Below are 115,343 nucleotides of genomic sequence, written 5' to 3'. Positions count from 1 at the left end.
CTGCCGATGCCAGGCTAGCAATCCTTCAACAATCTGATCTTTTAGCTGTTCCCAGCGTTCCGGCGTGCGCGCTGGCGCCTCTACCGACACGCCGCGCAGTCGTTCCAACAGCAGCACATCCGGACCAGGATGCTCTTCATGCGTCAATACGCCATAGATTACCGGCATCCTCACCGTACCGCTACGCGCCAGCATTGAGGTTTTCCATGCCAGTTGCTGCGCCACGCCGGGAGTTGTAAAGCTTCGCGCCATCAGCGGCATCGGATTTCCCTGGCTGTCATATAATGACCACAATGCGGAATCCGCTTTCTCATTTACACACTCTATACGGCTAAGTTTTTCACCCAGTAAATGGCTGAGTTCGGCCCGCAACTGTTCCATTCCAGATTACCCCCATTAGTGCTACTGCTTTAATAATGAGCGTCGTATGGACAGATGTCACCCGTATGAGATCAAGAGAAGAAAAGAAAAATGAGGAAAATCGTAACGGTACGAGAGAAGGGTCACTGGCGAGCAGACGTGAGTATTCATCTTTGCGCTACCATACAGGGCTGTTCATGACCGTCTGCGACGATCATGAACAGGGTCATATTAACGCATTTCGGCGCGAACGCGCTCAAGGTCGTCGGCGGTGTCTACGCCCGTACCAGGCACCGCTTTGGCGACAGCGACATGAATTTTTTCGCCGTACCACAGCACACGGAGTTGCTCCAGCATTTCAATATGTTCAAGCGGGCTGGGCTGCCAGCTCACGTAACGGCGGATAAAACCCGCGCGATAGCCGTAAATGCCCAAGTGGCGCAGGCAAGTATCCCCTACCGTTTCCAGACTTTTTGCAAAGCGATCGCGATCCCAGGGAATCGTCGCCCGGGAGAAGTAGAGCGCATAGCCTTCGGCATCCAGCACAACTTTCACCGCATTCGGATTAAATGCCTCTTCGGCGCTGTGAATCGGCGCCGCCAGCGTCGCCATGCCAACCTGGCGCTGCGCCAGATTTTCTGCGACCTGGCGAATAATAACCGCCGGGATCATCGGCTCATCGCCCTGGACGTTCACAATAACGGTATCGTCGCTGAATCCGCACTTCTCTACCACTTCCGCTAACCGTTCGGTACCGGACTGGTGATCGGCGCGCGTCATGCACACTTCGCCGCCAGCCGCGTCTACCGCATGGGCCACATCTTCATGATCGGTCGCGACAATAATGCGTTCCGCGCCAGATTCGCGCGCCCGCTCCAGGACATGAACAATCATGGGCTTGCCATTGATATCCAGCAATGGTTTGCCTGGCAGTCGGGTAGATGAAAAACGGGCCGGAATGATCACGACGAAACTCATGATTTACTCTCATCAGATGTCAGGGAGCGAGCTTCATTTTCCAGCAATACAGGAATGCCGTCGCGTAACGGGAAAGCCAGATTATCCAGTTTGCAAATTAATTCTTGCTTTTCCTGGTTGTACCAGAGTTTGCCATTGCATACCGGGCAGGCGATGATTTCAAGCAGACGATGATCCATAGTTCCTCCAGATGGACCGGATTGTGAATCCTTCAATATTAACATAATCGGTTATGGTGCAGGGTCTATTTCCCAGCCGTGACGCATGCCGCTAAACAAGCCTGGCGGACATTGTCCCAACGTCACGCGCGATGCCCGTTGCCAGGTGGCAAACGCGCTAATGGCCTGCAAAATTCCTTTTTGCAGACTAGCGCCAGGGCGAATATCGTCCTCCAGATACAGCGAGATGACCTCAAGCACCCCCGTTTTACGGTGCATTTTGGCGTCCATTCGCCCGACTAAACGGCCCCGGTATAATAGCGGCAGCACAAAATAACCGTACTGGCGCTTCGCCGCGGGCGTATAACATTCCAGCCGGTAGTTGAATGCGAAGAGCTGCGCTGCCCGCTTACGATCCCATACTACGGGGTCGAAAGGCGACAGCACTGCGCTATGGGTCGCCTTTAAGGTGTTATTCAGCGCCGGTTCAAGCTGCGAAAAAAGATCGGCATGAAGCCACATCCGCCCCAACGTTTCCACCTCGACCGGAATAATCTGCTGCTGTTTCGCCCGGCTCTCCCGCCATCCCTTCAGGTCAGGACGTTTCAGGCGGTAGTAATCCGCCAGCCACTGTTCACGGAAAATCCCCAGACTGCGCGCGCTATTATCCAGCATCAGACGTTCCGCCTGCGGCTGTAACAGTCCATCGCGTTCATCATCCCAATGCGGCATCACACGGTACGTTAAATCATATACGCGTTGAAAATTACGCCGCTCAACAACCATGACCTTTCCGGCGGTAAATAATCCCTCAAGGTGGCGTTTATGCGGTTTCCATTCCCACCAGCCGCTGACACCTTTCTGCGCATGTTCAAAATCGGCAGAACGCACCGGACCGTGCTCCTGGATATGCCGCACTAGCTGTTCTATTTCTGCCTCATGGTCATGCATCCATGCCGCGCGATATTTCCAGCCCATCTTTTCCGGCGACAGCATACGATGACGGATAAGTTTGAAGTCGCGGCGTGGTAAGAAACAGGCCTCATGCGCCCAGTATTCCATCAGCTCGCCGCGTAGCAGCGCCTCATCCAGCCAGGCCTGTGGGTACGAGCCGAGACGGCTAAACAGCACCAGATAGGGGCTACGCGCGACAACATTGATGGTATCAATTTGCAGCAACGCCATACGTGAAATGGCGGCAAGAACATCGCCAGGCATCGCGTTACGGCGCGGCTTTTTCAATAGCCCCTGCGCAGCAAGATGGAGACAACGGGCCTGGGAAAGAGAGAGGTACGGCAATGACATTCATAACTCCATAAATTCATCACTGCCGCTGCATTAGGGTGCGCTAGCGAACCAGCGAGGTGATATGCTCAAGCAACTTATCAGGCTGCTCGCCGGACAAACGCGCATCAACCGGTAAAAACCACCAGTTTTCCTCGGCAAAAGCACGGCATTTCACCGCGTCTTTTTCCGTCATTACCAGGGTCTGCCCCTCGCTGACCAGAGCCTGAACCTCAGCAGGGGCAAGCGTCTGGTGATCCGCCAGCGGGACGCACTTTTGCGGATGCGCGCCGCAGGATTCCAGCGTTGCGAAAAAGCGCGGCGGATGACCAATGCCCGCCATCGCCACAATATTGCTCAGTTGCGCTACGTCGCAACGCGCTCCCGTACGTAAGTTCACCGCCAGTCCAGGCGCTAGCTGCATGGGTATTTCGCCCGCCCGGGCGACGCCGCCATTCACGATGGCGGCGTCCACGGTTTTCAGGCGACTGGCGCGTTCGCGCATAGGACCGGCGGGAAGCCACCAGCCGTTGCCAAATCGGCGCACGCCGTCAATCACCACAATTTCAATATCTCGCGCCAGTCGGTAATGTTGTAACCCATCGTCGGTGATAATGATCTGCACATCATGCGCCGCCAGAATCGCTTTCACCGCCGCGGCGCGTTCAGGCGCAACCGCGACAGGCGCACAGGTCCGTTGATAGATCAATACTGGTTCATCTCCCGCTTCTGCGGTTGTCGTCTCCGGCGTCAGGAGTAGCGGATAAGCCGCGGCTTTCCCGCCGTAGCCACGAGAAACGACCCCCACGCGCATGCCACGCCGTTGCAACTGCTCCACCAGCCAGATTACCACCGGCGTTTTACCGTTACCGCCGGCCGTGAGATTCCCTACCACAACCACCGGTACCGGCGCTCGCCAGGCGCGTCGAAGACCAAGCTTATAGCTCAGACGAATCGCCCCGCTCACCAGGCCATACAACCAGGAGAGCGGCAGCAGTAACCGCCATAGTGGAGATTCACCCGACCAGATACGCGCAATCATTGGCCAAATTGCATCTTATGTAGCTGGGCGTAAACGCCGCGTTGCGCCAGCAGCTCGCTATGAGTGCCGCGCTCAACGATAATGCCGTCTTCGACCACAACGATCTCATCCGCCTGTTCAATGGTGGAGAGACGGTGCGCAATCACCAGCGAGGTACGGTTTTTCTGCAGTTCATCCAGCGCCGCCTGAATCGCACGTTCAGACTCGGTATCCAGCGCGGACGTGGCTTCATCAAGGATCAAAATCGGGCTGTCGCGCAGTAAGGCGCGGGCAATCGCGATACGCTGGCGCTGACCGCCGGAAAGCAGTACGCCATTTTCGCCGATGATGGTATCCAGACCATTATCCATCTTGTTGATAAAGTCCATGGCATAGGCCATGCGCGCCGCCTCTTCAATCTGCTCGCGGCTGTATTCTTCCGTCCGTGCATAAGCAATGTTATTGGCGACCGTGTCGTTAAACAGATGCACGTTTTGCGAAACCAGAGCCACCTGATTACGTAGAGAGGCCAGAGTGTATTCGCGCAGATCGTGACCATCCATCAGGATGTGTCCTTCATCAATATCGTAGAAGCGCGTGATCAGGCTGGCGATAGTCGATTTACCCGATCCGGAACGCCCCACCAGCGCCACGGTTTTCCCGGCAGGAATTTTCAAATTGATGTTACGCAATGCCGGAACTTCACGGCCCGGGTAAGTAAACGTCACATTGCGGAATTCAAGATCGCCGGTCGCGCGGTCAATGACACGTTTACCTTCATCTTTCTCCTGTTCGCTGTCCAGAATTGCAAACAACGTCTGACAAGCCGCCATCCCACGCTGGAACTGCGCGTTAACGTTTGTCAGCGATTTTAACGGACGCATCAGCGCGATCATGGAGGAGAACACCACGGTGATGGTCCCAGCCGTCAGGCTATCCATTACGCTTGGGAAGCTCGCTGCATAGAGGACAAACGCCAGCGCCAGCGAGGCAATGAGCTGAATGATAGGATCGGAAATTGACGAGGCTGAGACCATTTTCATGCCTTGTAGTCGCATCTTATTGCTGACTTTATCAAAGCGTTTAGTTTCGACTTCCTGACCGCCGAAAATCAGTACCTCTTTATGCCCTTTTAACATTTGTTCGGCGCTGGTAGTCACTTGTCCCATCGTGTTCTGCATATTTTTACTGATGCTGCGGAACCGCTTTGAGACAACGCGAATCGCAATCGACACAATCGGCGCTAAAACAACCAAGATGATCGACAACTGCCAGCTGTAATAGAACATCATGATAAACAATCCGATGATCGATGCCCCTTCACGCACCACGGTAATCAGCGCGCCAGATGAAGAAGAGGCAACCTGTTCTGAATCGTAAGTAATACGCGACAGCAGCGTACCGGTAGACTGTTTATCAAAGAAGGCGACGGGCATTCCCATCATATGGCCAAACAGGCGACGGCGCATGGTCATTACCACCTTGCCTGACACCCATGAAATACAGTAGCTGGAGACATAGCTGGTGATGCCTCGTAATACCATCAGCCCAATAACCACCAGCGGCATCCACAGCAACACTGAGCGATCCGTTTTACCGAAACCATCATCCAGTAATGGCTTGAGGAGCGATAACATGAAGGTATCGCTGGCTGCGTTGAGAATTAACGCTATGCCCGCCACGATCAGACCTGCTTTAAAAGGCGCTATGGTTGGCCACAGTCGGCGGAAGGTCTGCCACGTAGAGAGATCTTTATCGTTATGCATTCAAAAAACCAGCATTTGTTGAAATAGCCGCATATTCTACCCGTTATCCTCGGGCACGCCAAACCACTGATGATACCAACGAGGTAAAATTTGATCCCGTAAGCCTTGTATGCGCCAGCCCTGCGGAGAAAACCGCAGCGAAATTTGCCCCTGGTGGGGTGTATCAAGCCACTGATACGCCTGCTGTCGGTAGCGCTGTTTTACCTTACGTGACGGCAGCCGCCATGCGTTATAGCGCGAGGCGGACGCCAGCGCCGCTTTACCATGTACCCGCTGAATAAGCGGTAGCGACGACGACGTATTACTGCCATGATGCGGCACCTGGATAAACGTCGCCGTAAGATGTCGCCAGTAACGACTTAGCATTTTTTGTTCAGCGCCCGCTTCAATATCGCCCGTGAGCAGGATGCTGTGTACGCCATCATCCACTTTGACCACACAAGAGCGGTTATTTCCTCGATCGGTACTTTCGCGTAACGGCCAGTGCGCCTGAAACGTCAGCCCCTGCCATTGCCACTGCTCGCCGCGAAAACAGGGCAAATGTCCCTGCCAGCCTAACGGGCTGCGAATCCACATTGACGGCCAGACCCGCTGTAGCGAACGCAGCCCGCCCCGATGATCCAGATGCTCATGACTCAAAATAACACCCTCCGGCGTCAGATTATGCCAGCGCAACCAGGGAATAATAACCTGTTGCCCGCTATCGCCCTCCGGCCATGCCCGGCCGGTATCGTAGAGTATGACTTTATCGCCCCTGACGATCGCTATCGCCAGCCCCTGACCGACATCCAGCATATGCACCTGCCATCCGCTGGCGTTTATCGGCCGCCAGAGTGGCCAGCTCATCAGCAATAACCCGCATAAACAGACCGCCGGCCAGGTACGCCAGACATTTAATCGCCACGCGATAAGCGTTAACCAGGGCGATAGCGTCAGCCACTGCCAACGGTTATCAATATTCACCCAGCCCTGCGGTAAAGCATTCAACAGGTAAAATAGCGCGGCTAACGCGCGATCGGTCAGGAACCATACCCACTCTTCAAGAAAAAGCGGCCCGGTTAAATGCAGAATCATTCCCGCCAGGATGAGCGGAACCGTCAAAAATGTGACCCAGGGTACGGCAAAAAGATTCGCCAGCATTGCGGTAACGCTTATGCCATGAAAAATCGCCACCTGGAGAGGCAAAAGCAGAAGTGTAATGCCTGCCTGTAGGTGAAGCAGGTTAAGCAACCAGCGTACGCCCCGTGGAAAATTTCCGTTTGGCGCAGGAAACCACTGATACCAGAATAACAGGCCGGCAACCGCAAATGCTGACAGCCAAAGACTTTGCGATATAACCGCCACAGGATCGGCGAAAATAATCGCGGCCAGACAGCAGCACCAGACTTGCCAGCCGCTCCACTGTCGTCCGCTTAATTTTAATCCTCCCCAGACGCTCAGCGCCGCCACCGTGCGCAGCGCAGGCGGTTGTAAGCCGGTAAGCCAGGCATAGCATATCGCGCAAAGAATGCCGCCCAGCAATGGCGTCTGCCAACGAATCCATCTGACCGGCAAAAAGAATTGTCCGCCACGGATTAATCCGGCAGCCAATAACGCGGCAAAAGCGATATGCAGGCCGGAAATCGCCATCAAATGGGCGGTCCCTGTATCGCGCATAATGGCTTTCACCTCCTGCGACACCGCTCCCCGCTCCCCCATTCCCAACGCCAGAATAACCTGCTGCCACGGATAAGGCGCAAGCGTAGCGCGAAGCGAAGCAAGGTAGCGCGCACGCAAGCTACACTCTGGGTTAATGGCTTTAGCCTGTAGAAAACGCCCGGTCAATGGTTGGTGCTGCGCCAACGCGTAGCGTTGGCTATCAAAACCGCCTTCGTTAAGCTGGCCGTGTATCGCTCTGACCTTCAGCGTCATCGCCCACTGTTGCCCGGCACACACTTCCGTGGGTAAGTACTGACCATACAGGACAACCCCTACAGCAGGAAAGAGCAGCTTTCCGCGCAAATGGGTAATTCGCCCATAATGGGTCGTCATATGATCGGTGGCGGTAATGACGACTGTCGCCTCCTGCGTCGCGGCGGGCAGGACGTTACCCGCCCAAATGGCCTGCCTGGCGGCAAATATTCCCCACAGGAAAAAGAGCAAGGTTAATGCCGCGTAGCGCGCATAGTGGTGAGGAATGAGGCAAAGTAAACATGCCAGACAAAACAGCGTCGCGAGAATCCACGTGTCGGGTAATACTGGCAATATCGTAAGTGGAAGTATGCCGCATACTACGCATACGCTGACCGTCGTTATCTTCATAGACACCTCCCTGTGCAGGAAAGTGTGCAGGTTCAGGACGCCATTGTCTGGTGGGGATTTTGTGCTATACGGCGCGGATTCCAGGTTTTTTACCCGGCAAATGTAAGGCGCAGCAAAAAATGCGAAACGCTTTCCAGTTTGCGCCTGACGGCGTATAAATGAAAAAAGCACCCTGACGGTGCTTTTTTCGGATTTAAGTTTTGCGTTAAAACTTAACCGTAAATATTGGCGCGATCGCGCAGTTCTTTACCTGGTTTAAAGTGAGGAACGTATTTTCCTTCCAGTTCCACTTTATCACCGGTCTTGGGGTTACGTCCGGTACGAGGCGCGCGATAGTGCAAAGAAAAACTGCCGAAACCGCGGATTTCAATACGCTCGCCCTGCGCAAGAGTCGAGGCCATATGCTCCAGCATCTCTTTTACTGCGTCTTCAACCGCCTTAGCGGGAATGTGAGATTGCTGGGTTGCAAGTCTTTCAATCAATTCTGACTTGGTCATGATTCCTCCGGTTCCTTAAAGGCAAATTTGGCTGCAGCCGTTAGATTGATTAAGGGCGGCCGTAGCCGCCCTTAGTGCTTGATTACAGGACGAATCCTGCAATCTGTCAAGTAAACTCGTTATACTTCGGACTAAAATGCCCGAAGTTCCAGAGAATTACTCGCCTTTAGCTGCTTTGAATGCTTCAGCCATTGCGTTGTTAGAGAAGTTTGCATCTTCCTGTTTGTTAACAGTTGCGATTGCATCTTTCTCGTCAGCTTCGTCTTTCGCACGAACAGACAGGCTGATTGCGCGGTTTTTACGATCAACGCCGGTGAATTTAGCTTCAACGTCGTCGCCAACGCTCAGAACCAGAGTTGCATCTTCAACGCGGTCACGGGATGCTTCAGAAGCACGCAGGTAACCTTCAACACCGTCAGCCAGTTCTACGGTTGCGCCTTTAGCGTCAACTGCAGTCACTTTACCGGTTACGATAGCGCCTTTCTTGTTCAGGGCAACCCAGTTGTTGAACGGATCTTCTGCGAGCTGTTTAACGCCCAGGGAGATACGTTCACGCTCTGCGTCAACCTGCAGAACAACTGCAGCGATTTCGTCGCCTTTTTTGTATTCACGAACTGCTTCTTCGCCTGCAACGTTCCAGGAGATGTCAGACAGGTGAACCAGGCCGTCGATGCCGCCGTCCAGGCCGATGAAGATACCGAAGTCAGTGATAGACTTGATTTTACCTTCAACGCGGTCGCCCTTGTTGTGGGTTTCTGCGAACTGCTGCCACGGGTTAGATTTGCACTGCTTCAACCCTAAGGAGATACGACGACGTTCTTCGTCGATATCCAGAACCATCACTTCCACTACGTCGCCAACGTTAACCACTTTGGACGGGTGGATGTTTTTGTTGGTCCAGTCCATTTCGGAAACGTGAACCAGGCCTTCAACGCCTTCTTCAATTTCAACGAAGCAGCCGTAGTCGGTCAGGTTGGTCACGCGACCGGTCAGTTTGGTACCTTCCGGATAACGTTTAGCGATAGCAACCCACGGATCTTCGCCCAGCTGTTTCAGGCCCAGGGATACACGGGTACGTTCGCGATCGAACTTCAACACTTTAACGTTGATTTCGTCGCCAACATTCACGATTTCGCTCGGATGCTTAACGCGTTTCCAGGCCATGTCCGTGATGTGCAGCAGGCCGTCAACGCCGCCCAGATCAACGAATGCACCGTAGTCAGTGAGGTTCTTAACGATACCTTTAACTTCCATGCCTTCCTGCAGGTTTTCCAGCAGCTGATCGCGTTCTGCGCTGTTTTCAGATTCGATAACGGCACGACGAGAAACCACAACGTTGTTACGTTTCTGGTCCAGCTTGATTACTTTGAATTCAAGCTCTTTGCCTTCCAGGTGCAGAGTGTCGCGCACCGGACGAACGTCGACCAGAGAACCCGGCAGGAACGCGCGAATACCGTTCAGCTCAACAGTGAAGCCACCCTTAACTTTGCCGTTGATAACACCGGTAACAGTTTCAGCATCTTCGTAAGCTTTTTCCAGCGTGATCCATGCTTCGTGACGTTTAGCTTTCTCACGAGAGAGCAGAGTTTCACCGAAGCCGTCTTCTACTGCATCCAGAGCAACGTCAACTTCGTCACCAACCTGGATTTCCAGTTCGCCCTGGGCGTTTTTGAACTGCTCAGCCGGAATGGCGGATTCAGATTTCAGACCAGCGTCAACCAGTACGATATCTTTATCGATAGCAACAACAACACCACGAACGATGGAACCCGGGCGGGTTTCGATTTCTTTTAAGGATTCTTCAAAGAGTTGAGCAAAAGATTCAGTCATGTTTAATCTTCAGGTTTCATATTTAACGTCCACCTGGCTCCGTGCCGGATGGGGTTGTTTAACATACCCGCTGTCATTCCCTTGCAGCGGGGGTACTGCAAATTCGGTCGCATTTAAGCGAGAGCCAATTTTTGGCGCGCGTATTGTAACGCTTTTTCAATCACTTGCTCAATGCTTAATCGGGTAGAATCCAAAACTAATGCATCAGCAGCAGGAACTAACGGCGCTACAGCGCGATTACGATCGCGATCGTCGCGTTCCTTGATCTCGGCCAAAAGGCGTTCAAAGTTAACACTAAAGCCCTTCTCCTGCAACTGTAGCATGCGTCGATGCGCACGTTCTTCCGAGGAGGCGTCAAGGAAAATTTTTACCGGCGCATCCGGGAAGACCACGGTGCCCATATCGCGCCCATCGGCGATTAAACCGGGCGCTTCGCGGAACGCGCGTTGGCGACGAAGAAGCGCTTCACGCACGCGTGGGAACGCCGCCACCTGGGATGCCGCGTTCGCGACTTCCTGCGTACGGATTTCGCCGCTAACGTCCTCGCCTTCCAGGATAACCTCCAGATTGCCGTCCGTTGAGACGAAACGCACATCCAGATGGGACGCCAGCGGCACCAGCGCATCTTCAGAGGCGAGATCGACATGGTGATGCAATGCCGCCAGCGCCAGTACGCGGTATATCGCGCCGGAATCCAGCAGATGCCATTGCAATGCTTCCGCCATTGCTTTGCACAAGGTGCCTTTACCTGCACCGCTTGGGCCATCAATGGTTATTACCGGGGCAATTGCCGTCATCTTTATCTCCTTAAACAGGCGTACCGTTAACGTAAACGCCGCGCATTATACGCGCCAACGCTCGCGACCGTTAACGTTGCGTGCAAAAACCAGTTTTGTCTGTAATCAGATGCGGAATAATTGCGCAATTATAGCGGACCGACGAGGAACCAGCCCGAAAGATTAGCAGTAGTCGTGATTGTAAAAATAGCGCGAGTGCGGACACCGGCGCGCCAGCCTGTCGGCTGGCGCAACAGAAGGATCAGGCTGGCGTACTCATCCGCGCCAGTTGTTCGAAATAATCAGGGAACGTTTTTGCGGTACATTTAGGGTCCAGGATCGTGACTGGCGTATCGGACAGCGCGACCAGTGAAAAGCACATCGCCATACGATGGTCATTGTACGTGCCGATATCCGCGTGATGGAGCTTTGCTGGCGGCGTGATACGAATATAATCGTGCCCTTCTTCGACTTCAGCCCCCACTTTACGCAGCTCGGTCGCCATCGCAAACAGGCGATCGGTTTCTTTCACCCGCCAGTTATAAATATTGCGCAGCGTCGTGGTTCCTTTCGCAAATAGCGCCGTGGTGGCAATCGTCATCGCCGCATCCGGAATATGATTCATATCCATATCTATGGCGTGCAGCTCGCCGCGCGTACAGGCAATAAAATCATCGCCCCAGGTAATGGTCGCGCCCATTTTCTCCAGCACATCGGCAAAACGAATATCGCCTTGCATACTATTACGGCCAATCCCGGTTACTTTTACCGTACCGCCTTTTATCGCCCCGGCGGCGAGGAAATAAGAAGCCGACGAGGCATCGCCCTCGACCAGATAGCGACCCGGCGACTGATACTGTTGACCGCCCTTCACGACAAATTGTTGGTAGCGATGGTTCGCTATCTCCACGCCAAAGGTTTTCATTAAATTTAACGTGATGTCGATGTAAGGTTTTGATACCAGCTCGCCTTTAATACGGATCACTGTGTCTTTAGGCGCCAGCGGCGCGGTCATCAGCAGCGCGGTAAGGAACTGGCTGGAAACGCTACCGTCAACCTCAACGTCACCGCCGGTAAAACCGCCGCGCAGACGCAAGGGCGGATAATTTTCCTGTTCCAGGTAATCAATATTCGCCCCGCCCTGACGCAGCGCATCGACCAGATGGCCTATCGGACGCTCTTTCATGCGCGGTTCGCCGGTTAACACTGTCTCATTTTGACCCAGGCATAGCGCTGCCGCTAACGGACGCATCGCGGTTCCGGCATTACCGAGAAACAGTTCCAGATCGCCTGGCGCGCGCAATGCACCGCCATTACCGATGATGTCACAGCGGGTGCGATCGGCAGAAAGAGTATAATCAATCCCCAGCGCGCTCAGGGCATTGAGCATATGGCGGACGTCATCGCTATCCAGCAGATTCGTCAGAACGGTTTTACCGCAAGCTAAAGCCGCCAGGAGCAAAGCACGGTTTGAAACACTTTTGGAGCCAGGTAAATTAATGGCGCCATCGACCCGCGCGATAGGTTGTAACGTCAGGGATTCCATGAAACTCAACTCTCAAAAAACAGAAATAAAAACCCCACAGACTGACCGTGGGGATGAAAAAAGAAACGAATTAGCCGTGGCGACGCTCAAAATCGATCATGAAATCGGTCAGGGCTTTCACCCCTTCAATCGGCATGGCGTTATAGATAGAGGCACGCATACCGCCGACGACACGGTGCCCTTTCAACGCGTGGAGACCGGCGGCGAAAGACTCTTCCAGAAATACCTTGTCCAGCGCGTTGTCCGCTAACTGGAACGGAACATTCATCCGCGAACGATTGGCTTGCGCGACATCGTTACGGTAGAAATCGCTGTTATCAATCACACCGTACAGCAGTTCCGCTTTTTGCTGATTAATTTTGTGCATCGCCGCCACGCCGCCCTGCGCTTTCAACCATTTGAACACCAGACCGGAAAGATACCAGGCGAAAGTCGGCGGCGTATTAAACATCGAGTCGTTATCATTCAGGACGGTGTAGTCGAGGATAGACGGGCAGCTCTCATGCGCCTTGCCTAACAGATCCTCCCGGACGATAACCAGCGTCAGCCCTGCCGGACCGATATTCTTCTGCGCGCCAGCATAAATCACGCCATAGCGAGAGACGTCCAGCGGCGCAGAAAGGATGGTAGAAGAGAAATCCGCCGTGACGACCACCTCCGGGCCAAAATCAGGCGTTTCATCAATGGCGATGCCGTCAATGGTCTCATTCGGGCAATAGTGTAAATAAGCGGCATTATCGGAAAGCTGCCACTCGCGCATCGGTTTCACGGCACGTTTGCCGTCAACGGTGATTTTGGCGTCGATAATCTGCGGCGCACAGTATTTTTTGGCTTCTTTGATGGCGCTCGCCGCCCAGTAACCGGCATCGACATAATCCGCCGTGGTTTTATCGCCCAGCAGATTTAGCGGCACACCAGCAAACTGCCCGCGACCGCCGCCGTGACAAAATAAAACTTTATAGTTGGAGGGGATATTAAGGAGATCGCGAAAATCCTGCTCCGCCTCCTCAGCAACCTGGATAAATTCTTTGCCTCGATGGCTAATTTCCATTACCGACGTACCAAGATCGTGCCAGTCACACAATTCCTGTTGCGCCAGTTTAAGTACTTCCGCCGGTAGCATCGCCGGACCTGAACTAAAATTAAAGACCTGAGCCATTTCCCCTCACCACGCTGCATTGTTGCCTGCCTGACAGACATCAGGCAAACGTTATTCATGTGGATATCGGTTTTATCATTCAGTGACACGCGCCGCAATGGGTAAAACAATACGCGGGGGAAATGCGGCGTGCGTCACACAACAGAATCTTCCGGATTAACCGTATAAATCCGATATTTTCGCTGTTAAACAACGCGTTTAGCCCGGCTTGCCTTCGTCCATTCTGGATTTGCGCAGCGCGGACATAATTGTTTTTCTCCGACGGTCATTCGTACCACTTCACTGCAACGTACACAGGCATAATCGCCAGCCTCCGGCACCACCGTAAAGCGTGGCGTACAGTGTTCAGGAAGAATGCTTAATCCCGGCTTCACGTCTTTATCTTCAAAGAAATAGACGCTAATTTGACCATTCGTCTCAAGGATGGCCAGCCTGACCTGCCCCAGTTGTTCAACGCCATTCAAACGAAGCTCCATAAAAAATTCAAACTCTGTCATATTCGAGCGTTGCAGTTTTTCCCACGCCAGTTCGCCGTCTTCAACAACGACCACTGACTTACCTTCCAGTAGATCCTCCAACTTTTCACTATGCGCCATCAGCCACATGACCAGACGATAGAGCAGCGCCAGGGTGATGAATACCACCAGAACGGGAAGCATCGGAACATCATCATAAAACGCGACGTCGCCTGCCGCAGATCCCAATGTCAAAATGATCAACACTTCAAAAAGCGACATTTGCCGCACGCCGCGTCGTCCTGTCACCTTTAAGAAGAGAAAGACCAGGACAAAGGTGTAAAAGCTACGTAGCGCCACTTCCCCCAAAAATGCTACCGGCACGTTATCCAGCGCCATTCGTTGCAAATCAAATGCCTTCATTTTTTATGCTCTTCCTGTGAATTCCTGTGTAAAAGCATAGCCAATACTTTTATTTCCGCCGATGTCCCGGCGAGATAGCGCCCGTCACATAAAACCCGTATCATTGCGCGCTTTCCGTACGACAAAAGTGATTTTCATGACGCAAACATTTATTCCCGGCAAAGACGCCGCGCTGGAAGACTCCATCGCCCGCTTCCAGCAAAAGTTACTCGACCTCGGCTTTCACATCGAAGAGGCCTCCTGGCTGAACCCGGTGCCAAACGTCTGGTCAGTGCATATTCGCGATAAAGAGTGCGCGTTATGCTTTACCAACGGAAAAGGCGCGACCAAAAAAGCGGCGCTGGCCTCGGCGCTGGGCGAATACTTCGAGCGTCTGTCAACCAACTACTTTTTTGCTGATTTCTGGCTTGGTGAAACGGTCGCCAACGGGCCGTTCGTGCATTACCCGAACGAAAAGTGGTTCCCGCTGACTGAAAATGACGACGTGCCGGAAGGCCTGCTTGATGCCCGTTTGCGCGCGTTTTACGATCCGGAAAATGAACTCACCGGAAGTCAGTTGATTGATCTTCAGTCCGGCAATGAAGCACGCGGCGTCTGCGGCCTGCCATTTACCCGTCAGTCCGATAACCAGACCGTGTATATTCCGATGAATATCATCGGCAACCTGTACGTCTCTAACGGGATGTCTGCCGGCAATACGCGTAATGAAGCCCGCGTTCAGGGACTGTCGGAGGTCTTCGAGCGCTATGTGAAGAATCGTATTATTGCGGAAAGCATCAGTCTGCCGGAGATTCCTGCAGAGGTGATGGCGCGTTATCCGGCGGTAATGGAATCAATCGCCACGCTGGAAGCCGAGGGTTTCCCAATTTTCGCCTATGACGGCTCGCTGGGCGGTCAATATCCGGTTATCTGCGTCGTGCTGTTCAACCCGGCTAACGGTACCTGCTTTGCTTCTTTTGGCGCGCATCCTGACTTTGGCGTTGCGCTGGAACGTACAGTGACCGAGCTACTCCAGGGACGCGGTCTGAAAGATCTTGATGTCTTCACCCCGCCAACGTTCGATGATGAAGAAGTCGCGGAGCACACTAATCTGGAGACCCACTTCATCGACTCCAGCGGCCTGATTTCGTGGGATCTGTTCAAACAGGACGCCGATTACCCGTTCGCGGACTGGAGTTTCTCCGGCACTACCGAAGAAGAGTTCGCCACGCTGATGGCCATCTTCGCTGCTGAAGATAAAGAAGTTTACATTGCCGATTACGAGCATCTCGGCGTGTACGCCTGTCGTATTATCGTACCGGGAATGTCTGATATTTATCCTGCCGAAGATCTGTGGCTGGCCAACAACAATATGGGTAGCCATCTTCGTGAGATTCTGCTTTCGCTGCCCGGTAGCGCCTGGAATAAAGAAGACTATCTCAATCTGATTGAACAATTGGATGAAGAAGGTTTTGACGATTTCACCCGCGTGCGTGAACTGCTGGGTCTGGCGACCGGAGCGGACAATGGTTGGCATACACTGCGTGTCGGCGAATTAAAAGCAATGCTGGCGTTAGCGGGCGGCGATTTGGAGCAGGCGCTGATCTGGACAGAATGGACGATGGAGTTCAATTCGTCGATCTTTAGTCCGACACGCGCGAACTATTACCGTTGCCTGCAAACGTTACTGTTACTGTCGCAAGAAGACTCGCGTCAGCCGCTGCAATATCTCAATGCTTTTATAAAAATGTATGGCGCAGAGGCTGTAGAAGCCGCCAGCGCCGCGCTTAGCGGTGAAGCGGCTTTTTACGGACTACCGACTGTCGACCACGATCTGCAAACGTTCCCGGCCCATCAGTCCTTGTTAAAAGCTTATGATAAATTACAGCGCGCGAAAGCAGCATACTGGTTAAAATAAGGCCATATGAGTGTCTTAGGGTAGGTTTACACTATCGGCTGCGTTATATTACGGGGCGCTTTCGGGCCCCCGTAATATTTATTTTCGATAGGCGGCAAAAATGTAATAACAAGGTTAAACATTGGTAGTTAATATTAAATTAATTAACATAGTGATGTTACTTTATTTGTTGATTACTCCATTTTAATTAACCGTGTAACAGGAGGATTAGGGAAAAGATTCAACTCACATTATAATTTTTAAAATTTATTTTTATTTGGATAATCAAAAAGTTACACCGTAATTGCATAAAAACCATGCGTCTTACGGGCCTATAAGCCAGGCGAGATATGATCTATATCAAATTCTCATCTATAATGCTTTGTTAGTATCTCGTCGCCGACTTAATAAAGAGAGAGTTAGTGTGAAAGCTGACAACCCTTTTGACCTTTTACTCCCTGCAGCAATGGCCAAAGTGGCTGAAGAAGCAGGCGTCTATAAAGCAACGAAACATCCGCTTAAGACTTTCTATCTGGCGATTACCGCCGGTGTATTCATTTCAATTGCCTTTGTTTTTTATATTACTGCGACAACCGGTACTGGCGCGATGCCTTATGGCATGGCAAAACTTATCGGGGGTATCTGTTTCTCTTTGGGACTGATTCTCTGTGTTATCTGCGGCGCTGATCTTTTCACCTCCACCGTTCTGATCGTTGTGGCTAAAGCCAGCGGTCGCATCACCTGGGGGCAACTGGCTAAAAACTGGTTAAACGTCTATTTTGGTAACCTGATTGGCGCTCTGCTTTTCGTGTTACTGATGTGGCTTTCCGGCGAGTATATGACTGCCAACGGTCAGTGGGGACTGAACGTCCTGCAAACCGCCGACCACAAAATGCACCACACTTTTATTGAAGCTGTCTGCCTCGGTATTCTGGCGAACCTGATGGTTTGTCTGGCCGTGTGGATGAGCTATTCAGGTCGCAGCCTGATGGACAAAGCGTTCATCATGGTACTGCCCGTCGCCATGTTTGTCGCCAGCGGTTTTGAGCACAGTATCGCAAACATGTTTATGATCCCTATGGGTATTGTAATACGCGATTTCGCTACACCGGAGTTTTGGACCGCGGTCGGTTCATCTCCGGAAAGTTTTTCTCACCTGACCGTGATGAGCTTCATCACTGATAACCTGATTCCGGTCACGATCGGTAACATTATCGGCGGCGGTTTGCTGGTTGGGTTGACATACTGGGTCATTTACCTGCGTGGTAACGATCATCATTAATCGTGATGTTCGCTATACGCAGTAAATAAAAAATCCACTTAAGAAGGTAGGTGTTACATGTCCGAGCTTAATGAAAAGTTAGCCACAGCCTGGGAAGGTTTTACCAAAGGTGACTGGCAGAATGAAGTAAACGTCCGTGACTTCATCCAGAAAAACTACACTCCCTATGAGGGTGACGAATCCTTCCTCGCTGGCGCTACTGAAGCCACTACCACTCTGTGGGACAGCGTAATGGAAGGCGTTAAACAGGAAAACCGCACTCATGCGCCTGTTGACTTTGACACCTCTGTTGCTTCTACCATCACTTCTCATGACGCTGGTTACATCAACAAAGCGTTGGAAAAAATTGTTGGTCTGCAAACTGAAGCTCCGCTGAAACGTGCGATTATCCCGTTCGGCGGCATCAAAATGGTTGAAGGTTCCTGCAAAGCGTACAATCGCGAGCTGGACCCGACTATCAAAAAAATCTTCACTGAATACCGTAAGACCCACAACCAGGGCGTATTCGACGTTTATACTCCGGACATCCTGCGTTGCCGTAAATCCGGCGTTCTGACCGGTCTGCCGGATGCGTATGGCCGTGGTCGTATCATCGGTGACTACCGCCGCGTAGCGCTGTACGGTATCGACTACCTGATGAAAGACAAATTCGCGCAGTTTACGTCTCTGCAATCCGATCTGGAAAACGGCGTAAATCTGGAAGCGACTATCCGTCTGCGTGAAGAAATCGCTGAACAGCACCGTGCTCTGGGTCAGATCAAAGAAATGGCGGCTAAATACGGCTGCGATATCTCTGGTCCGGCGACTAACGCTCAGGAAGCGATCCAGTGGACTTACTTTGGCTACCTGGCTGCGGTTAAATCTCAGAACGGCGCGGCAATGTCCTTCGGTCGCGTATCCACCTTCCTGGATGCGTATATCGAACGTGACCTGAAAGCAGGCAAAATCACCGAGCAAGACGCTCAGGAAATGATTGACCACCTGGTCATGAAACTGCGTATGGTTCGCTTCCTGCGTACCCCTGAATACGATGAACTGTTCTCCGGCGACCCAATTTGGGCAACCGAATCTATCGGTGGTATGGGCGTTGACGGTCGTACTCTGGTCACCAAAAACAGCTTCCGCTTCCTGAACACCCTGTACACTATGGGGCCGTCTCCGGAGCCGAACATCACTGTACTGTGGTCTGAAAAACTGCCGCTGAACTTCAAGAAATTCGCCGCTAAAGTATCCATCGACACCTCTTCTCTGCAGTATGAGAACGATGACTTGATGCGTCCGGACTTCAACAACGATGACTACGCTATCGCGTGCTGCGTAAGCCCGATGATCGTTGGTAAACAAATGCAGTTCTTCGGCGCGCGTGCAAACCTGGCGAAAACCATGCTGTACGCTATCAACGGCGGCGTTGATGAAAAACTGAAAATGCAGGTGGGTCCGAAATCCGAGCCGATCAAAGGCGACGTTCTGAACTTCGACGAAGTGATGGAACGTATGGATCACTTCATGGACTGGCTGGCTAAACAGTACGTCACTGCGCTGAACGTTATCCACTACATGCACGACAAGTACAGCTACGAAGCCTCTCTGATGGCGCTGCACGACCGTGACGTTATCCGTACCATGGCGTGTGGTATCGCAGGTCTGTCCGTTGCTGCTGACTCCCTGTCTGCCATCAAATATGCGAAAGTTAAACCGATTCGTGACGAAGATGGTCTGGCTATCGACTTCGAAATCGAAGGCGAATACCCGCAGTTTGGTAACAACGACGCTCGTGTAGATGACATGGCGGTTGATCTGGTAGAACGTTTCATGAAGAAAATTCAGAAACTGACCACCTACCGTAACGCTATCCCGACTCAGTCTGTTCTGACCATCACTTCTAACGTGGTTTATGGTAAGAAAACGGGTAACACCCCAGATGGTCGTCGTGCTGGCGCGCCGTTCGGACCAGGTGCTAACCCAATGCACGGTCGTGACCAGAAAGGTGCTGTCGCCTCTCTGACTTCCGTTGCTAAACTGCCGTTTGCTTACGCTAAAGATGGTATCTCTTACACCTTCTCTATCGTTCCAAACGCACTGGGTAAAGACGACGAAGTTCGTAAGACTAACCTGGCTGGCCTGATGGATGGTTACTTCCACCACGAAGCGTCCATTGAAGGCGGTCAACACCTGAACGTGAACGTCATGAACCGTGAAATGCTGCTGGACGCGATGGAACATCCGGAAAAATATCCGCAACTGACCATCCGTGTATCTGGTTACGCAGTACGTTTTAACTCCCTGACGAAAGAACAGCAGCAGGACGTTATTACTCGTACCTTCACGCAGACCATGTAATGGGTTTGACTGAAATTACGCCATAAAAAGCGTACAAAAAAGGCTCCATGTCAGTGGGGCCTTTTTAATTTTTTATAAAAGCATATTACGACAACCAGAATTTTTACTTATAAATAAAGTGTTATTATGTGATCTATATATTTTTTCCAGAATAGAATCAATTTCTCTTTTATTATTGTGATAATCATCATCATCCTTATTTAATGCATCAGATAACAGCATGGTGTTAGCTTCTGTAAAATCACATGACAATGACGGTGTATATCCTTGTAGCAGATAGATAAGTGTTGGATGAAACATATCAAACAGGACTTCCCCCTCTAATTCCCAGTAACCTATTTTAAAAAATTGGGTAGAAATCTCAAAAGACCCCATTTGAAGACAGCGTAGTTTATCCATCTCATCCTCAGTAAGCGTACCATTCCATTCAACACATGCCATTTTTCGATCTTCTCCAGACCGCATAAGCTTATAAACTTCATCCTTAATTTCATCATCCTCATTAACTTCCTGTCTAAGTTTAAAAGCAAAGTTTTGTAATAAGTCTGGATAGAGAGAAATTTTTTCTCCATACTTAATACATATTTTAAAAAACAACTCTTCTTCATCTTCTTCCATCACTTTAAAAATACAGTTTTCTGAAACATTGAGGAGACGATACAAATTACATTTCTCAATAACCTTGCCATCAATCTCAAATAAAACTTGTGTCTGACTCAGATCAAAACGCATAACAAAGCGGTCTTGTTGAGATGGATTAGTATATTTTTTTAATTGTACAAAGGCATGTATCTTATCCATGCCGTCTGTATCAACATTAAGTTCAGCTTGATTTTCACGTCTACATCCATGGATGAGTGTATATAATGCCTCCAGTGCCTCTTGTTTTTTTTGTGTCCTGAAGTTGTCCTTAAATCTATCCCATACCCCCATATATAGCGCTTCTTCTTTGTCAGAACTCATCAAATGGGCTAGCCGTGAAGCATTAATTTCATAGTTATGATGATTACCAAAACTTAACGTAACTGGCATAATAACTCCTTTGATTATTTACCGCGAAAGCAAAATTCAATCCGTTGCTCTCATTTTTTGATTAAAGCCACACTCTATTTTAAGAGATTGAATCAGTCCGGCTTTAGAAATAACATCAGATTTAGACCTGATTGCATGTTGAATGCGACGCCAGGCGCTGGACAGGCATAGCGTTCTTTGGACGCATCTGAATTATGTTGAGAATTATTTTCGTTCTGACCAGGACAAAACGGCGCCAACCATTCGAAAAAAGAGGCGGGTCATAAACAGCAAAACCAGCACGCTATGGATGATACGCTTGCAGTATGTATTGCGGTTCAGGCGTTAAACAGAGGTTCAGAGCGGGTTAATGAACCAGAATTTCTGGCAGTGCAAGTTATGCAGCATAGATTTGCCGTATATTTTATACTGAATAGAGGTAAAATAGCGCCATTGCAGTACATTCTGGAACAGCCACACATTCTGTAGTCCAAAATTTACGCTCGCAGTACCGCTTTTTTACAGGATGCAACCCCCTTACCAGGGTGCTCAACATGCCCGGAATGTGTCCATAAACCCCACGTTATTTAGAGCTAGCCGAAGCGATATGAGTAACTTAACCAATTGTATTACAAAAGAAAATGTTGCAGTAACTGCTGATGAAAAGCCGGTTATTGGTCGCATTCACTCCTTTGAATCCTGTGGCACTGTTGATGGCCCGGGCATCCGCTTTATTACCTTTTTCCAGGGCTGCCTGATGCGCTGCCTGTATTGTCATAATCGCGACACATGGGATACGCACGGCGGTAAAGAAGTTACTGTTGAAGACTTAATGAAAGAGGTAGTGACCTATCGTCACTTTATGAACGCATCCGGCGGCGGTGTGACGGCATCCGGCGGCGAAGCCATTTTGCAGGCAGAATTTGTGCGCGACTGGTTTCGTGCCTGTAAAAAAGAAGGTATCCATACCTGTCTCGACACCAACGGCTTTGTGCGCCGTTATGACCCGGTGATTGATGAACTACTGGACGTTACCGATCTGGTGATGCTCGATCTCAAACAAATGAATGATGAGATCCACCAGAATCTGGTTGGCGTATCCAACCACCGGACGCTGGAATTCGCTCAGTACTTATCAAAGAAAAATGTGAAGGTCTGGATCCGTTACGTTGTGGTTCCCGGCTGGTCTGACGACGATGATTCCGCGCATCGCCTGGGCGAGTTTACCCGCGATATGGGCAATGTCGAAAAAATCGAACTGCTGCCCTATCATGAGCTGGGCAAACATAAATGGGTGGCAATGGGCGAAGAATATAAGCTGGATGGCGTGAAGCCGCCTAAAAAAGAGACCATGGAGCGTGTAAAAGGCATCCTTGAGCAGTATGGTCATAAAGTGATGTATTAATCGCCTGCTATCTTATCCCCTTTTAAACGGCTACCTATAACGGTAGCCGTTTTGCTTTCTGGATAACGCTCTTACCGCGAAAACACCAGTGACCTTAAAAGGCGCTCATATAACAGGAGCGCCGTGGAAAAGCGTATCGTTATGCGTGTCTACGCGCCAGTAACGGGAAAATTAAACCCAACCCGATCAGCACAAAAGGCGTCACAATATTCAACGTAAGCTGGAATATCCACTCCGGCGTGAACGCCTCCATTTTGGGGAAAATACCGGTAAGGCAGGCAAACGCAGTGAAGGAAAAACACCAAATCCCCACGGTTAACGCCAACGCCCGGTTGCGAATAAACACATATTCGGGTTTGAACTTTTGCGCCAGTCGAATGACGGCAATAAAGGCGACAAATACCCACAGATAGCGCAGCGGCATAACGACAGAGTTGAGATTAAGCAGCCATTTGTACAGGTTGTTCATATCGCCGATGCCAAGTGTTGGCAACATAATCAAGATAGCGACCAACACTAATGTCAGCAAATAACCGTTAACTGGCGTACCTGAAGCGTTAGTTCGACATAAGCGCTGCGGGATATATTTACTGTCTGCGTCACCCAGCAATACTTTCAGTGGCGCATCAATAGAAAACACCAGCGCGGCGATTTGACCCAGAGTATTGGCAATAGCATAAATCACCATTAATGTATTACCCATATGGTAATACTCACCCAATTTCTGGAACGCATAATACTGCCCATTGGTCATTAAATCGTCAGGTATATGCCGGGAGTCAAACATCATTCCCATCGCCAACGAACCGAGGATAGCGCAGACCGCAACCATGACGGCTAAAAAGAGCATCCCTTTCGGAAACTCTTTTCCTGGGTTCCGCGTCTGGTTGACGTAAGGTGAGATCTTCTCCGCCCCGCCAACCGCAAAGACCAACATAGATATGGTGGTGATATAGGTAAAATCGATATGGGGAATAAATGACTGCCAGGTGATGTTAGCGGTCGCAATTTCAACGTTTGTAATGGCCGGCGCGGTCACTGCCATCACAACGTATAAAATTGACATGATAAACATGGCAATCCCGGCCACAGACCCAACAACCTTTAGCGATTTCATCCCCCGGGAAGCAACCCACATAAAGAAAACAAACAATGCCAGCGTCAGCCCCTGCAAGGCAACGACGGTATACTCTTTTATCAACGAGCCGTCGCCTTTTAAAGCCCATCCCAGAGCAATGAGTATCGCCTGCGGCTTTTGCGCCAGGTAGGGAATATGCACCACCCAATAGGTCCATGCCGCAAGGTAAGCCAGCCCCGGCCCCATCGTATGCTTAATCCAGGTACTGACGCCCCCTTTTCCCTCTTTGAAGGTTGAGCCCAGTTGGCCCACGATCAAGGCATAAGGAATAAAATAGAGCGCAAAAATAAACACCCAGGAGAAGACAACCACTAACCCCTGGTTAGCATAGTTATTGACAACATTGCCGAATCCCCAAACGGTAATAAACGACATCAAGGCAATGTTGTACCATCGCAACTGTTTTTCCTGCACATTCGGCATAACGCGATCCTTCGTGAACACAATGCTATTGTTATAAATGAAGTGGGGAATTATGCGCGGTAAAGACGGGGAGAGAAAATAGAGGAACGCAAAATTATAACCTTCGGCACATTTTATTTTTCAGCAAAGCAAGAAAATTATGCAGGTCAATTATTCTACGTAAAACATAAATAAAGAGTATGCAAGACTCACGTCCTGCATACGATTCAGAGAACAGTTAGATGTGGGCGACAGGATTGGGCGTCTGACCGGCGTTACGTAACAGCATCAGCAGATAAATAAACGATACGCTGGCGATCATAATAAACAGCAGATTATCTGAATAATTCTGCATTAACATCGCAGTAAAAGACGGCCCTAACAGGCTTCCTACCGTATAACTTAACAACAGCGCCTGGTTCATTGCCACAAGCTGGTGGTGTTCGACTTTTTCACAGGCCCAGGCCATTGCGACGGGATAAAGCGTAAAACCCGCCGCCCCCAGAATAAACAGAGCCGGCGCCATCGCCGCCTGGGTTAACATGGCGATACTGCCGAGTATTACAACGAATACCTGTACGCGTAACACCAGCAAGCGACCAAATTTGTCCGCCAGACGTCCCATTGGCCATTGCCCCAAAATACCGGCGCTAACCAGCACCGCCATCCAGAAACCGATGCTGGCGTTAGCCATCCCCTGATGTTTCAGATATAACGGCATCAGGCCATATAATGAACCAAGAACAATGCCGGAAATAATACAACCATTCACGCCAAGACGCGCCTGGCGTAGCTTCAGCATGGCGCTAATAGAAGTGGAATGACGCGCCTCCGTTTGCTGATTTACAATCCGGGTAAAGAGTAGCGGTAGAATTCCCGCCAGAATCATACCCGTAACCCAGGGAAGGACGTGCAGCAATTCACCAGACACTTTACTGACCAGTAATTGTCCAAGAAAGGTCCCCACGTAATAGACCATCATATAGGCGGCAAGCAGGCGCCCGCGATTATGCGAGGTTCCGCTGCACATCAACGCGCTTTCGACAACAACCCAAATCATGGCACAGCCGATGCCGGCAATAAAACGCCAGCTCATCCAGCTCCAGAACCCCACCATCACGCCCAATCCGACACAACCTGCGGCGAAGATCAACGAGGCAAGATAATAGCTACGGTTAAACCCAATGCGTTTAATTAAATACCCGGTAAATAATGTCCCGACCAGATTGCCGGTAAAATAAGACGAGCTGACCATCCCCACCTGCCAGGTAGGAAGGTTTGCCTGGGCAAGCCACAACGGAACAAGCGTATTCAGTACCGCAATGGCCAGAGTCAACAAAAGTAGCCCGCACAGCAAAAGCATGACGGGACGGGTATAGGTGGACATGAATAAAAACCGTGAGGAAGTTCAAATTTCATGCGCATCATGCCACCGCCAAAAACATTGTCAATCGGCTCCGCATGGGCGATCCGCAAGTTTTGAGACTATCGATTTGATTTACTGATTCTGAACGTGAATATATTGAACGGTTAAAAATTCATCTCCTTGTTTTTATTGATCTAACCCACAAAAGCGGCGTTTCGCTCAGTCGAAAAATTTCATGGTTCCTGCAGACGCATTTTTCCGGTCTATGCTTTCAGAGGAGGACTGCATCGCAAGGCTTTTGTTACCCCACTCCCCTTCCAATGGAGAAGATAATGGCCAGACCTTATGTTCGTCTCGATAAAAATAATGCCGCCGTGCTACTGGTTGATCATCAGGCGGGTTTACTTTCGTTGGTTCGGGATATCGAACCGGATAAATTTAAGAATAATGTGCTCGCCCTCGGCGATTTAGCAAAATACTTTAACCTGCCAACCATTTTGACCACCAGTTTTGAAACCGGGCCCAACGGGCCGCTGGTTCCGGAGTTAAAAACACAGTTTCCGGATGCCCCTTATATCGCACGCCCCGGGAATATTAATGCCTGGGATAATGAAGATTTCGTCAATGCCGTCAAAGCAACCGGCAAAAAGCAATTAATTATTGCGGGCGTCGTCACCGAGGTATGCGTGGCATTTCCCGCGCTGTCGGCCATTGAGGAGGGTTTTGAGGTCTTTGTTGTGACCGATGCTTCGGGCACATTTAATGAAATTACCCGCCACTCCGCGTGGGATCGTATGTCTCAGGCTGGCGCTCAGTTGATGACGTGGTTTGGCATCGCATGTGAATTACACCGGGACTGGCGAAACGATATTACAGGCCTGGCTACGCTGTTTTCCAATCACATACCGGATTATCGCAATTTGATGACCAGCTATGATACGTTGACGAAACAGAAATAGAAAACCGGGGCGAAAGCCCCGATTTTACTCCACTGCCGGATAAAAAGCAGTATGTTAACTGGCTACTGCCATGCCCACAGTCATATGCAGACCATAGAATACGCCGCGGCCAATCAATTCCCCCGCCAGCATCAGAATGAAGGCGACAGAGAGCAACGGTACCGCAGGTTGATACCCTTTTAACTGCGGCACAATCCAGCAGCACAGCGCCGCCGCCAGCAGCACCATACGCCATGCCATCAGCGAACCATAATCCGGCACCAGCGCAGACGCCTGCTGAATGGAACTGTGAATCGTCGCCAGTTCCGCGCCCTGCATGGCCGCCATAATAGCGCTGACCACCAGCGCCAGCACCGAAACCGCAGGCAACAGGCGCATCGCCCAACCATTCACGCCCGCGATACGCAGCAGTAGATAACCCAGCAGCGGCCCCCCCATAAAGAGCGTCAGGAAGAAGCCTAGCGGCGTCCAGATGCTATACCATGTCGGTACTGTATCGATGCTGTTATACACGCGTACCATCATCCAGACGAAGACGACGCCCAGTACCATCGTGATAACCAGCCAGAGTACACGCAAGGCCGACGGCAGCTTTTTCAGTACCGCCAGCAGCCAGCCAATCCCGCCGATCGCAAAAAACACCGAGCCGCTGGCAATTTCATTGCTCAGTGCGGAAGCGCCCACGCGGTTAAGCGAGTTAAAGGCGCGCATCGGCGAACCCAGATGCAACATCGAGGCGATAAAGCCAATCCCCATCAGCACCCACAGACCAAACATACAGGCGATTACCCGCTGCTGCGTTTCCGCGCGCAGATCGCCTTTCATCAGCGCCAGGGCCAGAACAATAAAACCACCAGCCACGCACTGACCAAAGACCGTGAAGATCATCAACGGCCATTCATGCCATCCACTTCCCATCTTATACCTCCTTCGGATTGGCCAGATAACCGGTGGTGTCCCCGGTCGGGCGGCTGTTGGCGTTGGGTTTTATCACAATATTCGGCTTCGTGAAGTGCGCGCGCGGCAACGGCGCAACGGCGGCCAGCTCACCGTGTTTTTTACGCAGTTCGTCTATCGGGCCGAAATCCAGCGCCCGCAGCGGGCAGGATTCCACGCAAATCGGTTTCTTGCCTTCCGCCACCCGGTCATAACAGCCGTCGCACTTGGTCATATGACCTTTGGCCGCGTTGTACTGTGGCGCGCCGTACGGGCAGGCCATGTGGCAGTAGCGGCAGCCGATACAGACCTCTTCGTTCACCACCACAAAACCGTCATCGCGCTTGTGCATCGCGCCGCTCGGGCAGACTTTGGTACAGGCCGGGTCTTCGCAGTGGTTGCACGAAATGGAGAGATAATAGGCAAAGACGTTCTGGTGCCAGACGCCGTTATCTTCCTGCCAGTCGCCGCCCGCATACTCATAAATGCGGCGGAAGCTGACATCCGGAGTCAAATCTTTGTAGTCCTTGCAGGCCAGTTCGCAGGTTTTGCAACCGGTGCAACGGCTGGAATCAATAAAAAATCCATACTGGGTTGTCATCGGTTACTCCTTACGCCTTTTCAACCTGAACAAGGTTCGTATGTGACGGGTTCCCCTTCGCCAGCGGAGAAGGACGTTGGGTCGTCAGTACGTTAATACATCCGCCCTGATCCACGCGTTTTGCATCCGGGTCGTACCATGCGCCTTCTCCCAGGGCGACCACGCCCGGCATCATGCGCGGCGTCACTTTAGCCTCGATATGTACTTCGCCGCGATCGTTGAAGATGCGGACTTTATCGCCATTTTTGATACCGCGTTTCTGCGCGTCCATTGGGTTAATCCACATTTCCTGGCGACAGGCAGCTTTCAGGACGTCTACGTTGCCATAAGTGGAATGAACACGCGCTTTATAGTGGAAGCCCGTCAACTGCAACGGGAATTTATCCGTTAGCGGATCGTTATAGTTTTCAAAACCTGGCGTGTAGATCGGTAATGGATCGATCACGTCGCCTTCCGGCAACTCCCAGGTGGCGGCGATATCCGCCAACGCCTGTGAATAGATTTCAATCTTGCCCGATGGCGTTGTAAGTGGATTCGCCTGCGGATCTTCGCGGAAGTCTTTATAGGCAACATGGTGGCCTTCGGGGTCGCGCTGTTTGAAGATGCCTTGCTTACGGAACTCCTCAAAGGTGGGCAGATTCGGAATGGATTTACGCGACTGTTCGTACAGATGACGCATCCACTCTTCTTGCGTCCGTCCTTCGGTAAACTGTTGCTCCACGCCAAGACGTTTCGCCAGTTCGCTGGTCATCTCATAAATCGTTTTACACTCGAAGCGCGGTTTAATCGCCTGGTCAGTGAAGATAACGTAAGACATGTTCCCGCAGGAGGCATCCAGCGCAAAGTCCATCTGCTCAGAAGCGGTGCAATCCGGTAACAGAATATCGGCGTATTTTGCCGACGAGGTCATATGACAGTCGATAACGACGATCATTTCGCACTTCTTGTCATCCTGTAAGATTTCGTGGGTGCGGTTAATCTCAGAGTGCTGGTTAATCAGACAGTTGCCAGCATAGTTCCAGATCATTTTGATCGGCACATCCAGCTTATCTTTACCCCGCACGCCATCACGCAGCGCCGTCATTTCCGGGCCGCGCTCAATGGCATCGGTCCACATAAACATGGAGATGCTGGTTTCAACCGGGTTTTCCAACGTGGGCATACGTTCAAATGGCAGGTCATAAGACCCTTCGCGCGCGCCGCTGTTACCGCCGTTAATCCCAACATTACCCGTCAGGATCGCCAGCATCGAGATGGCGCGCGTGGCGATTTCTCCATTAGCGTGACGCTGTGGTCCCCACCCCTGGCAAATATAGGCGGGTTTAGCGCTGCCGATTTCTCGCGCCAGCTTAATAATGCGATCCGCCGGGATACCGGTAATTTGCGCCGCCCACTCCGGCGTCTTCGCGACACCGTCTTTACCCTGGCCCAGAATATAGGCTTTATAGTGGCCGTTTTTCGGCGCGCTGGCAGGCAAGGTTTTTTCGTCATAACCGACGCAATATTTATCCAGGAACGGCTGATCGACCATGTTCTCGGTAATTAATACATATGCCAGGCCATTGACCAGCGCCGCATCGGTACCTGGGCGAATCGGAATCCACTCATCTTCACGACCGGCGCCGGTGTCGGTGTAACGGGGATCGATAATGATCATCCGCGCGTTTGATTTCTGCCGCGCCTGTTCAAGATAATACGTTACACCGCCCCCGCTCATGCGGGTTTCGCCTGGATTATTGCCAAACAACACCACCAGCTTACTGTTTTCAATGTCGGATGGACTATTGCCATCCGCCCAGCCGCCATAGGTGTAGTTCAGACCCGCTGCGATTTGCGCGGAAGAGTAATCGCCGTAATGGTTGAGATAACCGCCGCAGCAGTTCATCAGACGGGCGACCAGCGTTTTTCCCGGCGGCCATGAACGTGTCAGCGTACCGCCCAGAGTTCCCGTGCCATAGTTCAGATAAATGGACTCGTTGCCATACTCTTTGATAAGACGCTGCATATTGGTGGCAATGATATCGTAGGCTTCGTCCCAGCTAATACGCTCAAATTTACCTTCGCCGCGCGCGCCGACGCGCTTCATCGGATACTTGAGCCGATCCGGGTTATAGACGCGACGACGCATAGAACGACCACGCAGGCAGGCGCGAACCTGGTGCAGACCATCGTAATCATCGTTTCCGGTATTATCTGTTTCTACATATTTGATTTCGCCATCCATAACATGCATACGTAGCGGACAACGGCTGCCGCAGTTTACCGTACAGGCGCTCCAGACGACTTTCTCGCCCGTTTTCGCCGGGCTTATCGCCTCTGCGGCGTTAGCGATGCGGGTAAATGGCAGGGTAAATGCGCTACTGGCCATCGCCAGGCCGCCTATCGCAGTGGTTTTGACTAAACCACGACGGCTCACCTCGGCTGCCAGCACGGCATCAGGGATCTTAGTTTTCATAAGGGCTCACTCTGCTGCTCACAATAAAAACAATAAGTCGATGTATAGATTTTTATATAGCGATGACACCGTTATAAAGTCTGATATATATCGAAAAAGTAGAAAAATAGCGTTAAAAACTGACCTTCATTCGAAATCAGTATTACCCCTAATAGAGTAGGGATTATTGTCCGGTATCAAACTGGCATAAAAAAAGCGCCCGAAGGCGCCTTTTAGAAGAGGAGAAAGCGAGGATTAGCCGATATATTCCAGTCCGTTCATGTACGGACGTAATACTTCCGGCACTTCAATGCGACCATCAGCCTGCTGATAGTTTTCCATCACGGCTACCAGGGTACGGCCTACCGCCAGACCAGAACCATTCAGGGTATGGACCAGGCGGGTCTTTTTGTCGGACTTACTGCGACAGCGTGCCTGCATACGACGCGCCTGGAAGTCCCAGATGTTAGAGCAAGAAGAGATCTCGCGGTAGGTATTCTGCGCCGGAACCCAGACTTCGAGGTCATAGGTTTTGCAGGCGCCGAAGCCCATATCACCGGTGCACAGGATGATTTTACGGTACGGCAGTCCCAGTAGCTGGAGCACTTTTTCCGCGTGGCCGGTCATCTCTTCCAGCGCCGCCATGGAATCTTCCGGGCGAACGATCTGCACCATCTCAACTTTGTCAAACTGATGCATACGAATCAGACCACGGGTATCACGACCATAAGAACCCGCTTCAGAGCGGAAACAGGGCGTATGCGCCGTCATTTTAATCGGCAACTGATCTTCGTCGATGATTTCATCGCGTACCAGGTTGGTCAGCGGAACCTCCGCCGTCGGGATCAAAGCATAGTTGCTGCTGTCTGCTTCTTCTTCCAGCGGGCGAGTATGGAACAGGTCGCCTGCGAATTTCGGCAATTGACCGGTGCCATACAGCGTGTCGTGGTTAACCAGATACGGCACGTAGTTTTCGCTATAGCCGTGCTGTTCCGTATGCAGATCCAACATGAACTGCGACAATGCGCGATGCATACGCGCAATCTGTCCTTTCATCACCACAAAACGGGAGCCGGTCAGCTTAACCGCAGCGGCAAAGTCGAGGCCGGAGTGCATTTCCCCTAAGGTGACGTGATCGCGGATTTCAAAATCAAACTCACGCGGCGTACCCCAGCGGCTGACTTCAACGTTGTCGTTTTCATCTTTGCCTACCGGCACTTCATCCGCAGGCAGATTTGGAATGGTTAGCGCGATATCGCGGATCTCCGCCAGCAAGGAATCCAGCTCGGCTTTCGCCGCATCCAGCTCTTCGCCCAGTTTATTCACTTCCCGGCGTAAAGGCTCAATATCTTCCCCGCGCGCTTTCGCCTGGCCGATGGATTTCGATCGAGAATTACGCTCTGCCTGCAGGTTTTCCGTGTTGACCTGCAAAACTTTACGACGCTCTTCAAGAGCGCGCAGCTTATCTACATCCAGCTTAAAGCCCCGGCGTGCCAGTTTTTCAGCGACTGCGTCTGGCTCATTACGCAGCAGATTGGGATCGAGCATGCTTATCCTGTGCTTATCGAATAATAAAAGGAAACGCGATCAATTGATGATCGCATCTGATTATATTGATGAACGTAAAACCCGTTTATTTGATGGCGACGTTTTCGCCTTATCTGACCGACAACAGCAATAACGCATCCATTGCGCCATACCCGCGGACCTCATAAGCAACGCGCTATCAGGCATAACGAGATTCATCATCAACGCCATGATACCTGGAGCATCATATTTAGAGATAACCTTACCGCAACGTTTACCCTAGCGGTAGCGTTTTGTGGGGCTATTTTGATCCTGTTCAGCCAGCCAGGCGAGCTTTTCGCCAATCTTGCCTTCCAGACCACGATTTGTCGGATGATAATAGCGCGTTTGCGCGATTTCCGGCGGGAAGTACACTTCACCCGCAGCATAAGCATTGGGCTCATCGTGGGCATAGCGGTACTCCTGGCCATAGCCCATCTCTTTCATCAGTTTGGTTGGCGCATTACGCAGATGGACAGGAACGTCATAATCAGGACGTTCGCGCGCGTCGGCCAGCGCAGCCTTAAAGGCGGTATAGACGGCGTTGCTCTTCGGCGCGCAGGCGAGATAAACGATAGCCTGCGCGATCGCCCTTTCGCCTTCAGCCGGGCCAACGCGAGTGAAACAATCCCAGGCGGCAATGGCGACCTGCATCGCGCGCGGATCGGCATTACCAACATCTTCCGAGGCGATAGCCAGACAGCGACGCGCCACGTACAGCGGATCGCCTCCTGCGGTAATAATTCGGGCATACCAATAGAGGGCAGCATCCGGCGCGCTACCGCGCACTGATTTATGTAAGGCGGAAATAAGATCGTAGAAACGATCGCCTTTGTTATCAAAACGCGCGCTGCGCTCGCCGGCGATCTCGGTCAATAAGGCGGGTAATAAAACCCGTTTACCGCTGTCATCCGCCTCCGCCATATCGGCCATCATTTCCAGCGTATTTAAGGCGCGTCGCGCGTCGCCATTGACCAGCTCAGCAATCGCTCGCCGTGTCTCATCCGGTAACACGATATCCTGATCGCCGTAACCACGCGTTTTGTCCTGCATCGCCTGGTCCAGCACTTGCTCAATATCGTCGGTGGTCAATGATTTCAGCAGATAGACCCGCGCTCGCGACAATAGCGCCGAGTTCAGTTCAAAAGAGGGGTTTTCCGTGGTCGCGCCGATAAAGGTGATAGTGCCATCTTCGATATGCGGTAAAAAGGCGTCCTGCTGGCTTTTGTTAAAGCGATGCACTTCATCGACAAACAGGATGGTACGGCGTCCGGCATTACGATTCTGGCGGGCACGCTCGATAGCTTCACGGATCTCTTTCACCCCGGAAGTAACAGCGGAAATACGCTCGACATCAGCGCTGGCGTAGCGGGCGATCACTTCGGCGAGCGTGGTTTTTCCCGTGCCTGGCGGCCCCCATAAAATCATAGAGTGCAGATGTCCGGCCTCAATAGCGCGAGGCAACGGTTTACCTGCGGCCAGCAAATGCTGCTGGCCGATATACTGCGCTAAATTTTCCGGCCGCATCCGCGCGGCCAGCGGTTGAAAGGTATTATCAGAAAAATCGAGCGACAGATTGCTCACTCATCGCCTCTACTTACGTTGGTCGTCTATCGTTACCCCTTGCGGCGGAGTAAACGTAAATTTTGATGGATCAACAGCGCCGTTTTGCTGGGATTTTAACTGATAGGCGCTACGCTGATCGTCTTGTTCTATGGCGCTGAACTGGTGGATAGTCCCGTCGCGTCCCACATTGATGGTGAACTGTTTCAGATTGCCGTTGCTGGCTTTCGGCGTCAGCACAAAATTATCGCCATCCTGCTTAATATTATACTGCTGCCAGTCGCTGGCCTGGTTGCGGGCAATTAGCATAAACGGTGTATTTCCGGTGGCATCTTTCAACCACGTGGCGGTAGCCTGTTCTACAAACGGGTTATAGAACCATAACGTTTTGCCGTCAGAAACCAGAATACTCTCGTCGGGTTGCGTCATATGCCAGTTGAATAAATTTGGCCGCTTAACCCATAAATCACCTTGCCCCTCCTGCACCGCAGCGCCGCTGCCATCGGTGACTTTTTGAGTAAAGCTGGCGTGAAAGCTGCTCACTTTATCCAGACGGCTTTTCAGAGAGCTGGCGGCGTCAGCCCATACGCTGCTGGCTACAACGCTTGAAAGTAATGCACAGGCGATTGCCATTTTTTTCATCATTATTCCTCAAGTTTCGACACTCCCGACCAGGAGCGCCTTTTGCTTTCTATTCCAGGCCAAAAATCAGCATGAGGAAAGAAGAAAATACTGAATTTTGTTACCGGATGGCAGCCTGAACGGCGCCATCCGGCTTACAGGTTTACTCAAAAGGCGGCGGAGCCAGCACTTCACGATTACCGTTATGTCCCTGAGCACTGACGATGCCCTGCGCTTCCATCTGTTCGATAATACGCGCCGCACGGTTATAGCCGATGCGGAACTGACGCTGAACGCCGGAAATGGACGCTTTACGCTTCTGGGTGACGAAATTAACGGCCTGATCGAATAGCGCATCTAATTCTTCGCCGCCGTCAAAACCGCCGCCACCACCTTCGCTTTCGCTGTCGGAGGTAATGCCATCCACATATTGCGGACGACCGCGCGCTTTCCAGTCCTGGACCACCGCATGGACTTCCTGGTCACGTACAAACGCTCCATGGACACGTACCGGCATGGTGGAGTTTGGTCCGGAGTAGAGCATGTCCCCCATCCCCAATAGCGACTCAGCGCCGCCCTGATCAAGGATGGTGCGGGAGTCGATCTTGCTGGATACGGTAAAAGCAATACGGGTTGGAATGTTGGCTTTAATTAAACCAGTAATCACATCGACCGACGGACGCTGCGTCGCCAGTACCAGGTGAATCCCCGCGGCGCGCGCTTTCTGTGCCAGACGCGCGATCAGTTCTTCAACTTTTTTACCGACGGTCATCATCAGGTCGGCAAATTCATCGACCAGTACCACGATATACGGCAGTTTTTCCAGAACCGGATGCTGAATATCCATACTGTCGCCCGGCTTCCAGTACGGGTCCGGAATCGGACGTCCCATGCGGGCCGCTTCGGCGATTTTCTCGTTGTAACCGGCCAGGTTACGCACGCCGAGCGCGGACATCAGCTTATAGCGACGTTCCATCTCATTGACGCTCCAGCGTAACGCGTTAGCCGCGTCTTTCATGTCGGTGACAACTTCGGTCAGCAGATGCGGAATACCTTCGTAGACCGAGAGTTCCAGCATTTTCGGGTCGATCATGATAAAGCGAACGTCTTCCGGCTGCGCTTTATACAGCATACTGAGGATCATGGCGTTAACCCCGACCGACTTACCGGAACCGGTCGTACCAGCCACCAGCAGGTGAGGCATTTTCGCCAGATCCGCCACTACCGGATCGCCCGCGATATCCTTACCTAACACCACGGTAAGCGGTGACGGATTCTCGCGGAATTTGGCGTTATCCAACACTTCGCGCAGATAAACGGTTTGCCGTTTCTTGTTCGGCAATTCCAACCCTACGTAAGGTTTGCCTGGAATGACTTCCACAACGCGTACGGCTACGGTTGACAATGAACGCGCCAGATCGCGGGAAAGGTTGGAGATACGCGCCGCTTTAACGCCCGGCGCCAGATTCAGTTCAAAGCGAGTAATGACCGGGCCTGGCGAATAGTTCACCACATCAGCTTTAATGCGGAAATCCGCCAGGCGCGCTTCAACCAGACGCGCCATTTGTTCCAGCGCAAAGGTATCTACCGGTTCAACTTCGCTCGGCGGCGGCGTCAGAAGATCTAACGAAGGCAGCGGCGTCGTCGGACGCTGTAATGGACGGCTGTCGCCGTTACGCATCAACAGCGGGTGGATCAGGCTGTCTTGCGGCGCTGCCGGTTGTTGCGGCTGCGGCGTAACCGACTGTTGCGGCTGCTGATAATGCGGCTGCGGCGCTACCGGCTGTTGCGGCTGCTGATAGTGCGGCTGCGGCGCTACCGGCTGCTGAACAGGCGCTGACTCGGGCATTACGCCCGGCGTGAACAACGGTTCGTGCGGGCCTTCATCAACCAATACTTTCATTGGCGAGAAATCAAGATCGTCCAGTGAGAACGGCTGCGCGCCAGCGGGTTGCTCGCCGGAATAGCGCTGCTGTTGCGAAGCAGCAAACTGACGGGCCAATTCAGCTTCCGCGGCGGTATCGTCATCATCTGTCTGCTGCGTATCGTGCTGATACGCCTCACCATAACGATGCTGCTGCGACTGCGCAAACTGACGGGCTAACTCGTCCTGATGCATTGCATCTATTTCTTCATCTGTTAACTGCGGGCCCGTCTCGTACTGATTGCGCTCCGCCTCGCGGGCTTTTTCTTCTGCAATCCTCTGTGACGGCAGTTTAATACCGTACGACGCCAGTTCCCGACGAGTCGGCACACGAACGCGGTTCGGACGCGGCAGTTGCGGACCAATCCCCTCTTTCACCTGCGAACGCGGCGCGCCGCCGGTAGCCAGACCAAATGCAGGCGCAGCGGCTGCGGCGCCTGCTGCCAGGGCGCCACTCTTGATACCTGCGGCAAGCGGCGCGGCGGCGGCTACCGCTTCTACTGGCGGTATGGATGGCGCGACAGATACCGAAGGTTTGACCGGCGTGCTCTCTTTTACCGGCTCCGGAATCGGTTGGTACCATGCCGCCAGTTGTTCGCGCTCACGGGCGCGTTTCTCTTCCACCTCTTCAAAATAGTAAAGCGGAGGACGGGCGGGTCTGGTCTCTTCTATGCCAGGTTCAGGCTCGGTGGCAACCTGCTGTTCGATAACCGGCGGCGGCATGTGGGAAGGTTCAGCCGCTATCGGCTCCGGCTGATAAACTGGCGTCGGCTGATGGGTCGGCTCCGACTGCCAGTGTTGTTCGGCATCCGGCGCCTGCCATTGCGGCTGTGTTTCCTGCGGCGCAAGAGATTCATATTCTGCTGTGGTCGCTGGCGTCGCGGCGTATTGCGGCGCGGAGGCGACAGGAACAGGTTGCTGCCACGGCGCACCTTGCGCCTCCTGCGGTTGAGCATATTGCGGATGCGGCGGATACCCCTCCGGCGCAGGCGCGATAACCGGTTCGCCAGTTTGCGGCCCCGGTACGGGCTGCCACTCCACGGTCGGTTGCGCAGCAACCGGCTCCGCCCCCGGCATGGACGGCATTTGCATGATGGGATCGGCGGACGCCGCCCACGTCTGAGTGGCTGCGGTTGCGGCCGCAGCGGCGGCGACAGGTTCAACCACAGAGTGACCGTTTAGCAGAGGATCATAGTCATCATATTCCGACTGCGTCGCACGGTTGCCCGAAAACAGAACATCGTCGGGATCGGCAGCGACGCCGCGCGCGCTATACTGGATATCATCGTCATCATCCATCCGTTTGCCGGAAAAGAGCGCGGCATCGGTCTGACGGCCCCGTGGATTGCTGAATTTTTCAGCCAGTCGTTTACGACGCGCCAACGCGCCGCGCAGAATACGCGCCCGGCGAGATTCACGCTGCACGCCGTCTGTTTCTTCATCGTATTCGTCATCATACTCTTCGTCGTCAACCCACGTATCATCACGCCGGGTACGGTTGCTGGCGAAAGTCAGTATATTAAGCAACCAGCCGCCTAATTTTTCGGCGATACTAACCCAGGACCAGCCGGTAAAGAGCGTCAGCCCGGCAGCCCAAATACAGAGAAGCGTTATCGTTCCGCCGCTACTATGCAGCAACGGCTGCAGCGTGGTGCTTAACAGGCTGCCAATTACGCCGCCGGAGGCGAAATACCAGATATCGTCGGCGTTAATGGCCGCCAGACCGCAGGAGGTGAGAATCAGCGCCAGCACGCCGATAAGGCGTAGCGACACGGCGAAATAATCGATGTAATCATCCGTAGACTGGTGACGCCACGCAAACCAGCACCCGCCGACAATAATGACAGGGATGGTGTAGGCCATCACGCCAAAAATAAAGAACAGAGTATCGGCCAGCCACGCGCCCGGCGCACCGCCTAAATTATGGATGGGTTCATGCCAGGCGGTTTGCGACCAACTGGGGTCCGAAGGGTTAAAGCTCAACAAGGCCGCCATCAACCAGACGGCAAAAAGGGCAATAAGTATCAACAACGCTTCCAGAAGTCGGCGCCCGCTGCTTAACTTCGTCAATGTGACGTCTTTGTCTTCAGTATATTCCTGGCTCAAAAAAGGCTCTCCAGGTTCCGGGCTTTTCCCGCCCGATGCTAAAACGGACAACAGCACCGGGTTACCCCGGCACTGTTGCTGTATGGATTAACAGGAGTGTAATCAAACTACGGCGATTTTGCACCTGTTCCGTGTTAGCGTGTCTTAATAACCAGACGATTACTCTGTTTTACCTCTTCCATCACTACGTAAGTTCGGGTGTCGTTCACACCTGGCAAGCGCAGCAACGTCTCTCCCAATAATTTTCGATACGCTGACATATCCGGTACACGGGTTTTCAACAGGTAATCGAAATCGCCGGAAACCAAATGACACTCCTGAATCTCTTCAAGCTTTTGCACGGCGGCGTTAAACTGTTCAAACACGTCCGGCGCGCCGCGATTTAAGGTAATCTCAACGAATACCAGAAGTGACGCATCCAGATAATGCGGGTTCAGCAGCGCCGTATAGCCCTGGATAAACCCCTGTCGTTCCAGCCGACGTACACGCTCAAGGCAAGGTGTCGGCGAAAGTCCTACTCGTTTAGAAAGCTCGACGTTGGAAATACGCCCATCCTTTTGCAGTTCATTAAGAATGTTACGATCGATACGGTCGAGATCTTTGCCAGGGCGCTTCTTGCTATCTACCATTATTATTGTCTCTCTGTATTCCTTCCCTACTCCTGCCTGACTCTACTCACATCACTGTTCAGAGTCGCTGCCCATCACAATAGACCGAAACCCAGAGGGATTAACGGCGCGCAATGCCTGGGTCTATGGTGAGAAGACCGTTGCCTCTCGGCAGCTATCAACATCACGAATGGCGTCTGTCCACGCCATGCGTAGATTTCACTAGCCCGGTAAACATGGTATTTACATGCATGATTATGCAGCACATACATAACACAGTTTTTTTCTTCCTCGAATGTTTTCGCAAAACAGCAGGTGATTGTCAAAGCAAAACATCGTTTTTTAGTACAACATGCCAGTTATTCATTAGAGAGGGCGGTAAACTGTCATTTTGTCACCTTATAAGTCACCGATTTTAAGTAAAATTTGTGATAATCACGCCGCTGTAGTGGTCGTTCATCGGTTCATGCTATTACACGTATTGTTAACAAAATCGTTATGCTCTTTTTTTACGTCTGTAAATTCCCTACAATTCTGCCCATTGTCTGCCAACAACTATGGGGATCTCATGGGCACGACCAAACACAGTAAGCTGCTTATTCTGGGCTCAGGACCGGCGGGATATACCGCGGCGGTGTATGCCGCGCGCGCAAATTTACAGCCGGTACTTATTACCGGTATGGAAAAAGGCGGTCAACTGACTACCACGACGGAAGTGGAAAACTGGCCCGGCGATCCAAACGATCTAACCGGTCCTCTGCTGATGGAACGCATGCATGAACACGCGGAAAAATTTGCTACTGAGATCATTTTCGATCACATCAATAGCGTGGATCTGCAACACCGTCCCTTCCGCCTGAAGGGCGACAACGGCGAGTATACCTGCGATGCGTTAATTATCGCGACCGGCGCTTCCGCGCGCTATCTGGGTCTGCCGTCTGAAGAAGCCTTTAAAGGACGCGGCGTTTCCGCCTGCGCAACCTGCGACGGTTTCTTCTACCGCAATCAGAAAGTGGCGGTGATCGGCGGCGGCAACACAGCGGTTGAAGAAGCGCTTTATCTGTCCAACATCGCTTCGGAAGTGCACCTTATCCATCGCCGTGACGGTTTCCGCGCTGAAAAAATCCTGATTAAGCGCCTGATGGATAAAGTCGAAAATGGCAATATCATCCTGCACACCAACCGGACGCTGGAAGAAGTGACCGGCAATCAGATGGGCGTCACCGGTCTGCGTCTTCGCGACACGCAGCAGAGCGATAATATAGAGACTCTGGACGTCGCCGGACTTTTCGTAGCCATCGGTCATAGCCCAAACACGGCGATCTTCGAAGGGCAGCTTGCGCTGGAAAATGGTTATATCAAAGTTCAGTCCGGCACCCATGGCAACGCCACACAAACCAGCATCCCTGGCGTATTCGCGGCGGGTGACGTCATGGATCATATTTACCGTCAGGCAATCACCTCTGCAGGTACGGGCTGTATGGCGGCGCTGGATGCCGAACGCTATCTCGATGGTCTGGCCGACGCGAGCAAATAGTTTTTACAAATCAGTAACAAAAGTAAAAAAGGCGACTATAAGTCGCCTTTATTTTTGCGTCGTTGTAACATTGCCCCTGCCTGAAATTCCAATAACTCACCTGCTAAGCGTGCAATGAATAAAACCCGTCAAAAAGAGCTGACCCGCTGGTTAAAACAGCAAAGCGTAATCTCCCAACGGTGGTTAAATATTTCCCGCCTGTTGGGGCTCATGAGTGGCGTATTAATTGTCGCTCAGGCCTGGATCATGGCGCGTATCCTGCAGCATATGATCATGGAGAACATTCCACGGGAAGCGCTGTTGCTCCCTTTTATCCTGCTGATACTGGTCTTTGTCCTCCGCGCCTGGGTGGTGTGGTTGCGCGAGCGCGTCGGTTTTCATGCCGGGCAACATATTCGCTTTGAGATCCGCCGTCAGGTGTTGGATCGTCTGCAGCAAGCCGGCCCCGCCTGGATTCAGGGCAAACCCGCCGGGAGCTGGGCAACGCTGGTGCAGGAGCAGATTGACGATATGCATGACTATTATGCGCGCTATCTGCCGCAAATGGCGCTTGCCATTTGCGTACCGCTCTTAATCGTGGCGGCGATTTTCCCGTCAAATTGGGCGGCGGCGCTGATTCTGCTGGGCACCGCCCCGCTCATTCCCTTATTTATGGCGATGGTGGGGATGGGCGCGGCTGACGCCAATCGCCGCAATTTCCTGGCGCTTGCCCGACTAAGCGGCCATTTTCTTGACCGTCTGCGCGGGATGGAAACGCTGCGAATTTTCGGTCGCGGCGAAGCGGAAACCGACAGCATTCGCGCAGCATCACAGGATTTTCGTCAGCGCACGATGGAAGTACTGCGCCTCGCCTTTTTATCTTCCGGCGTGCTGGAGTTTTTCACCTCGCTTTCTATTGCGCTGGTCGCCGTTTATTTTGGCTTCTCTTACCTGGGCGAACTGAACTTTGGTCATTACGGTACCGGCGTGACGCTCGCCGCCGGGTTCCTCGCCTTAATCCTCGCGCCGGAGTTTTTCCAGCCGTTACGCGACCTCGGCACGTTTTATCATGCTAAGGCGCAGGCGGTTGGCGCGGCGGATAGTCTGAAAACTTTTCTGGAAACCCCCCTCGCCCACCCGGCGCGCGGCGAAGTTGAGTTGGCGGAAAACGAACCTGTAACCATTGACGCGATCGATCTCATTATCACCTCGCCAGAAGGCAAAACGCTTGCCGGGCCGCTGAATTTCTCATTAGCGGCAGGAGAACGCGCCGTCCTGGTAGGACGCAGCGGTTCCGGTAAAAGCTCTCTGCTGAATGTACTATCCGGTTTTCTCTCCTATCAGGGATCTTTGCGTATTAACGGTGTCGAGCTTCGCGAGCTCTCGCCGGAATCCTGGCGCCAGCATCTCTCCTGGGTCGGACAAAACCCGCAATTACCTGCGGCGACGCTAGGCGAAAACGTATTACTGGCGCGCCCGGACGCCAGTGAGCAGGAACTTCACGCCGCGCTTGACGCCGCATGGGTAAGCGAGTTTTTACCGCTGCTACCGCAGGGAGTGGATACTCCGCTCGGCAATCATGCCAGCAGACTTTCTGTCGGCCAGGCGCAGCGTGTAGCGGTCGCCCGCGCGCTACTTAACCCCTGTCAACTGCTGCTGCTGGATGAACCGGCGGCAAGCCTGGACGCTCACAGCGAGCAGCGCGTCATGCAGGCGTTAAAAGCGGCGTCAAAACGCCAGACCACATTAATGGTGACGCATCAACTGGAAGACCTCGCCGACTGGGATGCTATCTGGGTTATGCAAGATGGCGCGATTGTCGAACAAGGCAGTTATGCCGAACTCAGCGCCGCCAACGGCGCTTTTGCGACGTTATTGGCTCACCGTCAGGAGGATATTTAAATGCGCGCGCTACTCCCTTATCTGACGCTTTATAAACGCCACAAATGGATGCTAACGCTGGGAATTGCGCTGGCAATCCTGACCCTGCTTGCCAGTATCGGGCTACTGACGCTTTCCGGCTGGTTCCTGTCTGCTTCCGCTATTGCAGGCTTCGCGGGAATTTACAGTTTTAACTATATGCTCCCGGCTGCAGGCGTTCGCGGCGCAGCCATTACCCGTACCGCCGGTCGTTATTTTGAACGTCTGGTAAGTCATGACGCCACCTTCCGCGTGCTGCAACATCTGCGTATTTATACCTTCAGCAAACTTTTACCGCTCTCCCCCGCGGGTCTGGCGCGTTATCAGCAAGGTGAACTGCTGAATCGCATCGTTGCCGACGTCGACACGCTGGATCATCTCTATTTGCGCGTCATCTCCCCGCTGGTCGGCGCTTTTGTGGTGATTATGATTGTCACCCTGGGGCTCAGCATTCTCGACGTTACGCTGGCGATCACGCTGGGCGGCATTATGCTGTTGACGCTGTTTATTATGCCGCCAGTGTTTTATCGCGCCGGCAAAAATACCGGCCAAAATCTGACGCATCTACGTGGTCAGTATCGCCAGCAACTCACGTCATGGTTACAGGGCCAGGCGGAACTCACCATTTTTGGCGCCAGCAAACGCTATCGGGCGCAAATGGAAGCCACCGAATTACAATGGCATGAGGCCCAACGCCGGCAGTCTGAACTGACCGCCTTATCGCAGGCGTTGATGCTGCTGATTGGCGCGTTGGCGGTGATGTTAATGTTGTGGATGGCCTCCGGCGGCGTTGGCGGCAATACGCAGCCCGGCGCGCTCATCGCGCTGTTTGTCTTCTGCGCGCTGGCGGCTTTCGAGGCGCTTGCGCCCGTTACTGGTGCATTTCAGCATCTGGGACAGGTTATCGCCTCCGCACTTCGTATTACTGAGTTAACGGAGCAAAAACCGGAGGTGGCCTTTCCGCAGACAGAATCTCTCGCGCTGGAAAAGGTCACGCTCACCCTGCGGGACGTTTCGTTTCGTTATCCCGACCAGCCGATTAATGCGCTCAATGCCCTTTCATTACAGGCTACCCCTGGCGAACATATCGCTATTCTGGGGCGTACCGGCTGCGGAAAATCAACGCTGTTGCAGCTACTCACCCGCGCCTGGGACCCGCAACAAGGCGAAATTCTGCTCAACGATCTTCCGCTATCCTCGCTGAGCGAATCCGCCTTACGCCGGACTATCAGCGTGGTGCCGCAGCGTGTCCACCTGTTCAGCGCCACGCTGCGTGATAATTTATTACTGGCGGCGCCCAATGCCAGCGACGAAGCCCTTTCCGACATGCTGCGTCGCGTCGGCCTCGAAAAACTGCTTGAAGATAGTGGGCTTAATAGCTGGCTCGGCGAAGGCGGTCGACTGCTATCCGGCGGCGAACTTCGTCGTCTGGCCATCGCCCGCGCGCTGTTGCATGATGCCCCGTTAATGCTGTTGGATGAACCTACTGAGGGATTAGATGCGACCACCGAGAGCGAAATGCTGGAATTACTTGCCGATGTGATGCGCGAGAAAACCGTCCTGATGGTGACTCACCGTTTGCGCGGTCTGGCCCGTTTTGATCAAATTATCGTAATGGACGACGGACGCATCATTGAGCGGGGTACTCATGCAGAATTGTTAGCCGGACAAGGGCGCTATTATCAGTTTAAACAACGTCTGTAAGCTATTATTGAACGATCCGACTTGCATACTGGAGTTTCGCCGTCATGCGTCTGGTTCAGCTTTCCCGACATTCTATCGCCTTCCCTTCGCCTGAAGGCGCTTTACGCGAGCCTAACGGTTTACTGGCGCTGGGCGGCGATCTCAGCCCTGCCCGGTTGTTAATGGCCTACCAGCACGGGATTTTTCCGTGGTTTTCGCCGGGCGATCCGATTCTGTGGTGGTCGCCCGATCCGCGTGCCGTGCTGTGGCCTGAAAAGTTTCACCTCAGTCGCAGCATGAAACGCTTTCACAACGCCTCCCCTTACCGTGTGACGCTCAATTACGCTTTCGACCGGGTCATTGATGGATGCGCCAATCACCGTGACGAAGGCACCTGGATAACACGCGGCATTGAGGAAGCCTATCGCCGATTACATGAATTGGGACACGCGCACTCCATTGAAGTGTGGTGCGATCAGGAATTGGTCGGCGGGATGTATGGCGTCTCGCAGGGGGCGCTGTTTTGCGGCGAATCGATGTTTAGCCGCCAGGAGAATGCCTCTAAAACCGCACTGCTGGTTTTTTGCGCTGAATTTACTCATCACGGCGGAAAACTTATTGATTGTCAGGTGCTTAATAGTCATACCGCCTCGCTTGGCGCAATTGAAATTCCACGTCGCGACTACCTCGATCACCTCGTGTGCTTACGCCAACAGCCGCTGACCTCCCATTTTTGGGTACCACGTACATTATTTTTGCCCCGGAAGTGAATGTTTTCGGCACATTTTTTATTGGGGTGTTATAATTGCTGCCGCAGAATTGGTTTAGCTCATTATCCCGCAGCCCGCTGTCAGGTAACGCCCATCGTTTATTTCACCGTTCCCTTATATGTTGCGCTTATGTCGATACATCAGGCGGTAGTATCAGGGAAAAGGTGTATAGCGCGGCGTTGTCGTGTGTCGCGGAATCATGCGCTAAACCTGGTTTGCTGTGTTTTAAACGCACAAATCTTTACTTATCAAAAGAACTTCGGCATTATCTTGCCGGTTCAAATTATGGTAGTGATACCCCAGAGGATTAGATGGCCAAAGAAGACAATATTGAAATGCAAGGTACCGTTCTCGAAACGTTACCTAATACCATGTTCCGCGTAGAGTTAGAAAACGGTCACGTGGTTACTGCACACATCTCCGGTAAAATGCGTAAGAACTACATCCGCATCCTGACGGGCGACAAAGTGACCGTTGAGCTGACCCCGTACGACCTGAGCAAAGGCCGCATTGTCTTCCGTAGTCGCTAATTGTCCCCCTACGCCCTGAAGGGCGACTGGATAAAAGGTCGGTTTAACCGGCCTTTTTTGCGTCCATTAAATAGATGAATGACGAGCAGGTTACTCTTCCACCATGCGCGCATACTCTTCTGTCAAAAAATCGACCAACGCGCGTACGGAAGGTAATAATCCTCGCCGGGATGGAAACACAGCATGAATCACCTCCCGCCGGGGCTCCCACTCTTCCAGCACTGCGACCAGTTCACCGGCGGCCAGTTGTTCTTTCACCATTAAAATAGGTAACTGAACAAGTCCCACGCCCGCCATCGCCGCCTCGCGTAGCGCCAACATGTCGGTGGTAATCATACGCGGGGTGAAATGGACTTCCGCACGCGCGCCCTGCGGGCCATAAAGTTCCCAGCGGTGGATATGCTTACCTGATGCAAGACTTAGCCCTGGCCAATGGCTCAACTCCGCCGGGGCGGAAGGGCTTCCCATCCGTACGATGAGATCCGGGCTGGCAAACAGACGATGCCCTCTGTCGGCCAGGACGCGCATCACCAGATCGCTATCCTCAAACGGGCGTGGCCTGACGCGAATCGCCACATCCACCCCCTCCCCTACGACGTCCACCCGACGATTGGTCGCTTCAAGTTGTAGCGAAACATCAGGATAGCGCGCCATAAACTTCGCCAGCATTGGGCCGATGTGTACATGCAGCAGCGTCACTGGGCAGGTCAGCTTCACGATACCGCGAGGTTCTACCTGCAACGCGGCAATGGCATCCTGCGCCGCCTGAGCTTCCACCAGCATCGCTTTACAGTGCTCATAGAATGTTTGCCCCACTTCGGTAACGTTAAACTGCCGCGTGGTTCGCTGAATCAATCGCACGCCCAGCCGCTCCTCCAGTTGCGCAATACGCCGACTCAGTTTTGATTTTGGTTCATCAAGCGCCCGCCCCGCCGCAGCAAACCCCCCCTCTTCGACCACATGTACAAACCACGCAAAATCATTGAGATCTGTTTTTATCATTGCATTGTCCTATTAATGGAACAGTATGAGCCATTTTAGCCACTACTCAATATTTTGTCATGAATATAAGCTTATTCACATCAAGACAGCGCCATTGAGGAGAACACAATGAAACAGATTACAGGCGTCTATACCGCACCTCGCCCGCACTGGGTTGGCGATGGATTTCCGGTTCGTTCACTCTTTTCTTATCAGTCACATGCGCAGCAGTTGAGTCCATTTCTGCTGCTGGATTATGCCGGGCCGCACTCATTTACGCCAGGTAATGAAAAACGCGGCGTTGGAGAACATCCACACCGCGGTTTCGAGACCGTGACGATTGTTTATAGCGGCGAAGTCGAGCATCGGGACTCTACCGGTCGCGGAGGCGTTATCGGCCCGGGCGACGTTCAGTGGATGACCGCAGGCGCAGGTATTTTGCATGAAGAGTTCCACTCCGACGCCTTTACCCGTCAGGGTGGCGAACTGGAAATGGTGCAGTTGTGGGTCAACCTTCCAATGAAGGACAAAATGACCACCCCGGGTTATCAAAGCATTAACCACGATGTTATCCCGACCGTTACGTTGCCGGATGACGCCGGAACCGTGCGCATCATCGCGGGGCGTTATGAAGAGACAAAAGGCCCGGCGCATACTTTCTCGCCGCTCAATGTCTGGGATATGCGCCTGCAACGCAATCGCCAGCTCACGCTGTCTCAGCCGGAAGGATGGAGTACCGCGCTGGTGGTACTGAAAGGCAATATCACGGTGAACGGCACGACGCCGGTCAACGAAGCGCAACTGGTGGTATTGAGCCAGCAAGGGAAAACGCTGCACCTTGAGGCCAGCAGCGACGCCAGCGTATTGCTGTTATCAGGCGAGCCGCTGAATGAACCGATTGTGGGTTACGGCCCATTTGTTATGAACACGAAACAAGAGATCGCAGAAGCAGTACGCGATTTCAACTCCGGCCGTTTTGGCCAAATCTGAAAACATGAAGGAGAACACGATGTCCAGTCCTGCTAATTTTAATGGTTTGCGCCCGGTAATTGATGTTAACGATTCCGTGATGCTTTTAATCGATCATCAAAGCGGTCTTTTCCAGACCGTAGGCGATATGCCAATGCCGGAATTACGCGCTCGCGCAGCGGCGTTGGCGAAGATGGCGACGCTAGCGAAAATGCCGGTCATCACCACAGCATCCGTACCGCAAGGTCCGAACGGCCCGCTGATCCCGGAGATCCACACTAATGCGCCGCATGCGCAGTACATTGCGCGCAAAGGTGAAATTAACGCCTGGGATAACGAAGATTTCGTTAACGCAGTAAAAGCGACCGGTCGTAAGACGCTGATCATTGCCGGGACGATTACCAGCGTATGCATGGCATTCCCGGCCATTAGCGCGGTAGCGGAAGGTTATAAGGTATTTGCCGTGATCGACGCCTCCGGCACCTACAGCAAGATGGCGCAGGAGATCACCCTGGCACGTATCGTGCAGGCTGGCGTCGTACCGATGGATACCGCCGCGGTCGCCTCTGAGCTGCAAGGCACCTGGAACCGTGAAGACGCCGCCGCGTGGGCCGACGTTTATACTCAGGTATTCCCGGCATATCAACTGCTGATCGAAAGCTACAGCAAAGCGCAGGATGTGGTGAAAAACAACGAGATGTTGGATTCACAGCGCTAATTTGCCTCCCCGCGCCAGTTTGGGCGGGGATTATGTCTATTGCATGAGCAAACGACAGTGAATATGTAAATTCTGCTTGACCGTTTTAGCGCAACTCCCTATAGTAGCGCCCCGTTGCCCCCAAGCGGTCAGGCAGCAATACAATATGGTGAGGTGTCCGAGTGGCTGAAGGAGCACGCCTGGAAAGTGTGTATACGGCAACGTATCGGGGGTTCGAATCCCCCCCTCACCGCCATCTTAAAGAAAGAGCTCGTACGAAAGTACGGGCTTTTTTTTCGTATATTGCCCCATCATTGCCGGATGGCGGCACAGGCGTCTTATCCGGCCTACCGCGAGCACAGCGCCATCAGACATGAATACTATTATCCGGCGTAAAAAAACCGGGCGCTAAGGCCCGGTTTGTACGACAGTGAAACGAAGATTAATGCGCGGCTTCCGGCTTATGCTTTTGCGCACTCTGAAAGCCATACGTCAACGCATTTTTCTCTTTATCCAGCGCGACGGAGACCTGTCCGCCGTCAACCAGCGATCCAAACAGCAACTCATTGGCCAGCGGTTTTTTCAGGTTATCCTGAATCACACGCGCCATTGGTCGTGCGCCCATCGCCCGGTCATAGCCCTTTTCCGCCAGCCAGTCGCGCGCTTCCTGACTAACTTCCAGGGAGACGCCTTTCTGATCCAACTGAGCCTGCAACTCGACGATAAACTTATCGACAACCTGATGAATCACCTCGCCAGACAGATGATCGAACCAAATAATGTTGTCGAGACGGTTACGGAACTCCGGCGTAAACACTTTCTTGATCTCACCCATCGCATCGGTACTGTTGTCCTGATGAATAAGACCAATAGATTTACGTTCGGTTTCTCGCACGCCGGCGTTGGTGGTCATCACCAGCACCACGTTACGGAAATCCGCCTTACGGCCGTTGTTATCGGTCAGCGTACCGTTATCCATCACTTGTAGCAGCAGGTTAAAGACATCCGGGTGTGCTTTTTCGATCTCATCCAGCAGTAGCACCGCATGAGGATGCTTAATTACTGCATCCGTCAGCAGCCCGCCCTGGTCGAAACCGACGTATCCCGGAGGCGCGCCGATCAGACGGCTCACCGTATGACGTTCCATATATTCGGACATATCGAAACGCAGCAGCTCAATACCCAGCGCTTTTGAAAGCTGTACCGTAACTTCGGTTTTCCCTACGCCAGTTGGCCCGGCGAACAAGAACGAGCCGACAGGTTTATGCTCATGGCCCAGCCCCGCACGACTCATCTTAATAGCTTCGGTCAACGCCTCAATCGCGTTATCCTGGCCGAAAACCAGCATTTTCAGTCGATCGCCCAGATTCTTCAGCGTATCGCGATCGCTCTGCGAGACGCTCTTTTCAGGAATTCGCGCAATTCGCGCCACTACGGACTCAATATCCGCCACGTTGACCGTTTTCTTACGTTTGCTCACCGGCATCAGACGCGCCCGAGCGCCCGCTTCGTCAATCACGTCAATGGCTTTATCCGGCAGATGCCGGTCATTGATATATTTTACCGCCAGCTCAACCGCAGCACGCACCGCTTTCGCGGTATAACGCACGTCGTGGTGCGCTTCGTACTTAGGTTTCAAGCCGTTGATAATTTGCACCGTCTCTTCCACCGAAGGCTCGGTAATATCAATTTTCTGGAAACGGCGCGCTAATGCGCGGTCTTTCTCAAAGATATTGCTGAATTCCTGATAGGTTGTTGAGCCGATCACCCGGATCTTGCCGCTGGAGAGCAGCGGTTTAATCAGATTTGCCGCATCCACCTGTCCGCCAGACGCCGCGCCCGCGCCGATAATGGTATGGATTTCATCGATAAACAGGATGCTGTTGGTATCCTGCTCAAGCTGTTTCAGCAACGCCTTAAACCGTTTTTCAAAATCGCCGCGATATTTGGTGCCCGCCAGCAGCGAACCGATATCCAGCGAGTATAGGGTGCAATCGGCCATCACTTCCGGCACATCGCCCTGTACTATACGCCAGGCCAGTCCTTCGGCAATCGCCGTTTTGCCGACGCCGGATTCCCCCACCAGCAACGGGTTATTTTTACGGCGACGACACAATACCTGGATCGCGCGTTCCAGTTCTTTTTCACGACCAATCAGCGGATCGATGCCGCCCACGCGAGCAAGTTGGTTAAGATTCGTCGTGAAGTTTTCCATACGTTCCTCCCCGCCAGCTTGTTCGTCGCTAGTTGGCTGATTGCCGAGATCGGAAGATTGGCTCGGTTCGTCTTTTCGCGTCCCGTGAGAAATAAAGTTCACGACATCCAGACGGCTCACTTCATGCTTACGCAGCAGATAAGCCGCCTGTGATTCCTGTTCGCTAAAGATAGCCACCAGCACATTCGCGCCAGTCACTTCACTGCGCCCGGAAGACTGAACATGGAAGACAGCGCGTTGCAGGACACGCTGGAAACTTAACGTCGGCTGCGTATCACGCTCTTCTTCACTGGCAGGCAGTACGGGTGTGGTTTGTTCAATGAAGGCTTCGAGTTCCTGACGGAGCGCCACCAGATCCACGGAGCATGCTTCCAGCGCTTCGCGAGCCGATGGGTTGCTGAGCAGCGCCAGCAACAGATGCTCGACGGTCATAAACTCATGACGGTGCTCGCGCGCTCTGGCGAAAGCCATGTTTAAACTGAGTTCCAGTTCTTGATTGAGCATAGGCACCTCCCCCAATTTTTATACCTGCATTCAGGCTTTTTCCAGCGTACACAGCAACGGATGCTCGTTCTCCCTTGCATACTTGTTCACCATCGCCACTTTGGTTTCCGCCACTTCGGCGGTAAACACGCCACAGATGGCTTTGCCTTGATAGTGAACTGCAAGCATCAATTGCGTTGCACGTTCTACATCATAAGAAAAGAATTTTTGTAACACGTCAATAACAAACTCCATCGGAGTGTAATCATCATTGACTAATATCACTTTATACATAGATGGTGGTTTCAGCGCGTCGCGCACGTTATCTTCCACCAACTGGTCAAAATCCAGCCAATCGTTCGTCTTACCCATTGTCAGTCGTCATTATCGGTTACGGTTGCCGGCAGGAAAATCTGCCGCTGACCAGAGTCTATGCACACAATCAATCTACCTCAATTGATAGATAACTAACATCTATCAGTACCATCCGCGACCTCTGTCACATTCCCGGCAATAGCGTTAACTGCTTCAAATTTTTGATTCATTTTTACCCGTTTCCCCCTGCCTGATGCTTGACGCCTCGCCTGATTTCTCTAAATTGTACTGTCGAGAGTTGGTGAGGTTTTGAACAGCCCCCACTCCGTCACCGGTTCATTCCATCTTACTTATATAAGATTTACGAAGGATGTCGAAGCATGGAAACGGGTACTGTAAAGTGGTTCAACAATGCCAAAGGGTTTGGTTTCATCTGCCCTGAAGGCGGCGGCGAGGATATTTTCGCCCATTACTCCACCATTCAGATGGATGGTTACAGAACGCTTAAAGCCGGGCAGTCTGTCCGGTTTGATGTACACCAGGGGCCAAAAGGCAATCACGCCAGCGTCATCGTGCCCATCGAAGCAGAGGCCGTTGCATAGCTCCTCTGTCTCATTGTGTACATCCAGGAGGCAAAATGCCAGCCCGATCGGCTGGCATTTTTATTTCTGGCTGATAACGCCATTGCCTGAAGGTGACGCTATTGCGTCTTGTCAGACCTACAAATGACGTCAGCAAGATTACTCCCTTGCCAGCGCATCCACCGGGTCCAGTCGCGCCGCGTTTCTCGCCGGTAGCCAGCCAAACAGTATCCCAGTAAACGTCGAACATAAAAACGCGCTCGCCAGCGCAGTCAGTGAAAAACCGATCTCCCAGCCGGGCAGGAAAAACTGTAGCATAAATGCGATTAACATCGACACGCTAATCCCCAGCGCCCCGCCAACCAGACAGACCAGCACCGCTTCAATAAGAAACTGCTGTAGCACATCGCTGGCGCGTGCGCCTACCGCCATACGGATGCCGATTTCACGCGTTCGCTCGGTGACGGAAACCAGCATAATATTCATAACGCCGATGCCGCCGACAACCAGCGAAATGACGGCCACCAGCGTCAGAAATAACTGAAGAGTATAGGTGGTTTTTTCAGCAGTTTTCAGGACGCTGTCCATATTCCAGGTGAAGAAGTCTTTTTTACCGTGACGTAATGTGAGCAGGCGGGTAAGCTGCTGTTCAGCCAGATCGCTATTAACGCCATCCTTCACACGAACGGTGATCGAGTTAAGCCATGACTGACCCATTATGCGATCTGACATCGTGCTGTAGGGCAACCAAACTTGCAACAGATTGCTATTGCCGTACATGGACTGTTTCTCTTTCGCCACGCCAATAACAATAACCGGCATATTACCCACCAGCACCACTTCCCCTACGACATTCGCTTTATTTGGAAATAGCTGGCGTCGCGTGTTGGCATCCAGCACCACCACCTGCGCGCGATCCCGTTGCTGTACCGTATTGAAGGTATTCCCCTCGCTAAAGGACATGCCGTAAACGTTAAAATAATCGCCACTAACGCCATTAGCATTTACGGCAATATCAATATTGCCATAGCGAAGACGTAAGCTCTTTGAAACGCTGGGCGTCGCAGAGTTAACCCACGGCTGTTTCTGAATAGCGACCAGATCATCATATTTCAGCACCTGGCGATACTGTGGGTTGTCGTCACCGAAATCTTTGCCCGGATGAATATCAATCGTGTTAGTGCCCATTGCGCGGATATCCGCCAGCACCATCTGTTTTGCGGCGTCGCCGACCACCACAATCGACACCACCGACGCAATACCGATAATAATTCCCAGCATGGTAAGTAAAGTACGCATTTTATTAGCAGCCATTGCTAACCACGCCATCGCCAGCGCTTCGCGAAAGCTGCTGGCAAATTGACGCCAGCCGGAAGCCATATTAACCGCGGCAGTGGTAACGCCTTGTTCGCGTTTCTTTTCCTGCGCGAGCGGGTTATGGACAATCTTGCCATCGTGAATTTCAATAACGCGCTCAGCCTGGGCGGCAACCAGCGGATCATGCGTCACAATGATCACCGTATGTCCGCGATCGCGCAGTTGGTGCAAAATCGCCATCACCTCTTCGCCGGAGTGACTATCCAGCGCGCCGGTCGGCTCATCCGCCAGAATCACTTGTCCGCCGTTCATCAGCGCGCGGGCAATACTGACACGCTGCTGCTGTCCACCAGAAAGCTGCGAAGGATGATAATCGACGCGATCGCTTAGTCCCAATCGCTGGAGCAACTCCCTGGCGCGTGCCTGTCGTTTTTTGCATTCAATGCCAGCGTAGACGGCAGGGATTTCAACGTTTTGCGCCGCCGTTAAATGCGACAACAGATGGTAGCGCTGAAAGATAAAGCCAAAATGCTCACGCCGCAGCTGCGCCAGCGCGTCCGGGTCCAGAGTCGAGACGTCCTGCCCCGCCACCCGATAAGTGCCGCTGGTCGGTTTATCCAGGCACCCAAGGATATTCATCAGCGTTGATTTTCCAGAACCGGAAACGCCGACAATCGCCACCATCTCCCCGGCGTGGATTTGCAGGGAGATATCTTTCAACACCGCCACCTGCTCTTCTCCGGAGGGGTAGCTGCGGCTCACATTGCACAGTTCAAGCAATGCCGTCATGGCGTCGCTCCCGGCCTGTCCTCGCCGATGATCACTTCATCGCCCGCTTCCAGACCTTTAACCACTTCTACGTCTGTATCATTACGCTCGCCAATGACGACTTCACGCTCACGTTTTTCGCCGTTACGCAACAGCGCCACTTTATAACGATTGTCGCCCACCGGTTCGCCAAGCGCGGCGAGGGGAATAATCAGCACATTTTTTACATCCATGAGTTGAATATAAACCTGCGCGGTCATATCAAGACGCAAAATTCTTTTGGGGTTCGGGACTTCAAACCGGGCGTAATAAAAAATAGCGTCGTTGATCTTTTCCGGCGTCGGCAGAATATCTTTTAAAACGCCTTCATAGCGCGTTTGCGGATCGCCTGCAATGGTGAACCATGCTTTCTGCCCCGCTCGAAGGTGGATCACGTCCGCTTCTGAGACCTGCGCTTTTACCAACATGGTGCTCATATCCGCCAGCGTCAGAATATTAGGCGCCTGCTGAGCTGCAATCACCGTTTGTCCTTGCAGGGTAGTGATTTGCGTCACTTCCCCCGCCATCGGGGCAACAATACGGGTATATTCCAGGTTGGTTTTCGCGGTGTCCAAAGAGGCCCGATTACGTTTGATCTGGGCATCAATGGTGCCAATACGCGCCTGTTTAACCGCCATCTCCGTCGCGGCGGTATCCAGATCCTGTTGCGATACCGCCTGAGTCTTAGCTAACTGCTGCTGGCGCGTCAGCGTAACCCGCGCTAGTTTTAACTCAGCGGCCGCCTGCTGACGCTCCGCGTTCAGCTCCATCAGGGTGGCCTCGACCTCTTTTATCTGGTTCTCCGCCTGCTCGGGATCAATCACGCCGAGTAGCTGATCCTTTTTAACGTTATCGCCAATAGAGACCAACAGCGTTTTCAACTGGCCGCTCACCTGCGCGCCGACATCCACTTTACGCAACGCGTCCAGTTTTCCAGTCGCCAGTACACTCTGTTCAAGATCGCCTGGCCGCACGATTAATGTCTGATAAGTTGGCAGCGGCGCATTTAGCATTCGCCAGCCAGCTATCCCCCCTACTAAAAGAATTAAAATAATGACCAGATAACGCTTTTTAAATTTCTTTCCCTTAGCACGCATAGAAATCCTGACGGCAAAATTTTAACCAGAAAGTAAACCGAATCTAAACAAACCTAACGTAATAAAGATAACGCCGGCCGTATTGACGATTGGTTAATGTTTCCTGTGGTTCAATCTCGACAATCTTATGTCGCGGATTACGATCATGACACAGCTTACAGATAATACCTGGTACAATTCAGATTACATCTCTCCTTTACAATTATTTATTCGTCTGACGCGCGGGCAATTACAGCCAGGAAAATTCTGGCGTAAAGCCAGCTTTCGTCGCAAGTTTTTAATCCGCTCATTAGTCATGCCGCGTGCGACCAGCCAATTACTGACGAATCTTACCCAGTGGCCGGAGTTAAATACTTTACTTGCTCGTCAGCCGCGTTTGCCTATTCGGCTACATCGTCCTTATATGGCTGTAAATATTAAACGCGATTTCGCCTTAGATGCTCTGTGTTTTCATTATCAACAGATGCGCCAGCTTTTATCGCGGGAACAACAAGTTAGCTATTTAAGTCAGTATGGCCTGAATCTTGCTAAATTTGAAACTAAAACCGGCGAGTTGTTTCAACTTGATTTAGTCAGTCTGGTCTCACTGGATAAAGAAGGTGAAAGCACCATTGTTGTTCGCGACGCACAGTTACGTATTCTGGCAGAGATCACATTTACCCTGTGTCGCTTTAATCAACAACGCACACTATTTATCGGCGGATTACAGGGCGCGGCAAACGACGTCCCTCACGATGTTATCCAGCAGGCGACCAAAGCCTGCCATGGTCTTTTTCCTAAACGCATCGTGATGGAGGCTCTCTGTCAGTTTGCGCAAGTCTTTCAGGCAGAGCAGATTATAGCCGTGAGTAACGATGCGCACGTTTACCGTAGCTGGCGATACATGGATAAAAAGACGCAAATGCATGCCGACTATGACGCGTTTTGGGAATCGTTAGGCGGTGAACGGATTAAAGGGAATTACTATGCACTACCGCTGGCGATCGCCCGAAAAAGCGAAGCGGAGATCGCCAGTAAAAAACGGGCCGAGTATCGTCGTCGCTATGCTTTACTCGATAGTATCGTCGAACAGGTTCCGGCCATATTCAAACGCTAATCCGCCCGGCCTCGCGCCAGCCAAACCACGCGCGAAAACATCTTTTTGAACAGCGGCGGCACGGCGTCAATTCCCCGCCGCCCGGCTTCCATCGCGACTTCAATCGCCAAATCCGGCTTTGACGAGCGATGGATAGCTTTAGTGATAATTTTTCGGGTATTCATCGGCACATTAGGCGGTAGCTGCGCAACCCGGTGAAAAACATCGGCAAAGCCCTGGCGGTACATAAAATGCTCCATATCCAGCGCAGGCAGCGCGGTGAGATGCTCGCGCTCTTCTTCCCGATCGTTATTGAGCAGGCTGCGGACCGTCGCGGCATATTTTTTCCCCGCTTCGTCGCCATCCACCAGGACATGCCACTCGATTCCCATACGACGGGCAAACTTCACCAGCGGTTTCAGACCGGACTGAGCAAACTCAATGACTTTAATGCCTTCCGCATCAAAATGATGTCCACACTGGCGCGCCAGTTCATTAATAACCCAGGTCTCCGTCTCGCCTTCCACCAGCAGCCAGCAACGCGCAAACAGCGACGACGCGCGATTAAAGCGGATATGAAAGGCGATGCGCCGTCCATCTTCTGCGCTTAATCCCCCCGGGCCCAGGCGCCAGGCGGCGACACGGGAAGATTCGCGCACCAGCCGTACGACATGCTCCACCGGCGTTAGCGAGAGCAGTTCGCCTGAGTTGGTTGTCGCTATCCGCTGTAGCGGTAACAGATTGAGCAATTGCCAGGCGACCGAGAGCATAATGGGATGTAAACGGGTTTCCGGATCTTCCACCAGCAATAACGGTCGCGCGTCTTTATGTAACCGCAGTGTCCCCTTCGCCTGTAACAACGTGGAGAAAAGCCCCAGCAGGATCACCCGATGCGACCGACTGCCCGGTTTGTCGATCATCCGATTAATAATATCCAGATAGCGCCAGCTACGCTGTTCATTTTGCGAACGCCGGCGCATGAGTCGGTGACGGGCCTGTCCTGCGCCCTGCTCTGAAAAATAGTGTTCAAGCAGTTGCACCATCGCGGACAGTCCCTGACGAATCTGTCCATCGGTTAAATTTTGCGGCCGGGTCGCCAGCTCACGCGCCAGAAAATCCAGTTGCCGGGCCGTGACTTCAACATCCGGCACATTGGGCACCGTACCGTTGCGAATACGTCGCATAAAACGCGCATCGCGTAAGCGTAGCACTGGCATCAGACGAACCAGGTGGCGTACCTGATTGTTAATATTTTCAACCGGCAATGGCTGCCCATCGCTATTGAGAAAACTGCGCAGCGTCATCACGCTGCCATCGGCGCCGCATTCGCCCTCAAGCCGATAAAAAATACGATGAAAATCATCCTGGCAAGGCGACCAGCATGCTTCCAGCGCCCGATAACGACGTACCCGATGCCGCCCTGGCTGCGTTTCGCGAAAAGTCAGAATAATATGCAGGTGATGCTCGCGTCCTTTTATGTCGCCAGGCGGAAACCAGAAATCCTCACGGACAAAATGGTAGAGATCGAGTTCCGGAGACAGTAACAGAGTCAGCGCATCCAGCAGGCTGGATTTGCCCCAGGCGTTCTCCCCAATCAGCACGTTGTTTTGCTCCAGCATCAACGACAGCCGGTTGATACCGCGAAATCCTACTATTTCAACGCGTTCGAGAATCATACTTCCTCCAGAAAAGCGTCACCACTCCATTAAACTCACCGCAGTATAACGGCAAATGCTTCCGCCTGGCGTGATATTCCCCCCTTTGCCCGGGGCAACTGTCTGATAAATGTACGGCTGACGGTGTCGCTTTACTGATAGTCTGGAATTCGGTAGTGTCATGTACGCTACTCAAACAATAAAAAAGGGCCCGGCTGTTCATGTTTTCAGGACTTTTAATCATTCTGGTTCCACTGATTGTGGGCTATCTCATTCCACTGCGACATAAAGCTGCATTACAACTCATTAATCGACTACTGAGCTGGATCGTGTACCTTATTCTCTTTTTTATGGGAATAAGCCTGGCGTTTTTGGATAACCTCGCCAGTAATCTGGTCGCGATTTTTCATTATTCCGCCGTCAGTATTACCATCATTTTATTGTGCAATATCGCCGCATTATTCTGGCTGGATCGTACCCTCCCGTGGCGTCACCATCATCAGCAGGAAAAACTGCCTTCGCGTATTGCCATGGCGCTGGAGTCGCTGCAACTGTGCGGCGTGGTGGTATTGGGATTTGTTATCGGCCTGAGCGGACTCTCTGTTTTACAACACGCCACGGAAGCCAGTGAATATACGCTGATCTTTTTATTGTTCCTGGTGGGGATTCAGCTACGAAATAGCGGCATGACCTTAAAGCAAATTGTGCTTAACCGCCGGGGAATGATTGTCGCGGTCGTTGTCGTGGCAAGTTCATTACTGGGCGGCGTGATTAATGCGTTTATCCTCGACTTACCGCTAAAAACCGCTCTGGCGATGGCGTCAGGTTTCGGCTGGTACTCTCTTTCCGGTATTTTGCTGACGGAGTCGTTTGGACCGGTTATTGGTAGCGCGGCATTTTTTAACGATCTGGCCCGCGAACTTTTGGCCATTATGCTTATTCCCGGTCTGGTTCGCCGCAGCCGTTCAACGGCGTTGGGCCTGTGCGGAGCAACCTCAATGGACTTTACGTTGCCGGTATTACAGCGCTCCGGCGGCGTAGAGATTGTTCCGGCGGCCATCGTTCATGGCTTTATCCTCAGCCTGCTGGTACCACTCTTAATGGCGTTCTTCTCGGCCTGATACCTCTCTGGCGGTAGGCATCTGCCGCCAAAATTGCGCTAAATCAATCTCCCTGCAAATTATGGCAGAAATCCCTTTTATCCCTTTGTTCACAGGCATAACCTTAAACATGTATATTAAATATAACTTTAAAGGGTGTGACCATGTTTTGTGTGCAATGTGAACAAACCATCCGTACGCCAGCCGGAAACGGCTGCTCCTACGCGCAGGGAATGTGCGGTAAAACGGCTGAAACGTCCGATCTGCAGGATCTGCTGATTGCGGCCTTGCAGGGTTTGTCTGCCTGGGCGGCGAAAGCCCGTGAATATGGCATCATTAATCACGACGTTGATAGCTTTGCACCGCGCGCGTTTTTCTCCACGCTGACCAACGTTAACTTCGACTCTCCGCGTATCGTCGGCTACGCCCGTGACGCTATCGCCATGCGTGAAGCATTGAAAGCCCAGTGCCTGAGCGTGGATGCCAATGCGTATTGCGATAATCCGATGGCTAATCTGCAACTGGTTAGCGACGATCTGGGCGAGCTGCAACGTCAGGCGGTAGAATTTACCCCGAATAAAGATAAAGCCGCCATTGGTGAGAACATCCTCGGCCTGCGTCTGCTGTGCCTGTACGGTCTGAAAGGCGCGGCGGCTTACATGGAGCACGCGCACGTTCTTGGGAAGTCAGACAACGATATCTACACCCAGTACCACAAAATCATGGCCTGGCTAGGCACCTGGCCTGCCGACATGAACGCGCTGCTGGAGTGCGCAATGGAAATCGGTCAGATGAACTTTAAAGTGATGAGCATTCTGGATGCCGGTGAAACCAGCAAATATGGACACCCGACGCCAACTCAGGTCAACGTCAAAGCGACTGAAGGCAAGTGCATTCTGATCTCCGGTCACGATCTGAAAGATCTCTACAACCTGCTGGAGCAGACCGAAGGCACCGGCGTTAACGTCTACACTCACGGTGAAATGCTGCCCGCACATGGCTATCCGGAATTGCGTAAATTCAAGCATCTGATCGGTAACTACGGCAGCGGCTGGCAGAATCAGCAGGTCGAGTTCGCCCGCTTCCCTGGCCCAATCGTGATGACCTCGAACTGCATTATCGACCCGACCGTGGGCAGCTATGACGACCGTATCTGGACCCGTAGCATCGTCGGCTGGCCGGGCGTTAGCCATCTTGAAGGCGACGACTTCGGGCCGGTAATCGCCCAGGCGCAGCAGATGGCGGGCTTCCCGTATAGCGAAATCCCGCATCTCATCACCGTCGGTTTTGGCCGTCAGACCCTGCTCGGCGCTGCCGATACGCTGATCGATCTGGTCAGTCGTAAAAAACTGCACCACATCTTTCTGGTCGGCGGCTGTGACGGCGCGCGCGGCGAGCGCAACTACTTTACCGATTTCGCCACCAGCGTACCGGATGACTGCCTGATCCTGACTCTCGCGTGCGGTAAATACCGTTTCAACAAACTGGAGTTTGGCGACATCGAAGGGCTGCCGCGTTTGGTCGATGCCGGTCAGTGTAACGATGCTTACTCCGCGATTATCCTGGCGGTGACGCTGGCGGAAAAACTGGGCTGCGGCGTAAACGATCTGCCGCTATCACTGGTGCTCTCATGGTTTGAGCAGAAAGCGATCGTTATTCTGCTGACGCTGCTGTCATTAGGCGTGAAAAATATTGTCACCGGTCCGACCGCGCCGGGCTTCTTCACGCCGGATCTGCTGGCTATCCTCAACGAGAAGTTCGGTCTGCGTTCCGTGACCACCGTTGAAGAAGACATGAAGCAATTGCTGAGCGCGTAAGGAGGTCAATGATGACGATGCCAGCCTCACAATGTCCCTGGCGAATGCAGGTGCATCACATCCGCCAGGAGACACCAGATGTATGGACGATTGCGCTATTATGCCATGACTACTACCCTTACCGCGCCGGGCAGTATGCGCTGGTGAGCGTACGTAACTCAGCGGAAACGCTGCGCGCCTACACCCTTTCATCTACGCCGGGTGTCAGTGAATATATTACGCTGACCGTTCGTCGGATTAAAGATGGCACGGGTTCACAGTGGTTGACCCATGACATCAAGCGCGGTGATTACATCTGGCTGTCTGATGCAATGGGCGATTTTACCTGTGACGATAAAACAGAAGATAAGTTTCTGCTACTCGCCGCCGGTTGTGGCGTGACGCCAATCATGTCGATGCGTCGCTGGCTGGCGAAATACCGCCCGCAGGCCGACGTACAGGTCATTTTTAACGTCCGCTCGCCGGAAGATGTGATTTTCGCCGACGAGTGGCGGCAGTACCCGGTCACGCTAGTGGCGGAAAATCATGCCACGGAAGGTTTTGTTGCGGGCCGTCTGACCACGGAATTGTTACAGCGCGTACCGGATTTGGCGTCGCGCACCATCATGACCTGCGGCCCGGCGCCCTATATGGATTTCGTCGAACAGGAAGTGAAAGCACTTGGCCTAACGCGCTTCTTTAAAGAGAAGTTCTTCACTCCGGTGGCGGAAACAGCAACCAGCGGCCTGAAATTCACCAAACTACAGCCAGCGCAGGAATTTTATGCCCCGGTCGGTACTACGCTGTTGGAGGCGCTGGAGAGTAATAAAGTACCGGTTGCCGCTGCCTGCCGGGCAGGCGTTTGCGGCTGCTGTAAAACCAAAGTCGTTTCCGGCGACTATACGGTGAGCAGCACCATGACGCTGAGCGAGGCGGAGATCGCCGAAGGTTACGTACTGGCCTGCTCCTGCCATCCGCAGGGCGATCTTGTTCTCGCATAATCGGTAAACGTTCCATCATAGGCCCGGTAAGCGTTAGCGCCACCGGGCGATTTGCCGCTCGCTTCATCCTTTCGCTCCTCTCTCTCCGCCAAAGAAAAACGTCATCGCCATCTTCAACTAAACTTGTAACCGTTATCACATTTAAGGAGATGGAAAACCATGAAACAAACCGTTGCAGCTTTTATCGCCAAAACGCTGGAACAGGCTGGCGTAAAACGAATCTGGGGCGTCACTGGCGACTCCCTGAACGGCCTGAGCGATAGTCTTAATCGTATGGGAACCATTGAATGGATGCCAACCCGCCACGAAGAGGTCGCCGCTTTCGCCGCCGGCGCGGAAGCGCAGCTTACCGGCGAGCTGGCGGTATGCGCCGGCTCATGCGGCCCCGGCAACCTGCACCTGATCAATGGCCTGTTTGACTGCCACCGTAACCACGTCCCTGTTCTGGCGATCGCCGCCCATATTCCGTCCAGTGAAATCGGCAGTGGTTATTTCCAGGAGACCCACCCGCAGGAGTTGTTCCGTGAATGCAGCCACTATTGCGAGTTGGTTTCCAGCCCGGAGCAGATCCCGCAGGTACTCGCCATCGCCATGCGCAAAGCGGTGCTAAACCGCGGCGTCTCCGTGGTGGTACTTCCGGGCGACGTGGCGCTAAAACCCGCGCCTGAAAACGCCGTCACCCACTGGTATCATGCCCCGCACCCCCTCGTCACGCCGGCGGAGGAAGAGCTGAAAAAACTGGCGCAACTGCTGCGCTACTCCAGCAATATCGCATTGATGTGCGGTAGCGGCTGCGCGGGCGCGCATGAGGAGTTGGTCGAGTTTGCGGCAAAACTAAAAGCGCCAATCATTCATGCCCTGCGTGGCAAAGAGTACGTTGAGTATGATAACCCTTATGATGTGGGAATGACGGGCCTGATTGGCTTCTCTTCTGGCTTCCACACCATGATGAACGCCGATACGCTCATCCTGCTCGGCACCCAGTTTCCCTATCGCGCCTTTTATCCGAGCGATGCCAAAATCATTCAGATTGACATCAACCCAGGCAGTATTGGCGCCCATAGCAAAGTCGACATGGCGCTGGTGGGCGATATTAAAGCCACGCTTCACGCTCTGCTGCCGCTGGTGGAAGAAAAAAGCGATCGTAAATTCCTCGATAAAGCTCTGGAGCACTATCGGGACGCCCGTAAGGGGCTGGATGACTTAGCCAAACTCAGCGATAAAGCCATCCACCCGCAATATCTGGCGCAACAAATTAGCCATTTCGCCGCTGACGACGCCATTTTTACCTGCGATGTCGGTACGCCGACCGTCTGGGCGGCCCGCTATCTAAAAATGAACGGCAAGCGCCGCCTGCTGGGCTCGTTTAACCACGGGTCAATGGCCAACGCCATGCCGCAAGCGCTCGGCGCTCAGGCCACCGCGCCTGGCCGTCAGGTTATCGCGATGTGTGGCGATGGCGGCTTCAGTATGCTGATGGGCGATTTTCTCTCGGTGGTACAGATGAAGCTGCCGGTAAAAATCGTGGTCTTTAATAACAGCGTGCTGGGCTTTGTGGCGATGGAAATGAAAGCCGGCGGCTACCTTACCGACGGTACGGAACTGCACGACACCAATTTCGCGCGTATCGCCGAAGCCTGCGGCATTACCGGTATTCGCGTGGAAAAAGCCGCAGACGTGGACGGAGCGCTACAGCGCGCGTTTTCCATCGACGGCCCGGTACTGGTTGACGTGGTCGTGGCAAAAGAAGAGCTGGCGATCCCGCCACAGATCAAACTGGAACAAGCTAAAGGATTTAGCCTGTACATGCTACGCGCCATTATTAGCGGCCGCGGCGATGAAGTGATCGAACTGGCGAAAACGAACTGGCTAAGGTAAAACAGTGCACATCACCTTTTAAAATCCAGGGATGTGCCATGATTGATTTACGCAGTGATACCGTTACCCGACCGGGCCGCGCCATGCTTGAGGCTATGATGGCCGCCCCGGTCGGGGACGACGTATACGGCGATGACCCTACCGTTAACGACCTTCAGCACTATGCTGCCGACCTTTCCGGCAAAGAAGCGGCGCTTTTTTTACCCACCGGCACCCAGGCCAATCTGGTCGCTCTGCTTAGCCATTGTGAACGCGGCGAAGAGTATATCGTCGGTCAGGGCGCGCATAATTATCTCTATGAAGCTGGCGGCGCTGCGGTACTCGGCAGCATTCAGCCGCAACCCATCGATGCCGCCGCAGACGGCACGCTGCCGCTGGAGACCGTGGCGGCGAAGATTAAAGCGGATGACATCCACTTCGCGCGCACGCGCTTGCTCAGTCTGGAAAATACGCATAATGGGAAAGTGCTGCCGCGTGCGTATCTGAAAGACGCCTGGACGTTTACCCGTGAACGTGGGCTGGCACTGCACGTTGACGGCGCCCGAATTTTTAACGCGGTGGTCGCCTACGGCTGTGAGCTAAAAGAGATTACGCAGTACTGCGACTCTTTTACCATCTGCCTGTCAAAAGGTCTCGGGACGCCGGTCGGTTCGCTGCTGGTCGGCAACCGCGACTACATTAAACGCGCGACGCGCTGGCGTAAAATGGTCGGCGGCGGAATGCGTCAGGCAGGGATTCTGGCAGCGGCCGGACTGTATGCGCTAAAGCATAACGTAACGCGCCTGCAAGAGGATCATGATAACGCCGCCTGGCTGGCGCAGCAGCTTCGCGAAGCGGGCGCGGAGGTCATGCGCCACGAAACGAATATGCTATTTGTTCGCGTTGGCGAAGCACAAGCCGCCGCGCTTGGCGACTATTTGCGGGAACGGAATATCCTGATTAACGCCGCGCCGATTGTGCGTCTGGTAACGCATCTGGATGTCTCTCGCGAGCAGCTTGTCAACGTCGTCGCCCACTGGCGCGCCTTTTTAGCCCGCTAAGGAGAGCAACGTGGCGCAACGCATTCTGGTTCTCGGCGCCAGCGGCTATATCGGCCAGCACCTGGTCTTTGCGCTAAGTCAGCAAGGGCATCAGGTGCGGGCAGCGGCGCGGCGCGTCGAACGTCTGGAAAAACAGCGCCTTGCCAACGTCAGTTGTCATAAGGTCGATCTGCACTGGCCGGAGAATTTACCCGCGCTGCTTCGCGACATTGATACCGTTTACTATCTGGTACACGGCATGGGGGAAGGCGGCGATTTTATCGCCCATGAGCGCCAGGCGGCGCTCAATGTGCGCGACGCGCTGCGCCAGATGCCGGTTAAACAACTTATTTTCCTCAGTTCATTGCAGGCACCGGAGCATGAGCAATCCGATCACCTGCGCGCCCGCCAGCTTACGGCTGACACGCTGCGCGACGCGGGCGTACCGGTGACGGAATTACGCGCCGGGATCATCGTCGGTGCAGGCTCCGCCGCCTTCGAAGTCATGCGTGACATGGTTTACAACCTGCCAATACTCACGCCGCCACGCTGGGTGCGTTCGCGCACCACGCCTATCGCCCTGGAAAATTTACTCAACTACCTGGTCGGCTTACTGGACCATCCCTCGTGCGAGCACCGCATTCTGGAAGCCGCCGGGCCGCAGGTATTAAGCTATCAGCAGCAGTTTGAACGTTTTATGGCGGTCAGCGGTAAACGGCGTCCGCTGATCCCGGTTCCTTTTCCGACCCGCTGGATTTCGGTCTGGTTTTTAAACGTCATTACCTCCGTGCCGCCGACTACCGCAAAAGCGTTAATCCAGGGGTTAAGGTACGATTTGCTGGCCGATGACGCCGCGTTAAAAACGTTGATCCCCCAAACGCTTATCACCTTTGACGACGCTGTTCGCCGCACGCTGAAAGAAGAAGAAAAACTGGTGAACTCCAGCGACTGGGGCTACGACGCGCTGGCCTTCGCCCGCTGGCGTCCCGAATACGGCTATTTTCCAAAGCAGGCGGGCTTTACCGCGCAGACTCCGGCCAGCCTATCGGCGCTGTGGCAGGTCGTAAACCGGCTGGGCGGCAAAGAGGGCTATTTTTTCGGCAATATTTTGTGGAAGACGCGCGCCGCGATGGACCGTCTGGTGGGGCATAAACTGGCGAAAGGCCGCCCGTCGCATCCCTTTCTCAAGCCTGGCGATACGGTAGATAGCTGGAAAGTGATCATTGTCGAACCAGAAAAACAGCTCACGCTCTTGTTTGGCATGAAAGCGCCGGGTCTGGGGCGGCTTAGCTTCACGCTGCACGATAAAGGCCGCTATCGCGAAATTGACGTGCGCGCCTGGTGGCATCCACACGGAATGCCGGGCCTGATTTACTGGCTACTGATGATCCCGGCGCACCTGTTTATTTTCCGGGGAATGGCAAAGCGTATTGCCAGACTTGCAGAACAAATCACAGAAAAATGAGAAAAACTTGCTGTATTCTTTCATGTTTCCCATTGCATACAGACGTAATTCACGGAAGAATGCGCACGACGGTTTATTAAACACAGTGGATTGATATGAAGGTACTGGTTACCGGCGCCACCAGCGGCTTAGGTCGAAACGCGGTTGAATTTTTGCGCAATAAAGGCATCAGCGTCAGAGCGACGGGTCGCAATGAAGCGATGGGTAAGTTGCTTGAAAAAATGGGCGCGGAATTCGTCCATGCGGACTTAACCGAACTGGTCTCCTCACAGGCTAAGGTGATGCTCGCCGGAATCGACACGTTGTGGCACTGCTCCAGCTTTACCTCGCCCTGGGGAACCCAACAAGCTTTCGATCTGGCGAATGTTCGCGCCACTCGCCGTCTGGGTGAATGGGCAGTCGCCTGGGGTGTGCGTAATTTTATTCATATCTCCTCTCCCTCGCTCTATTTTGATTACCACCATCACCGTGATATCAAAGAAGATTTCCGTCCACATCGGTTTGCTAATGAGTTCGCCCGCAGCAAAGCCGCCGGCGAAGAGGTGATTAATCTGCTGGCGCAGGCCAATCCGCAAACACGTTTTACGGTATTGCGTCCGCAAAGCCTGTTTGGCCCGCACGATAAAGTATTTATCCCGCGTCTGGCGCATATGATGCACCATTACGGTAGCGTCTTATTACCGCACGGGGGCAGCGCGCTGGTCGATATGACCTATTATGAAAATGCGATCCACGCCATGTGGCTGGCCAGCCTGCCGGGTTGCGATCATCTGCCTTCTGGCCGCGCTTATAACATCACTAACGGTGAAAATCGCACCTTACGCAGCATCGTACAAAAGTTAATTGATGAACTCACTATCGACTGCCGCATTCGCTCTGTGCCTTACCCGATGCTGGATATGATCGCCCGCAGTATGGAGCGCTTCGGCAAAAAATCCGCCAAAGAGCCCCCGCTAACGCATTATGGCGTGTCAAAACTGAATTTTGACTTTACGCTCGATACGACTCGCGCGCAGGACGAACTGGGCTACCAGCCCATCGTCACGCTGGACGAAGGCATTGAGCGCACCGCCGCCTGGCTGCGCGATCACGGAAATTTACCGCGTTAATCCTGGCCGTACTTCTCCAGTAATGCTTCGGCAATCGCCTGCGTTTCGGCATCTGCGATACCGTTCCATTGCGCCGGACGGAAGTGCATCTGGAACGCCATAATCACCCGTTGCTGCTCGCGCGCCGTCATATCGGCTTTGACTTCATAGCCATAGCGCGAGAGTAACGCAAGCATCGTTGCGGTATCGACTGGCGTATACGGCGCGCGTCCGGCCAGATAAAACGCCACACGCTGGGCGTCAGGCCAGGCGCCAATACCCTGCGCCGCCAACTCGCGCCACGGGAAGCGCGGGCCGGGATCATCTTTACGCTGCGGCGCGATATCCGCATGGGCCACCACGTTCTGCGGCTTGATGTCATAGCGCGCGATAATGTCCTTCGCTAACGGAATTAATGCCTGAATTTGCGCGGATTCAAACGGCGCGAAAGATTTCACCCCGCCGGACATTCGCCAGCCGCGATTTTCCAGCTCAATGCCAATAGACGTATCATTGAGACGCGTGGCGCCTCGCCAGAAACTGACGCCCGCATGCCAGGCCTGATCCTGTTCCGGCACCAGTTGCCAGATGCGCGGTTTACCGCCATATAATGGCGGGATCGCGGGAATCAGGTAATGCGAACTAACGTTGCGACCCGTTAACGTCGCCAGCGAAACGTCAAAGTTTTCCGCCGTATAGTGAATAACCAGGACTTTAATGCGCGGATAAGCCGCCTGCGCCCGATGTCGGGTATCAAGCTGATATCCGCCTTTGTCGATAATCCCTTTTTCGCTCGCGCAACCCGTTAGGAGCAACGCGAGACTGACCAGCCACAGTAGCGCTTTCATCGGCGCGTTTTCACCGCCGTTCCGCTGACGCTGACCATGAGCATACTGCCATCCTTGCCGACGGTTTCGTAATCAATATCAATGCCCACAACGGCATCGGCGCCCAACGCTTTAGCCTGCTCGCCAAGTTCCTGAAAAGCGATTTCACGCGCTTTACGCAGCTCTTTCTCATACGCGCCGGAACGTCCGCCGACGATATCCCGAATGCCGGCGAAAAAATCGCGGAAAATATTAGCGCCTAAAATGGCTTCGCCCGTCACCACACCGCAATACTCTACGATGCTTTGTCCTTCCAGCGTTGGGGTAGTTGAAAACTGCATAGTGAATCTCCCGGGTTAGCTAAGCACACGATCTCAAACGCATTATCAAGCTGATACGCTATCATTGAAAGGATATAATTGATTATCGTAGATCGGTTTTTGCTCGATCGCCTATAAGGAAATCATCATGCGCTATTCTAAACTCTCTTTGCTCATCCCGTGCGCGCTTCTGCTTAGCGCCTGTACGACCGTCACTCCCGCCTACAAAGATAATGGCCCGCGTATCGGCGCGTGTGTAGAAGGTGGCCCGGACAGCGTGGCTCAACAATTTTACGACTACCGTATTCAACACCACAGCAACGATATCACCGCGCTTCGCCCTTACTTGAGCGATAACCTGGCGAAATTGTTGACCGACGCCAGCCGCGATACGGAACACCGTCAGTTGATGAGCAGCGATCCGTTCTCCAGCCGCGCTACGCTGCCGGATAGCGCCAACGTCGCCAGCGCATCAACCATTCCGAACCGAGATGCGCGCAATATTCCTCTGCGGGTGGCGTTAAAACAGGGCGATCAAAGCTGGCAAGATGAAGTGCTTATGATTCACGAAGGCTCATGCTGGGTGATTGACGACGTTCGCTATCTGGGCGGAAATGTCCATGCCCCTGCCGGTACGCTACGCCAGTCGATAGAAAACCGTTAACAGACAGTATTCCCCGCTTTTGCACTCATAACCCCCGTAAATTGTCTGGCATTCTGCACGGAATGCCGACAATTCTTCTTACCGTCTATCCCTCCTGCTATTTTGTGCTATGTTTAGGGAAGAATGTGGGATATATTTAACTTTTAACGCATAAATATTGCATAACTATTCTGTCAAAGGTACTATCTGCGGCTTCAATAGCTATCAGACTGCCAGTATACGAGTGTCAATGAGTATTCAATTAAACGGCATTAATTGCTTTTACGGCGCGCATCAGGCGCTGTTCGATATCACGCTGGATTGCCCCGAAGGCGAAACGCTGGTGTTGCTTGGCCCAAGCGGGGCGGGTAAAAGTTCGCTGCTGCGTGTACTCAATCTGCTTGAGATGCCGCGCTCCGGCACTCTGACTATCGCCGGGAACCATTTTGACTTTACGAAAACGCCGTCCGATAAGGCGATTCGTGAGCTGCGTCAAAATGTTGGAATGGTCTTTCAGCAATATAATCTTTGGCCGCATCTCACCGTTGTGCAGAATCTGATTGAAGCGCCCTGCCGCGTACTGGGTCTGACAAAAGATCAGGCGCTGGCGCGCGCAGAAAAGCTGCTGGAGCGTCTGCGTCTGAAGCCATATAGCGATCGTTATCCGTTGCACCTTTCCGGCGGTCAGCAGCAGCGCGTCGCGATTGCCCGCGCGCTGATGATGGAACCGCAGGTGCTGCTGTTTGATGAACCGACCGCCGCGCTGGACCCGGAAATTACTGCTCAAATCGTCAGTATTATTCATGAACTGGCAGAAACGAACATTACTCAGGTGATCGTTACGCATGAAGTCGAAGTGGCGCGTAAGACCGCCAGTCGTGTGATTTATATGGAAAATGGTCACATCGTCGAGCACGGTGATGCGGGTTGCTTTGCCCACCCTCAGACCGAAGCATTCAAAAACTATCTCTCTCACTAAGATTCGGGACAATGACAATGAAAAAAGTTCTGATTGCCGCGCTAATTGCAGGCTTTAGCCTTTCCGCTACAGCAGCCCAGACCATTCGTTTTGCGACCGAAGCGTCCTATCCTCCGTTCGAATCGATGGATGCTAATAACAAGATTGTCGGCTTTGACGTCGACCTGGCCAACGCGTTATGTAAAGAGATCGACGCCACCTGTACCTTTACCAATCAGGCGTTCGACAGCCTGATCCCCAGCCTGAAATTCCGCCGCTTCGACGCTGTAATGGCGGGAATGGATATCACGCCGGAACGTGAAAAGCAGGTGCTGTTTACTACGCCATATTACGACAACTCCGCGCTGTTTATTGGTCAGCAGGGTAAATATACCAGCGTCGATCAACTGAAAGGTAAGAAAGTCGGCGTACAGAACGGTACGACGCACCAGAAATTCATCATGGATAAACATCCGGAAATCACCACCGTACCGTATGACAGCTATCAGAACGCGAAGCTGGATCTACAAAATGGCCGTATCGACGCCGTTTTCGGCGACACGGCGGTCGTGACCGAATGGCTGAAAGCCAATCCTAAGCTGGCACCGGTCGGCGATAAAGTCACCGATAAAGATTATTTCGGCACTGGTCTGGGTATCGCGGTACGCCAGGGCAACACCGAGCTGCAGCAGAAATTCAATACTGCGCTGGAAAAAGTGAAGAAAGATGGGACTTACGAGACCATCTATAACAAATGGTTCCAGAAGTAATCTTTGATGAACGAATTTTTTCCTTTAGCAAGCGCCGCCGGGATGACCGTCGGCCTTGCCGTCTGCGCGCTGATCATTGGCCTCGCGTTAGCCATGTTCTTTGCCGTCTGGGAGTCCGTAAAATGGCGCCCGATTGCCTGGATGGGTTCCGCGCTGGTTACTATTTTGCGCGGCCTGCCGGAAATTCTGGTGGTGCTGTTTATCTATTTCGGCTCCTCGCAGCTCCTGCTTACGCTGTCTGACGGGTTTACCCTCCATCTCGGCTTTGCACAGATCCCAGTGCAAATGGAGATTGAGAACTTTGATGTCAGTCCTTTCCTGTGCGGTGTGATTGCGTTGTCCCTGCTGTATGCGGCCTATGCGTCGCAGACGCTACGCGGCGCGTTGAAAGCCGTTCCGTCGGGTCAGTGGGAGTCGGGTCAGGCACTGGGATTATCAAAGACGGCGATTTTTTTCCGTCTGGTGATGCCGCAGATGTGGCGTCACGCCCTGCCAGGGCTGGGTAATCAGTGGCTGGTGTTGCTAAAAGATACGGCTCTGGTCAGCCTTATCAGCGTTAACGATCTGATGTTGCAGACAAAAAGTATTGCCACCCGCACCCAGGAACCGTTTAACTGGTACATTATTGCGGCGGCTATTTACCTGGTCATTACGCTGATCAGTCAGTACATTCTCAAACGCATAGACCTGCGCGCGACACGTTTTGAGCGGAGGCCGAACTAATGCTTGAGTATTTACCTGAACTGCTAAAAGGGCTACACACCAGCCTGACGTTGACCGTGGCTTCTATTGCCGTCGCTCTGGTGCTGGCGTTAGTTTTTACCATCATCCTGACGCTAAAAACGCCGTTCGTGGTGTGGCTGGTGCGCGGCTATATCACGTTGTTTACCGGCACGCCGTTGTTGGTGCAAATTTTTCTGATCTACTACGGACCCGGCCAATTCCCGACGCTGCAAGAGTATCCAATACTCTGGCATCTACTGTCTGAACCGTGGCTATGCGCGCTGATCGCGTTGTCGCTAAACAGCGCCGCTTACACCACGCAGCTATTTTATGGCGCGATTCGCGCGATTCCGGAAGGTCAGTGGCAGTCCTGCGGCGCGCTGGGGATGAGTAAAAAAGATACGCTGGCGATTTTGTTGCCCTATGCGTTTAAACGCGCCCTCTCCTCTTACTCTAATGAGGTGGTACTGGTCTTCAAAAGTACCTCGCTGGCCTATACCATCACCTTGATGGAAGTCATGGGTTACAGTCAATTGCTCTATGGTCGCACCTACGATGTGATGGTATTTGGCGCGGCAGGCGTAATTTACCTGGTCGTCAACGGTCTATTGACGCTGATGATGCGTTTGATTGAGCGTAAAGCCCTGGCGTTTGAGCGGCGCAATTAACCAGGCAGGATAAGACGTTCGCGCCGCCATCCGGCAATTGTCTAATGGCGCTGCGATTATCAAGTCTCCGATGCATAATATTGAATAAATCAGACGGACAAGTGGTTAACCTGTCCGTCTTTTTTTATTCTCAATAAAATATTTAATCATTTATATTGCATATAAATTCAAATAATGGCATTGTAAATCTATGCCGCAGATACGGCGCATAATCATAAGATTACGGGAGTGACATCATGAAAAAGTTAGTTCTGGCTGCATTACTCGCCTCTTTTGCCACTGGCAGCATCGCCGCTGAAAAAATCAATTTCGGTGTTTCCGCCACCTATCCACCGTTTGAATCCCTGGATGCGAGCAATAAAATTGTGGGCTTTGATATCGATCTGGCGACCGCATTATGCAAACAAATGCAGGCAGAATGTACTTTTACCAATCATGCTTTCGATAGCCTTATCCCGGCGCTGAAATTCAGAAAATATGATGCGGTAATTTCCGGAATGGACATTACCCCGGAGCGCAGCAAACAGGTCGCCTTTAGCAACCCCTATTATGCAAACTCCGCGCTGGTGATTGCGAAAAAAGAGACGTATAAAACCTTTGCCGACCTAAAAGGTAAGCGTATCGGTATGGAAAACGGCACCACGCATCAGAAATATCTCCAGGATAAACATCCGGAGGTCAAAACCGTGGCCTACGATAGCTACCAGAATGCGATTATCGACCTGAAAAATGGCCGTATTGACGGCGTCTTTGGCGATACCGCAGTGGTCAATGAGTGGCTGAAAACGAATCCGCAACTGGGTCCGGCAACAGAGAAAGTGACTGACCCGCAATACTTCGGCACCGGGCTTGGCATCGCGGTGCGTCCGGACAATAAAGCGCTGCTGGAAAAACTGAATAATGCGCTGACGGCCATTAAAGCGGACGGCACTTATCAGAAAATCAGCGATCAGTGGTTCCCGCAGTAAGACGCATGTTATTAGCCCATCGTATTGCCAAATGACAGCGTAAATGCCTTATTCAGCCCACGGGTCGCAATCAGGAAATCATCCAGGCCTGATAAGCGCAGCACCATCGGGCATTCTATAATTTGTCATCAGTCTCAATCGCCTGCATCAACAGGCGATTCGCACTAATACCTGCCGGGTGGCGCTGACGCGTACCCGGCTTACAACGTTGTAACGTTCTTAGGCAATGTCCAGACCCAGACGGCGATACTGCTCCGCCGGGGCATCATTTTCTTTCATCAAGCGAATAAGTAAGTTGATCATCCTTGCTTCGATGGCCTCATCACGAATGGGATGTTGCTGCTGCGGATCGTCTCTGAGATCAAACAAGAGATGACCAAAGCTATTCACACCTTTATATTTTTCCCTGGCCGGAATACGTAATACCTGAAGCCCTTTAGTAAAGTTAAACGGAGGTGCCAAAGATAATTTTCCCAGTTCATCCACGTCATAACGCGCATTCATCTTGATCGGCATTAACGTGTAGTTCGCAATATCATGCTCACGCCCCGGCTGTGCGGCCCGCATGTAAACGTAGCGTCCGTCGGTAACATTGACATGCCCGCTAAACACGCCAAACAGCGCGCCTTCCCTGACGGATTCATTACTGGCAATCACTTTCGCCAACGCTTGTCCCTGAACGTCCGCGGGAATGGGTTGCTGAAAATAATCCAGTAGCGTTGGTGCCCAGTCAATCATCTGTACCAACGATTGCCGTCGCGCTCCGCATACCGCGCTGCGCGGGTCCCAGATAAACAGCGGGCTATTCGCCACCTCGTTATAATAGGGCATCTGATTTTTAGCCCACCAGCCGTGCTCTCCCAGTAAGAAGCCGTGATCGGTACCGACAATCAGCATCGTATCGCGCCAAAGATTGCGTTCATCCATAAGATCAAGAATGCGTCCCAGATTGCGGTCGCACATGGAAACCAGGGCCCGATAACGACAGCGAATATGCGCAATCGCCTCCTCACTTTCACTGACTTTGCCACGCGGCCAGTCATAGTGTGGGCCTTGCCACTCATCGTCATAGAGCGATAAATATTCCTCGGTGGTATAAAACGGTTCATGCGGATCGAACGTCTCAACCTGCAATAACCAATTATCTTCGGCATGATTTTTATGGATAAAATCGCACCCGGCGTCAAAAACTTTTGTCTGAGGAAAATCGGCTTCCTGCTGAATATATTCGCGATTTGCCCAGTCTTGACGCCACAACCCGGAAACACCGCCTCCGGTTTGTTTTTGTGGGATGCGCAGCACTTCCGGAATGGGCGGCTCGCCAACGCTCGCCTTCCAGTGGTCGCCCTCCTGCCCGCGCACTACGTCCCAGGAGCTATAGCGGTTATGGTAGTTACCGCCGCCATCTTCCCAGTAATGCAAGTGATCGCTGATAAGATGGGTGTAGATACCCGCTTTTTTCAGTAATTCCGGCATAGAATCATCAAAGGGTTCCAGCGGCCCCCACTCACGATGCAGGAAATTATAGCGCCCGGTGTGCAGCTCCCGACGGGCTGGCATGCAGGGCATACTGCCGACATAACTATTGTCAAAGGTGGCGGCATGTGTCGCCAAACGTTGAAAATTAGGCGCTTTTGTTAGTAAATCGCCATAGGGCGGCAAATAGTTTTTATTCAGACTGTCAAACAGCAGAATAATCGCTTTCATGACTCACCCTCATTTGTTGAGCAGGTGCGGAAAATTTTTCTCTACCACGTCGTAAATCTGTTTACCTATTGATTCACCATCCATGATATTTTCAATGGGAATGAGATATTGTCCGTGTTTAGGATCGAGGCTGACAACATCAAGCAATTTTTTCGAAATTGCATAAATATCAGCCCAGTCGGTAAATCCACCGACCTCTCCTGCCGCCGTATGTTCCATAGCAAAAGAGAAGTTATATTTTACTAGCGCTTTTTTAACAACAGTCTGTAGCATTACGCTACTACCTACGCCATAACCACATACGAATAAAATATTTATAGAATCTTTCATAATAAAATCCTTTATATAAACCGAATCAATTAAATGGAATAAGGACCAAGATGGAACGTTGAAGCAATAAATTTCAGTAATTCACAAATCGCCGGCCACAAAGTTGCCCAGTCAAATATTCCCGTCCAGCCCACACCTTCTTTTGCCAGCCCGCTTAAAGGAATGGCCCATACCGTACCGAAAGTCTGAATAATTCCTAACAAGAAAGTACAAATAATAACGGAACGATATCCCCCCATCCGGTTGGCTAATACGCCGATTGGACCGCCGGAAAAGAAGAGTGGAACAAAACCAGGCAATACCATAATAGGGCTATGAGTGAGCAGCAGAATGCCCATGGAAAAAATCGTGCCGAAGGTACAAAAGACGAATCCCAGAGTGGCCGCGTTCGGCGAGAAAGGTAATAAGGCAGCAACATCCACAGCCGGTATGGCGTTAGGAATAAAGCGATCCTGCCATCCTTTAAACGAGCCATTAATTTCACCCACCATCATCCGCACGCCCTGCAGCAAGATGACCATATACATAGAGAATTGCAGGCCCAGATTGATAATATAGATATACCAGGGTTTGCCTTTCGCCATTAGCTGTACGTTATCGATCCCTGTCGCCAGTAAAAAACCACCAACGAAGAGCGTCATCACAATGGCGATTGCCGTAACATTGTGGTTAAAAATAGCTAACCAACCGGGAAGTTTCAGGTTTTCAGCATCATGCTTTTGCGGATCGCCGAATTTATGCGCGAATTTCGAGAAAAACCACAGTCCCAGCATCTGGTTATGCGCGATGGTAAAACCTGCGTTATTGGTCACTTTGGCGATGGGCTTAACAATGAGCGTGGTTGAAAACGCCCAAAATACCCCGGTCAATATCCCGGCAATCACAATTGATTGCACCCAACCGAAACCCAGCCAGAAGACGATTAACCACAGTACCGCTTGCGAATGAGAGACCCCGGTATTGCCGGTAAGAAATATACCTTTTGCACCGGTATAACGCCCGAATAAAACTAATACCAGGTTAGTAAAAAACGCCAGTACAAAAACGTATCCGACATAACCGAAATTATCACCCAGAGCTATTTGCGTCGCGGCTTTCATCGCGTATGAATCCATTAAGTATCCATGCACGCCATAAGCCTTACTTACTGCCACTGCAACCGGTTTAAAAGTAGCTGAAAATTGAAAGCCGCCAAATAGCACCATCATCAAACCGACCATCGCGCTGATCATACCGGTAATAATTTTTATAGGCGTCTTTTTATCCAGTGTATAGCCAATACCGACTAATATCCCAATTAATATTGCAGGTTCAGTTAAAAACGTTTGAATAACATCTATAAATTTGGCAAACATCATCTGAACGCCCTCCATAAGCGTACCTATTCGTTGTCATAATTGACCCCTTTACTGACGTTACGTATTGCTTCGCTGATGCTATTAAAATTTATTCGATAAACCGCCTTATCTCATTTTGCCTTATACGCACTGTAATAATCAAAAATAGTCATTGAAAGATTTAAAGTGACTATTTGTGATTTGATTTGCAAAAATAGAGCAATATATAACCATGATCGATCGGTGTTTTTTATCGATCGATTATGGTTATTATTATTTATGGATAATTAAACAGTTAGTATAGATATTTTGTATGCATAACTTCTGGCGCTACAGCCTGCAAAGCAATGTTAACACTTCATAATGCGCGGTATGGGGGAACATATCGAAAAGCTGAACACGTTGAATACGGTAGTTCGGCAGATGGCGAATATCCTGCGCCATTGTCTTTGCGTTACAGCTTGAATAAATGATAAAACGCGGTGCCATTTGTGCAAGGTAATCGCACAACGGCTTGCCAATGCCGCGGCGGGGAGGATTCACCAACACCAGATCGGGCGTTTCGCCTTGTGCGGTGGCGAACTGGGTGGAATCCAGCGCCTGGAAATGAAGGCGGGTTAATCCCAGCTCGGCCGCAGATTGCTTCGCGCAGGCAATCGCCTCCGGCGCGATCTCAATACCGGTTAATTGCATCTGCGGCGTCGCGCAGTGCAGGCCGAATCCGCCCACTCCGCAAAAAAGATCCCACATATGGCGTACCGGCAATTGCCCTACCCAGTCGCGCGCCGTCGCATATAATCGGCTGGCAACCGTAGGGTTAGTTTGAAAGAAACTTTGCGGGCGAACCCACAGCGGCACATCGTTAAAACGTTCCGCCAGCGCCTGCTGATCCGTCAGGTAGATTTCCGTCTCTCCTTCCATAATCGCCATATGTACCGGCTGAATATTCGCGGTAATCACCCTGAGCTGCGGCAGTTGCTCGCGCAGCCTCGGTAACGCCGCGCGCAGTTGCCTGAGCTTGTTTTCTGAACGCAACACGAAGCGTAGCATCATGCCGCCATCAAATTGACTTTCCGTCAGCAACAGGTATTTCAGTTCGCCGCGTTTTCGCGCCACGTTATAAGGCGTGAGCCCGGCGCGGGCGATAAAGGGTTTTAGCGCGCTGAACACGGGGGCAAAGGAAGCGGGATACAGCGGGCAGCCGCAAAGATCAACCGGCGTACCGTCGCGATGCAGCATCCCGAATAGCGGTTTTTCTACACTACCGCTCACGACCATTTTCGCTTTATTACGGAAACCCTGCTCCGGGCCGCCAATCGGCGCACACCACTGTTCAACAGGCAGTCCGGTCAGCAAACGATGTAAATCGGCTGTTTTTGCGGAAAGTTGCTCGTTAACCGGCTGCGTAATCCATTGACAGGAACGGCAGCGACCCGCGTCATAGAGTGCGCACTGCATACCAAAAAACCTTCATATTATCCGGGGCGACGATTATACACATTATTGCAGCCGGAAGAACCGACGGCTGGGAGCGGGAATAAACAGCAGAAACAGAATTAAAAGATCGGGGAGTTTTTGCATGACCAGTGAATGCAGGATATCACGCTTCGATTCTCCCGCGATACTAAACAGCTCCGGATACCCGTAGCCCAACGAAGCCGCCCACAGATAGCCGCTCACAATAATTTGTGTCGCCATGTACGCCCAGCGCGCCCAGCTACGCCCTTTCACCAGCGAAAACGCGCAATAAATTTCAATAAAGACCAATACTAAGCTTGCCAGAAAGACCAGGGTTAAGCTCCACGTCTGCACGCTGCGATGAATAAACTCGCCCATCCCACGTATGCCGAGGGTATGCATAATCATCAGCACATCGAGACCGCGAATCAAAATAATCGCCATAGCCGCAACCTGCACCAGCGTAGGCACATTTAGACGAGCATGTGATGAGGTTGATTGCTTTAAAAATCCCAATGAATGTCTTCCCTGAAAATGATGCCGCGACCCGCGCGGCAACGCATTGCCATAGTGGAAGATTTTAGTGACTTCAACCGCGTCTTGCACGCTGGATATCGCGAATCCGCTGTTTTTCCGCTCGCGCCATCAGGTACCAGGCAATAAATCCGACGATTCCTACCACGCCGAGGATTAACGTCGCCAGCGCGTTGATTTCCGGGTTCACGCCCATGCGCACGCTGGAGAAAACCAACATCGGCAACGTGGTGGCACCGGGACCGGAAACGAAGCTGGCAATCACCAGATCGTCAAGGGAGAGCGTAAAGGCCAACAGCCAGCCCGAAATCACCGCTGGCATGATCATTGGTAGCGTAATGACAAAAAAGACCTTCAGCGGCGCTGCGCCAAGATCCATCGCCGCCTCTTCAATAGAGCGATCCAGTTCGCGTAATCGCGAAGCGATCACCACCGCCACATAGGCGGTACAGAAAGTGACGTGCGCCAGCCAGATGGTCAGCATACCGCGATCGGAGGGCCAGCCGATGGCATGACCGAGCGCGACAAACAGCAGCAGCAGCGACAGTCCGGTAATCACATCCGGCATCACTAGCGGCGCGGTGATCATAAACGCAAAGCCGTTTGCGCCGCGAAATCGTCCAAATCGCACCATCACCACCGCGGCGATAGTACCGAGAATCACCGCCATCGTCGCCGCGCAGGCGGCAATCGTCAGGCTTAATCCCACCGCGCTCATCATGGCGGTATCCCGAAACAGCTCGCCGTACCAGCGCGTCGACCATCCCGCCCACACCGTCACCAGCTTCGAACTGTTAAACGAGTAAATCACCAGCATTAACATCGGCGCATAGAGAAAAGTAAACCCCAGCACCAGAATCAGAATGCGCCAGGGCGAGCGAGCGACCGGTAAGTTATTCATCCGTGCTCTCCCACACTTTTTTGCTGATGTTTATGGAACCACATGATTGGTACTATCAGCAGCAGCAACATAATAATGGCGACCGCAGAAGCGACCGGCCAGTCGCGGTTATTGAAAAACTCCTGCCACAGGACGCGACCAATCATGATACTGTCCGGCCCGCCAAGCAATTCCGGGATCACGAACTCGCCCACCGCCGGGATAAAAACCAGCATCGAGCCGGCGATGATTCCGCCTTTGGTGAGCGGGACAATGATGCTAAAAAACGTTTTCAGCGGTCGGGCACCGAGATCCAGCGACGCTTCCACCAGCGAATAATCAATGCGCGTCAATGCGGTATAAATGGGCAGAACCATAAACGGCAGATAGGCATAAACAATGCCAATATAGACTGCCAGGTTAGTGTGCAGGATAGTCAGCGGCTGATCGATAGCCCCGAGCCACAGCAACACATTATTCAGCACGCCGTTGTTTTTCAAAATGCCCATCCAGGCATAGACGCGAATTAAAAAAGACGTCCATGAGGGCAGAATCACCAGCAGCAACAGGATATTGCGCGTGGAGGGTTTACTATGCGCCACCGCCCACGCCAGCGGGTAGCCCAGCAGCAAGCAGCAGATCGTGGAAATACCTGCAATCTGTAAAGATTGCAGGTAGGCCTCAAAATAGAGAGGATCATCGGTCAGTTGCAAAAAATTGCCGAGATTGAGTGTAATCGACAACTGACCGTCGGCCCATTCCAGTAAATCGGTATACGGCGGGATCGCCCGCGCCATTTCCGCCAGGCTTATCTTAAAGACAATGAGAAACGGCAGTAAAAACAGCAGAATGAGCCAGATATAGGGCAAGGCGATAACCAGCTTACGCCCATGTTTCATTTGCATTCGCGCCAACCATAGCGCCGCGCCGCCAGGGTTGCTGTTGCGCGCCGAAGGCTCAAGTGTGCTCATGTTTCCCCCTTATACCGTCAGGACCACGCAACTATCCGCTTCCCAGCACAAACGCACTTCGTCGCCCCAGGCTGGTAACCCTTTCCGGTAACGGTGCGCATTCTGCAGTTGAGCGCTGATCATCTGCCCACTTTTTAGCCGCACATGATAAATAGACAGATCGCCAAGATAGGCAATATGCGCCACTTCGCCGACGGCGAAGTTATAGCCATCGGCAGGCGGCGCATCACACAACATGATTTTTTCCGGACGTAGCGCCACATATACCGGCACATTATCAACGATAGAGGCATCCGCATCGACTTTTAACGGATGTATCAGACCGGGCGCGTCAATGACCAGACCGTCCTCTTCACGCGCTTTTAGTAAGCCCTCAAAAACATTTACCGATCCGATAAATTCGGCGCTATAGCGGGTCGTCGGATGCTCGTAAATCTCCTCCGGTTCGCCAATTTGCACAAACTTGCCACGGTTCATGATGGCGATGCGCCCCGCCATCGTCATCGCTTCTTCCTGATCGTGTGTCACCATGACGCAGGTCACGCCGACGCGCTCAAGGATATCAGCCACTTCAAGCTGCATCCGGTCGCGTAATTTTTTATCCAGCGCGCCCATCGGTTCATCTAACAAGAGCAGCTTAGGACGTTTAGCCAGGCTGCGCGCCAGAGCCACGCGCTGGCGCTGACCGCCGGAAAGCTGATGCGGCTTACGTTTCGCGAACTCCTGCATGTGTACCAGCCCCAGCATCTCTTTGACACGGCTGGCAATCTCCGCCTTCGGCAGTTTGTCCTGCTTCAGACCAAAAGCGATGTTCTGTTCTACCGTCATATGCGGAAACAACGCATAGGATTGAAACATCATATTAATCGGGCGCTGATATGGCGGAACATGCGCCAGATCGACGCCGTCGAGCATAATTTGCCCGCTGCTCGGCACTTCAAAACCTGCCAGCATCCGTAGCAGGGTCGATTTTCCACATCCTGACGCGCCCAGCAGAGCAAAAATCTCGCCTTTATAGATAGTCAGACTGACATCATCGACAGCATGTTGCCCGTCGAATGACTTCGTCAGGTTGCGAATTTCCAGAAGCGGCGTCAGCGCTTTACGGGTTTTCACCTGCGGGCGGTGGGGGGCATCATTCACAAGGCGCTCTCCGGCATAATACAATCAAACGATACAAACGGTGGAATGCCCGATAACGCACGCTTATCAGACCATACCATTAATAAATTACTTACCGCTTTTCACCTTCGTCCATGCGCGGGTACGGACGCGATCAATCTTCGGCTCCTGCACTTTCAGGGTAAACAACTTGGCCCGCACATCCGCCGGCGGATAAATTCCCGGGTTATCGCGCACCTGCTGGCTGACCAGCGCCGTCGCCTCTTTATTCGCATTGGCATAGAAAACGTGATCGGAAATATGGGCAATCACATCAGGGCGCAGCAGATAATTAAGGAACTGGTAGGCCTCATCTTTATTTTTGGCGTCAGCCGGCATGGCAAACACATCAAAAAATGCCATTGCCCCCTCTTTGGGGATCGAGAAAGAGATATTGACGCCATTTTTCGCCTCTTTCGCCCGGTTAGCGGCCTGCCAGACATCGCCCGCCCAGCCGATGGCCACACAGGTATCGCCATTAGCCAGATCGTTAATGTATTGCGAGGAGTGGAAATAGCGAATGTTTGGTCGTAGCTTCAGCAACAGGTCGGTTGCCGGGCCGGTGTAGTCATCCGCTTTGCTGCTATTCGGATCTTTACCCAGATAGTTCAGTACGGTGGCAAAAATTTCTTCAGGCGCATCGAGGAAAGAGACGCCGCAGCTTTTTAGCTTCTCCAGATTTTCCGGCTTGAGGACTAAATCCCAGCTATTCACTGGCGCATCATCCCCCAGCACCGCTTTCACTTTATCAACATTATAGCCAATGCCCGTCGTGGCCCACATATAGGGCATGGCGTATTTGTTGTCAGGATCGTGCTTCGCTACCAGTTTCAGCAGTTCAGGATCGAGGTTTTTCCAGCCGGGAAGTTTGCTTTTATCCAGCGGCTGAAAAACGCCTGCGGTGAGCTGGCGCTCAAGAAAACTGGCCGACGGCACCACCAGATCGAAACCGGTGCTTCCTGCCATTAACTTACCTTCCAGCACTTCGTTAGAGTCAAAAACATCATAGATAACGTTAATCCCGGTCTCTTTTTCAAAGTTCGCCACCGTGTCCGGCGCGATATAATCTGACCAGTTATAAATGTGCAGCGTTTTTTGTCCGGCAGCGAGCGTGCCGACAGAGACGGCCATCAGCGCACCCGCAGCCAGACCCGATAGCCATTTTTTATTTAAGGCGGTCATCATCGCTTTCCTTCTGAAATCCGTTAACAAATGAACCCATTAGACGCGGTTTAAAACATGCCTGAAACGTGCATACCTTTTCATTTGATACAAATGAAGAAGAGAGGTCGCCCTCCCTGCCATCAAGCTCGCTATGAAAGCTTCGCAAGAATAACTTTAGCTAAGGTTTGAGGCTATAGCCCAGATTAAAAAACGCCTTTTATCAATTTTTTATGCAGGTTTTGTCTATGTGATAAAGCGAAATGGTCAGAAAAGAGGTGAATAATTCTTTAAAGAAAGGTTAATAGCAGCATAAAAAAACGTAAACAGCAGCCGCGCTGGCAGCGACTGCCTGATTATCGGGAGGGATCAGTGAAGAAAATGGTCAACTGCGCTGGTTTTTTGCGCGTCTTCTTCCGCGTTAAACAGAAGCTGATGCGCCCCGGCCTCAAGGATCACCATAGAGATCTGCTCTTCACTTTGGCGAACAAACCATTCGAATTGTTCGTAGGTGACACCCTGCATAACGGATAAAGACTGGCACACAACCAGTTTTGGCAGATTATCATCCTGCATATCGAGAAAAGCTTTTACCGTCAACGAACTGGCGTTGATAGCGGAGAGATCGGCCGCCAGCGGCAACAACGCGGAAGGCCTGACTTCCGCCATCGCGGAAAAAAGGACGGTGTTGTCCACCAAATCGATTTTAGCATCGTAGACGCCGTCAAAATTCTGCATATGCGGCAAATGCAGCGCCTGGCAGGTATCACATTCGAAGAAATTCATGCCCAGGTCGTCGAGCCATTGACGCAACGTATCCAGAGTGGGAACGACCAGTGATATCATAATAATGTGCTACCTCTTACGATGACGATGAAAAAATTACCGGCACAGCTTACGCAAAAAGCGTGCTTCGTACTACGACGGAATCCACGATTGCGATTAGCCGCCGATTTTAAGGCAAAATTCAGGGGTAGCGTGGCGTTCTATCCACTGAATCATTCGCCCCGCGATATCCACGCCCGTGGTCTTTTCGATGCCTTCCAGTCCCGGTGAGGCATTCACTTCCATAACCAGCGGCCCGCGCGCGGCGCGTAAAATATCAACGCCCGCCACATCCAGCCCCAACGTCTGTGCGGCTTTGATGGCGATATCCCGTTCACGGGGAGTGATCGTCGCGATGCTAGCCACCCCGCCGCGATGAAGATTGGAGCGAAAATCGCCTGCTTTCGCGCACCGCTCAATCGCCGCCACAACCTCATTGCCGACGACCAGACAACGAATATCGCATCCTTTAGCTTCGGCAATGTATTCCTGAACCAAAATATGGGCATTAAGCCCCCGGAACGCATCAATGACACTTTCAGCAGCCTGGCGCGTCTCCGCCAATACCACGCCGATCCCTTGCGTGCCTTCTACCAGCTTCACGACCAGCGGCGCCCCGCCGACCATATCAATGAGATCGCTGGTATCATCCGGCGAATGGGCGATCCCGGTAATGGGAAGATCGATACCCTGGCGCGCCAGAAGTTGTAGGGATCGCAGCTTATCGCGCGCGCGGGTAATGGCGACGGATTCATTCAGCGGATAGCTACCCAGCAGCTCAAACTGACGTAGCGCAGCGGTACCATAAAAGGTAATGGCCGAACCAATACGGGGAATAACGGCGTCAAAATGGGGTAGACGACGTCCCTTGTAATGGATCGACGACGCTGCCGGGTTAATATTCATATAGCAGGAAAGAGGATCGAGTATCTCTACCAGATGGCCGCGCCGCATCGCGGCTTCGCGCAGACGTTTGCAAGAATAGAGCGTTCCATCCCTGGACAATATGGCAATTTTCACCCTGCACCTCGCTGAAAACCCTGAAAAGCCCGCGTATCATACACTGGCCCGCAGGTTTTAGCGCGTCGCCCAGCCCTGTTTATGCAAATATTCGAGAATAAATGGGCGATTTTCTTTAATCAGGGTGCGACGGATATGATCGCTCCAGGTATCGCGTCGCGTATTGCTGCCGCGGTTCAGATAATACTCAGCCAACTGCTCGTCATAGCGCGCCAACAGCTTTTCATCAAGCGGTTGATACCGGTTCTCATGAACCACCAGCGCGGAAGGCAGGCGCGGTTTCAGATCCGGATTATCCGCAGGCCAGCCCAAACACAAGCCAAACAGCGGCAATACATACTTCGGCAATTTCAACAGTTCGGTAACAGACTCAATATTATTACGGATGCCGCCGATATACACGCCGCCTAACCCCAGCGATTCCGCCGCCGTCAGCGCATTTTGCCCCATCATCGCTGTATCAACTACGCCGAGCAGCAGTTGTTCGGCAAGCCCCAACTGCGCGTCAGGGCAGATTTGCAAATGACGATTAAAATCGGCGCAAAATACCCAAAACTCAGCGGCCTGCGCCACATGCTTTTGCCCGCCCGTCAGGGACACCAACGCCTCGCGCAGCGCCTTATCGCTAATACGGATAATAGAACTGCACTGTAAAAAACTGGAACTGGACGTGCTGCGTGCAGCGGCAATAATGGCCTCTCGCTGCGCGTCAGTCACGGGTTCATCGGTGAAATGGCGAATAGAACGATGGCCACAAAGAAGTTCAATGGTCGGACTCATTATGCTTTTCTCTATCTGAACGGGAAGAAATGTCGGGTGGACGTTTCATCAATTGCGGCGCCAGTAACTGCGCAATACGCCACATCATCGCCACCGCGGCGGGGAGGATCAACACGACGCCCAGGAAAACCATCAATACGCCAGCCAGAGGCGTATTGCACGGCGCTGGCAGCGTAAGGTAATGATTAAGCGATAGCAAAGCGAGCGCCAGCAAAATCATACCGAGGCATTCCAGTATCAGTATGCTTTTGGGTAACACGCCAATTGTGCGCATATCAAGCCTCCCGGTAAACTGAGGCACAGTGTAGAACGTTCTGGTCCGGCGTGTTTAGCAGATATAGTCTTAGATTATCAAAGGAACAGGCGTAACCTGCTTTTTGATCCACCGTAAATCGCGGCATGATAACGTCTGTTCGCCGTCTGGCTTTATGTTCGAGGAGAGATATGTTTACTGTTATTTTTGGCCGCCCAGGGTGCCCTTATTGCGTGCGTGCAAAAGAGCTGGCGGAAAAACTGAGCAACGAACGCGACGATTTCAACTATCGCTATATTGATATCCATGCCGAAGGCATTACTAAAGCGGATTTAGAAAAAACCGTAGGTAAACCCGTAGAAACCGTACCGCAGATTTTTGTCGATCAAAAACATATCGGCGGCTGTACGGACTTTGAAGCATGGGCAAAAGAAAATCTGAATCTTTTCGCCTGATTGCTCTGGCAACGCCCTCTGCCGGAGGGCGCTATCGGTGTTTTTTTCGCCGGTGACTAAACAGGGTGCTAATAAACAAATAACAGAGCGCGCCTAAAGCACACCAGAATACGGCGCTAAATAACCACGCCAGTTCTTGCCATAACGATCGGGTTGGCATAAATACAACACGCATTAGCACCAGGCAAAATGGCGCCGCCAGCATCGCCCCGATCAGCGGTCGGATCACTTCGCGTCGGTGAGAATAAAAACTGGCCACCGCACCAGGCAACGTAAAAAATAACAGCCCAATCTCAGGATGCCCTGCCGCGCGAAAAGCGCCTTGCATATGCATAGTTAATGAAAGACACACCACAATAAAGAGTACAAAACAGCAGACAACGCCTGCCCACCCCTGTTTATGTTTCAATCGTTCCTCCTGACACTCTCTATCGAACACGCTTTCCGCCGTGAGGCGTCCAGTCAGATAAAGTCATGTGGCATTCCATGCCAAAAACACACCTGCACGATTCTTATAGCCGTTAGTACGCAATAAGATTAAACTAGCAGGATATATTGTTGTGTTGTTTTTATTTGGATGCTGCATGCAATACGATTGCACCCTTAATTCATGATAAAAACAGTAGCGTAAATTATCATTTCTTTCAACAGCTTACTCGTAAACAAGAAGTTAGTCTCCGTGAATATAAACGTCGCAGATTTGTTAAATGGGAATTACATCCTGTTATTATTTGTGGTCCTGGCTCTTGGCCTGTGTCTTGGCAAGTTACGTCTGGGTTCAGTCCAACTTGGTAATTCCATTGGCGTTTTGGTGGTCTCTCTATTATTAGGGCAGCAGCATTTTAGTATTAACACCGACGCGCTAAATCTGGGATTTATGCTGTTTATTTTTTGCGTCGGCGTCGAAGCTGGTCCCAACTTTTTTTCGATTTTTTTTCGTGACGGTAAAAATTATCTGATGCTTGCCCTGGTCATGGTCGGTAGCGCTCTGCTAATCGCCTTAGGCCTTGGTAGGCTATTCGGCTGGGATATCGGCCTGACGGCCGGTATGCTGGCCGGCTCAATGACATCTACGCCAGTGCTGGTTGGCGCAGGGGATACCCTGCGACATTCCGGCATCGCCAACACGCAACTCTCCTCCGCCCTTGATAATCTGAGTCTGGGCTATGCCCTGACCTATCTGATCGGGCTGGTCAGTCTGATCGTGGGCGCGCGCTACTTGCCTAAATTACAGCATCAGGATTTGCAAACCAGCGCCCAGCAAATTGCTCGCGAGCGCGGCCTGGATACCGATGCTAATCGCAAGGTTTATCTGCCAGTTATCCGCGCCTATCGGGTTGGCCCGGAACTGGTGGCCTGGACTGACGGCAAAAATCTGCGCGAGCTGGGTATTTACCGCCAGACAGGCTGCTATATCGAACGTATTCGCCGTAACGGTATTCTGGCGAACCCGGATGGCGATGCGGTACTGCAAATGGGCGATGAGATTGCGCTGGTCGGCTATCCGGACGCGCACGCCAGGCTCGATCCCAGCTTCCGTAATGGTAAGGAAGTGTTTGATCGCGATCTGCTTGATATGCGCATCGTGACGGAAGAAATTGTGGTGAAAAACCACAATGCGGTCGGTCGCCGCCTCGCTCAGCTCAAGCTGACCGATCATGGCTGCTTCCTTAACCGCGTCATCCGCAGCCAGATCGAAATGCCTATCGACGATAACGTAGTGCTGAATAAAGGCGACGTGTTACAGGTGAGCGGCGACGCCAGACGCGTAAAAACCATCGCTGATCGCATTGGTTTTATTTCGATCCATAGTCAGGTGACTGACCTGCTCGCTTTCTGCGCTTTTTTTATCATCGGTTTAATGATCGGGATGATTACCTTCCAGTTCAGCAATTTTAGTTTCGGCATCGGCAACGCGGCCGGATTGCTGTTCGCCGGGATCATGCTCGGTTTCCTGCGCGCCAACCATCCTACCTTTGGTTATATTCCGCAGGGCGCGCTTAACATGGTGAAAGAGTTCGGCTTGATGGTATTTATGGCAGGCGTTGGTTTAAGCGCCGGCAGCGGTATCAGCAACGGGCTGGGCGCGGTCGGCGGACAAATGCTGATTGCCGGGCTTGTCGTCAGCCTGGTACCGGTGGTGATCTGCTTCCTGTTTGGCGCTTATGTACTGCGCATGAACCGGGCACTGCTGTTCGGCGCGATGATGGGGGCGCGTACCTGCGCCCCGGCGATGGAAATCATTAGCGATACGGCGCGCAGCAATATTCCGGCGCTGGGTTATGCGGGGACTTACGCCATCGCCAACGTTCTGCTGACACTGGCGGGAACACTTATTGTCATCATCTGGCCGGGATTAGGATAAAACTGAAGTTTGCCTTTGAGTGAAAAAATTTTGCCAATAGGTAGAACTTTTCATTAAAGCATCAGTCATACCTATTGCCACTGCTTTTCTTTGATGTCCCCATTTTGTGGAGCCCATCAACCCCGCCATTTCGGTTCAAGGTTGATGGGTTTTTTGTTGTCTGACGCAGAGTGGGGCAACATTGACTCTCCGGCGATTCGCTTTAGCATCCGTAAAATCTCTTCACGCGCCAGCGGTGTTCGATCCGTTACAAAATGCAGCGTCATCCCCTCAATAAACGCATCCAGCGCGCGGGCGGTCTGCACGTCAAACCACTGCGCCAGCGTATTCTGGCTACGCTGCATCCAGTTTTGCATGACTATTTTTAACGCTGGCTTACCGCTGGCATAGGCATATAACTGATACATTAATGCCATATTATCCGGCGTCGTAAGCTGCGAGCCGTAAATCATTTCCGTTATTGCCTGGCACGCCCCCTCCGCATCCGTCACCTGCGCAAAAAAGTCCTGGTATTGACGCGACATGTTCTCGGTGAAAAGCGTGAAAGCTTCACTTAATAACGCATCCATACCGGCAAAATAGTAGGTCATCGAGCCAAGCGGCACCTGAGCGATAGCGGCGATTTTCCGGTGCGTCACGGCATGAACGCCATATATTTTTACCGCTTCCAGTGTGGCCTGAATAATTTTTTCACGTCGCTTAGGGTCATTGACGCGTCGTACGGTATTTTCTTTCATGATAAGTTTCCACAGCTCATTCAGGATACAGGCGATAGTAGCCTGCCGCTTACGCTGAAAAAACAGGCAGCAAAAACATCTGTACAGCGAAGTATGATGACGATATGTACAAATGTACACAAGCTTGCTAATGTTAACCTCTCGCTTCTATTTTCTGGCCTGACGCTATGACCGTCCTCTCCTCACGCAACGCCTTAAAACGTCGTACCTGGGCGCTGTTTATATTCTTCTTTTTACCCGGCCTGCTGATGGCCTCCTGGGCAACCCGAACGCCTGCTATCCGGGACATTCTTTCCATCTCTATCGCGGAAATGGGGGCAGTCTTATTCGGGCTTTCTATCGGTTCAATGAGCGGTATTCTTTGTTCCGCCTGGCTGGTGAAACGATTTGGCACCCGGAAAGTTATTCGCACGACGATGACCTGCGCAGTAGGCGGGATGGTTATTCTTAGCGTCGCGCTGTGGTGCGCCTCGCCGCTGATTTTTGCCCTGGGGTTAGCCGTTTTCGGCGCCAGTTTTGGCGCCGCCGAAGTGGCGATTAATGTCGAAGGCGCGGCGGTCGAACGCGAGCTGAATAAAACCGTTCTGCCGATGATGCATGGTTTTTACAGTTTCGGCACGCTGGCGGGCGCTGGTGTCGGCATGGCGTTAACCGCATTAAGCGTCCCGGCTAACATTCATATCATCCTCGCGGCTACCGTGGCTATCGCGCCCATTTTTATCGCCATTCGGGCGATCCCTGACGGTACGGGTAAAAACGCATCGGAAGGTTCTCACTTTCAGGAAAAAGGATTACCTTTTTATCGGGACATCCAGCTTTTACTCATTGGCGTGGTGGTGCTGGCAATGGCATTCGCCGAAGGCTCTGCGAATGACTGGCTGCCGTTACTGATGGTAGACGGACACGGTTTCAGCCCAACCTCCGGCTCTCTGATCTACGCCGGTTTCACGCTTGGCATGACCGTTGGTCGCTTTAGCGGCGGCTGGTTTATTGACCGCTATAGCCGTGTGACGGTTGTTCGCGCCAGCGCGTTGATGGGAGCACTGGGCATTGGCCTGATTATTTTTGTTGATAGCGCCTGGGTTGCCGGCGTATCAGTCATTCTTTGGGGCTTAGGCGCCTCGCTCGGCTTCCCGCTGACCATTTCCGCCGCCAGCGATACTGGTCCCGACGCGCCGACGCGCGTGAGCGTTGTCGCCACGACCGGCTATCTGGCGTTTTTGGTCGGACCGCCGCTGTTGGGCTATCTGGGAGAGCACTATGGATTACGCAGCGCCATGATGGTCGTGTTGGCGCTGGTTATTCTGGCGGCGCTGGTAGCGAAGGCCGTCGCCAAACCTGTATTGACTCCGCAACCAGTAATGGAGCATAACGCATGAGTATCAAATTAATCGCCGTCGACATGGACGGCACTTTTCTGAGCGATCAAAAAACCTATAACCGTGACCGGTTTATGGCGCAGTACCAACAAATGAAGAGGAAAGGCATTCGCTTTGTCGTGGCCAGCGGCAATCAGTATTACCAGTTAATCTCCTTCTTTCCGGAAATTGCGCACGAAATCGCTTTTGTCGCGGAAAACGGCGGCTGGGTGGTCAGCGAAGGAAAGGATGTTTTTAATGGCGAGCTGACAAAAGCCGACTTCCAGACGGTTGTCGAACACCTGCTCACACGCGCCGATGTGGAGATTATCGCCTGTGGAAAAAACAGCGCCTACACGCTGAAACAGTACGATGATGCGTTAAAAGCCGTTGCGGCGATGTATTACCATCGCCTGGAGTTTGTAGATAATTTTAATAATATCAACGATGTCTTTTTCAAATTTGGCCTTAATATTACCGATGAGCGGATACCGGAAGTACAGGCGGCGCTGCACAACGCCATTGGCGATATCATGGTCCCGGTTCATACCGGCTATGGCAGCATCGATTTAATTATTCCCGGCGTCCATAAAGCCAACGGTCTGCGTCTGTTACAGCAGCGCTGGGGCATTCGTGATAATGAAGTGGTAGTGTTCGGCGACGGCGGCAACGATATTGAGATGCTACGTCAGGCCGGGTTTAGTTTTGCGATGTCGCACGCCAGCGAAGCAGTCGCGGCGGCGGCGAAATACCGCGCCGGATCGAACAACCAGGAAGGCGTGCTGGATATCATCGACGGCGTATTAAAAAACGAGCCGCCATTCAACCTCTAGCGGATGGCCTCTCTATGCCTGATAGCAGAAAGCTTATCAGGCATAGCCGCTCTCTGGGTCTGTTTGCGAATCCCCCGCCCGCTTATCTTTTAAGAAGACCAGCATCAGCAACAGCCAAAGAATACCGTTTGCCAGATTAAACAGGCTAAATAGCCCATTGCCGCCGCTTAACCAGGCGTGTTTACTTACTTCAATGCCAACGGTAAAAATCAGCATTTGTAGCATTCCCATCGCCGCCGAGACCGTTCCTTTACTCATATCGCTGGAGAAAAGCGTCAGACGCACCAGTCCGGCATTCGCCAGCCCAATGCCAAAAGCGTATAGGCTTAATCCCGCCGTCATCCATAAATAAGCATGGGATGAGACCACCGTCGCCGCCGCGGCGATGATCAGCCCCGCGACGATAGGCCAACCACCCATAACGATCAGCGAGCGAACCGTACGTCGGGAGGTTAAACGCGCCAACACCAGGTTACCGGCGATCAGCGCGCCAAAAACGGGCACCTGTAGCAGACCATATTCATAACTGCTGAGCTGTTCGCCGCTAATAATGATAATCGGCGACTGCGCAATCCAGGCCAACAGCGGCAGGCTGACAAATCCCAGCGCTAACGCCCCTGCGACAAACCGCCGGTTTTTTATCACCAGTCGATAATCCCGGCCCAGCGCCTTGAGCGATAGCGTTTCACCCCGCCGCGTGGCAGTCTCCGGCATTGCGCGCTGTAGCCCGAAAAAGGCGATAGCGGCCAGCGCGGCAAACAGAATAAACATCCCCTCCCACGGCAGGACATGTACCCATGCCGCCCCGACCAGTGGTCCCAGTAGCGGCGCGATTAACGCCACGTTTGCCATCAACGCGGTAATTTTTATACATACCGCTTCCTCAAAGGATTCCTGAATCGCGGCATACCCTACAGCGCCGATAAAACACAGACTAATCCCTTGCAAAAAACGCAGGAACGTAAATTGTTCAATGTTTTTCGCCAGTAACGTCGCCAGGCAGGTGACAATAAACCACACGACGCCCGCCAGCATCACGGGACGACGGCCAATACGGTCTGACAACGGTCCAAGCAGCCACTGTAAGAACATGCCGCCCGCCAGATAAGCGGTCATAGACGTAGGAACCCAGTCCAGGCTCGCCTGATACTGCTCAACCACCGCCAGCATACCCGGCTGTATCATGTCATTGCCAATATAAGTAGAAAATTCGTACAGCACCAGACAGAGAGGAAAAAGCAGAGCCTGACGTCCCAGCCTGGCGCCTGATTGTAAACGGTTATGCATACCATCTCTTCGCCAATGAAAAACCGCGCAGAGTGTAATGAAAGTCCGGGAACTGAGATAGCGAATTATGAGGCTGCAAGGGAAATAGCGCACATTTTTACAGAAAGCCGCTTAGCGCTTGCGTACTTTAAGGTTAATTTAAGTTTGCGCCGTTATCATGGAAGTTGTTTTATGCCATTGTCTTAAATCTCTTCATGTTGCAGCCAAATAAGACAATACCGCTTTTCCTCCCTGTTACGCTGCATTTATGCTCAGTTTGCACGGGGATGAGTTGGCTGTCCCTTTTGATTTCATTGCTCTGAGCCTGGATGTTATGCTGGAAAACCTTAACGACTCGCTGTTTTATGTTATTAACGCCACGCCTGATTCCGCGCAGTGGATGATTTCGCTCGCTATCTTTATCGCCAAAGATGCCATCAACATCGTCCCGCTTTTAGTTGTTGTGCTCTGGCTGTGGGGCCCGCGCGATCAGGTCTGCGCTCAGCGCCAACTGATCGTTAAAATAGGCATCGCGCTGATTATCAGTCTGGCGGTCTCCTGGACAATGGGACACCTTTTCCCGCACGACCGTCCTTTTGTCGATCATATCGGCTACAACTTCCTGCATCATGCCGCCGATGACTCTTTCCCCAGCGATCACGGTACGGTGATTTTTACCTTTGCGCTGGCGTTTTTGTTCTGGCACCGCCTCTGGTCAGGCATCGTGATGATGGCGATAGCTATTACCATCGCCTGGTCGCGCGTCTATCTCGGCGTACACTGGCCGTTAGATATGATTGGCGCGCTACTGGTAGCGATGCTTGGTTGCCTGAGCGCGCAACTGATCTGGCAACGGTACGGCGCGCCGATCTACCAGGCGCTGCAACGTTGTTACCGTTTCTGTTTCGCGCTGCCCATTCGAAAAGGCTGGGTACGTGACTAAACAGCGAAAAAAAGAGTAATATTAAGCGCTCTGTATGGTGCGGAGCGCTTATTTAACTCTCCAGGGGAACTATGGAAACGCGACGCGACGAGCGTATTGGTCAATTGCTGCAGGCCTTAAAACGCAGCGATAAACTTCACCTTAAAGAAGCCGCGACCCTGTTGGGCGTCTCTGAAATGACCATTCGTCGCGACCTGAACCATAAAAGCGCGCCTGTCGTGTTGCTGGGCGGCTATATCGTACTGGAGCCCCGCAGCGCCAGTCATTATCTGTTAAGCGATCAAAAATCTCGTCTGGTGGAAGAAAAACGCCGAGCCGCTCAGTTGGCTGCGGGCCTGGTACAAGCGCATCAGACGGTATTTATTGACTGCGGCACCACCACGCCGTGGATCATTGAAGCCATTGATAATGACCTTCCCTTTACGGCGGTGTGCTATTCACTTAATACCTTTCTGGCGCTGCAGGACAAACCACATTGTCGCGCCATCCTCAGCGGCGGGGAGTTTCACGCCAGCAACGCCATTTTCAAACCGCTTGATTTCCATGAAACGTTAAACAATATTTGTCCGGATATCGCGTTTTATTCCGCCGCCGGCGTTCATACCAGTAAAGGCGCTACCTGCTTTAATCTGGAAGAACTGCCGGTAAAACATTGGGCAATGACGATGGCGCAGTGCCATGTGCTGGTGGTGGATCACAGTAAATTCGGCAAGGTACGTCCGGCGCGGATGGGGGAATTATCACGCTTTGATACGATTATCAGCGACCGTCGGCCCGATGAGACATTTGTGACCTACGCCAAAGCGCAACAAATTAACCTGATGTATTAACCGCAGGTCGCCGGATGAGACGCACACCCGGCAACGAGGTTATTTTACGAGAACCAACCGCCAAACCATTGATGGAATTTCATCAGCACAAAATCCCACATCCGGCTAAAAAATCCGCCCTCATCGACGTTTTCCATCACCATTAACGGACGTTGCTCAATGGATTTTCCGTTGAGCTGGAAATCGATGGCGCCGACAACCTGCCCTTTCTTCAACGGCGCCGTGAGCTGTGGTTCATTCAACGTAAAACTGGCCTTCAGGTTTTTAAGCTGCCCACGCGGAATCGTCACAGACCCCGCGTCGCCCGCCCCTAAATTGACCTCACGCTTATCGCCAAACCAGACCCGTTGCGTCACGAATGTCGCGTCAGGTTTAATCGGCGTGACCGTTTCAAAGAAGCGAAAACCCCAGGTCAGCAGTTTTTCTGACTCATTAAAACGAATACGATCCGTTTTCGCCCCCAGCACGACGGAGATCAGACGCATATCGCCCTGAGTGGCGGAGGCGACAAGGTTATACCCAGCGCCTGTCGTTGTCCCCGTTTTCATGCCGTCGACATGCAGATTGGTGCTCCACAACAGGCGGTTGCGGTTTGGTTGACGAATATTATTAAAGGTAAACTCTTTCTCTTTATGAATGGCGTATTCGTCAGGCACGTCGTGAATCAAGGCTTTGCCGAGCAGCGCCATATCGCGAGCGGTACTGAACTGCCCTGGCGCATCAAGACCGTGCACCGTCTGGAAGGTTGTATTCGTTAACCCCAGTCGTTTCGCATAGGCGTTCATCAGGCCGATAAAGGACTCCTGGCTTCCGGCAACGTAGTCGGCAAGCGCGATACAGGCATCGTTACCTGACTGAATGATGATGCCTTTATTAAGATCCGCAACCGACACCTGATCGCCCGGCTTCAGAAACATCACCGACGACCCACGTAGCGCCGGGTTCCCCGTCGCCCAGGCATCTTTGCCCACCGTCACCATATCGGTCAGCTTAATTTTCCCTGCCTTCAGCGCCTGGCCCACCACGTAGCTGGTCATAATTTTTGTCAAACTGGCAGGGTCGAGTTTCTCATCAGCGTTGCCTTCCGCCAGCACTTTACCGCTGGCGTAATCCATTAAGATCCAGGCTCGCGCATCAACGCCCGGCGGCGCGATCGTTTGTTCCTCTGCCTTTACAGGCGAAACGAAAAGGAATAAGAGAACCGAACCTGCTGCGAGGCTACGAAGGGAAGAAGCGTATTGCGTCATAGTACCACCCGAGTATCCATTCCAAAAACACACGTCACACCACCGTGTAATAAGTGCGGTGAGTAATAACGCACTCACAACGTTAAAGAAACCGTAACTTGGTAAAGTTTTTAAAGTTTATGCAATAACATCCCGTTACGCTTCCTTCATAACGATTTTTTTACAGAATGTTGTGTAAATGTTAGGTTTATCTCATTGTAGGCCGATTACTGTCATCATCCTGATAAAACAGAAGGGGTTAATATGATTACGCTGTGGGGCCGGAACAACTCGGCTAACGTTAAAAAAGTGTTGTGGACGCTTGAAGAGCTGGAACTGCCATACGATCAAATTCTGGCCGGCGGAAAATTCGGCGTTAACCAGGATGCCGACTATCTGGCGATGAATCCTAATGGGCTGGTGCCGCTGCTTAAAGATGATGAAACCAACCTGTTATTGTGGGAATCCAATGCCATTGTCCGCTATCTGGCGGCGCAATACGGCCAGAACCGGCTATGGGTTGATAATCCGGCGCGGCGTGCGGAGGGCGAAAAATGGATGGACTGGGCGAATCAAACGTTAAGCCCGGCGCACCGCGTGATCCTGATGGGACTGGTCAGAACCCCGCCGGAAAAACGCGATCGGGCGGCAATTGAAGCCGGTATCGAAAAGTGTGATAGCCTGTTCGTGCTTCTTGATGATGCTCTGGCCCGCCAGCCGTGGTTCTCCGGGGATAACTTTGGCACCGGCGATATCGCCATTGCGCCTTTCGTCTATAACCTGTTGAACGTGGGTCTGAAGTGGACGCCACGCCCGAATCTGGAGCGCTGGTATCAACAGCTCACCGAGCGCCCTGCTTTTCGTAAAGTGGTGATGATCCCGGTTACCTAACGCGTGGCTGCGGTATCGGGTGAAGGACTTACCTTGAGTAACTGCCCGTCGGACTCATCGGTTAACACATATAAGTAGCCGTCAGGTCCGACACGTACATCACGGATACGCTGCTTTCTGTCACCCAGAATACGGCCTTCTTCCGTCACCGTATTTCCATCGACGCGCATCACAATAACCTCTTTATCTTTTAGCGCGCCGATAAACAGTTTGTGCCGCCACGGCGCAAAAACATCGCTGGCATAAAAAGCCATTCCGCTGATCGCCGGAGAATCCTTCCAGTAGTAAACCGGTTGCTCTGTCCCCTCCACAATTTCACCTTTAGCTTCCGGCACTTTCAGACCGCTATAGTTGATGCCCCATGTGGCCAGCGGCCAGCCATAATTTTTGCCTTTTTCCGGGATGTTAATTTCATCGCCGCCGCGCGGGCCGTGTTCATGCAGCCATAGCGCGCCGCTCCAGGGATTGATGGCCAATCCCTGCGGATTACGAATACCGTAAGACCAGATTTCCGGACGCACGCCCGCCTGATGTACAAACGGATTATCCGGCGGGATTTCGCCCTGCCCGGTCAGGCGCACCAGCTTACCCTGTAATTTATCCAAATCCTGTGCGGTAGCGCGCTGGTTATTTTCACCCAGGGCAATAAAAAGAGCCCCTTTCGCATCGAATACCATACGTCCGCCAAAATGGTTGCCGGTAGACAACTTAGGCATCTGGCGAAACACGGTACGAAAATGCTCCAGACGCTGAAGATCGTCGCTCAGCCGCCCAAAGCCGACTGCCGTACCGGCGTTTCCTTCGCGGTCAGCTTCAGCATAGCTCAGCCAGACGCGGCGCGACTGTGCGAAATCAGGTGCCAGCACGACGTCCAGCAAACCTCCCTGCCCGTTTGCCCACACTTTCGGTACGCCAGCCAGCGGATCGGAAAGTCCCCGCCCCGCCTGCCAGTGGCGCAGTTGTCCCCCTTTCAGGGTAATGAGCATCCCACGATTATCCGGCAAAAAAGCCAGCGACCACGGGTGATCGAGCCGGGTTTGCAGTACCTCAACATTCACCGGCGCAAGATTCGCGTTTGCCCACGAAGAGAAAAGAGAGAATGAAACTACCGCGAGAAGTATTCGACGCATACCACCTCCTTCAGTGCTCTGCGTTAAAGCGTAGCCAGCATCGGAAGAGGTCGATTTATTTTTACAAAACATTAAGCGGCACGGTCCGGTAAAAAGGGGGAGTCGCCTCCCCCCTTGTTCAGACCTGTGTAAGCGGTGAATGTGCTTTCAGACTCTGAATACTCAGCGTCAAAGTTGTCAGACAGTTTTCAAGTTTATCTGCGTTGACGGCAATAAAGGTCGGACAATCATGGTGTCCGCTCATTAAACAAACGGCGGCGGCTGCGAGCGCGCCTTCGGCACGGCGCAGCGCGTTCCACTCTTCCTGATCGAGATGCAGTCCCTGCCGTAAAGCTTGATCGTGGAGCTCGCGATTCAGTTCAAAAAAATTGTCACGCAGAGTGTCACTTTCGCTGACTGACATATACCCCTTCGCTTTTCGCAATTGCAGATAAGCGGCAAGATCGATGCGCGCGTTTATCAGCTTGTTGAGAAGATCGGTTCTCAGTCTGTCAACGACCATACCTTTTTTCCTCCTCTTTTCTACCAGGGTTCAACATAATAGTATGGTCGTTTTTTAGACAAAGGGGTGTCAGAGATCAAGAATTTTCTTAGAATTAGCCTTTTTCACCTTTTGCTGATAACCACAGCGGTTGACGCCGACGTTCCCGATGAGATTGCGATACAATTTTTGTCCGGATATCTGTAGAATCCCTGCCCTGACCATTCCAATAAATGAACACTTTTTAAGCTATGAGTAATGTAACCCACCAGCCAAAGATCGGCTTCGTTTCCCTGGGCTGTCCGAAAAACCTCGTTGATTCGGAACGCATCCTGACTGAACTGCGTACCGAAGGCTATGACGTTGTACCACGCTATGACGATGCGGATATGGTTATCGTTAATACCTGTGGCTTTATTGACAGCGCGGTACAAGAGTCACTGGAAGCCATTGGCGAAGCGCTGAACGAAAACGGTAAGGTAATCGTCACCGGCTGCCTGGGCGCAAAAGAAGATCAGATCCGCGAAGTGCATCCGAAAGTACTGGAAATCACCGGGCCGCATAGCTATGAGCAAGTTCTGCAGCACGTCCATCATTACGTACCGAAACCGAAGCACAATCCATTTTTAAGCCTCGTACCGGAACAGGGTGTAAAACTGACGCCGCGCCATTATGCGTATCTGAAAATTTCTGAAGGCTGTAATCACCGCTGCACGTTCTGCATCATCCCGTCGATGCGCGGGGATCTGGTCAGCCGTCCAATTGGCGACGTATTAAGCGAAGCGAAACGTCTGGTTGATGCCGGGGTCAAAGAGATTCTGGTGATTTCGCAAGATACCTCCGCCTACGGCGTAGATGTAAAGCACCGCACCGGATTCCACAATGGCGAACCGGTGAAAACCAGTATGGTGAGCCTGTGCGAGCAGTTATCAAAACTGGGCGTCTGGACGCGTCTGCACTACGTCTACCCCTACCCGCACGTCGATGATGTGATTCCGCTAATGGCGGAAGGCAAAATCCTGCCCTATCTGGACATCCCGCTGCAACATGCCAGCCCGCGGATTCTTAAACTGATGAAACGTCCAGGTTCCGTTGACCGCCAACTGGCGCGCATTAAGCAGTGGCGCGAAATCTGCCCGGAACTGACCCTACGATCCACCTTTATTGTCGGCTTCCCCGGCGAAACGGAAGAAGACTTCCAGATGCTGCTCGACTTCCTGAAAGAGGCGCGTCTCGATCGCGTAGGCTGCTTCAAGTACAGCCCTGTGGAAGGCGCAGGCGCGAATGACCTGCCGGATCAGGTGCCGGAAGAGGTGAAAGAAGAACGCTGGAACCGCTTTATGCAACTGCAACAGCAAATCTCCGCTGAACGCTTGCAGGAAAAAGTGGGCCGCGAAATTCTGGTGATCGTTGATGAGGTTGACGAAGAAGGCGCTATTGGGCGTAGCATGGCGGATGCGCCGGAAATTGACGGCGCGGTCTATTTGAACGGCGAAACCAACGTCAAACCGGGCGATATCGTGCGCGTGAAAGTAGAAAACGTCGACGAATATGATTTGTGGGGCAGTCGGGTTTAACGCCTCCTCCCCCGGCGCGGGTGCCGGGCAGTACCGCAGAAGCTTATCCTTTAATCTTCGGGTCCAGCGCATCGCGCAGCCCGTCGCCTAACAGGTTAAACGCCAGCACTGTCAGGAAAATCGCCACCGCCGGGAAGAGCGCTACGTGCGGCGCGATGACCATATCCGCCCGCGCTTCATTGAGCATCGCTCCCCACTCCGGCGTTGGCGGCTGCGCGCCTAATCCGAGAAATGACAGGCTTGCCGCGGAAATGATTGACGTACCGATACGCATCGTAAAGAAAACCACAATTGACGAGACCGTTCCCGGCAAGATATGGCTAAACAAAATCGTCGTGTCGCTGGCGCCGATACTGCGGGCAGACTCAATAAACGTCTGCTGTTTTAAGACCAGCGTATTTCCGCGCACCAGACGAGCAAACGCCGGAATAGAAAAAATCGCCACCGCAACGATCACATTAGCGATACCGCTGCCTAACACCGCCACAACGGCAATCGCCAGCAAAATGCCGGGGAAGGCAAACAGCACATCGCAAATGCGCATAATGAAACGATCCCACCAGCCTTCATAATATCCCGCCAGCAATCCCAACACCGTACCGATTATCGCGCCGATAAATACCGCGAACACGCCCGCCGCCAGTGAGATCTGCGCCCCAACGAGAACCCGGCTAAAGATGTCTCTTCCCAGCGAGTCAACGCCAAACCAGTGCTGCAAAGAGGGGCCATTGTTCAGGCTATCGTAGTCAAAATAGTTTTCCGCATCGTAGGGCGTCAGCCAACGGGCAAAAATCGCCACCAGAATTAACGCCAGGACAAATCCCCCAGCGACCAAAGCGACATGCTGGCGGCGAAAACGACGCCAGAACTCCCGCCACGGCGTGCGTATCTGTTCGGGTTTTACCACCGGCATAGCATGTAAAATCGCCTGACGGCGCCAGTTAAATAATCGCATCCTTACTTATACCTGATAGCCGGATTAATGGCAGCATAGAGGACATCCACCACTAAGTTGATAAGAATAAATTCCAGAGAAAACAACAGCACTTCTGCCTGAATCACGGGGTAGTCACGCATTTCGACGGAGTCCACCAGTAATCGCCCAAGCCCCGGCCAGTTAAACACTTTTTCGACGACGATCGATCCGCCAAGCAGAAAACCAAATTGCAGGCCCATCATGGTGACGACCGGAATCATCGCATTGCGCAAGCCATGTTTTAACACCACCCACGTTTCACTAACGCCTTTCGCCCGCGCGGTCCTCATGTAATCTTCGCTCAGGACATCGACAAACGAGGAGCGCGTAAAACGCGCCATGACTGATGCCACCGCCGCGCCAAGCGTCAGGGAGGGTAAAATATAATGTTGCCAGCTATCCGCCCCCACGGTCGGTAGCCAGCCCAGCTCCACGGAAAAAATCTGCATTAACAGCATTCCCAGCGCAAAAGCCGGAAAAGAAATACCGGTCACAGCAAGCGTCATTCCTACCCGGTCAGGCCAGCGATTACGCCACACGGCGGCGGCGATGCCGGTCGCCATGCCAAACAGAACCGCCCATATCATACTGGTTATCGTCAGCCACAGAGTCGGCAAAAAGCGGCTGGCGATCTCCTCAGAAACCGGGCGATGGGAAACCATTGACGTACCGAAATCGCCTTGTAAAACATGGGTGATGTAATGCCAAAACTGGACGTGAAGCGGCCGATCAAGACCAAGCTGCTGACGAACCAGCGCGATCACCTGCGCGTCGGCCTCCGGTCCGGCTATCAGCCGCGCCGGGTCGCCGGGCAACAGATGAACAAATAAAAATACCAACACTGCCACAATCAACAGCGTAGGAATTAATCCCAGCAGGCGCTTGAGAACATAGTTAAGCATCACACAAACCTTTTACCGGATGACGGACAACGCACGCGCCATCCAGCCCCATCGCATTACTTACTTCAAATCCGCATCGTCAAAGCTGAAACCGGTATCCGGCATAATCCAGAAACCGGTCAAATTTTTACTGTGCGCAGAAACCAATTTCTCCACCACCAACGGTATCCATGGCGACTCTTTCCAGATAATATCCTGCGCCTCTTTGTACAATCGTGTTTTCTTCTGCGGATCGTTGGTCTTTAATGCCGCCGCCAAATCGCTGTCGACCTGCTTGTTGCTGTAAAAGGCGGTATTAAACTGCGTCGGCGGCCAATTTTGTGATGCGAAGAGCGGCGATAACGCCCAGTCAGCTTCGCCCGTCGACGCCGACCAGCCGGTATAGAACATTCGCACGCCACTCTCTTTTTGCCCTTTGCCCTCAACTTCCGCAGCGCGCTGGCCAGCATCCATCGATGTTATCCGGGCTTTAATGCCAATCTGCGCCAGTTGCTGCTGGGTAAACTGCAACACTTTTTGCGCGGTGCTATGGTTATGCGATGACCACAGCGTGGTACTGAAACCGTCTGGATATCCCGCCTCTTTCAACAGTTCGCGCGCTTTAGCCGGATCATAGGGCCACGGCTGATAGCTTTGCGCATAGGCTATCGACGGCGGCACCACACCCGTCGCCGGCGTGGCGTATCCGGCAAACGCCACTTTAACCAGCGCCTGACGGTTGATGGCGTAATTCAACGCCTCACGCACCTTAGGATTATCAAACGGCTTCTGCGTCACATTCATACTGATATAGCGCTGCATAATGGACGGGCTGGCGACCAGTTCGAGGTTTTTATTTTTCGCCAGTAATGCGGCCTGCTCATAAGGGATAGGAAAAGCAAATTGCGCTTCACCGGTTTGCAGCATCGCCGCGCGGGTATTGTTGTCAGTGACCGGACGCCAGGTAATAGAATCCAGCTTGGGTAATCCCTGCTGCCAGTAACCAGCGAACTTTTTCACTTTGACAAAATCGGTCTGATTCCATGTTTCAAGCTGGTATGGGCCGGTACCCACCGGATGAAAACCAATATCCTTGCCATATTTTTCCAGCGCTTGCGGCGAGATCATCGCCGTCGCCGGGTGCGCCAGAATATTAATGAAGGCGGAGAATGGCTGTTTCAGGGTAATTTTTACCGTTACCGGATCGACGACCTCCGTTTTCGCGATATTTTTATACAGGTTATAACGCTTGAGATGGTTATGCGGATTGCTGGCGCGATCAAGATTCGCTTTCACCGCCGCCGCATCAAAATCAGCGCCGTCCTGAAATTTCACCCCCTGTCGTAGCGTAATGGTGTAGGTCAGGCCGTCATCAGAAACGGTATAGCCCTCCGCCAGCACGTTTTTTACCTTCATGTCTTTATCCAGGCCAAACAACCCTTGATAAAATGACTTCGCTACCGCCTGCGAGAGCGTATCGTTAGCGTCATACGGATCGAGCGTGGTGAAATTAGACCCTACCGCCACCACCACATCTTTGGCCGCCAGGGCCGGAAAAGCCGCGATGGATGAGGCCAGTCCCAGCGCCGCCAGCCATTTATGCGTAATAAATTGCGTCATGTTGTTCTCCTGAAACCCTGCCAGTCTGAATGTTATAAGCGCGAGAGCGCATTATCCTGCAGGGGCCGCGCAACATAATGTCCCGGCCCGACCAACTGTAATGAAACGGCGGGCGTCTCTTCGCCACGTTTATGAATATTGCTGGGTATATCATCTGATAGCAAAACGCGCCGAGGCCGGTGTCTGGAGGGATCGGCAACCGGCACCGCCGCCATCAATTTACGCGTATAAGGATGCTGCGGATTTTCAAAAACGGCGCGCCGCGTCCCCATCTCAACAATTTGACCAAGATACATCACCGCCACGCGATGGCTAATTCGCTCCACAACTGCCATATCATGCGAAATAAACAGGTAGGCGATCCCCATTTCCCGTTGTAAATCGAGCAGTAAATTAATGATCTGTCCGCGAACGGAAACATCCAGCGCGGAGACCGCCTCATCAGCAATAATCACTTTAGGATTCAATGCCAGCGCGCGAGCAATGCAGATGCGCTGACGTTGACCGCCGGAAAACTCATGCGGATAACGCCAGGCATGTTCAGGACGTAACCCGACACGCTCAAGCAGCCAGGCCACGCGCTTTGCCGCGGCGTCACCCTGCCCCAGACCATGAATCCGTAAAGGTTCCATAATGGAATACCCCACGGTCTGGCGCGGGTCGAGCGAGGCGTAAGGGTCCTGGAAAATACACTGAATATCGCGGCGCAACGGCTGGAGTTTACCCGCAGACAGCGTATCAATGCGCTGGCCGTTAAAGACAATCTCTCCTTGCAGGGATTCAACCAACCGCAGTAACGCGCGTCCGGTCGTCGATTTTCCGCTACCGGACTCGCCCACCAGCGATAGCGTTTCGCCGGGCCAGAGATCGAAACTGACATTCTCAACGGCATGAACTTCACGCGTAATGCGGTTAAAGAGACCGCTACGCAGCGGGAATCGCGTCACCAGCCCCCGAACCTGGAGAATAGGTTTGCCTTCTACCACCGTATCTTGCTCAATCTGCGATTCATAAAGGGCCGGTTCGTCAGCGGAAATCAACGGGAAACGGCGTGGCAGCGAGTGGCCGCGCATCGCGCCAAGCTGAGGGACGGCGGCCAGCAACGCTTTGGTATAAGGATGCGCTGGCGCATGGAAAATCTGCTCTACGCTGCCGGTTTCCACGGCCTCGCCCTGATACATCACCAGCACGCGATCGGCGATATCCGCCACGACGCCCATGTCGTGAGTGATAAAAATCACGCCCATCGACATCTCTTGCTGCAATACTTTGATAAGTTGCAGAATTTGCGCCTGGATAGTGACATCCAGCGCCGTAGTGGGTTCATCGGCAATCAAGACCGCCGGACGGCAGGATAGCGCCATCGCGATCATGACTCGCTGGCGCATCCCACCGGAAAGCTGATGCGGATAACGCGATAAAATCGCCTGCGACTCCGGGATCCGTACCTGATCGAGCATACGTTTCGCTTCCGCCAGCGCCTCTTCGTGGCTGGCGCCCTGATGCAAACGAATAGATTCGGCAATTTGCTCGCCAACGGTAAATACCGGGTTGAGCGAGGTCATTGGCTCCTGGAAAATCATGGCGATATCCGCGCCGCGCACACGCCGCATCTGCGCGTCACTCTGCTCAGACAGCTCAATCACCTGACGATTACGCCGACGCAACAGCATTTCGCCGCAGCGCACGTTCGCACCCGACGGCTCAATCAGCCGCATTAACGCCAGCGCCGTCACCGATTTTCCCGATCCCGACTCGCCGACAATCGCCAGAGTCTCTCCACGCTTCAGGCGTAATGACAAATTACGCACGGCGTCTACCTGCTGCTCTTCGTGGTGAAACGCGATATTCAGGCCACTGACGGACAGAACATCGCGGCTATCCAGTTCATCGCTGTGCGGCACCTGCGGCTCCTTATTCCCGGTAAATTCCTGTGCCAGGCGTATCCCTATTCAGGCGCTGTTCACGGTGGCACACAACTTTTACTATAACTATCAGAATTGTTGTGAGTTATTCATTCGATTTTTGAATATAGAAAGATGCGTAAGGTATGTAAAGGCGCAAGGCCGCCACTAAGACCGAGGTAGCATACTGCCCGCCGCTGTTTTCTGACATAATAGACGGATTCGATTTTGCCTCGCAGGAGTGTGTTCATGGAATTTTCCGCCGGATTGATGCCGCTTGAAACAGCGCTGACTCAGATGCTTTCACGTATTACCCCGCTCACCGCCGTAGAAACGTTGCCGCTGGTGAACTGCTTTGGCCGCATCCTGGCGACCGATATCGTTTCTCCCCTCGATGTCCCCGGCTTTGATAATTCAGCTATGGATGGTTATGCGGTACGTGTCGCGGATCTGTCCGCCGATAAGCCGTTACCCGTCGCCGGCAAAGCATTTGCCGGTCAGCCTTACCAGGGAGAGTGGCCTGCGGGAACCTGTATTCGCATTATGACCGGTGCCCCGGTGCCGGCAGGTTGCGAGGCGGTCGTCATGCAAGAGCAAACGGAACAAACCGATGGCGGCGTGCGTTTTACCGCCGGGGTTCGTTGCGGGCAAAACATCCGTCGCCGCGGCGAGGATATTCGTCAGGATGCGGTGGTCTTTCCGGCCGGTACGCGCCTGACTACAGCCGAACTGCCGGTGCTGGCGTCGCTGGGAATTGCCGATGCGCAGGTAGTACGTAAAGTGCGCGTAGCGCTGTTCTCGACCGGCGACGAGCTCCAGCTTCCGGGCCAGCCGCTGGGCGCGGGGCAAATTTATGACACTAACCGTTTAACTATACATTTGATGCTGCAACAGCTTGGCTGCGAAGTTATCAATTTAGGCATTATTCCTGACGCTCCTTGTAAGCTTCGCGCCGCGTTTATCGACGCCGACAGCCAGGCCGATGTAGTGATCAGCTCCGGCGGCGTCTCGGTCGGTGAAGCGGACTATACCAAAACCATCCTTGAGGAGCTGGGCGAAATCGCCTTCTGGAAGCTGGCTATCAAGCCAGGCAAACCGTTTGCCTTCGGCAAACTCAATAATAGCTGGTTCTGTGGCCTGCCGGGGAATCCAGTCTCTGCAGCGCTCACCTTTTATCAACTGGTTCAGCCCTTACTGGCGAAGCTTGGCGGCAACACGGCAAGCGCTGTGCCGCCGCGCCAGCGTGTACGCACAGCATCTCGCCTGAAGAAAACACCGGGTCGTCTCGATTTCCAGCGCGGCATACTGCAACGTAACGCCAACGGCGAACTGGAGGTCACGACCACCGGGCACCAGGGTTCACATATTTTCAGCTCGTTTAGTCTGGGCAACTGCTTTATTGTGCTGGAGCGTGAACGCGGCAATGTTGAGCCGGGAGAATGGGTGGAAGTCGAGCCGTTTAATGCTCTGTTTGGAGGCCTGTAATGGCGGAACTTAGCGACCAGGAGATGCTGCGCTATAACCGACAAATTATTCTGCGCGGCTTCGATTTTGAAGGGCAGGAAGCGTTAAAAGATGCGCGGGTATTAGTGGTCGGACTGGGCGGACTCGGCTGCGCGGCAACGCAGTATCTGGCCGGCGCTGGCGTCGGGCAACTGACGTTACTCGATTTTGATACCGTTTCCGTTTCCAATCTCCAGCGTCAGACCCTGCACAGCGACGCGACGGTCGGGCAGCCGAAGGTAGAGTCCGCCCGCGACGCGCTGGCGCGAATCAACCCGCATATTACCATTACGCCAGTTAACGCGCGGCTGGACGACGACGCTATGACCAGACTGATTGCCGGGCATTCGCTGGTGCTGGACTGTACCGATAACGTTAGCGTACGTAATCAACTTAACGCCGGGTGCTATACCGCGAAAGTACCGCTAATCTCCGGCGCGGCAATTCGTATGGAAGGACAAGTTACCGTCTTTACGTATCGGGAAAACGAACCCTGTTACCGCTGCCTGAGCCGTCTGTTTGGCGAAAACGCTCTGACCTGCGTAGAGGCAGGGGTGATGGCGCCGCTGATTGGCGTGATCGGTTCGCTACAGGCAATGGAGGCCATTAAGCTGCTGGCGCATTACGGTCATCCCGCCAGCGGAAAAATCGTCATGTACGATGCGATGACCTGTCAGTTTCGCGAAATGAAATTGATGCGCAACCCCGGCTGTGAGGTCTGCGGGCAGTAGTCACTTTGCGGATAAACATACCGAAGCACGGTTTATGGCCGTGCTGCATCAACAGATAATTAAGCAGCGTTTTAAGCTGGCTGTCATTAGCGCAACCTGTCATCAGAAGCGAAGCCAGCTTACCCACTACGCCCATGAGCTCCCACTGACGATCGGCTTAAGCAGCGCGATACGCCAGTGCGGCATAATCCTAAACGCCATACCACAGTCTCAATCCGTGATGTTATACCTCGTTTAACACCTCTCTGTCAGAACCACTCCATTCGTTGATGTACATCAAGACAACTTTCATTCGAAAGTAATTTAATCTTTATATGAAATAAGAGAGGCCGTTTATGATCTTCAATATTCAGCGCTATTCTACCCACGATGGCCCCGGCATCCGTACCGTAGTATTTCTCAAAGGTTGTTCGTTGGGCTGTCGCTGGTGCCAGAACCCGGAAAGCCGCGCCCGCGCTCAGGATCTGTTATACGATGCGCGCCTGTGTCTCGAAGGATGCGACCTGTGCGCGCAAGCCGCGCCGGAAGTCATTGAGCGCGCGCTAAACGGCTTGCTCATCCATCGCGAGAAACTGACCGACGCCCATTTTTCTATCCTGGCGCATTGCTGCCCCACGCAGGCGTTAACCGTGTGCGGCGAAATAAAAAGCGTAGATGAGATCATGGCGACAGTACTGCGCGATAAACCTTTTTACGATCGCAGCGGCGGCGGTCTTACGCTTTCCGGCGGCGAACCGTTTATGCAGCCAGAACTGGCGGCAGAGCTGTTTAAAGCCAGCCATGACGCCGGTATTCATACTGCGGTTGAGTCCTGTCTGCATGTCCCATGGAAATACATTGCGCCCTCACTGCCTTATATCGATCTGTTTCTGGCTGATTTGAAACATGTCGCCGACGGGCCGTTTAAGCAGTGGACCGATGGCAGCGCCTCGCGGGTGCTGGAAAATCTCAGGAAACTCGCCGCCGCGGGTAAAAAAATGGTGATTCGCGTCCCGCTGATTCAGGGATTTAATGCCGATGAGGAGGCCATTAAAGCCATTACCGACTTTGCCGCCGACGAACTGCACGTCGGGGAAATTCATTTTCTGCCCTACCACACGCTGGGCATCAATAAATACCACTTACTCAGTCAGCCCTATCATGCCCCGGATAAACCACTGGATGCGCCGGCGTTACTTGATTTTGCCCAGAAGTACGCCTGCCAAAAAGGTTTAACCGCGACCCTACGAGGATAATTATCATGACCCAACTGAAACTGGACACGCTCAGCGACCGCATTAAGGCGCACAAAACCGCGCTGGTACATATCGTGAAACCACCGGTCTGTACCGAACGCGCGCAGCATTATACCGAAATGTATCAGCAGCATCTGGATAAACCGATTCCGGTACGCCGTGCGCTGGCGCTGGCCCATCACCTGGCGGAACGCACTATCTGGATTAAGCATGATGAACTGATCGTCGGCAACCAGGCAAGCGAAGTTCGGGCCGCGCCAATTTTCCCGGAATATACCGTCTCGTGGATTGAAAAAGAGATCGACGCCCTGGCGGACAGGCCCGGCGCGGGTTTTTCCGTAAGTGAAGAAAACAAACGTATTCTGCATGACGTCTGTCCGTGGTGGCGCGGCCAAACCGTCCAGGATCGCTGCTACGGTATGTTTACCGATGAACAAAAGGGGCTGCTGGCGACTGGCATTATCAAAGCCGAAGGCAATATGACCTCCGGCGATGCGCACCTGGCGGTGAACTTCCCGCTGCTGCTGGAAAAAGGACTTGATGGCCTGCGCGATAAAGTCGCCGAACGTCGATCACGCATCAACCTGACCGTGCTGGAAGATCTGCATGGCGAACAGTTCCTGAAGGCGATTGATATTGTGCTGGACGCGGTAAGCCAGCACATCACGCGCTTTGCCGAGCTGGCGCGCCAGATGGCGGGCGAAGAGACCCGCGAAAGCCGTCGTAAAGAGCTACTCACCATCGCGGAAAACTGCGAGGCGATTGCTCACGAACCGCCGCAGACCTTCTGGCAAGCGCTGCAGTTGTGCTACTTCATCCAACTGATTCTGCAAATTGAGTCTAATGGTCACTCGGTGTCGTTTGGCCGTATGGACCAATATCTCTACTCCTATTATCGTCGCGATGTCGAGCTAAACCAGACGCTGGATCGTGAACACGCCATTGAACTGCTGCATAGCTGCTGGCTGAAACTGCTGGAAGTAAACAAGATCCGCTCCGGTTCGCACTCAAAAGCTTCCGCGGGCAGCCCGCTATATCAAAACGTCACCATTGGCGGTCAGAATCTCACCAACGGACAGCCAATGGACGCAGTGAATCCGCTCTCTTACGCCATTCTGGAGTCCTGCGGTCGTCTGCGTTCTACCCAGCCAAACCTCAGTGTGCGTTATCACGCCGGAATGAGTAACGATTTCCTCGACGCCTGCGTCCAGGTCATCCGCTGTGGCTTTGGGATGCCGGCGTTTAACAATGATGAAATCGTCATCCCGGAATTTATCAAGCTGGGGATCGAACCGCAGGACGCTTACGATTACGCGGCGATTGGCTGTATCGAAACCGCCGTCGGCGGGAAATGGGGCTATCGCTGCACTGGCATGAGCTTTATTAACTTCGCCCGCGTCATGCTGGCGGCGCTGGAAGGCGGTCGCGACGCCACCAGCGGCAAGGTATTTCTGCCGCAGGAAAAGGCGCTTTCCGCAGGCAACTTCAACAATTTTGATGAAGTGATGGCTGCCTGGGATACCCAAATACGCTACTACACGCGCAAATCGATCGAAATTGAGTATGTGGTCGACACCATGCTGGAAGAGAACGTCCACGATATTCTCTGCTCGGCGCTGGTAGATGACTGTATTGAGCGCGCGAAGAGTATCAAGCAAGGCGGCGCTAAATATGACTGGGTATCCGGTCTCCAGGTCGGTATCGCCAACCTGGGCAACAGCCTCGCCGCCGTGAAAAAACTGGTCTTCGAACAGGGCGTTATCGGTCAACAGCAGCTTGCCGCCGCGCTGGCCGATGACTTTGACGGGCTGACCCATGAACAGTTGCGCCACCGTCTGATTAACGGCGCACCGAAGTACGGCAACGATGATGATAGTGTCGATACTCTGCTGGCGCGCGCTTATCAGACCTATATTGATGAGCTGAAGCAATATCATAACCCGCGCTATGGTCGTGGCCCTATCGGCGGCAACTATTACGCCGGTACGTCATCTATCTCAGCAAACGTGCCGTTTGGCGCCGCGACCATGGCAACCCCGGATGGTCGCAAAGCACATACACCGCTGGCGGAAGGCGCAAGCCCTGCGTCAGGTACGGATCATCTCGGCCCGACGGCGGTGATTGGTTCCGTAGGCAAATTACCTACCGGTTCAATTCTCGGCGGCGTGCTGCTCAACCAGAAACTAAACCCAACGACGCTGGAAAACGAATCCGACAAACAGAAACTGATGGTTCTGCTACGGACGTTCTTTGAGGTGCATAAAGGCTGGCATATTCAGTACAATATCGTATCGCGCGAAACACTGCTGGATGCGAAAAAACATCCGGACCAGTACCGCGATCTGGTCGTGCGTGTGGCAGGTTACTCCGCTTTCTTCACCGCGCTGTCGCCGGATGCGCAGGACGATATCATCGCCCGTACCGAACATATGCTGTAATGTACCCTGGCGCCATCCGGCAATATGTCCGAACTGCCTGATGGCGCTGCGCTTAACAGCGCCTACGCAGGTCTGTTAATCAGAAGGGAGCGGTGCCGTCAAGCACGGCTTGAATGACGTTGAGCGCGCCTTGATGGTTATTATCATCAGTGTGATAACGTGAAAGCGCTTTGATATTGTCTGCGGCATTGCCCATGGCAAAAGAGTAATGCGCCATTTTCAACATTTCCGCATCATTACCGCTGTCGCCAATGGCGACGACATTCTGTGGTGACCTGTTCCAGCGCTTTAACAGGCGACTGATGCCATTCGCTTTATGCAGTCCCGGGATAATCAGGTCGATAAAACCAAAGCCGCTGGTGACGGGCTTCATGATGCCATCCAGAGATACGTGCAGTTTGTCGATAACCAGCGGAATTTGTTCATCGGGCAAATTCAGGGAAAACTTAAACAGGATATCGTCAATGTCGTGATAATCGTTTACCGGCTGCAGGCGGTGATAATGTTTGGCCATCAGCGCCACGAAAGTATCGGGAGCATTTTCGCTGACATAAGCGCTTTTCAGACCACAGGCGACGAAGTTAAGCTGCTTATCTTTCAGCAGTTCGCCAATCACAATACGCGATTCATGCCGGGTTAGCTCCCCGTGAAACAACTGCTTGCCATGTTCATACACCAGCGCGCCATTTTCTGCGACGAAGGAAATTTCGTCTTTCAGTTCGGGGAAGAAGGAGATCAACTGGTAGTACTGGTTACCGCTGGCGACCACAAATTCGATATTACGTTTTTTCAGTTCCTGATACTGCGCCATGAAGCGTACACGATCGTACTGCTTGGCATCGTCGAGAAAAGTGCCGTCCATATCGGTAACGACAACGTTAACGGTCATACTTAAGCTCCTGGCTGTAACTGCGACCAGAAACATTTTAATAACAATGTGAGCAGAACCACAAATTTATTTCGAATGAAAAGTGGCTGAACGAAAGGAATAGCCGCATAAGACATTAAAGCGTCCTACCCCCCTACGTTTTCATCTCGCTTTCCGCCTTGTGATCCCCTGCAATATTTTAAACTTGCATTAACTTTATTTTAACTTAAAGTATCACATGTAATGAATTTTACCTTCGAACGAAAGTTAGTGAGGTTGATATGACGATTCCTTTTACCCACGAAACGCTGCCCACCGACCCAAAAGCGGCTATTCGTCAGATGAAGCAGGCGCTACGCGCGCAAATCGGCGACGTGCAGGCGGTGTTCGACCGTCTGAGCGCCACCATAGCAGCCCGGGTGGCGGAAATTAACGATCTAAAGGCGCAGGGACAGCCGATATGGCCGATGATCCCTTTTAGCGAACTGGCGATGGGCAACATTAGCGATGCCACCCGCGACGAGGTTAAGCGCCGCGGGTGCGCGGTAATTAAAGGTCATTTTCCACGCGAACGTGCGCTGGCATGGGACCAGTCGATGCTCGACTATCTGGACAAGAACCATTTTGACGAGGTGTATAAAGGACCGGGGGATAATTTTTTCGGTACGCTGAGCGCCTCCCGGCCTGAAATCTATCCTGTCTACTGGTCGCAGGCGCAAATGCAGGCCCGCCAAAGTGAAGAGATGGCGCTGGCGCAGTCGTTCCTCAACCGCCTGTGGCAGGTAGAACGCGACGGCAAGCGATGGTTTAATCCGGATATCAGCATAATTTACCCGGATCGTATCCGTCGCCGCCCGCCGGGCACCACGTCCAAAGGGCTGGGAGCGCATACCGACTCCGGCGCGCTGGAACGCTGGTTGTTGCCAGCCTATCAGCAGGTATTCGCCAGCGTGTTTAACGGCAATGTCGAGCAGTACGATCCTTGGAATGCGGCGCACCGTACCGAAGTTGAAGAGTATACGGTGGATAACACCACAAAATGCTCGGTATTTCGCACCTTCCAGGGCTGGACCGCGCTCTCCGATATGCTGCCCGGTCAGGGCTTGCTTCATGTCGTCCCTATCCCGGAGGCGATGGCGTATATTCTGCTGCGCCCGCTACTGGATGATGTCCCGGAAGATGAATTATGCGGCGTCGCGCCAGGCCGGGTGCTGCCAGTTTCGGAACGGTGGCATCCTTTACTGATGGCGGCGTTAACCAGCATTCCGCCGCTGGAAGCCGGGGATTCCGTGTGGTGGCATTGCGATATCATCCACTCCGTCGCCCCCGTCGAAAATCAGCAGGGCTGGGGTAATGTGATGTACATTCCTGCCGCACCAATGTGTGAGAAGAATCTGGCCTATGCGCGTAAGGTAAAAGCGGCGCTGGAGACAGGCGCATCACCGGGCGATTTCCCGCGCGAGGACTATGAAACAACCTGGGAGGGGCGCTTCACGCTGCGCGATCTGAATATTCACGGCAAACGGGCATTAGGTATGGACGTTTGACTGTCGTACAGCCCCTCGCCTGTGACAATGGTGTGTCCTTTGCCTGGGCGCACCCGTCGTACCGACTCCCGTACCACCAGACGCCCATGCAACAATAACGAGCCGATGGGCGCATGCGGGCGGATCAGGCGCTGTTGCAGCATCTGTACCGCCTCCACGCCCAGCTCATCGCGTGGCACGTGCACCGCCGTAAGTGGAACATCTTCGATCGCCGCCAGATTAAACGCGTCAATACTCATAATTGAAATATCCTGCGGCACGCGCAGGCCGCGAAGACGTAACGCATTAATAGCGCCTGCCGCCATAAAATCACCGCCGACCAGCAAGGCGGTCGGCAACCGCCTTCCATCGGCTGCATCCAGCCAGGCTCCAACCTTGTCTTCCGTTTCTTTAGCGCTGAAGTTGCTGATATTCAGTAAATCTCGCTCGTCCAGAAAATCCAGGTTGTGCTGCCGCCATGACTCTTTAATGCCCGCCAGACGCTGTTCCATCGTGTAACGGCGCAGGCACATGACGTTCATTACCTCCCGATGTCCCATCTCAAAAAGATAGCGGGCGGCAAAAGCGCCAATCAGACGATGGTCTGGCGCAATTAAGGGCAGCCGCATCCGATCATCGCGACAATTGATCAATACGCAGGGTTTAGCGAGATCCACCGCCAAATCGTGAATATGCGGATCATCAATACCAATCAGGATCGCCGCCTGAGTCTCCGCATCATTCACTCTGGCCAGAAACAGCGCCGGGTCACTGTCGTTCTCTTCCAGCGCACAGTAGCGCAGGCGTACTTCATGCGGCGCGAGCGCTTTACTGATGCTCTGGATTACGCGGTAGTAAAAAATATCCAGTCGCTCATCAAACGCCCGCGGCGGCGCGAAAACAAGCAAATTGTTAAGCAACAGGCGGCCTGCGGCCATACCTTCCATTACCCCCAACTCGCGGGCGCAGGCCAGAACCTCTTTACGCGCGTGGTCGCTGGTATTTGATTTCCCGGACAACACGCGCGACACCGTACTGGCAGACAGTCCGGTGCGTGCGGCAATTTCTGCGATTTTCAGCTTCTTTTCCATTTTGTGATCCACTTCAAATTCAGAAATGAAAGAAATTTCATAGCCAAAAAAACCCGGCTTGCCTGACCTGAAAAAGGTGTTTGTACCCTAGCGTAGCGCGTGATGAAAAAACGTGCACAAAACCCGCTTTTCGGCGCTTTTTCACTCTCTTATTGTGAACTGACAGAACAGCTTCCCCCAGTAATAGTGGAAATTTCAAAAAATAAAATAATAAAAATCAAAACGTTAAATAATGTGGTGTAACCGTTTTCTCAACAACTGTTCCGCCGCGCCCTATACCATTACGTGGAGACCCTTATGAGCCAGGGCATCAATAATAATATGGCCGCCAGCAAACCCCGCCGCGTAGTAAAAAATCTGCGTTGGTGGATGCTGATCCTCTTTTTGCTTGGCGTCACCGTTAACTACATCACTCGCAATTCGCTGGGCATTCTGGCGCCGGAACTGAAAAGCAGTCTGGGGATCACCACCGAGCAGTATTCGTGGATTGTCGGTGCGTTCCAGCTAGCCTATACCTTGTTCCAGCCGCTGTGCGGTTGGCTAATTGACGTGATTGGCCTCAAGCTGGGCTTTATGATCTGCGCCGGATTGTGGGCGCTGGCCTGCTTACTTCATGCTGGCGCTGGTAGCTGGTTACAGCTTGCTATTCTGCGTTTTTTTATGGGCGGCGCGGAGGCGGCTGCGACCCCGGCCAATGCTAAAACCATTGGCGAATGGTTCCCGAAATCCGAACGCCCTATCGCGTCGGGTTGGGCAGGCGTCGGCTTCTCTATCGGCGCAATGTTGGCGCCGCCCATCATTTACTTTGCCCATGCATCTTTTGGCTGGCAGGGCGCGTTTATGTTTGCCGGCGTGCTGGCGATGTTGTGGGTCATACTGTGGTGGATATTCTATAACACGCCGGATAAACACCCGAACCTGAGCCAGAGTGAACTGGACTATATTCACCAGGATAATGAAGCTCCGGCGATAAAATTACCGTTCCTCACTGCGTTAAAAACGGTCGCCAGGGATAAACGTTTCTATGGGATCGCTATCCCGGCTTTTATGGCGGAACCTGCCTGGGCAGTACTGAGCTTCTGGGTGCCGTTATATCTGTCAAAAGAGCTGGGTATGGATCTTAAGCAAATCGCCATGTTCGCCTGGCTGCCATTCCTCGCCGCCGATCTCGGTAGCGTTGCCAGTGGTTATCTGACCAGGCTCTATACCCGTATTTTCGGTTTTACCCGCATCAACTCGGTCGTCGCGAGCTCCGTTACCGGCGCATTTCTGATGATTTCACTGGCGATCGTCACCTTCACCAAAAGTCCCTATATCACCATCATCCTGATTTCCATCGGCGGCTTCGGCCATCAGATCATCTCCTGCATGTTAAGCGCGCTGGTCGTGGAGTCGTTCGATAAGGGACAAATGGCGACCGTTAACGGTATGCGCGGTTCTGCCGCATGGATCGCGAGCTTTCTGTTTTCCCTGATTATCGGGGTGACAGCCGACAAAATTGGCTTCAACCCGCTGTTTATCGCCATGGGCTTCT

98 protein-coding genes, 1 tRNA gene and 1 pseudogene (2 of these 100 cut by a window edge) are annotated in these 115,343 nt (G+C 52.7%); 43 read left to right on the top strand and 57 right to left on the bottom strand.

From position 1 onward, the window contains the following. The 13 genes from AC3G3F_RS12385 to AC3G3F_RS12325 all read right to left on the bottom strand — a co-directional run. Positions 1-381: the 5' portion of a YcbJ family phosphotransferase gene (locus AC3G3F_RS12385; RefSeq protein ID WP_053509624.1), read on the bottom strand. It extends 513 nt beyond the left edge of the window; only the first 381 of its 894 coding nucleotides appear in the window; the start codon lies at positions 379-381; the stop codon falls past the left edge of the window. A 210-nt stretch (positions 382-591) separates the two neighbouring features. Then, positions 592-1,338 (bottom strand): 3-deoxy-manno-octulosonate cytidylyltransferase, encoded by a 747-nt coding sequence (gene kdsB / locus AC3G3F_RS12380; protein WP_023247057.1) that lies wholly within the window; start codon positions 1,336-1,338, stop codon positions 592-594. Then, complete coding sequence (ycaR, locus tag AC3G3F_RS12375; protein ID WP_000350056.1) at positions 1,335-1,517, bottom strand: protein YcaR; 183 nt, start codon at positions 1,515-1,517, stop codon at positions 1,335-1,337. Before ycaR ends, kdsB begins: the two co-directional genes overlap by 4 nt. Before the next feature lie 51 nt (positions 1,518-1,568). After that, positions 1,569-2,801, bottom strand: coding sequence for a winged helix-turn-helix domain-containing protein (locus tag AC3G3F_RS12370; RefSeq protein ID WP_063390304.1), 1,233 nt, complete (start codon positions 2,799-2,801; stop codon positions 1,569-1,571). Between the two features lie 43 nt (positions 2,802-2,844). Then, positions 2,845-3,822 (bottom strand): tetraacyldisaccharide 4'-kinase, encoded by a 978-nt coding sequence (gene lpxK / locus AC3G3F_RS12365; RefSeq protein ID WP_070804015.1) that lies wholly within the window; start codon positions 3,820-3,822, stop codon positions 2,845-2,847. After that, entirely contained in the window at positions 3,819-5,567 is a 1,749-nt protein-coding gene (gene msbA, locus AC3G3F_RS12360; RefSeq protein ID WP_023247060.1) for a lipid A ABC transporter ATP-binding protein/permease MsbA, read from the bottom strand. The genes lpxK and msbA overlap by 4 nt, the downstream gene beginning before the upstream one ends. 36 nt (positions 5,568-5,603) lie before the next feature. Further along, positions 5,604-7,868, bottom strand: coding sequence for a ComEC family protein (locus AC3G3F_RS12355; protein WP_488395069.1), 2,265 nt, complete (start codon positions 7,866-7,868; stop codon positions 5,604-5,606). A 212-nt stretch (positions 7,869-8,080) separates the two neighbouring features. Beyond that, positions 8,081-8,365: an integration host factor subunit beta gene (ihfB, locus tag AC3G3F_RS12350; RefSeq protein ID WP_000167332.1), complete on the bottom strand. Its 285-nt coding sequence runs from the start codon at positions 8,363-8,365 to the stop codon at positions 8,081-8,083. A 156-nt stretch (positions 8,366-8,521) separates the two neighbouring features. Beyond that, positions 8,522-10,195: a 30S ribosomal protein S1 gene (gene rpsA / locus AC3G3F_RS12345; RefSeq protein WP_000140319.1), complete on the bottom strand. Its 1,674-nt coding sequence runs from the start codon at positions 10,193-10,195 to the stop codon at positions 8,522-8,524. Positions 10,196-10,308: 113 nt separating this feature from the next. Then, positions 10,309-10,992: a (d)CMP kinase gene (cmk, locus tag AC3G3F_RS12340; RefSeq protein WP_000125003.1), complete on the bottom strand. Its 684-nt coding sequence runs from the start codon at positions 10,990-10,992 to the stop codon at positions 10,309-10,311. A 241-nt stretch (positions 10,993-11,233) separates the two neighbouring features. Next, positions 11,234-12,517 (bottom strand): 3-phosphoshikimate 1-carboxyvinyltransferase, encoded by a 1,284-nt coding sequence (aroA, locus tag AC3G3F_RS12335; protein ID WP_053509616.1) that lies wholly within the window; start codon positions 12,515-12,517, stop codon positions 11,234-11,236. Positions 12,518-12,587: 70 nt separating this feature from the next. Next, positions 12,588-13,676 carry a 3-phosphoserine/phosphohydroxythreonine transaminase gene (serC, locus tag AC3G3F_RS12330; protein ID WP_070801960.1) on the bottom strand — a complete coding sequence of 363 codons (1,089 nt, stop codon included), beginning with the start codon at positions 13,674-13,676 and terminating at the stop codon, positions 12,588-12,590. Between the two features lie 185 nt (positions 13,677-13,861). Then, complete coding sequence (locus AC3G3F_RS12325) at positions 13,862-14,554, bottom strand: DUF421 domain-containing protein (protein WP_079805412.1); 693 nt, start codon at positions 14,552-14,554, stop codon at positions 13,862-13,864. A 136-nt stretch (positions 14,555-14,690) separates the two neighbouring features. Here AC3G3F_RS12325 and ycaO point away from each other — a divergent pair, with 136 nt between their 5' ends. The 3 genes from ycaO to pflB all read left to right on the top strand — a co-directional run bounded on the left by ycaO (position 14,691) and on the right by pflB (position 20,052). Further along, on the top strand, positions 14,691-16,451 hold the full coding sequence (ycaO, locus tag AC3G3F_RS12320; protein WP_023247066.1) for a 30S ribosomal protein S12 methylthiotransferase accessory factor YcaO: 1,761 nt from the start codon (positions 14,691-14,693) through the stop codon (positions 16,449-16,451). 403 nt (positions 16,452-16,854) lie between these two features. Next, a complete protein-coding gene (gene focA / locus AC3G3F_RS12315) occupies positions 16,855-17,712 on the top strand; it encodes a formate transporter FocA (protein ID WP_023247067.1) in 858 nt (285 codons plus the stop codon). Positions 17,713-17,769: 57 nt separating this feature from the next. Beyond that, positions 17,770-20,052: a formate C-acetyltransferase gene (pflB, locus tag AC3G3F_RS12310; protein ID WP_023247068.1), complete on the top strand. Its 2,283-nt coding sequence runs from the start codon at positions 17,770-17,772 to the stop codon at positions 20,050-20,052. Between the two features lie 72 nt (positions 20,053-20,124). Here the strand turns inward: pflB and sopD2 are convergent, their stop codons facing one another. Continuing rightward, the gene (gene sopD2, locus AC3G3F_RS12305) at positions 20,125-21,084 is read right to left on the bottom strand and encodes a type III secretion system effector SopD2 (protein WP_053509610.1); all 960 of its coding nucleotides are present in this window, start codon (positions 21,082-21,084) and stop codon (positions 20,125-20,127) included. A gap of 131 nt (positions 21,085-21,215) precedes the next feature. On the opposite strand from sopD2, the pseudogene AC3G3F_RS12300 reads away from it, so the two are divergent. Further along, positions 21,216-21,552: pseudogene (locus tag AC3G3F_RS12300) on the top strand (cytoplasmic protein). Positions 21,553-21,670: 118 nt separating this feature from the next. After that, positions 21,671-22,468: a pyruvate formate lyase 1-activating protein gene (pflA, locus tag AC3G3F_RS12295; RefSeq protein WP_023247070.1), complete on the top strand. Its 798-nt coding sequence runs from the start codon at positions 21,671-21,673 to the stop codon at positions 22,466-22,468. Between the two features lie 139 nt (positions 22,469-22,607). On the opposite strand, the gene AC3G3F_RS12290 is transcribed toward pflA, so the two are convergent. Then, the gene (locus tag AC3G3F_RS12290; protein ID WP_488395065.1) at positions 22,608-24,029 is read right to left on the bottom strand and encodes an APC family permease; all 1,422 of its coding nucleotides are present in this window, start codon (positions 24,027-24,029) and stop codon (positions 22,608-22,610) included. 217 nt (positions 24,030-24,246) lie between these two features. After that, positions 24,247-25,395, bottom strand: coding sequence for an MFS transporter (locus AC3G3F_RS12285; protein ID WP_000109276.1), 1,149 nt, complete (start codon positions 25,393-25,395; stop codon positions 24,247-24,249). A gap of 311 nt (positions 25,396-25,706) precedes the next feature. Between AC3G3F_RS12285 and ycaC the strand changes: the two genes are divergently transcribed. After that, on the top strand, positions 25,707-26,333 hold the full coding sequence (gene ycaC / locus AC3G3F_RS12280) for an isochorismate family cysteine hydrolase YcaC (protein WP_023247072.1): 627 nt from the start codon (positions 25,707-25,709) through the stop codon (positions 26,331-26,333). A 54-nt stretch (positions 26,334-26,387) separates the two neighbouring features. On the opposite strand, the gene AC3G3F_RS12275 is transcribed toward ycaC, so the two are convergent. From AC3G3F_RS12275 to lrp, 8 genes are all read right to left on the bottom strand, one after another. Beyond that, positions 26,388-27,251 (bottom strand): dimethyl sulfoxide reductase anchor subunit family protein, encoded by an 864-nt coding sequence (locus AC3G3F_RS12275; RefSeq protein ID WP_023247073.1) that lies wholly within the window; start codon positions 27,249-27,251, stop codon positions 26,388-26,390. A gap of 1 nt (position 27,252) precedes the next feature. Further along, entirely contained in the window at positions 27,253-27,870 is a 618-nt protein-coding gene (gene dmsB / locus AC3G3F_RS12270; RefSeq protein WP_000213069.1) for a dimethylsulfoxide reductase iron-sulfur subunit DmsB, read from the bottom strand. A gap of 10 nt (positions 27,871-27,880) precedes the next feature. After that, a complete protein-coding gene (gene dmsA, locus AC3G3F_RS12265) occupies positions 27,881-30,325 on the bottom strand; it encodes a dimethylsulfoxide reductase subunit A (protein ID WP_064055876.1) in 2,445 nt (814 codons plus the stop codon). 234 nt (positions 30,326-30,559) lie between these two features. Then, a complete protein-coding gene (serS, locus tag AC3G3F_RS12260; RefSeq protein ID WP_023248443.1) occupies positions 30,560-31,852 on the bottom strand; it encodes a serine--tRNA ligase in 1,293 nt (430 codons plus the stop codon). Between the two features lie 258 nt (positions 31,853-32,110). Then, positions 32,111-33,454, bottom strand: coding sequence for a replication-associated recombination protein RarA (gene rarA, locus AC3G3F_RS12255; RefSeq protein ID WP_000067785.1), 1,344 nt, complete (start codon positions 33,452-33,454; stop codon positions 32,111-32,113). A 9-nt stretch (positions 33,455-33,463) separates the two neighbouring features. Beyond that, the gene (lolA, locus tag AC3G3F_RS12250) at positions 33,464-34,075 is read right to left on the bottom strand and encodes an outer membrane lipoprotein periplasmic chaperone LolA (RefSeq protein WP_023183251.1); all 612 of its coding nucleotides are present in this window, start codon (positions 34,073-34,075) and stop codon (positions 33,464-33,466) included. 142 nt (positions 34,076-34,217) lie between these two features. After that, positions 34,218-38,084 (bottom strand): DNA translocase FtsK, encoded by a 3,867-nt coding sequence (locus AC3G3F_RS12245; protein ID WP_488395063.1) that lies wholly within the window; start codon positions 38,082-38,084, stop codon positions 34,218-34,220. Positions 38,085-38,218: 134 nt separating this feature from the next. Further along, on the bottom strand, positions 38,219-38,713 hold the full coding sequence (gene lrp, locus AC3G3F_RS12240) for a leucine-responsive transcriptional regulator Lrp (RefSeq protein WP_000228469.1): 495 nt from the start codon (positions 38,711-38,713) through the stop codon (positions 38,219-38,221). A 547-nt stretch (positions 38,714-39,260) separates the two neighbouring features. Here lrp and trxB point away from each other — a divergent pair. From trxB to infA, 5 genes are all read left to right on the top strand, one after another. Further along, positions 39,261-40,229 carry a thioredoxin-disulfide reductase gene (gene trxB, locus AC3G3F_RS12235; RefSeq protein ID WP_023248445.1) on the top strand — a complete coding sequence of 323 codons (969 nt, stop codon included), beginning with the start codon at positions 39,261-39,263 and terminating at the stop codon, positions 40,227-40,229. 114 nt (positions 40,230-40,343) lie between these two features. Next, on the top strand, positions 40,344-42,110 hold the full coding sequence (gene cydD, locus AC3G3F_RS12230; RefSeq protein ID WP_063390298.1) for a heme ABC transporter permease/ATP-binding protein CydD: 1,767 nt from the start codon (positions 40,344-40,346) through the stop codon (positions 42,108-42,110). Further along, positions 42,111-43,832, top strand: coding sequence for a heme ABC transporter ATP-binding protein/permease CydC (cydC, locus tag AC3G3F_RS12225; protein ID WP_070804007.1), 1,722 nt, complete (start codon positions 42,111-42,113; stop codon positions 43,830-43,832). Between the two features lie 44 nt (positions 43,833-43,876). Further along, entirely contained in the window at positions 43,877-44,581 is a 705-nt protein-coding gene (gene aat, locus AC3G3F_RS12220; protein WP_023248448.1) for a leucyl/phenylalanyl-tRNA--protein transferase, read from the top strand. A gap of 311 nt (positions 44,582-44,892) precedes the next feature. After that, a complete protein-coding gene (gene infA / locus AC3G3F_RS12215) occupies positions 44,893-45,111 on the top strand; it encodes a translation initiation factor IF-1 (protein WP_001040187.1) in 219 nt (72 codons plus the stop codon). A gap of 90 nt (positions 45,112-45,201) precedes the next feature. Here infA and AC3G3F_RS12210 read toward each other — a convergent pair whose 3' ends face one another. Continuing rightward, positions 45,202-46,113 carry a LysR family transcriptional regulator gene (locus tag AC3G3F_RS12210; protein ID WP_023248449.1) on the bottom strand — a complete coding sequence of 304 codons (912 nt, stop codon included), beginning with the start codon at positions 46,111-46,113 and terminating at the stop codon, positions 45,202-45,204. A 108-nt stretch (positions 46,114-46,221) separates the two neighbouring features. Between AC3G3F_RS12210 and AC3G3F_RS12205 the strand changes: the two genes are divergently transcribed. The 3 genes from AC3G3F_RS12205 to AC3G3F_RS12195 all read left to right on the top strand — a co-directional run bounded on the left by AC3G3F_RS12205 (position 46,222) and on the right by AC3G3F_RS12195 (position 48,014). Further along, positions 46,222-47,082: a pirin family protein gene (locus AC3G3F_RS12205; protein WP_023248450.1), complete on the top strand. Its 861-nt coding sequence runs from the start codon at positions 46,222-46,224 to the stop codon at positions 47,080-47,082. 19 nt (positions 47,083-47,101) lie between these two features. Next, positions 47,102-47,779: a hydrolase gene (locus tag AC3G3F_RS12200; RefSeq protein WP_063390295.1), complete on the top strand. Its 678-nt coding sequence runs from the start codon at positions 47,102-47,104 to the stop codon at positions 47,777-47,779. A gap of 147 nt (positions 47,780-47,926) precedes the next feature. After that, positions 47,927-48,014: transfer RNA gene (locus AC3G3F_RS12195), tRNA-Ser, on the top strand. A 186-nt stretch (positions 48,015-48,200) separates the two neighbouring features. Here the strand turns inward: AC3G3F_RS12195 and clpA are convergent. Next, on the bottom strand, positions 48,201-50,477 hold the full coding sequence (gene clpA / locus AC3G3F_RS12190; RefSeq protein ID WP_053510025.1) for an ATP-dependent Clp protease ATP-binding subunit ClpA: 2,277 nt from the start codon (positions 50,475-50,477) through the stop codon (positions 48,201-48,203). 30 nt (positions 50,478-50,507) lie between these two features. Then, on the bottom strand, positions 50,508-50,828 hold the full coding sequence (gene clpS, locus AC3G3F_RS12185) for an ATP-dependent Clp protease adapter ClpS (protein ID WP_000520786.1): 321 nt from the start codon (positions 50,826-50,828) through the stop codon (positions 50,508-50,510). Between the two features lie 323 nt (positions 50,829-51,151). Here clpS and cspD point away from each other — a divergent pair, with 323 nt between their 5' ends. Next, complete coding sequence (gene cspD, locus AC3G3F_RS12180; protein ID WP_000447499.1) at positions 51,152-51,373, top strand: cold shock-like protein CspD; 222 nt, start codon at positions 51,152-51,154, stop codon at positions 51,371-51,373. A 138-nt stretch (positions 51,374-51,511) separates the two neighbouring features. On the opposite strand, the gene macB is transcribed toward cspD, so the two are convergent. Next, positions 51,512-53,458, bottom strand: coding sequence for a macrolide ABC transporter ATP-binding protein/permease MacB (gene macB / locus AC3G3F_RS12175; RefSeq protein WP_023249477.1), 1,947 nt, complete (start codon positions 53,456-53,458; stop codon positions 51,512-51,514). Then, positions 53,455-54,573: a macrolide transporter subunit MacA gene (macA, locus tag AC3G3F_RS12170; RefSeq protein WP_023249476.1), complete on the bottom strand. Its 1,119-nt coding sequence runs from the start codon at positions 54,571-54,573 to the stop codon at positions 53,455-53,457. The genes macB and macA overlap by 4 nt, the downstream gene beginning before the upstream one ends. 145 nt (positions 54,574-54,718) lie before the next feature. On the opposite strand from macA, the gene AC3G3F_RS12165 reads away from it, so the two are divergent. Continuing rightward, entirely contained in the window at positions 54,719-55,669 is a 951-nt protein-coding gene (locus tag AC3G3F_RS12165; RefSeq protein ID WP_488395058.1) for a VirK/YbjX family protein, read from the top strand. Here the strand turns inward: AC3G3F_RS12165 and AC3G3F_RS12160 are convergent. Beyond that, the gene (locus tag AC3G3F_RS12160; RefSeq protein WP_023249474.1) at positions 55,666-57,324 is read right to left on the bottom strand and encodes an ATP-dependent endonuclease; all 1,659 of its coding nucleotides are present in this window, start codon (positions 57,322-57,324) and stop codon (positions 55,666-55,668) included. The two genes, AC3G3F_RS12165 and AC3G3F_RS12160, sit on opposite strands and share 4 nt — an antisense overlap. A 200-nt stretch (positions 57,325-57,524) precedes the next feature. Here AC3G3F_RS12160 and AC3G3F_RS12155 point away from each other — a divergent pair, with 200 nt between their 5' ends. The 7 genes from AC3G3F_RS12155 (at position 57,525) to AC3G3F_RS12125 (ending at position 66,671) form a co-directional block, all read left to right on the top strand. After that, the gene (locus AC3G3F_RS12155) at positions 57,525-58,424 is read left to right on the top strand and encodes a LysO family transporter (protein WP_023249473.1); all 900 of its coding nucleotides are present in this window, start codon (positions 57,525-57,527) and stop codon (positions 58,422-58,424) included. A gap of 143 nt (positions 58,425-58,567) precedes the next feature. Then, entirely contained in the window at positions 58,568-60,220 is a 1,653-nt protein-coding gene (gene hcp / locus AC3G3F_RS12150) for a hydroxylamine reductase (RefSeq protein WP_023249472.1), read from the top strand. Positions 60,221-60,231: 11 nt separating this feature from the next. Next, positions 60,232-61,200 (top strand): NADH oxidoreductase, encoded by a 969-nt coding sequence (hcr, locus tag AC3G3F_RS12145; protein ID WP_023249471.1) that lies wholly within the window; start codon positions 60,232-60,234, stop codon positions 61,198-61,200. A gap of 159 nt (positions 61,201-61,359) precedes the next feature. After that, positions 61,360-63,078, top strand: a complete 1,719-nt coding sequence (gene poxB / locus AC3G3F_RS12140) for a ubiquinone-dependent pyruvate dehydrogenase (RefSeq protein ID WP_053510028.1) — start codon at positions 61,360-61,362, stop codon at positions 63,076-63,078. Between the two features lie 38 nt (positions 63,079-63,116). After that, positions 63,117-64,118 (top strand): low-specificity L-threonine aldolase, encoded by a 1,002-nt coding sequence (gene ltaE, locus AC3G3F_RS12135; RefSeq protein WP_053510030.1) that lies wholly within the window; start codon positions 63,117-63,119, stop codon positions 64,116-64,118. 10 nt (positions 64,119-64,128) lie between these two features. Further along, the gene (locus AC3G3F_RS12130; protein WP_488395056.1) at positions 64,129-65,562 is read left to right on the top strand and encodes an SDR family oxidoreductase; all 1,434 of its coding nucleotides are present in this window, start codon (positions 64,129-64,131) and stop codon (positions 65,560-65,562) included. Between the two features lie 95 nt (positions 65,563-65,657). Beyond that, positions 65,658-66,671 carry an NAD-dependent epimerase/dehydratase family protein gene (locus AC3G3F_RS12125; RefSeq protein WP_023249467.1) on the top strand — a complete coding sequence of 338 codons (1,014 nt, stop codon included), beginning with the start codon at positions 65,658-65,660 and terminating at the stop codon, positions 66,669-66,671. Here AC3G3F_RS12125 and AC3G3F_RS12120 read toward each other — a convergent pair. Beyond that, the gene (locus AC3G3F_RS12120; protein ID WP_023249466.1) at positions 66,668-67,498 is read right to left on the bottom strand and encodes an N-acetylmuramoyl-L-alanine amidase; all 831 of its coding nucleotides are present in this window, start codon (positions 67,496-67,498) and stop codon (positions 66,668-66,670) included. The two genes, AC3G3F_RS12125 and AC3G3F_RS12120, sit on opposite strands and share 4 nt — an antisense overlap. Next, positions 67,495-67,818 (bottom strand): heavy metal-binding domain-containing protein, encoded by a 324-nt coding sequence (locus AC3G3F_RS12115; RefSeq protein ID WP_001160725.1) that lies wholly within the window; start codon positions 67,816-67,818, stop codon positions 67,495-67,497. Before AC3G3F_RS12115 ends, AC3G3F_RS12120 begins: the two co-directional genes overlap by 4 nt. Positions 67,819-67,945: 127 nt before the next feature. Here AC3G3F_RS12115 and AC3G3F_RS12110 point away from each other — a divergent pair, with 127 nt between their 5' ends. From AC3G3F_RS12110 to artJ, 6 genes are all read left to right on the top strand, one after another. Next, a complete protein-coding gene (locus AC3G3F_RS12110) occupies positions 67,946-68,461 on the top strand; it encodes a lipoprotein (RefSeq protein ID WP_023246554.1) in 516 nt (171 codons plus the stop codon). A gap of 229 nt (positions 68,462-68,690) precedes the next feature. After that, positions 68,691-69,419, top strand: coding sequence for an arginine ABC transporter ATP-binding protein ArtP (gene artP, locus AC3G3F_RS12105; RefSeq protein ID WP_000027186.1), 729 nt, complete (start codon positions 68,691-68,693; stop codon positions 69,417-69,419). 17 nt (positions 69,420-69,436) lie between these two features. Continuing rightward, positions 69,437-70,168, top strand: a complete 732-nt coding sequence (gene artI, locus AC3G3F_RS12100) for an arginine ABC transporter substrate-binding protein ArtI (protein ID WP_053510036.1) — start codon at positions 69,437-69,439, stop codon at positions 70,166-70,168. Between the two features lie 6 nt (positions 70,169-70,174). Then, positions 70,175-70,891 carry an arginine ABC transporter permease ArtQ gene (gene artQ / locus AC3G3F_RS12095; protein WP_023246552.1) on the top strand — a complete coding sequence of 239 codons (717 nt, stop codon included), beginning with the start codon at positions 70,175-70,177 and terminating at the stop codon, positions 70,889-70,891. Then, positions 70,891-71,559: an arginine ABC transporter permease ArtM gene (gene artM, locus AC3G3F_RS12090; RefSeq protein WP_023246551.1), complete on the top strand. Its 669-nt coding sequence runs from the start codon at positions 70,891-70,893 to the stop codon at positions 71,557-71,559. Before artQ ends, artM begins: the two co-directional genes overlap by 1 nt. Before the next feature lie 236 nt (positions 71,560-71,795). Next, a complete protein-coding gene (gene artJ, locus AC3G3F_RS12085; protein WP_000737540.1) occupies positions 71,796-72,527 on the top strand; it encodes an arginine ABC transporter substrate-binding protein ArtJ in 732 nt (243 codons plus the stop codon). A gap of 219 nt (positions 72,528-72,746) precedes the next feature. On the opposite strand, the gene AC3G3F_RS12080 is transcribed toward artJ, so the two are convergent. The 13 genes from AC3G3F_RS12080 to AC3G3F_RS12020 form a co-directional block, all read right to left on the bottom strand. Then, a complete protein-coding gene (locus AC3G3F_RS12080) occupies positions 72,747-74,234 on the bottom strand; it encodes a sulfatase (RefSeq protein ID WP_023246549.1) in 1,488 nt (495 codons plus the stop codon). A 9-nt stretch (positions 74,235-74,243) separates the two neighbouring features. Beyond that, positions 74,244-74,564 carry a PTS sugar transporter subunit IIB gene (locus AC3G3F_RS12075; protein ID WP_488395053.1) on the bottom strand — a complete coding sequence of 107 codons (321 nt, stop codon included), beginning with the start codon at positions 74,562-74,564 and terminating at the stop codon, positions 74,244-74,246. 29 nt (positions 74,565-74,593) lie between these two features. Further along, on the bottom strand, positions 74,594-75,937 hold the full coding sequence (locus AC3G3F_RS12070) for a PTS sugar transporter subunit IIC (protein WP_053510038.1): 1,344 nt from the start codon (positions 75,935-75,937) through the stop codon (positions 74,594-74,596). 294 nt (positions 75,938-76,231) lie between these two features. Continuing rightward, positions 76,232-77,359 carry a 23S rRNA (uracil(747)-C(5))-methyltransferase RlmC gene (rlmC, locus tag AC3G3F_RS12065; protein WP_023246546.1) on the bottom strand — a complete coding sequence of 376 codons (1,128 nt, stop codon included), beginning with the start codon at positions 77,357-77,359 and terminating at the stop codon, positions 76,232-76,234. Positions 77,360-77,401: 42 nt separating this feature from the next. Next, positions 77,402-77,875 carry a YbjO family protein gene (locus AC3G3F_RS12060; RefSeq protein ID WP_023246545.1) on the bottom strand — a complete coding sequence of 158 codons (474 nt, stop codon included), beginning with the start codon at positions 77,873-77,875 and terminating at the stop codon, positions 77,402-77,404. 73 nt (positions 77,876-77,948) lie between these two features. Beyond that, positions 77,949-78,794: a putrescine ABC transporter permease PotI gene (gene potI / locus AC3G3F_RS12055; RefSeq protein ID WP_023246544.1), complete on the bottom strand. Its 846-nt coding sequence runs from the start codon at positions 78,792-78,794 to the stop codon at positions 77,949-77,951. Further along, positions 78,791-79,744 carry a putrescine ABC transporter permease PotH gene (potH, locus tag AC3G3F_RS12050; RefSeq protein WP_023246543.1) on the bottom strand — a complete coding sequence of 318 codons (954 nt, stop codon included), beginning with the start codon at positions 79,742-79,744 and terminating at the stop codon, positions 78,791-78,793. The genes potI and potH overlap by 4 nt, the downstream gene beginning before the upstream one ends. A 9-nt stretch (positions 79,745-79,753) precedes the next feature. Then, the gene (potG, locus tag AC3G3F_RS12045; protein ID WP_023246542.1) at positions 79,754-80,887 is read right to left on the bottom strand and encodes a putrescine ABC transporter ATP-binding subunit PotG; all 1,134 of its coding nucleotides are present in this window, start codon (positions 80,885-80,887) and stop codon (positions 79,754-79,756) included. Positions 80,888-80,974: 87 nt separating this feature from the next. After that, positions 80,975-82,087, bottom strand: a complete 1,113-nt coding sequence (potF, locus tag AC3G3F_RS12040; protein ID WP_023246541.1) for a spermidine/putrescine ABC transporter substrate-binding protein PotF — start codon at positions 82,085-82,087, stop codon at positions 80,975-80,977. 348 nt (positions 82,088-82,435) lie between these two features. After that, positions 82,436-82,912 carry a YbjN domain-containing protein gene (locus tag AC3G3F_RS12035; protein WP_000624814.1) on the bottom strand — a complete coding sequence of 159 codons (477 nt, stop codon included), beginning with the start codon at positions 82,910-82,912 and terminating at the stop codon, positions 82,436-82,438. Positions 82,913-83,008: 96 nt separating this feature from the next. After that, positions 83,009-83,911 carry a 30S ribosomal protein S6--L-glutamate ligase gene (rimK, locus tag AC3G3F_RS12030; protein WP_023246540.1) on the bottom strand — a complete coding sequence of 301 codons (903 nt, stop codon included), beginning with the start codon at positions 83,909-83,911 and terminating at the stop codon, positions 83,009-83,011. 57 nt (positions 83,912-83,968) lie between these two features. After that, positions 83,969-84,691: a nitroreductase NfsA gene (gene nfsA / locus AC3G3F_RS12025; protein WP_488395049.1), complete on the bottom strand. Its 723-nt coding sequence runs from the start codon at positions 84,689-84,691 to the stop codon at positions 83,969-83,971. Further along, positions 84,675-84,965 (bottom strand): YbjC family protein, encoded by a 291-nt coding sequence (locus AC3G3F_RS12020; protein WP_023246538.1) that lies wholly within the window; start codon positions 84,963-84,965, stop codon positions 84,675-84,677. The genes nfsA and AC3G3F_RS12020 overlap by 17 nt, the downstream gene beginning before the upstream one ends. Positions 84,966-85,135: 170 nt before the next feature. Here AC3G3F_RS12020 and AC3G3F_RS12015 point away from each other — a divergent pair, with 170 nt between their 5' ends. Further along, complete coding sequence (locus AC3G3F_RS12015; RefSeq protein WP_000495514.1) at positions 85,136-85,399, top strand: GrxA family glutaredoxin; 264 nt, start codon at positions 85,136-85,138, stop codon at positions 85,397-85,399. Positions 85,400-85,430: 31 nt separating this feature from the next. Here the strand turns inward: AC3G3F_RS12015 and AC3G3F_RS12010 are convergent, their stop codons facing one another. Continuing rightward, positions 85,431-85,808, bottom strand: a complete 378-nt coding sequence (locus AC3G3F_RS12010) for an inner membrane protein YbjM (protein WP_023246537.1) — start codon at positions 85,806-85,808, stop codon at positions 85,431-85,433. Positions 85,809-86,078: 270 nt separating this feature from the next. Between AC3G3F_RS12010 and AC3G3F_RS12005 the strand changes: the two genes are divergently transcribed. Beyond that, complete coding sequence (locus AC3G3F_RS12005; RefSeq protein ID WP_023246536.1) at positions 86,079-87,764, top strand: aspartate:alanine antiporter; 1,686 nt, start codon at positions 86,079-86,081, stop codon at positions 87,762-87,764. Between the two features lie 116 nt (positions 87,765-87,880). On the opposite strand, the gene AC3G3F_RS12000 is transcribed toward AC3G3F_RS12005, so the two are convergent. Beyond that, the gene (locus tag AC3G3F_RS12000) at positions 87,881-88,501 is read right to left on the bottom strand and encodes a TetR/AcrR family transcriptional regulator (RefSeq protein WP_070804200.1); all 621 of its coding nucleotides are present in this window, start codon (positions 88,499-88,501) and stop codon (positions 87,881-87,883) included. A gap of 167 nt (positions 88,502-88,668) precedes the next feature. Between AC3G3F_RS12000 and AC3G3F_RS11995 the strand changes: the two genes are divergently transcribed. Beyond that, positions 88,669-89,880: an MFS transporter gene (locus AC3G3F_RS11995; RefSeq protein ID WP_070804201.1), complete on the top strand. Its 1,212-nt coding sequence runs from the start codon at positions 88,669-88,671 to the stop codon at positions 89,878-89,880. Further along, positions 89,877-90,692, top strand: a complete 816-nt coding sequence (locus AC3G3F_RS11990) for a Cof-type HAD-IIB family hydrolase (RefSeq protein ID WP_053510048.1) — start codon at positions 89,877-89,879, stop codon at positions 90,690-90,692. Before AC3G3F_RS11995 ends, AC3G3F_RS11990 begins: the two co-directional genes overlap by 4 nt. Positions 90,693-90,728: 36 nt before the next feature. On the opposite strand, the gene AC3G3F_RS11985 is transcribed toward AC3G3F_RS11990, so the two are convergent. Continuing rightward, positions 90,729-91,979, bottom strand: a complete 1,251-nt coding sequence (locus tag AC3G3F_RS11985; protein ID WP_023246532.1) for an MFS transporter — start codon at positions 91,977-91,979, stop codon at positions 90,729-90,731. 313 nt (positions 91,980-92,292) lie between these two features. On the opposite strand from AC3G3F_RS11985, the gene ybjG reads away from it, so the two are divergent. Together ybjG and deoR are read left to right on the top strand one after the other, a co-directional pair. After that, positions 92,293-92,901, top strand: a complete 609-nt coding sequence (gene ybjG / locus AC3G3F_RS11980) for an undecaprenyl-diphosphate phosphatase (RefSeq protein WP_053510137.1) — start codon at positions 92,293-92,295, stop codon at positions 92,899-92,901. Positions 92,902-92,972: 71 nt separating this feature from the next. Next, complete coding sequence (deoR, locus tag AC3G3F_RS11975; RefSeq protein WP_488395045.1) at positions 92,973-93,731, top strand: DNA-binding transcriptional repressor DeoR; 759 nt, start codon at positions 92,973-92,975, stop codon at positions 93,729-93,731. 44 nt (positions 93,732-93,775) lie between these two features. On the opposite strand, the gene dacC is transcribed toward deoR, so the two are convergent. Further along, on the bottom strand, positions 93,776-94,978 hold the full coding sequence (dacC, locus tag AC3G3F_RS11970; protein WP_023246529.1) for a serine-type D-Ala-D-Ala carboxypeptidase: 1,203 nt from the start codon (positions 94,976-94,978) through the stop codon (positions 93,776-93,778). Between the two features lie 243 nt (positions 94,979-95,221). Here dacC and AC3G3F_RS11965 point away from each other — a divergent pair, with 243 nt between their 5' ends. Further along, on the top strand, positions 95,222-95,848 hold the full coding sequence (locus tag AC3G3F_RS11965) for a glutathione S-transferase family protein (RefSeq protein ID WP_023246528.1): 627 nt from the start codon (positions 95,222-95,224) through the stop codon (positions 95,846-95,848). Here AC3G3F_RS11965 and AC3G3F_RS11960 read toward each other — a convergent pair. Beyond that, complete coding sequence (locus AC3G3F_RS11960) at positions 95,845-96,978, bottom strand: PQQ-dependent sugar dehydrogenase (protein WP_053510052.1); 1,134 nt, start codon at positions 96,976-96,978, stop codon at positions 95,845-95,847. The genes AC3G3F_RS11965 and AC3G3F_RS11960 overlap by 4 nt on opposite strands. 118 nt (positions 96,979-97,096) lie before the next feature. Then, complete coding sequence (gene bssR, locus AC3G3F_RS11955; RefSeq protein ID WP_023246526.1) at positions 97,097-97,480, bottom strand: biofilm formation regulator BssR; 384 nt, start codon at positions 97,478-97,480, stop codon at positions 97,097-97,099. Positions 97,481-97,710: 230 nt separating this feature from the next. On the opposite strand from bssR, the gene rimO reads away from it, so the two are divergent. Further along, complete coding sequence (rimO, locus tag AC3G3F_RS11950) at positions 97,711-99,036, top strand: 30S ribosomal protein S12 methylthiotransferase RimO (protein ID WP_023246525.1); 1,326 nt, start codon at positions 97,711-97,713, stop codon at positions 99,034-99,036. 43 nt (positions 99,037-99,079) lie between these two features. On the opposite strand, the gene gsiD is transcribed toward rimO, so the two are convergent. Genes gsiD through gsiA form a run of 4 tightly spaced genes read right to left on the bottom strand, consistent with a single transcriptional unit; the run spans position 99,080 to position 104,417 of the window. Further along, entirely contained in the window at positions 99,080-99,991 is a 912-nt protein-coding gene (gsiD, locus tag AC3G3F_RS11945) for a glutathione ABC transporter permease GsiD (RefSeq protein WP_001236028.1), read from the bottom strand. Positions 99,992-99,993: 2 nt separating this feature from the next. Continuing rightward, entirely contained in the window at positions 99,994-100,914 is a 921-nt protein-coding gene (gene gsiC / locus AC3G3F_RS11940; protein ID WP_023246524.1) for a glutathione ABC transporter permease GsiC, read from the bottom strand. A 60-nt stretch (positions 100,915-100,974) separates the two neighbouring features. Continuing rightward, positions 100,975-102,513 (bottom strand): glutathione ABC transporter substrate-binding protein GsiB, encoded by a 1,539-nt coding sequence (gene gsiB, locus AC3G3F_RS11935; protein ID WP_023246523.1) that lies wholly within the window; start codon positions 102,511-102,513, stop codon positions 100,975-100,977. A gap of 32 nt (positions 102,514-102,545) precedes the next feature. Continuing rightward, the gene (gene gsiA / locus AC3G3F_RS11930) at positions 102,546-104,417 is read right to left on the bottom strand and encodes a glutathione ABC transporter ATP-binding protein GsiA (RefSeq protein ID WP_053510055.1); all 1,872 of its coding nucleotides are present in this window, start codon (positions 104,415-104,417) and stop codon (positions 102,546-102,548) included. A 249-nt stretch (positions 104,418-104,666) separates the two neighbouring features. Here gsiA and moeA point away from each other — a divergent pair, with 249 nt between their 5' ends. The 4 genes from moeA to AC3G3F_RS11910 all read left to right on the top strand — a co-directional run bounded on the left by moeA (position 104,667) and on the right by AC3G3F_RS11910 (position 110,324). Then, positions 104,667-105,902 (top strand): molybdopterin molybdotransferase MoeA, encoded by a 1,236-nt coding sequence (gene moeA / locus AC3G3F_RS11925; RefSeq protein WP_023246521.1) that lies wholly within the window; start codon positions 104,667-104,669, stop codon positions 105,900-105,902. Further along, the gene (moeB, locus tag AC3G3F_RS11920) at positions 105,902-106,651 is read left to right on the top strand and encodes a molybdopterin-synthase adenylyltransferase MoeB (RefSeq protein ID WP_023246520.1); all 750 of its coding nucleotides are present in this window, start codon (positions 105,902-105,904) and stop codon (positions 106,649-106,651) included. Before moeA ends, moeB begins: the two co-directional genes overlap by 1 nt. A gap of 335 nt (positions 106,652-106,986) precedes the next feature. Beyond that, positions 106,987-107,886 carry a glycyl-radical enzyme activating protein gene (locus tag AC3G3F_RS11915; RefSeq protein WP_023246518.1) on the top strand — a complete coding sequence of 300 codons (900 nt, stop codon included), beginning with the start codon at positions 106,987-106,989 and terminating at the stop codon, positions 107,884-107,886. 5 nt (positions 107,887-107,891) lie between these two features. Then, the gene (locus tag AC3G3F_RS11910) at positions 107,892-110,324 is read left to right on the top strand and encodes a glycyl radical protein (RefSeq protein WP_023246517.1); all 2,433 of its coding nucleotides are present in this window, start codon (positions 107,892-107,894) and stop codon (positions 110,322-110,324) included. Positions 110,325-110,403: 79 nt separating this feature from the next. Here the strand turns inward: AC3G3F_RS11910 and AC3G3F_RS11905 are convergent, their stop codons facing one another. Continuing rightward, positions 110,404-111,213: a Cof-type HAD-IIB family hydrolase gene (locus AC3G3F_RS11905; RefSeq protein WP_023246516.1), complete on the bottom strand. Its 810-nt coding sequence runs from the start codon at positions 111,211-111,213 to the stop codon at positions 110,404-110,406. A 260-nt stretch (positions 111,214-111,473) separates the two neighbouring features. Between AC3G3F_RS11905 and AC3G3F_RS11900 the strand changes: the two genes are divergently transcribed. After that, entirely contained in the window at positions 111,474-112,739 is a 1,266-nt protein-coding gene (locus tag AC3G3F_RS11900) for a DUF1479 domain-containing protein (RefSeq protein ID WP_023246515.1), read from the top strand. Here the strand turns inward: AC3G3F_RS11900 and AC3G3F_RS11895 are convergent. Then, positions 112,706-113,809, bottom strand: coding sequence for a LacI family DNA-binding transcriptional regulator (locus tag AC3G3F_RS11895; protein ID WP_053510061.1), 1,104 nt, complete (start codon positions 113,807-113,809; stop codon positions 112,706-112,708). The genes AC3G3F_RS11900 and AC3G3F_RS11895 overlap by 34 nt on opposite strands. 297 nt (positions 113,810-114,106) lie before the next feature. Between AC3G3F_RS11895 and AC3G3F_RS11890 the strand changes: the two genes are divergently transcribed. Next, on the top strand, positions 114,107-115,343 hold the 5' portion of the coding sequence (locus AC3G3F_RS11890) for an MFS transporter (protein WP_023246513.1). 65 nt of this gene lie beyond the right edge of the window; the window shows 1,237 of its 1,302 coding nt (coding positions 1-1,237); it begins with the start codon at positions 114,107-114,109; its stop codon lies beyond the right edge, outside the window.

Source organism: Salmonella sp. FC25216 (genome assembly GCF_057751355.1).
This window is presented reverse-complemented; position numbering and strand designations above follow the sequence as displayed.

Excerpts from the sequence above, each read along its gene's own strand:
- artJ (WP_000737540.1), top strand. The coding sequence starts at position 71,796 with ATGAAAAAGTTAGTTCTGGCTGCATTACTCGCCTCTTTTGCCACTGGC.
- AC3G3F_RS12120 (WP_023249466.1), bottom strand. The coding sequence starts at position 67,498 with ATGAAAGCGCTACTGTGGCTGGTCAGTCTCGCGTTGCTCCTAACGGGT.
- AC3G3F_RS11985 (WP_023246532.1), bottom strand. The coding sequence starts at position 91,979 with ATGCATAACCGTTTACAATCAGGCGCCAGGCTGGGACGTCAGGCTCTG.
- dacC (WP_023246529.1), bottom strand. The coding sequence starts at position 94,978 with ATGACGCAATACGCTTCTTCCCTTCGTAGCCTCGCAGCAGGTTCGGTT.
- dmsB (WP_000213069.1), bottom strand. The coding sequence starts at position 27,870 with ATGACAACCCAGTATGGATTTTTTATTGATTCCAGCCGTTGCACCGGT.
- trxB (WP_023248445.1), top strand. The coding sequence starts at position 39,261 with ATGGGCACGACCAAACACAGTAAGCTGCTTATTCTGGGCTCAGGACCG.
- cmk (WP_000125003.1), bottom strand. The coding sequence starts at position 10,992 with ATGACGGCAATTGCCCCGGTAATAACCATTGATGGCCCAAGCGGTGCA.
- macB (WP_023249477.1), bottom strand. The coding sequence starts at position 53,458 with ATGACGGCATTGCTTGAACTGTGCAATGTGAGCCGCAGCTACCCCTCC.
- aat (WP_023248448.1), top strand. The coding sequence starts at position 43,877 with ATGCGTCTGGTTCAGCTTTCCCGACATTCTATCGCCTTCCCTTCGCCT.
- clpS (WP_000520786.1), bottom strand. The coding sequence starts at position 50,828 with ATGGGTAAGACGAACGATTGGCTGGATTTTGACCAGTTGGTGGAAGAT.
- bssR (WP_023246526.1), bottom strand. The coding sequence starts at position 97,480 with ATGGTCGTTGACAGACTGAGAACCGATCTTCTCAACAAGCTGATAAAC.
- AC3G3F_RS12000 (WP_070804200.1), bottom strand. The coding sequence starts at position 88,501 with ATGAAAGAAAATACCGTACGACGCGTCAATGACCCTAAGCGACGTGAA.
- lrp (WP_000228469.1), bottom strand. The coding sequence starts at position 38,713 with ATGGTAGATAGCAAGAAGCGCCCTGGCAAAGATCTCGACCGTATCGAT.
- AC3G3F_RS12015 (WP_000495514.1), top strand. The coding sequence starts at position 85,136 with ATGTTTACTGTTATTTTTGGCCGCCCAGGGTGCCCTTATTGCGTGCGT.
- AC3G3F_RS12355 (WP_488395069.1), bottom strand. The coding sequence starts at position 7,868 with ATGAAGATAACGACGGTCAGCGTATGCGTAGTATGCGGCATACTTCCA.
- aroA (WP_053509616.1), bottom strand. The coding sequence starts at position 12,517 with ATGGAATCCCTGACGTTACAACCTATCGCGCGGGTCGATGGCGCCATT.
- AC3G3F_RS12370 (WP_063390304.1), bottom strand. The coding sequence starts at position 2,801 with ATGTCATTGCCGTACCTCTCTCTTTCCCAGGCCCGTTGTCTCCATCTT.
- infA (WP_001040187.1), top strand. The coding sequence starts at position 44,893 with ATGGCCAAAGAAGACAATATTGAAATGCAAGGTACCGTTCTCGAAACG.
- gsiB (WP_023246523.1), bottom strand. The coding sequence starts at position 102,513 with ATGACGCAATTTATTACGCATAAATGGCTGGCGGCGCTGGGACTGGCC.
- deoR (WP_488395045.1), top strand. The coding sequence starts at position 92,973 with ATGGAAACGCGACGCGACGAGCGTATTGGTCAATTGCTGCAGGCCTTA.
- ycaO (WP_023247066.1), top strand. The coding sequence starts at position 14,691 with ATGACGCAAACATTTATTCCCGGCAAAGACGCCGCGCTGGAAGACTCC.
- artM (WP_023246551.1), top strand. The coding sequence starts at position 70,891 with ATGCTTGAGTATTTACCTGAACTGCTAAAAGGGCTACACACCAGCCTG.
- serC (WP_070801960.1), bottom strand. The coding sequence starts at position 13,676 with ATGGCTCAGGTCTTTAATTTTAGTTCAGGTCCGGCGATGCTACCGGCG.
- AC3G3F_RS12325 (WP_079805412.1), bottom strand. The coding sequence starts at position 14,554 with ATGAAGGCATTTGATTTGCAACGAATGGCGCTGGATAACGTGCCGGTA.
- AC3G3F_RS12200 (WP_063390295.1), top strand. The coding sequence starts at position 47,102 with ATGTCCAGTCCTGCTAATTTTAATGGTTTGCGCCCGGTAATTGATGTT.
- dmsA (WP_064055876.1), bottom strand. The coding sequence starts at position 30,325 with ATGAAAACTAAGATCCCTGATGCCGTGCTGGCAGCCGAGGTGAGCCGT.
- artQ (WP_023246552.1), top strand. The coding sequence starts at position 70,175 with ATGAACGAATTTTTTCCTTTAGCAAGCGCCGCCGGGATGACCGTCGGC.
- AC3G3F_RS12290 (WP_488395065.1), bottom strand. The coding sequence starts at position 24,029 with ATGCCGAATGTGCAGGAAAAACAGTTGCGATGGTACAACATTGCCTTG.
- AC3G3F_RS12115 (WP_001160725.1), bottom strand. The coding sequence starts at position 67,818 with ATGCAGTTTTCAACTACCCCAACGCTGGAAGGACAAAGCATCGTAGAG.
- ihfB (WP_000167332.1), bottom strand. The coding sequence starts at position 8,365 with ATGACCAAGTCAGAATTGATTGAAAGACTTGCAACCCAGCAATCTCAC.
- nfsA (WP_488395049.1), bottom strand. The coding sequence starts at position 84,691 with ATGAGTCCGACCATTGAACTTCTTTGTGGCCATCGTTCTATTCGCCAT.
- AC3G3F_RS12205 (WP_023248450.1), top strand. The coding sequence starts at position 46,222 with ATGAAACAGATTACAGGCGTCTATACCGCACCTCGCCCGCACTGGGTT.
- AC3G3F_RS12080 (WP_023246549.1), bottom strand. The coding sequence starts at position 74,234 with ATGAAAGCGATTATTCTGCTGTTTGACAGTCTGAATAAAAACTATTTG.
- AC3G3F_RS12165 (WP_488395058.1), top strand. The coding sequence starts at position 54,719 with ATGACACAGCTTACAGATAATACCTGGTACAATTCAGATTACATCTCT.
- potF (WP_023246541.1), bottom strand. The coding sequence starts at position 82,087 with ATGACCGCCTTAAATAAAAAATGGCTATCGGGTCTGGCTGCGGGTGCG.
- AC3G3F_RS11900 (WP_023246515.1), top strand. The coding sequence starts at position 111,474 with ATGACGATTCCTTTTACCCACGAAACGCTGCCCACCGACCCAAAAGCG.
- AC3G3F_RS11990 (WP_053510048.1), top strand. The coding sequence starts at position 89,877 with ATGAGTATCAAATTAATCGCCGTCGACATGGACGGCACTTTTCTGAGC.
- macA (WP_023249476.1), bottom strand. The coding sequence starts at position 54,573 with ATGCGTGCTAAGGGAAAGAAATTTAAAAAGCGTTATCTGGTCATTATT.
- AC3G3F_RS12285 (WP_000109276.1), bottom strand. The coding sequence starts at position 25,395 with ATGTCCACCTATACCCGTCCCGTCATGCTTTTGCTGTGCGGGCTACTT.
- lpxK (WP_070804015.1), bottom strand. The coding sequence starts at position 3,822 with ATGATTGCGCGTATCTGGTCGGGTGAATCTCCACTATGGCGGTTACTG.
- kdsB (WP_023247057.1), bottom strand. The coding sequence starts at position 1,338 with ATGAGTTTCGTCGTGATCATTCCGGCCCGTTTTTCATCTACCCGACTG.
- serS (WP_023248443.1), bottom strand. The coding sequence starts at position 31,852 with ATGCTCGATCCCAATCTGCTGCGTAATGAGCCAGACGCAGTCGCTGAA.
- AC3G3F_RS11910 (WP_023246517.1), top strand. The coding sequence starts at position 107,892 with ATGACCCAACTGAAACTGGACACGCTCAGCGACCGCATTAAGGCGCAC.
- rpsA (WP_000140319.1), bottom strand. The coding sequence starts at position 10,195 with ATGACTGAATCTTTTGCTCAACTCTTTGAAGAATCCTTAAAAGAAATC.
- gsiC (WP_023246524.1), bottom strand. The coding sequence starts at position 100,914 with ATGCTTAACTATGTTCTCAAGCGCCTGCTGGGATTAATTCCTACGCTG.
- sopD2 (WP_053509610.1), bottom strand. The coding sequence starts at position 21,084 with ATGCCAGTTACGTTAAGTTTTGGTAATCATCATAACTATGAAATTAAT.
- AC3G3F_RS11915 (WP_023246518.1), top strand. The coding sequence starts at position 106,987 with ATGATCTTCAATATTCAGCGCTATTCTACCCACGATGGCCCCGGCATC.
- cydD (WP_063390298.1), top strand. The coding sequence starts at position 40,344 with ATGAATAAAACCCGTCAAAAAGAGCTGACCCGCTGGTTAAAACAGCAA.
- msbA (WP_023247060.1), bottom strand. The coding sequence starts at position 5,567 with ATGCATAACGATAAAGATCTCTCTACGTGGCAGACCTTCCGCCGACTG.
- AC3G3F_RS12155 (WP_023249473.1), top strand. The coding sequence starts at position 57,525 with ATGTTTTCAGGACTTTTAATCATTCTGGTTCCACTGATTGTGGGCTAT.
- AC3G3F_RS11905 (WP_023246516.1), bottom strand. The coding sequence starts at position 111,213 with ATGACCGTTAACGTTGTCGTTACCGATATGGACGGCACTTTTCTCGAC.
- ycaR (WP_000350056.1), bottom strand. The coding sequence starts at position 1,517 with ATGGATCATCGTCTGCTTGAAATCATCGCCTGCCCGGTATGCAATGGC.
- poxB (WP_053510028.1), top strand. The coding sequence starts at position 61,360 with ATGAAACAAACCGTTGCAGCTTTTATCGCCAAAACGCTGGAACAGGCT.
- AC3G3F_RS11960 (WP_053510052.1), bottom strand. The coding sequence starts at position 96,978 with ATGCGTCGAATACTTCTCGCGGTAGTTTCATTCTCTCTTTTCTCTTCG.
- lolA (WP_023183251.1), bottom strand. The coding sequence starts at position 34,075 with ATGAAAAAAATGGCAATCGCCTGTGCATTACTTTCAAGCGTTGTAGCC.
- pflB (WP_023247068.1), top strand. The coding sequence starts at position 17,770 with ATGTCCGAGCTTAATGAAAAGTTAGCCACAGCCTGGGAAGGTTTTACC.
- moeB (WP_023246520.1), top strand. The coding sequence starts at position 105,902 with ATGGCGGAACTTAGCGACCAGGAGATGCTGCGCTATAACCGACAAATT.
- ycaC (WP_023247072.1), top strand. The coding sequence starts at position 25,707 with ATGGCCAGACCTTATGTTCGTCTCGATAAAAATAATGCCGCCGTGCTA.
- clpA (WP_053510025.1), bottom strand. The coding sequence starts at position 50,477 with ATGCTCAATCAAGAACTGGAACTCAGTTTAAACATGGCTTTCGCCAGA.
- pflA (WP_023247070.1), top strand. The coding sequence starts at position 21,671 with ATGAGTAACTTAACCAATTGTATTACAAAAGAAAATGTTGCAGTAACT.
- hcp (WP_023249472.1), top strand. The coding sequence starts at position 58,568 with ATGTTTTGTGTGCAATGTGAACAAACCATCCGTACGCCAGCCGGAAAC.
- AC3G3F_RS12125 (WP_023249467.1), top strand. The coding sequence starts at position 65,658 with ATGAAGGTACTGGTTACCGGCGCCACCAGCGGCTTAGGTCGAAACGCG.
- AC3G3F_RS12210 (WP_023248449.1), bottom strand. The coding sequence starts at position 46,113 with ATGATAAAAACAGATCTCAATGATTTTGCGTGGTTTGTACATGTGGTC.
- artI (WP_053510036.1), top strand. The coding sequence starts at position 69,437 with ATGAAAAAAGTTCTGATTGCCGCGCTAATTGCAGGCTTTAGCCTTTCC.
- AC3G3F_RS12020 (WP_023246538.1), bottom strand. The coding sequence starts at position 84,965 with ATGCGCACAATTGGCGTGTTACCCAAAAGCATACTGATACTGGAATGC.
- artP (WP_000027186.1), top strand. The coding sequence starts at position 68,691 with ATGAGTATTCAATTAAACGGCATTAATTGCTTTTACGGCGCGCATCAG.
- cydC (WP_070804007.1), top strand. The coding sequence starts at position 42,111 with ATGCGCGCGCTACTCCCTTATCTGACGCTTTATAAACGCCACAAATGG.
- AC3G3F_RS12070 (WP_053510038.1), bottom strand. The coding sequence starts at position 75,937 with ATGGAGGGCGTTCAGATGATGTTTGCCAAATTTATAGATGTTATTCAA.
- hcr (WP_023249471.1), top strand. The coding sequence starts at position 60,232 with ATGACGATGCCAGCCTCACAATGTCCCTGGCGAATGCAGGTGCATCAC.
- AC3G3F_RS12160 (WP_023249474.1), bottom strand. The coding sequence starts at position 57,324 with ATGATTCTCGAACGCGTTGAAATAGTAGGATTTCGCGGTATCAACCGG.
- cspD (WP_000447499.1), top strand. The coding sequence starts at position 51,152 with ATGGAAACGGGTACTGTAAAGTGGTTCAACAATGCCAAAGGGTTTGGT.
- AC3G3F_RS11895 (WP_053510061.1), bottom strand. The coding sequence starts at position 113,809 with ATGGAAAAGAAGCTGAAAATCGCAGAAATTGCCGCACGCACCGGACTG.
- gsiD (WP_001236028.1), bottom strand. The coding sequence starts at position 99,991 with ATGCGATTATTTAACTGGCGCCGTCAGGCGATTTTACATGCTATGCCG.
- moeA (WP_023246521.1), top strand. The coding sequence starts at position 104,667 with ATGGAATTTTCCGCCGGATTGATGCCGCTTGAAACAGCGCTGACTCAG.
- rlmC (WP_023246546.1), bottom strand. The coding sequence starts at position 77,359 with ATGCAGTGCGCACTCTATGACGCGGGTCGCTGCCGTTCCTGTCAATGG.
- potI (WP_023246544.1), bottom strand. The coding sequence starts at position 78,794 with ATGAATAACTTACCGGTCGCTCGCTCGCCCTGGCGCATTCTGATTCTG.
- AC3G3F_RS11965 (WP_023246528.1), top strand. The coding sequence starts at position 95,222 with ATGATTACGCTGTGGGGCCGGAACAACTCGGCTAACGTTAAAAAAGTG.
- AC3G3F_RS12275 (WP_023247073.1), bottom strand. The coding sequence starts at position 27,251 with ATGGGAAGTGGATGGCATGAATGGCCGTTGATGATCTTCACGGTCTTT.
- AC3G3F_RS11995 (WP_070804201.1), top strand. The coding sequence starts at position 88,669 with ATGACCGTCCTCTCCTCACGCAACGCCTTAAAACGTCGTACCTGGGCG.
- AC3G3F_RS12110 (WP_023246554.1), top strand. The coding sequence starts at position 67,946 with ATGCGCTATTCTAAACTCTCTTTGCTCATCCCGTGCGCGCTTCTGCTT.
- ltaE (WP_053510030.1), top strand. The coding sequence starts at position 63,117 with ATGATTGATTTACGCAGTGATACCGTTACCCGACCGGGCCGCGCCATG.
- potH (WP_023246543.1), bottom strand. The coding sequence starts at position 79,744 with ATGAGCACACTTGAGCCTTCGGCGCGCAACAGCAACCCTGGCGGCGCG.
- AC3G3F_RS12035 (WP_000624814.1), bottom strand. The coding sequence starts at position 82,912 with ATGATATCACTGGTCGTTCCCACTCTGGATACGTTGCGTCAATGGCTC.
- ybjG (WP_053510137.1), top strand. The coding sequence starts at position 92,293 with ATGCTGGAAAACCTTAACGACTCGCTGTTTTATGTTATTAACGCCACG.
- AC3G3F_RS12075 (WP_488395053.1), bottom strand. The coding sequence starts at position 74,564 with ATGAAAGATTCTATAAATATTTTATTCGTATGTGGTTATGGCGTAGGT.
- rimO (WP_023246525.1), top strand. The coding sequence starts at position 97,711 with ATGAGTAATGTAACCCACCAGCCAAAGATCGGCTTCGTTTCCCTGGGC.